Genomic DNA, 115,343 nt, shown 5'->3' on the forward strand with positions numbered 1-115,343 from the left:
TGCATTATCATTTTCCAAAAAAATCTGATCTGGGAGAAGAAATTATTCTTAGAACAAGAAATGAATTTCAGAAAAAACACATAGAATGGGAACAATGTTTACCAAAAGAAAAGCTAAATAATTTTATTGCTCTTTATGAGAAAAACCAATCTCTTAACTTGGTTTGTTTGGTAGGAGCATTGGGTTCTTCTTATGAATCTTTACCAGAAAATATGCAGAATTCACTAACAAAGATGAGTGAGGAAATTCGTAGCTGGATGCAGATGGTCCTTAAAGAAGGTCTTAAAAACAAAGAATTTAATTTTATGGAGACGGCCGAGGAAAAAACTGATGTTGTTATAGCAGCTTTACTTTCATCGCTGATCCTTGATAAAGTTATCCAGAAAAATATTTTAAAATCTGTTAAGGCTTCAATATTGAAGAGTATATAATTTTTTTTAACCATTTAAACTTACTTATTAGTAAGTATAATTTATGTTAATATGAAAGAAAAAAGAGTTGTAATTACTGGTTTAGGCGCTATAACCCCTCTTGGAAATTCGGTAGAAGAATTTTGGGATAATGCAATTAATGCTAAAAGTGGAGCTGTAAGAATTTCAAAATTCGATCCGTCTTTATTTAAAACTCAGTTTGCTTGTGAGGTGAAAGAATTTGATCCACAAAAATACTTGGAACGAAATGAAATTAGAAAAAGTGACTTATTTACTCAATATGCATTATACGCAGCAACAGAGGCGTTTGAAGATTCAAAAATTGATGTAAACTCAATATCTCCTTTCGATATTGGAGTGATCTGGGGTACTGGACAAGGAGGTATGAATACTTTTGAAAAAGAAGTAAGAGGATATATTGAGAATAGTAATACTCCTCGATTTAATCCATTTTTTGTACCTAAACTCATATCGAATATGGCTTCGGGGATGATTTCTATGAAATTTAAACTAATGGGGATTAATTATACTACAGTTTCTGCTTGCGCTACTTCAAACTCAGCCATAATGGATGCTTATAACTATATAAAATTTGGGAAGGCAAAAGTATTTATAACTGGTGGGTCTGAGGCTCCAATTACAGAGGCTTCGATAGGTGGATTTAATGCAATGAGAGCAATGTCTACCAGAAATGATAACCCAAGCGAGGCTTCAAGGCCTTTTGATAGCGAGAGAGATGGTTTCGTAATGGGAGAAGGAGCAGGAGCACTGGTTATCGAAGATCTTGATCATGCTAAAAAAAGAGGAGCTAAAATTTATGCCGAAATCATAGGTGCTTCGATGACTGCAGATGCATATCACATGACAGCAACACATCCAGAGGGGCTTGGAGCGGCAAAAGCTATAGAGCTTGCTTTGCATGAAGCAAAAATTAATCCTGAAGAAGTTGATTATTTAAATACGCATGCTACCTCAACCCCAGTTGGAGATTTAAGTGAAATCAAAGCAATCACAAAAATTTACGGAAATGCACCCGAAAACCTTAAAATTAGTGCGACCAAATCTATGACAGGCCATTTACTTGGTGCCGCTGGTGCAATCGAGAGTATATTATGTGTTAAAGCTATTAATGAGGGGATTGTTCCACCAACCATTAATACGAATACTATTGCTAAGGAAATTCCTGGAAACCTAAATATTATTACAAAAGAAGCTATAACAGGAACTATCAATATTGCTATGAACAACACATTTGGTTTCGGAGGTCATAATGCAATCGCAATATTTAAAAAGATCTGATATTCTTTAACAAGAAATAATAATGAGCAATCTATACAAACAATGCTTTTAACTCTGTAGCATCACTAGGATTCATTTTTCCTGCCAAAACCAAGCTCAATTGCTTACGACGTAAAGCCGCATCATACCGTTGTTTTTCGAGTGCTGTTTCTGGTTTTATTGAAGGGACAGCTACGGGGCTTCCACTTTCGTTTACAGCAACAAAGGTATAGATAGCTTCATTAGCTTTAGTTTTATCTCCACTCTGGCGATCTTCTACCCACACATCTATATACACCTCCATAGACGATCTAAAGGCTCTAGAAACTTTTGCTTCGACAGTTACAACACTACCCAGTGGAATAGCCTTATTAAAAGCAACATGATTTACAGAAGCAGTAACTACAATTCGTCTAGAATGCCTACCTGCTGCAATTCCTGCTGCACGATCCATGCGAGCTAAAAGTTCTCCTCCAAATAAGTTATTTAAAGGGTTGGTTTCTCCTGTTAGTACCAAATCGGTTAAAGTAGTAAGAGATTCTGAAGGATGTCTGGATTCCATGCAATTTTAAATTTTTGCAAAGATATGCGGTAATACCATAATGAGAAAATAACAACAGGTATAATTTATGAGTATTTAAACTTCATATTACAGTATTCTGATGTGGTGACAACAAAGCACTTATAATAAATTAATCGTAGTATGATTTTTAGATTACTTTTTAATCAATAACCAGGCTTTAGAACTCTGTTCTTTTTTAATTCTGGCTAGTGCTTGTACCGCTTCAGAACGGTTTTCATAACTTTCGTATGCTACCTGGTGTAAACCATATCTGTTTACTCCAATAAGATGCGCATTAAACCCTTGCGCTTTAAGTTTTTGTACTTTACTATCTGCATTAGATGCAATTCTAAAAGCACCGGCTACAATATGAAAACTTCCTGATACAGTATTAGATATTTCAGGAGTTGTAGTAGTGTTTTCTTTGCCTTTTATAATATTAAGATTGATAGCAGGGAGTGGGTTAGAAATTTCAAAAGTAGCCTCTTGTATCCTGTTTTCAATTTCCTGATTAGCTTTTTGCCATTCCTTATTATTATAACTTACATTGGTATCACTAACTTGTTTCAAACCAAAAAAACCACCAACCCCCAATAGGATTGCTGCCACAGCTGCATATTGTAAATAAGGGCGTTCACTACGTTTTTCTGGTGTAAACGTAAGCGGAATTACTTTTTCAATAGCTTCTACATCCTCTTTATATACTTCACGCTTGATTTCAATATTCCTTTTAATTACAGGAGATGCAAACGAATGTAACCCAAAAGCTTCTGTAAGATAGTTTACCTCCTGTAAAGGTTCAAATTGTAAGGTGTTTTCTACCGAAGTATAGAACGAACCAATTTTCTCTAATTCTATACGTTGTCCGTTTGCCATCTTTTCATTAAGAGATAAAACATAACGTTGTATTTTGGCAACAGCATCTGTATATGAGATGTTTTCTGCAGAAGCAATATAATTCGCTAACAAGCCATCATTGTTTTTTAATTGGCTATTAAAAGAAATTAATTTTTGAGGAGGATAAAATGTATTAGTTCCATCTTGTATTGTAGCTGGTTGACGCCTGGTCAAAAATGCACCAAAACCTGGTAGAATTATGCATTCATATCTATATAATAGTTCGCTTATGTAGTTAGCTGTGTTATTCATTACCCCTTCTAAAAATGTGCTTTCTTTGTTAGTGAAAATTAATTATCCCAAAGGTATAAAAAAATGAAGGTCATTTAAACTCTAGCCACTGAATTTATCAACAGTTTCGTTTTTTTTTGTTTCTTGCACTGACTTACAAATTATTACATGAACATCGAAAAACTTCTCGCTTTACTTACCCTTAAAAAAGTAACCAATCTCGGGGATAGTTCTATCAAAAAATTAATACGCGAAGTCGGTGATGCAGAGGGAGTACTTACCGAAAAAACAAACAACCTGCTCAAAATTGATGGAATAGGAAAAATGAAAATCAAAGATTTGCATAATCCAGAATATCGACGAATTGCAGAAAACGAACTACAATTTATACAGGAGAATAATATCAATTGTCTGGTATATGATCAACAAGGTTATCCAGAAAGGCTGAAACATTGTATTGATGGTCCTGTAGTATTATTTAGTTCTGGGAATATTGATCTTGAGCACAAAAAGATTCTGAGTATTGTGGGGACACGACAGGTAACTCGCTATGGAGTACGGTTTTGTGAGGAATTGATAGAAACTCTCGCTCCCGTAAACCCTGTTATCGTGTCGGGTTTTGCTTATGGTGTAGATATCACAGCGCAGCGAGCAGCGGTTAAACATAATCTACAAACTATAGGTTGTTTGGCTCATGGATTAAATCAAATTTATCCTAAAGCGCATAAGAGGTATGTTCCACAGATCGAGGAAAACGGCGGGTTTTTCACAGATTTCTGGAGCACAGATACTTTTGATCGCAAAAATTTTCTGGGTCGTAATCGAATTATAGCAGGGCTTAGTGAAGCAACTGTAGTAATCGAGAGTGCCGATAAAGGAGGTTCTTTGGTAACTGCCGATATTGCTAATTCTTATAATCGGGATGTATTTGCAGTTCCTGGTAGAGCACATGATCCTTTAAGCAAAGGATGTAATATGTTGATAAAAACCCAGCGCGCCCATATGCTTACCGGTGCTGCTGATCTAATGTATATGCTTAATTGGAAACTTGATGAGAATGAACAACCCGCTGTACAGAAAAAACTATTTGTAGAGTTAGATGAACAAGAAAAGAAAATCTATAATTTTTTAACCGATAACGGAAAGGAGTTATTAGACGTTATAGCTTTACAATGTCAAATTCCTACATTTAAAACAGCTTCTGTTTTGCTTAATATGGAACTTAAAGGAGTTATAAAACCACTGCCGGGAAAATTGTTTGAAGCAGTTTGATCGTTTTCTTAATTAAAAACTCGCTCTTTTTTTGCCTTATATTTGAAAGGAAATAGAGAATTTTTTGATTTCAAAAAACACAAATGAAATTACTATCGATATCCATAGTGATACTATGTTTTTTTGCTCGTTGTACTACTAAAGTAAATAATACCATGACAGATTATCAAAAGGCTAAGAAAATTCGAGAAAAAATCGATAGAGGAGATCTAATAATTGGTTTATTAGATACCAAAGAAGTTGATGTAATGATTGATTTATATACTAAATCAGGAAATTTGGGAAATCCTGAAGGATGGTATGAATTGGGTATGGTTTATTATGTGGGCATTGGTGTTGAGCAAGATGCAGAGAAAGCAGTAACATATTTTCAATTAGCGGCCGAGTCAGGATACGGCATCGATGCATGGATAAAATATGTAAGAATAGCTTATTTTGCTAACCTCATTTCTATACCTGCTAATGATATTATTGGTTTAGTCGAAAAACTAGAAAAAGAGGACTCTAGCGGAGAATTATATTTGCTAAAAGGTTATATGTTATATCAAGGATATGCCTATCAAGAAGATTTGGAAGCTTCTTTATTAGCGCATCAGAAATCAGCCAATAAAGGAAATTCTGATGCTATGTTCGAATTGTGTATTTATTATACCCAGGGGATAGGAACAGAACAAGATCTACAAAAAGCGTTAAGTTGGTGTGTTAAAGCTGCAGAAAACAATAACACCAGAGCAATCTATAATCTGGGAACATACTATGCTACAGGATATGAAACCATACCTAAGGACACCAATATGGCCGTAAAATATTATACCAAAGCTGCTAATCTAGGTCATGGTAAAGCAGCAGGGCAATTGGCTGCAATGTATATTATGGGAGAGGAAGTTGATAAAAATGAAGAAAAAGCCAAGATATTTTATAAATTAGCTTTTGAAAATGATTTTGATGTCGATATTTTCTTTGATAGTTTAGATCTTGAAGAAATTGATATTTGAGAGTTAAAAATAGTAATTATTGACTTTTCTGAAGGAGTTCTGTAATTTCTAACCATTCCTTTTTTTGATGCCATGAAACAAATTCTGATTGTTTGGGTATTTGAAATCTACCTTCCCATTTTCGCCAGATAAGAACTTTTAGGATTTTTTTACAAATTCGTTTAGAACGTTCATTCTCGAACGGAGCAAGATACAATGACGCCTGATAAAGTTGTTCATTACTAAGTTCACCGTAAAATGATATAGCGTTTGCAATATGTGTATTTGCCGAATCAATGTTTTTCTGACCTATAAATTTTTCAAATGTTTCAAAATTTTGTTGCGCTTTTTGATGTGAGGCTGCTAATGCTATCTTAGCTTCTTCTACGCTAGGTTTTTGGTATTTGATCCCATGAAAATAAGCATATACTTCTATTGGCTCAAGAAGCCCTAATGCAACTCTTCTTCTATCTACGTTGGCAGGGTCTTTAATAGGATAAGGAGCACCTTGTGCCATACTTGCTCCATAGATTTGTTTTTGCCAGGTATCTCGAGCTATCCTATCATTAAGTTCTGCATAATGATTGGGATCCATATCTCCTTTCTTCATTGCTTTTTCAATTAGAGATAGACATTTTTGTTTAAAAAAAACATCGGGATAATGTTGTGGTATTGCCCAACTTATTTTTGCTCCATCTTCTCCAACAAGTTTATTGCCGGGCCAACCATGAATATCGATTATACTATCGAGTTTATTTTTGTTTATTTCCCATCGTTCTTCTACGGGTTTAAAGAGTAATTGGTGTTCTTCTGTAGAAGCATTGCTGTCTAAAGCTTTTGTGTTTTCTTCATATTGAGATAATGCAAGTTGATCCTGCGCCCACATTTCTTCTAATTCTTTTAATAGCTCTGGATTTTTAATAGTCCCTATATACGTTCTTCTGTTATTACTTATGGTATGTAATAGCTTATTCCATCTTAAATCGTTTCTTAGATTAGATAAATCGGGATAGGTTGCTGTTAATACAGAATCTCTAAGTCCCGCTTGTATAGCTTTATCTAATGATAAAAACGCTTCTTCATTTTTGTTTTTGGGAGCATAAACAGCTGCTGCCATAAAATAGATCTCCCAATTTTTCTTGGGCATAAGTTCTGCGGCCTCATATAGTTGATTGGCTGCTTCAATGCTTTGATTATCGTTTAAGGTTCTATATGCATTTATTAAACTACTTACCCATTTTGGATTTTGATCGTTGGTAGTGTATTCTTTATCACTAACTTTTTCGGTTTCTTTTTTAGAAGTAGTACAACCAAAAATTAGGATCAAAAAACATATATATACTGCAGATAGTGAACTATTTTTCATACTATTTATTTAAATGATGATCACAAAGAAAGGTAATGGTCATTTAAAAAAATAGAATAGAATTTGCCTTTTAGATAAGTTTAATGATAAAAAAACTGCTCTTTTACGATTTTTCCGTCACTCACTTCATATACAATGATCTCGTCGATTACTACATTATCATTGTTTACCATGATTACATCTGTGATCATTCGTATACTAAAATGGTCTTTACTCACCAATGGATCCGAAACCTCAAAATGATTCCATTTTTTTATATACAAAAGAAAACGCTTTTCTTTTTGAATCATAGCTTCTAAACCTACTACTGATTTTTCCTTAAACTTATTAGGTTCTTGATTGATTGCATCTGTAGCAAATAATTGTTGCTGAGTCTCCAAAAATTTTTTCTCCCGTAGTAATTCTACTAGCTTGTTAGCTATTGTTATAGTCGTCATGTATTGTTTTTATGGTTTTTAAAATAAGAAGGACGCCAGATAAGACTGCCAAAGATGATCTTAAATCGATCACTCCAGGTTCTGCATTGCTTTACATCTCTCCATATATTTTTGTATTCGATAAAATTGATAGTGATAGGATTATTAGAGTTTATATTTTTGGTTAATCCATAGATCACTTTTTCTTCTTCTCTCTGAAAAGTGCCAAATAGTTTATCCCATAGTATTAGTACTCCACCATAATTTTTGTCGAGGTATTTTTGATTAGAACCATGATGTACTCTATGCACAGATGGGGTATTAAATATTTCATCCAGCCAACCCAGTTTGATAATTCTTTCGGTATGTATCCATGTTTGGTATTGTGCAACAAAAATTAGTGAAACTATGGCTTGAAAAGGATTAAAACCCATTAATATCATCGGTATAAGAAAAACCCACTCGATTGCACTTTCTATAATGCTTAATCGCATGGATACAGTTAAGTTATAATCTTCAGAAGAATGATGAACACTATGGTTGGCCCATAAAATACGATGTTCATGTTCTAGCCTGTGCATCCAATAATAGGTAAAATCAGCAACCAGAAGGCTTATAACCCAAGTCCAGCCATTCATAGTAATCTCAAATGGCGATAGATGATAAAAGGGTAGGAGACAAATGATCCCGATAGCCCCAAATGTCGTTTTTTCTAATAATTGTCCGAGAAAAAATATAATAATATTGGCTCCAGTATCTTTCCATCTTCGTTCTTTGCTGGTGAAAAAATCTAAGCAAATTTCAAAAAAGATAAGGGCAATATTGATGATAAAGAAATACCCTACATAGTCTAGTATTTCTGAAGTCTGGAAAAGTAAAGTAATTTCTTCTATAGTCATTTTTGCTGTTGGTTTTCTGGTAAGAAGTATAAAAACCAAAGGAACCACAACAGGCTTAATAACCCCCAAATGGAACCTCGACCATGGTAATAATCGATAACATCTGAGAAGGTATAGAAACCAATACACCCTAAAACTCCTAAGTACCAGTATTTTTGAAACGTAAAGTTCTTCATGCTTTTTACTTATAAAACAAAAGTAATAGCAATGCTAAAGAGCTTGTTTGTTAATTTTGGACAATATGTTACTTGATAGGAATATAAATCTCGGTAAGTAATTCGTCTTGGGGAGTATCTGCTTCATCATTAAGAAAAAACTCTAGGGTAGGTTTATCTACTAATTCTAATTGTATGTCTGTCATCCAATGCGAATAAATATAATCATAGGTCACTATAGAGTCTTCATAACTGCCTTTATGAAGAAATTTAGCATATTTTTGAGGCGCTATTGTTTTGGTTCTAAACAATCCTTCTACTTCAAATTTTAATGGAGATTCTATAACAATACCTGCATTATATCTGCAATGTACACTATCGGTAATATCATTATCATCTAATATCTCTGCCATACATATGGTATCACTATCAAATACATTATTTTTTGATGCATACATTATAAGTTGTTTCCAGGTCTCTTTAATACCATCAATATCTTCAAATGTTCCTTGATAGGTAAGGTATAGAAAATCGAAACCGGGTAATTCTTCAATTTCAAAAGTAATAGGGGATTGTTGATTTACTTTTTGTGGTTCTATTGTTTTTTGAAATAATTGCCGTTTAAGCTCCTGGGTTTCTCTAAATTGAGAGGGAGAACAATTAAATTGATTTTTAAATGCTTTACTAAAAGCTGCGATATCACTATACCCAAGAAAAAAAGCGATATCAGAAATAGTGGCGTCAGAATATTTAATGTATTGTGCTGCTTTTTCTAGCTTAATTCTTTTAATGTACTTTCCGATGGTTTCATGATGTAGTGCAAGAAATATTCGATTGATGTTTCGATAGGAGTAATACGAGACCTCTTCTATATCATTGATAGTGATATCTTCTTTAAATTTTTTATCCAAAAAATCTAACAAAGATTTATACCTTTCTAGTTGCGTAGGATTACTCATATACAAACATATATATACTTTAATAAGGTTACCTTGTTATTTTTGGACAATTTCTCACACGAAAATGAAAATATAGACTCCACAGAGATACTGTAACAAGCACAGCACAAGCCTGTGAGGTCTAATAAAATCAAATCGTAATCTAATTGTTATTTTGTTGCATGTATTTTTATTTCATCCTTATTAAGAACTCTAGAAAAGACCTGTAGTTCGTCTATTGCCCCTACAAAAGGTAATTCCTGATGCGGTATAGCACCATGAAGTGTCGAACCTATAACAGATGCGTTATTGGTTTGCATAGTACTGGGGCTCCATTTATTCTTATAAGTACCATCCATCTGTACACCATCAACAAATATTTTGATGTTGTCTTTAGAAAGTGTATCTCCTTTGGTACCAGACCATACAGCGACCACACTATGCCAACCATCTGCCTTAACCGTTCCTTCTAATGTAGTAAAAGCATTTCCTTGCGTGTCTGCAAACTTAAACTTATTTGATTTTGTAATCCAAAGGACAAACTTATCATTACACGCCAAAATATGTTGATGTAAATTTAGAGTAGAAACCTTCATCCAGACTGCTACTGTAATGGGGCCATCAAGATCAAAACTTGTGTGATCGCGAAGAGCTACTATATCGGCAAGAGTAGAAAATTTACGAGCTTTGCCAGAGAGTCCCAATGTGTCTAGGTTTCTCAAAGTTTTACCATGATTTTCAAAAGGACCAAAATCTTTCAACAATCCATCACTGGTATACGTCTCAAAATCATAAGATGCCACTAGAGCATTGGCAGAGATTCCTTTCGAACCCGTCTGATTCTGGTCCGAAACTCCGGTGTATCGATGCTGCCCCATAGTGATAGAGGGAAACAGTAAAAAACTACCTATAAAAAATAGCAATAATAGACTAACCTTTTTCACGACAATACTTTTTTTAATCATAATTACAGATTTTTGCTGGGTTGTTGTTATGAGATCTGGTATATACTGTATTCGTTTCATCTTTGCTATTTTACAAATGGTCGTCGCTACAAATCATCATTTTTCATTTGATTTATATCAAATTTTTAATATGTTGTTTTCGTATTCTGCTCAATGTTTCGAGTGTAATCCCGATGTAAGAAGCGATATGTGTTAATGAAACTCTTTGGGTAATAGTGGGGTATGCAGATAAAATGTTTTGGTATTTTTGTTCTGCAGATTGAAATTGCATAGCTACAATTCTAGCTTGTAATTTTAGCATGGTTCTGGTAGCGACTCTGTTCGTTAATCGTTCAAAATCATGATACTTATCCGACAATTTCATTATATAATCTCTAGATATGACCAGTAGTGTAGTTTCTTCTAATACTTCGATAAAATGTGGACTTGGTATATTTTGAAAAAAACTATTTATAGCGCAGATAAAATCATTTTCAAATGCAAACCAATCGGTAATATCTTTTCCGTTATTTAAGTAGAAAGCTCTGGAGCATCCTTTAACAATGAAATAAGCTTTATCAGAATATTGCCCTTCTTTAACTAATATTTCTCCTTTTTCTAATACTAATACTTTAGAATATTTAGAGAACTCCAATTTGCATTCATCATTTAAAAAAGCATACTTCTCACAAATTATGTTTATGATTTCTTCCTTGTTCATTAAAAAGGTTTTGTCGCCATTGCTAGTATACGTTTTTTATTCTGTTTTATCAACCCAATTTAGAAAATCCAGGAAAACATCATTCCAATGTTCTTCAAACTTTCCGTTTTCTATTTCTTTTCCAAATCCGTGATCTAAATCGGGATACACTTTAAAAGTAAGGTTGTCTTTTTGATGCCTTATAAATTCGATTGGTATTAAGTAAGCCGATTCTAAAGCGACAGCTTGGTCTTTTGTCCCGATGGCAGCATATATCGGTTTGTTAATTTGTAATAAATTTTCAACGGGTGGTTCAGAAAAATGACTCCATCGTTTATAACTATTATCATCTCCTTGCCAAAATTTATCGGTTGCATTGGGATTAGACATGATATTTCTTAAGTCGTTAAATAAGGAATCTATTTTTACTTGAGCTTGCTGCTCTGTCAAATTTCCTTTATCCACATCTTTTCTAATAAAAGTTACAAAATCAATAAATTGTGTATTTCCTCCACCAGACCAATATCCGAAATGCGTTATTTTTTTATTTATGGTTCCGAGTTTTGCGGCAACATCACTCCCTTCAGAATGTCCGAGTACGATTATTTTATCAATTTGTTTGTTGTATTTATCATATAAGTCGTTAATCACTACATCTGCTTGATTTGCTCTATAGGTAAGAGTTTGATTTTCAAAGTATGATTTGGGAACAGGAAAAGGTTTGTCTTTTTCGGTTACAAACGGAAATCCTTTACGCGAGATCACCACAAATAAATAATGATCCGGGATTGTGGCAAAATCAAAGGGCACAGTTGTTCTAATAGACATACTTCCTTCTCTTTTTTGTATTTGATACAAGGACTTTGCCCTTGAGCCCTGAAGATATATAAACAAAGTATTGATAGAATCAATGTTTTGTTTACTGTATGTATGGTAGTTTATAGTATCATTTTCTGTTATTACCGAATGATGCTTGTAGCTGTTTAGTATATTATTTTTTTGTGCAAATACTATCAAATTACTTGTTAATAGTAGTATAGTCAATAATAGGTTCTGTCTCATTCTCTATAGTAATTTCTGTTAAAAATGTATCCCAATGATTACTATAGGTATGGTAGCAAGGCAAAATGTTACTTTGTTTTTAGATTTTTATTGCGTAATTCCGAAGCCCCAGGTAATACTAGTGATTTTCCATTTACCATTAGCCTTATGTAGCGTCATCAATTTATATTCCGGAAGCTTGGTTCGAAATTGGTCTAATCGAAGTCGAGCTAACGCAAGCTTATCATAAATTTCAATACTCAATAATTCCTCTTTATAATTAGGATCTGCGTTATCAGAATCCAATCGAAAAATACTTTCTGAATATTCTCCATCTTTGTTGACATATCTGTAAGCACCCTTTTCGTGCATCGAGAGTTTTTTATGTTTGATACTTCCTGTATGATCACCGATATAAAAATTCTTAATTGTCTTAATTATAGCTTGACGGTCGGATAAATCTATTTCTAAAGCGGATTCCTTAGAATTTTTCTCTGTTTTTTGTGCAGACAAAGAAGAGGTAAATAGGATAAGAATAAATAAGGGTAAGAATAATTGAAATGATTGTTTCATGACTAAGATTGATTATATGAATTTTTCTAAAGATTTTATTTATTATGGGTTGGTCAAAATGAAGCACAACGCTAAATATATGTGTTGTGGCAGGGCAAAACGTTACTTTGTTTTTCGATTTTTCTGCGTATTGTTGGCTAACTTTTGCCTTTTGCAAGTATTGCGCCTTACCAAAAATAAGAAGATAATCTGTTTAACTATCGAGTAGCTATGAGTTCATGAATGGTGTTGTGTTATATTTTTGTTTTTAACCAATCCAAATTCGTAATTCCCTATTTGGGATTTGTTTTTCGAATAACCTTGTAATTATCAAGTTTGATGGTCTTACTTTTAAACTCTTCTGATTTTTAAATTCGATAATATAATTTCCCCTTTCAGGAATATCTAAAACCATTATTTTTTTGGCTCTTTGACCTGATTCATAAGATTGAAATCTCCAATTTGTTACTTCTGGATTAATGATTTTTCCATTCTCCATATTTTTTAATGTGAATGTAAAATTACCAATCGAGACATCCCAACCACCAATAACTTTTACACTATATATTCCTAATGGTAATTCTATTGCTTTACCCGAATCGTAAATATTAATTGGGAATCGAATTTCTAAATATCTTAGATCGGTTCTTATTATCTCAATATTTTCAGGAACTTCATTTCTTAATATGAATCCAGAAATTTTATTGTCAGGTGTACGTTGGTTATAGTTACTTTTTATGTATGGTCTGGCCCCATCTCCTGGTTGGAATTCCGTTTGTAAGTATTCAACTTCCTCAGTATCCAATTCGCGAACTGTTCCATTATTTTCTACATAAACAAATTCAAATTCTTCTTTTTTAGTCTCCAATAGAATATAGTTTTGATTTAAATATGTGATTTATTCCAATGTTGTAGCTAGTTTTTTGTGATTAATTTTATTAAAGGTACATCGGCAGGCGCCATCTTGAAGTTTATTAGTTCTTCAGGATTAACCCACTTGTATTTATCATGATCAATTAGCGTTAAAGAAGCTTCTTTGAAAACACAATTGAAGGCTAGCAACTTAATTGTTACATTGGGGTACACATGTGTATTATAACCAACAAATTTTTGGACCAATACGATCATTCCTAGTTCTTCTCTAAGTTCACGTGCAAGTGCATCTTCTGGGTCTTCACCTAATTCTATTTTACCTCCAGGAAATTCCCAATACCCTGCAAGAGCTTTGCCTTGCTTTTTTCTAGCAATAAAAACTTTATGATCTTTATGTATAATTCCGCAAACTACCTCAAGCATATTATATCAGTATCTTTCTATGTCTTTTTAGAAAAGGTTTCATTTCCTCATTAACAGTAATTTTTGCACTTGCTTCAATTCCTAATCTAGCAAGATCCTCTAACTCGATTGATTTAGAAATAATCAGGGCTCCGTCATCAGAAAAAGAAATTAAGTGCTTATCAAACAAGGCGTCATAATTTGGACTTAGTAAAATCCCATTCTCGGGATCTAATCTTTCCTCTTTAGTTGATTCTTTCCAAGAAACTATGTGTGAAGCAATTAAGATTTTTGTGATATTCGAACCTGTTACGGCACATTCATAATTCCATTTTTCTAGCACTTGTTGTCTATAGTATCCCTGTCCAACTCGAGATATAACTAACCCTTTTCTCTCGGTTTTATTTGGCTTCTTAAATTTGGTCTTTAGTTTTTCACTAATTGGTTTTTTATAATTGGTTTTAAATGCACCCCTTCTTCCAACATCTCCTGGTTTCCAGTTGTACAGTTCTTTTAAGCTTTCATTTTGGGTTTCATATTGGAAATCTGTGCTCTGGAAAGTTATGTGCACAGGATAACTAGAGGTTTCATCATGACTGAAGTATTTCAATTCACCGCAATAAATGAAAGGTTGGGTTTTTCCTTTGAGTTTGTCTGAAACTCTTGCCATTAGGTGCACATCTACTTTTTGGTTATATATTGCTTGGATCCTATCGCTTTCAAATGATTGCTTGTTTTGGCTATCCCATTCAAAATAGTCGTCGTCAAAAAAATCGTTGTAATGAAGTTGTTTTTCCTTTTTCTTCTTATCTAAAGTAACAAAAAGAATTGTCGTATTTCGATTATCGCAGTAAAGTAACCCAACCTGTAATGCCGCAGCCTTAGGTTCGTTTATAAGATCTGATAGTTCTACTTTATTATAACCATGACCAATTTGTAGTTTATCAATTATTGCCATAATGGTTTTTAAATTTCATTTTTCACGTATTAAAATACTGGGTATTCAATTAACTACAACAATATAATAAAGAATGCGGTTATGTTTACTTGATAAATGTAATTACTATTATTGAGTATAAAAAACCCGCTCGATTTTGATGTTAGAATTGGGGACAATAACATAAAATCATTAGTATGAGTTTATTAAAATACTACCATATTGTGTTTTTAATCTAAAACCTGGGAAATGGTTATACATAGGACACGTTATTACCTGTAGTTGTTTTTCTATTCTTATTCTTTTTTCTGATCATCATTAGGGATAAAAAAATGATAACTACGTATCCAACTATCAACAAAGTTAATATGTATGATGTATTACGCTGCATTACAACGTAGTCAGCAATTCCGGTTTTCCAAAAAATCCATTCATCTGCGATTGAGGATGCTATATTCCAGTTTCCGGTTTCTAAAATGATTATTCCAGATTTAGATTTTAGGTCAATTCGCGCAGCAGTATTGATCGCATTATTTCCGCTTCCATCGTGACCTATAATAGTTGATTTTGTGTCGTTTTGGCTGTATAAATGAGGACCTAATCCATAGACTCCAATGGTATTAATAAATGTTTCGGCTGTACTCATGGTTAGCATGGTCTCTTTAGAAAGAACATTATTCTCTGCTACATTAGCTTTTAGAAATTTTGATATATCTGCCGTAGTGGTATACAATCCTGCTGCCGCAAGAGCAGTGAACTTATTCATTTTCCTGGTTGTACCATCGACTTTATAAACTTTTGCCAATTGCAGATTAGATGTATCTTGATATTCAAAAGTAGAATGCTTCATATTTAAAGGTTCAAAAACCTCTTTTTTCATATAGTCTTTAAAAGATTGACCGCTAATTTCTTCAATCAGTAATTGCAGTATGGTATAGCCAGCCCCCGAGTACATATACTTCCTCCCAGGTTCGTAACCAACTATCGCTATACCTTCTGAGTATTCGGTATCTGCGGCTTTAGTCAAGGATTCTTCGATGGTTTGTACAGTCTCATTTTCTGCAAAACCTGCATAACCAAGGTCGTCGATTAAGCCAGACGAATGTGATAATAACCTTCTAGTAGTTACTTTTTTATTGTCAAATTCACTTTGGGGTAGATGCCATCTTGTAAGGTAATCATCAACAGGTTTGTCTAAATCCAGTTTTCCTTGCTCTACTAATTTTAAAACCCCAAAAGATGTAACCCATTTGCTAATCGAAGCGACTGGGAAAACCGTGTTTTCATCTACAGGTTGATCAATAGCGTAAAAGAAATTTTTTGAAACGTTTCCATTCTCTATCAATGTCATTGCATAATTACCAACGAACTCATTTTCTATTTTTTCTTTGGTTGCCTCGATAAATGCCTCAGAAGTATGTTTAGAAGTAATGGGTCGTAATAAAAAACCATCTATAAATCCATAACCGATAAAGGCTGTCCAAATTAGAATTGCAAGAATTACAAGTGCTATCTGCTTAAATTTTCTCATTGTTTTTTTAGGTTAAATACATCTATTTGTAGATACCTAAAAATACTCCCATTTAACTTTTGCTAAATAATAAAACGACCGATAACAAGATTTTTAACCGATTCTACCAGATTAGATCATTGGTTAGTATATTAATTATTTGGTAAAGTGAGATACTATTTTAAAAGCGTTCTGTTTTTTTTCAATTATGGCAACGATAAATATAGCATACCTTGTAATCCCTAAGAGCAACTATGAGAGGAAGCATTGATTTTTTATACACGATATTGGCAGTATACTCTTGTTTAATTATGCTTAGGTTCTGGTAATTCTAAGTATTTGCTTACAGTTTTATCTAGCATTTTTGATACTTCATTTTGGTTTCCTTTTGTTGGTTTCAGGTTAACAAATTTTCCAATTATATTTCGATGTCTGTAAATGATTATTGTGTTCTCTACTTTAGGGTTTATCTTATTTAAATGGACTTCTGATTGTATATCGGTAAATGATGGAACAAAAGTCAATGCAATATTTTCTAAGTTCAATTCTTTTCCAAGTTGCTCTAATTCTATTTGTCGATTCGATTTGCTGTAGCCTTTCTTATTACCATAAACAAAGTAGACTTTTAAATATTTTTCTCGGTTAACACTTTCTCGCTCCAAAAATGTTAGCCATTCTTTTATTTCGGACCAGTTTGGTTGGCTACCCACAAAGTAAACAATTCCGTGAAATCGTCCATATTTACATACTGGGCAAGTTCTTGTGCCTTTGTCGGGTCCCCAGGCATGAAATGGTGTAAAAGAAGGATTGTCTTCTCCAATTTCTAGACCAGATTTAATTGTATGATCTATTGTTATAGGATAATTAGGGATATTAAGTCCTAAAACAATATTATGCTCAGCAATTTGTATTTCTTTATCAATCAATACCCTTAAGATACCGCTACCACCACGATTTTTAAGCGCTTTTCTTTTTTTACTTGTCAATAATATATCATCAGCAAATTCTAAATTATGGATATAATACTCATCATCAATTTCAGGTTCTTTAATAGATAAATGAATGTGTGCAGGTATATCACGATTTGGATAAGGTGTTGGTCTAATTGTATACATCGAGTAATTCCCTTGCTCATCAGATTTTACCCAACCACGAATACGACCGTGTTTTTGAGATTTGCCTTCTCCGTTAGCATAATATCCATTGTGGTCTGTTTGCCAATAATAAACGATTACGTTGGGCGCAGGCGTAACTCCGTCTAATTTCAGTATTTTTCCTGTAACCAATAGTTTTTGCCCTTTCCCGTTCCAGGCCGAACTTGTGTCAATAGGCTGAATGTTTTTTGGCATTCCGATATACATTAATTCACAACCATCGCAGCCACCACCAACAATTTTGTTTTTGTTATTTCTTTTAGGTATTTGTTCATTTTTTGTCTGACCATTACAACTTGCCAATGATATCAGGAATAGAAATAAGAGTCCGAAGTTCAGTATTTTTTTCATTAGTATAAAATTTAAAGGAAGTCTCAAAAGTCCAATAAATCTTAAGTGTTGAAAAGGAAACGATACAAGAATTAGCTTACCGGAGTGGTTTTAGAACTTAGTGGTTTAATAGGGTGCTCCAATTTTGACGATAATGTCTGCTGAACCTTATGGATTGACCATTGGATAAGATGCCATCATAATCGCCATTCTTTCTTGATTTTAATTCTGCTACGTAGTCTTTATTAACAATTACCGAACGATGAACCCTTAAAAAGGTTTGAGGGTCTAATAAGTCACCAAGTTTTTTTAAACTCTCATCATGCAAAATTTTCTGACTGGTTGTATGTACCATTGTATAGGGTCTATCGGTCTCGATAAATAGGATTGTAAGCGTATCAATCTTTATCCTACGAATACCATTTTTAACCGTAATGGTCTTATTGGTCTTTTGATTTTGGAAGTGTTTATTTAACTGCTTTTTTCTTTTAAGATAGTCAAAAACAAAAGGACTAAATAAATAGACCATAATTGTTATATGTAATTGATTTGAGACTGCATTTTTAAGCATTGTTAAAAAACGATGAGGTATAGAATAGATAAGATTACTACCTAAGATAAAAATTGAAGTAAAAATAAATATATGCAGTACACTAAATATAAACCCTGTACTTAAAGCATAAAGTACTTTGCCCGTTAGTGATTTGAATTGAACTTTATTGTAAAAGGAATTTGCAATTTTTATAAATGGAATAAATAAAAGCCAATATATATTATAAAGCATAGTATCTGCCCAATAAAAACCCGTAGGTTTAATTTTGGAGAAAACGTAGTCTTGAAAAATTGCCAACCCATAAAGTACAACACAAAACACAACCAATGTTCCAAAATTTGGATGTAGGAGTTTGTTTATTGTTTTATTAAGTTTTTGTTTTCTCACCTTTTTTTTGAGAGTTACTGCCAACGACAGATTGTCTAAAAACCTATCTTAACCCTCAAAAGAATGGGGTTGTGTTTCCTTGATAAATATAACTATTATTGGGTATAACAGACTGCCTAAAGCATTATTAATTTGCACTCTTTTTGAATTGTAAATCTCTAGAAAGAGAGCATCTATTTGGATTATCTAAATAGTAATGCCACCAGCGAGACGCTATGATTTGATATATATTGTTATGTGTATTTATCCATTTAAAAGCTTGATAACTCTACTTTTAAATATATTATCTTCTTCGAGTATTGAAATACTACCAGGATTAAGTCTGTAATTGATATAGCCCATCGATGAAATATCAATTTTTTGAAAAGCTGCGATAAAAAAAGTCGCTGCAAATCCATGTGTTACAACTATTATATCTTTTTCCAATTCTATTATCTCATCAACAAATTGACATATTCGTTCTGCTACATTTCTTCTGGTTTCTGCTCCTTTACATATTCGATGATCCAATCTGTTTCCATTGGGGCTTATAGGTATCATGATTTTATTATGTTCACTTTGTATCATTCCTCCATGTGTTCCAAAAGACATTTCTCTGAGTCTTTGATCGAGAATTAGTGGTGTATTTGTACCGTTTGTCAAAATCTGAGCTGTTTGGGCAGCTCTTTTTAGGTCAGAACTGTAAACAGTTAAATTTTGAATATCAAAACCCAATTCTCTAATCTTACTTGATAATTGAGATGCTTGCTGTTTTCCTTTTACTGTTAAATCTGAGTCGAACCATCCGCCAACTCTTCCGTCTACAGAATGTGTGGCTTCACAGTGAGTAATCAGACAAATTCGCTTCATTTTTAATGCCATTTATACAGTGTTATGTACTTTTATTCAGTTTTATATTCAAACCTAAAGCCATTCATGTTTGAAATATTAGAATGTAGGTTTAATTCAGTTTTTTCTAGATAGTTCTCAAGAATTGAAATTGCTTTTACTCGATTTTCTTCTATTGGATTTAGAACTTGATTACTAAGTACTATTGGTCCGATCTTTAACAATGTATCCATAGTCCCTCTAGATTCTTTCCAATTAGGATAGATTAATGAGTATTCTATAGTTGCTTCTAACTTTTGATCTTTCAGATTGCCAAAAGTGATACTATGAATCTCTACATCTTCATAGGAATTCACAATGTAAAAAGAACCGTGAGTATCTATTAAATCATTTTTATCAAAAGTCTTTCCTATTAATGATTTAAAACCATATGACTTAATTGGCACTTCAATTGTAAACCCACCATAATTAATTTCGTCACTAAACTCATTTTGTTCTACTGCAATTTCAATTACATATTCAGCGTATCTTTCTTCCTTCATTATCAGAAATTCAATGGTTCCAGTTTGAATATCATTTGTAGTCAATTCATATACTTTATCATTGCTATCCAGTATTTCCTGAGTGAATTTTGAATATAATTCTTCTTCCATTTATGACTTTGCTAATTGTATATAACGGTTTAGCTAAACTGCGTTTTAATGCAGTTTAGGTTTTGTTAGCAGTTGACTATTAGTATTTTTCCTTTATTTTACTCCAATGAATTTTATCGTAATGTTTATAAATTCTTTTTAGTTCATCTCTTAATTCCATTAAGGCAAACCCTAATAGATTTTTTCCATTCCAGCTAAATGGGGTATTGATTTTTGAATTTTCAGAGCTCAAACCAACTCCCCAAATTTTATCTAATGGACTTGCCTCTACAAGGATTTTATTGTCGGTTGATAAAAGAAAATCTCGTATTTCTTTATTTTGACTGAATTTATAATAGTTACCTGTCAAAACAATTGAATATTTAACCCTATCCCAAATATCTTGCTTAAAATTTTTAACTTTTTGACCTAAAGATTTTATTTCTCTAGGGTCGGTAGAGTTCATAATTTGTTTTTCAATTTCTTCATCTTCAAAAAGTCTTGCCTTTTCAGCCATCATATATTGTTCAGCAGATGTATAATCGTGTATATCTACTTCAAATTCTGAATATTGCCATTGACTTAGGCACGATTCATCAATTATTTGATTATTAGGTTTCCAAAAGCATAGGTACTCTAATGTTTCAATTTCATTCTCTAAATTCGAAATAGAATATTTGGGCTTCCCTTCCTTTTCCCAAAAAGAAATTAATTCATAACTGTATTTATCAAAATCATTTTCTTCAGAATCATTATCATATAGGTTTCTCCAAAAAACAGGACGAGGAAACATTTCATCATATGTCTTTTTGTCGTTTTTGCTTAAAGTTTTCTTCCAGTCTCCTAAATCAAACTTATAACCTTCTCCATAACCCATTCTCCAGCCTATACTATATTGAGAAATATTAGGATACATAATCCAAATTGGAGGCATTGGGTTTTCGATTGTAAAAATATCTTTCATCTTTAGTTTTGGCTCAAAGTTTACTGCTAACAACAAAATAAAGAATATATATCCTTTATTTTCTATATATGGTTATTTTTTAATATGCTGCTGTATAATCATACCATTTTAAAAATAGATAGTAATGGTTAGCTATTTGGATTATTTAAACAATAATGCGACCAGCGAGACATAAGCAGGAGTGAGGAAGCAGAGGTTTCTCATTTTCTCAATACATAATGATAATAAACTACCTTACCATTACTTAATTCCTTATGGATGTTCGAACCCTTAACTCCTGCAAAATCATTCAGCGGCTTTTTTAACCAGCCCTTTACCATCTTTTGAAAGAATGCTAACTTGTATTCGTGAAAAGCATCCATTGCATTGACCACTTCCTTCGAAATCAATTCCTTTTTGAGCACTTCAAATCCCGTATCATTGAAAATCGTATCAAGCTCTTCGATCTTTTCTGAGGGACGTAGGTCGGCAAACAAAAAATACCCGCCAGGACGAAGCACTCTGTTGACTTGCTTTACAAACTTTTTCATAGACCCGTAACAATGTGATGATTCTACATTCACAATTGCATCTGCACTTTCATTCCCCAATGGTAGGTTTTCTGCATCACCATGAATAAAGGTTAATCCTTCTACCGAATGATGTTTATTACTAAATTTGATTGCGTTTTTAGAGTAATCAATTCCAATCATCGTCTTTGGTTTAAGATATCGTTTAATGTACGACGAACCTCCTCCGCGTCCACTACCAACTTCTACTACGTCTTTACCCACAAGGTCTACAGCTGTTGCTACATAGTGGTATAGCTGAATCATATACCGGTCGTTCTCTTCCTCCTCATTCAGTGGGATTGCAATAGGTTCATTGCAAGATTCATATCCGTAGTTCATATAAGTCCACTCTGCTGTTGGATACTTCTTTGACAAATACTCATATAGCTTTTTCCAGACGGCTCGCTTTAGTCGTGGAGAAATTTTAAGAAAGAAAGCAAAAATATTGGTAAGCATAGGTTAGCAATAAGTGTTAACAATCATTAATCGAAGTTATTTAGCCAATGGATTATAGCCTTTGTTGGTAAACGTTTTATTAATGATAGATTATATTTAATTTTCTTTTGCTGCATGGGTAAATGCTTCAATACCTCCTACAATCGGTAAGGTGATAGTTGTTGCACTTAAATCAATAGTTAATTCGGTTCCGGGTTCTGGGTGTAATGTGAACTCTTTGTCGCTTGAAAAAATCATTAGTCCTATTTGTTGACCTTTTTTAATGATTTGATCATCTGGCATTAAATCGAAAGACACCTTATAGAAATTACCTTTTTTTAAGGGTTCGCTTTTTCGTATCGAGTTGTGATTTTGTGGATCAGCCCAGCCACGAGTTATTATGTTATCTGTTATCTTAGTTCGGCTTCCTTTATTCCAAGGCAGAGAAACCAACCAAACCGATAGATTTGCAGCGGCTTTGCTGCTTGATAGAGTAACAGTCACTTTTGCTGTACCAGATAAGTGAATATCTTTTGATAATGTTGGTGTTACATATATCAATCTATGATTACTAATTTCAGACTGTGCCAGTGCTCTACCAGAAAAGGAATAATTATCAACAATTTTTTCCATTCCTTGATTCTTGGTTTTTTTGTGACTTAAGGTTCCTTTAGCTGGAGCACCAGGAGTTAGATAAAGAGTTACATCTGATGCTTCAGGATTGGGATACTCTTTATATGGAGTAGGGTTTTCTCTTGTGTCATTTTCACGCACAATCCAAGCTCGAGCATCATTTTCTACACCGTTTTCTACACCATGTAGATAACGAGTAAACCATCTGTTCATCATTTTCATTGGAGGAGGACCACCATGTCCATCTTGATGATAATATATTTGAGAAGGTAATCCTTTAGCTTTTGCAGCTTTATAAATTCTATAACTATGTTCTGGCATTACATTCCAATCATTAAACCCATGCGACATCAGTAAAGCTGCTTTCATGGGTTTCATATCATTTAAATAATCTCGTCCAGCCCAGAAGTCATTATAATCACCTGTAATTCTATCCATGCCATTCTTTAGTTCTGTGTCTCTTACTGTTGTATTATTATAAGCTCGTTTTGATTCATCGCCACTATGAATAAAATCATAAAGTACATCGATGTCTTCACCCAAATATCCTCCTGGAGATCTCACTAATCCATTTGATCGATAATAATGATAATACGATGTATTAGGAGCAATTGGGATAATTGCTTCAAGCCCATCTACACCAGTTGTTGCTGCGGCCAAAGGAATGGTTCCATTATAAGATGTCCCGGTCATTCCTATTTTACCGGTTGACCAAAATGCTTGCACTTCTTTTTTACCATCGAGTGAAGTGTAACCTGGTATACGGCCACATAGCCAATCAATTACAGCCTTAGGAGCCAATGATTCATTGTCACCTCCAACCGTTGGCGATCCTTGAGAAAGCCCTGTTCCTGGAGATGAGGAGTGCACTACTATGTATCCTCTTGGTACCCAGGTTTTAATATGAGAATTTGAAATAATTGGTCTCTCTCCTGTTCGAACAACCTCTGGATGTATACGTTCTTTTGCAGCTGTTCCGAGTTCATGCTTGACATCCCAAAATAATCCTGTAACATTTGGTGCAACGCCAGCAAAATAAGGACTGGATACATATATAACAGGCAATTTAAGCCCGTCTGTATCGGTTTGTTGAGGTCTGGTAACTGCCACGTGCATTCTATCTAATTTTCCATCACCATCAGTATCAAATTCTGTTTCAACCCATAGATCATGTCTAATCCATTTTTCTGGATCTTCAAATGCAGCGACAATTTGGGCCTCTCCGTTTTCAAAAACAGGAACAGATTTTTTTGATTCTTGGGAGCTTGCTGAAATTAAAGGAGTAATTAATATTGATAAAAATAAGGTTAATTTAATCAGCTTTTTCATGATGTGTTTTGTCATTATTATGTTTAATGTTTACCAACAACAAAATAAAGAATATATGTCCTTTATATTCTATGTATGGTTGTGTTTACGTGATAAATGTAATTATTAGTATTGAGTATAAAAAACCTCCCTAAGACGTTTTAATTTTTTACAATTTCTCACATACAAAGATAAAAATATAGACCTCACAGGTTTTTAAAACCTGTGAGGTCTCATCAAATTAATCATTACTATTTTTTTCGAGTTCCGAAAAATGAAACTGGCGTGCTGTATCATTGTATATCAAGTATTTATTAACTACGATCTATTGCAATTTTTAAAACAAGCAATAGATTTTTAAAACATGTTATACGATGTCTAAAGAAAATTATGACACCAAGCAGGTTGTGCTAGAAGCATTACCACAAGAAGCGGTAAAATCACCAACAATTCCTGTTGATGTATTTATGCAAGAAGCCGAAAACTTATTTGTATGGGCAGAGGAGGACAAAGAAACCTTAATCGCCAAAGGACTGGATTGGCAGGTGTATGCCGAAGATTTACCTACCCGAACCGGGGCATGCAGATATGCCCAGGCGGTATGGATGAAAGAGCGGTATAGCCAGGAAGAAGCAGCCAAGGCCTGGAGAGAAGAATCTCCCAAGGCTTACGAATTTAGAAACGACCTGTTGGCCGATTTGCGGTTTGCGTTTCGCAAACGATTGGATTTGCTGGCCCGTGTACGTGCTATTGCCGATGGAGAAGGCGATGCAGATATGATCCAGGATTTGATGGATATTAGTGTATTGGGTAAAGCCAATATAGCAGAGCTAGAAAAAGCGAAGTATGACCTTAGCAACTTTGATATGGCAGCACAACAATCGGATAGCCTGGCAGAATTGCTGGCCAAAGCGAATGGGGCTACCTTAGATAATTCTAAAGCCAAAGAAATACGGGATAGAGCCTATACCCATCTTAAGGAAGCTATAGATGAGCTTCGCGAAACGGGTAAATATGCGTTTAGAAAAGATCCCGAGCGTTATAAGGGATATATTAGCCAATATAAACGCCGATAATCTGTTGGTATTACTGGCCCCTGCATAGGGTTGGGCTCTCCGCGCAGCGGGGGAGGCTCACCCTATTGCGGGGGTTTGTTTTACCCCTGCGGGGGAAGCAGCCGGTATGCCGATGGTCGATAAAAGTAGTGTGGGGAAGAGATATCTATATGCGCTGAAAGCTATACCTATACCGATGGTCGATATAAATGGTGCGGGGAAGGGATACTCCTATGCTGGGAGAGTTATTTGTATACCGATGGTCGATACAAATAGTGCGCGAGTGAGGTATATCTATGTGAGGGAAGCATTTAATACACCGATGGTCGATAAAAATAATGCGCGGATGAGGTACACCTATGCACGGTAACGTTGATTTGTTATTTTGTTGAATACGTTTTTGAATATCTATCCATTATAGTACACTTTTGTATACACTTATTTTAGGATAAGATAATAGTAATGCCACTAGCGAGACGTTAGCGGAAGTGAGAAGTATTTTTTCTATACTTTGTTATAGCTAGTCTTTACTATAGTCTTCCAACGTTGGCATTTTTTCTATAGAACATCCTAAATAATCTAATACTTTGATTCCTAATTTTGTTGGTCTCACGCCTCTTATACCGGTTTTTCCTCCTACCGTTGTCCAACCTCGAGCACTTGCCAGTTCTACTATTCCAATTGAAACCATATAATCAATGCAAGCTTCAATATTATCTTTCGATGAATTCCGTTCATATCGTTGGACAATTTCATATTCTAAAACATATTTGAAGTCTGGTTTGTTTTTCGCTGATGGATCGTAGTCAGTTCCTAATGACACATTTTTTCTTCCGTTTTTCAGAACTAGTCCTTCGGTCACGGCTTTGAGAATAGTTATTTGTAGTGGACTAATTTTATGAATAGTATCCAGGATCATATCTTTCTCGTTATCCTGGGAGAACCGCTTTGTTGATGCATTTGCAAGAAAATCAGCTAGGTTTTTTCGCTTCTCACTAAGTAATTCGTCCTTTGCGAGATTTGCAGTTCGCTCAATAAGCACTTTGATTTGATCTGAATTTAGAAATTTTTCATCTGCTTCTTCATTCAGTTTCTGAAGGTTTTCGGCAAACATTTTAAGAGTTTCTTCAATTCTTTCAGCTTGTTTATGATTTTTATACTCTGACCACCCTGTTGCTATTGAAGATGCTATTGGGAAAGATGAGGCGATTGATATTAGGCTTGATTCGATTATTGAAACTACACTTTTCTTTTTATTCATTATTCTTCATTGGGAATTTGCTTGATTAGATATAATAGTTTGTGTAAATCACGAAGCTTGTGTTGCGCCTGCAGCAAGCTTTATGATTTACACTTTGTTACAGGCTGTTTTTTCTATATTACTTTTCAAAAAAATCTTTAAAACAATAATTATCTCTATATTTTTTTGAGGTATCTTCTAATAAAGCTCGCATTTCAAGTTCAACCGATTCTAAAGTATGATTAGTTTCACCATACTCTACTAACCGTTTAATTGATTCTTCTTTAGCCATTTCTTTTAATTTTTGGGGATTTAAATCAGGATCTAAAACTTCATCAAATACATATTCAGAGGAATAACACCAAAATGTTTTTTTCTTAGGGTTTTTACCATCAATCTCTAAGGTAATAGCTTCCATTCCTTTTTTAATATCTAATGCATTTGTGTAGTTAGTGTAAAATGCATAAAAACCTCTGACTATTTCATCTTGGGTTAAATTCCTAAATGCTCCAATAAAAGCAAGGTATGGAGCTCTTTTTTTAGGCTCCAAAGAACTAATTAAAGCTGCACCTTTACACATTGCCATTACAATTATTAGTAAATGCCCCATTTTTATGTTAATGGGACGAATTAATTTATAAAACTCTTTCCATTTTAAACACTCTCCAGAAGCTAAGTGGATACCTTCTTCTGAACCATGTGTTTCAAAATGAAGCGAAAAAATTACTCCTTTAGACATTGATTTACCTATAGCTTTTAGAGTATCTTTAAACTCAGTAATTGTTGTCAAATTGTATAACTCTTCAAAAGTATCTTTTTGGGTATATTTTTTATATTGTAATAAATCGTTTCTTAATTCTTCACCTGTCTTTCGATCTTTTTTTCTTAGTGATTGAATAACAATTATTCCAATTTTAGTTATCTCTGTATCTCTTGTATTCACTTTAGCTTTAATAAAATTATTTCTTACAATTGCCTGTAACAACGGAATCCTTATATTCTGTCTATGTTTATTTTTAAATTTATATCAAACTCATATTATGAGGTACAATATCAGTGATTCATTTATAAGATGATTGTGGTTTTCCACAATCATCATTTGTTTTTACCAAACAACCCCATACTTCAACTCTTAAGAGTTGAAGTATGGGGTTGTGTTTACCCTATAAATGTAACTATTATTATTGAGGATGAAAAACTCCCTAAGACGTTACTTATTTTTTAATCATACTATAGTGTGATACATTTATTTACGCTCTTTTTTCAATTTGAAACACGTTGTTTTAAATACTTAATTTTACGTTTATCAAATGCAGGCATTGTTCCTTCTAAAATATTAACGATCTCTTTATTAATAGATTCATTCTCAATGCCTCCTGTGTTTAAAGAAAATTTGTAATTATTTTCTTTTGCAATATCAACGTGAATTATTTGCTCAGCATCTGCTACTACAGCTAAATTAGGATTATGTGTAACGATTATTAATTGCCTATGCTTCTTGGCTTGCTTAATAAATGGCACTAGAATTTCAAAAACACTTTGATTATCAAGATTATCTTCTGGCTGATCTATTATTAATGGTTTTTCGTCATTATCTAAAAGCAAATAAAATACAATTAATGCAGCACCTCTCTCACCAGGGGAAAGCTGTTGAATATCTTTATCTGCAAATTTTAATGCGTACTTTTCATTCAAAAATTCTAATCCGTAAATATAATCGAACAAATTTTCCAAAGATTTGGCAGAACGGATTTGATTAAAAGGGTTTTGTTTTTGATCTCCTGAATATTCTAAACTGGAAGTGATTTCATCTACCTTAGTCAATATACCATCTTTATCATTGGGATCTAAATCTTTTATAAAGTCTTTAAAACGTCTATTTGCTTCATCTACTCCATAAAAATACCCAGTTTTACCCTTGTCAATATAGTCTAAGAAATTTGCCTTTAATCCTTTTATCTGAAACGATGCTTCTAGCGATATTCTATAACCTTGTATTTTCTCCGAATTTTCGTCTAATAAATTATCTATATTTTTCTTCAAAGACGAATAAATATCTACAATTTCCTTTTTCTTATTGTAAATTTTCGCAGCTATTTCTTTTCTAATACCTTTATACTCTATTAGTCTTTCAGGTAGGATTTCGGCAATATTTTTTATTTCTTGCTCATAGTATTTTAACGTTCCTGCACGTGGATTTTCATCCTCACCCTCAATTATTATCTTCCTTAACTCCCAATCTTTTAATGAAGCATTATATCCCTCAATAAGTTTTTGTTTCTCGTCTAGGGAGTTAGAAAGGAGTTCATAATTCTCCTGTATTTTCTCAATTTTTAACCACAAAAGGCTTTTGACAGTTTCAAACAAATCTGAATGTTCTTGTGTATATTCAACTTTTCCAAGTTCTAATTGAAGTTTTAACTTTTCTTTTTCTAATGAAGATATTTTTTGCTCAATAGGTACTAAATTGATTGTTGGCTTTGGAAAAATATTATCTATATTAAGAGCATACTTCTTCAAAAATTCAATTTCACTTTGTCTAAATGATTCAATTCGATCCTGTTCCTCTTTAAACCTAAATTTAACCTGCTTAAGTTCGATTAAATCACTATTTAAAATCTCAAGTCTATCAAGATATTGAGATTCAACCTCTCGCGCATCCTGTAACTTTTTTTCTTCCTCTTTTAGCTTTTTATAATTTTCATCATTTTTACCACCTTCTTTATCTTCACCACCTTTTTCATCGTCTTTATCTTCTTCAGAAAATGGATTAACTGGTTTGCTTGTTATATGGCTATCTAAATCTTCCTTTAAATTTTTAATTTTACTTTCAATACTCTCTTTATGTTCGGTCGTATCCCTTTTGAGTAGATTGACTATATCGCAATTAATATCATTAAGATCATCCCTAAGTGTTTTAATGGATGACTCACAATTTGTCTTCACCTCTTCAATAAAATCTTCAAATGAATCTTTTCCTAAACGATCCGTCTCATCAATATGCTTAAAAACAACCTGATTTAATTCCTTTATGAAATTTTCATTATCATCAATTTCATTACACAAATCCTCAAAATAACTCTGCGGTAAATATTTAACTTTTTCTTCAGCATTTTGATCTATATGTTCGTGTAAGTACTTCTCTTCCGAATTAGCACTTTGCCAAGTCAATTTTGCTTTAAAATTACTTGCTAATCCATTCTTTCTGAATTTTCTATTCTTAACATCTAAAAAAGAAAAATAGTTTTCATTATGAGAGTTACCCAGTAATCCTGCTATATCCGTTATAGCACTTTTTCCTTTTCCTTTGTTACCGATTATTGCTGTCAATTCATTACTAGGGTATACTACTTGATCACGAAACCAGATTCCTTGACTTTCATCGTAACCCTCACCCTGATTAATCTCTATTTTCGAAATATATTTCGTTTTATTTTTTTGAACCCTATCTAAAACTTCAGGTTTTGTTCCAATAAATACTCTCTCTTCTGGCTCATAAGTAAGATATTTGAGCCCTTCCCAAGATGGCTCAATCTTTATCCAAGTTACCTGTGAGAACTCGCATAACTGTCCTTTGTTATCCTTTTTAGAAAACTCTTTACCTAACTTGTTATCAAGATCATCAAAGGAATGGGCATCACAGCCGCTTAATACTGGACAAGGTTTAGACATCTCACGACTGCCATCCGAATTTTGTTCATACCTATCATCTTTCAAGAACCATTCAATATTTTGCACACCTCCAAAAAAGCCATCACAAATTTTATCAATCTCATCTGAAATATTCATCTTTCTTGCAGATTTATTGTCTGCTCTTATACCTTGATTATTTGAAGCAGCGAAAATCAAATAAGGTTCATCATTACCGAAAACTTTTTTCAAAGCGGGTTTCAAATCTGAATATTTTATTGCAGCTTTTTTAAAATCATCAGACGACTCTAACTTATCGCAGCTTACAACTGACCCATTATTGGTTATGTTAGTATCTAACTTTGAAAGAAAATCATGTAATTTTTTTTTGTTTATTTTATCTTCATTTGAAAAAATTACGTGTAGGTTAACTTCTTCACCACTTTTATTAACAGATACGTCTAAACGAAACTCTATGTTAGGAAAGAACACCTTTTTTGATTTAGGAAATTTGTTGTTAAATAGATTAATAAACTTGAAGTAGTTATCAAAGCAGAAATAATCCGTGATACCAAAAACGGTAACGTCCGACTGCTCAATCTTTTCACAGTATTCATCCCATTTGTCCCTACCTTCTGGTAATTCAAAACCTTTAGGATTTAACTTTGTGTCTGGTGTATGTAAATGAAGATCACATTTGATCCATTCCGAACCTCTTCTATATTCATTATTCATAAAAAAATAATTTCCTCTACTAACGATTCATAATCTTGTTCAGGTTTATTCAAGTCGTATCCAATCAGGTATGATTTTTTAGTCATTTTATTTTTTGTTACAATATCAGTGATTCATTGATAAGATAATTGTGGATTACCACAATCACCATTTGTTTTTACCAAACAACCCCATTCTTCAACTCATATGAGTTGAAGAATGGGGTTGTGTTTACTTGATAAATGTAATTATTATTATTGAGGATAAAAAACCTGGCTAAGGTGTTCCTTATTTTTTAACATGCTATTGTATAATCATGCTATTTTAAAAATAGATAGTGATGGGTATCTATTTGGATTATCTAAGCAGTAATGTCACTAGCGAGACGCTAGTGGGGGTAGAGGTAAACCTATTTCAGGATAATACATTTCTCTTTTCCATGGTTTAATTGAATTTTAGCCCAAGACCAAATAAACTGTCTAGTTGTATTTTTGTTGAAATCATATGTTTATTATTATTAATAGTACTTTCCTTAATATCCTTTAATTCATCCCAAGTTGTTGCTTTCCTTTTTCTATTCGCAAGCAGTATTGAATCTTCTTGTAGATTCAGTATTCTTGCTTCTAACTTACTTTTTAATATACGATCTTCTATATGAGCTCTTGTTTCAAAAAAATCAATTAAATCACTAATCCATTTATTATCTGATTCAGGGTAAGATTTTTTTATAACTTTTAAACCTATAAGTAGATCTTTAGAATTACTTCCATTTTCTATGAGTTTTAATACCATTGATGCTCTCTCTTTGTTTATTGTTTCTTGTGAGCTCTTTCTGTTTAATATTGATTCAGGTCTTTGAATTATGAAAAAGAGAATGATTGTTCCGATAACTGCACTTATCCATTTAAAATTTCCTAATCTTCGATTTGTTTTAATAGTTTTAATTTCTTGTTTGATTTTTTCAAATTCCAATTCTTCTTTAGTTAATTTAGTACCACAATGTGGACTATCAGAATATGCATTGGTACTCATAATTATAATTTTTTGGTTTTATGACCTACTCCAGAACAGGTTTCGAAGCAAATTAATTTAAACAAATACCCTAAACCTGGAACTGATCCAGATGTAGAGTGTTTGGTATGTTTACGTTTGATCTAGTATTAAACTTTACTCTGATTTCATATATAATGTTGTGCATTCGACTTTTGTTTTTATAAGTCACTTTTAGCTTTTTCTCTTATTATTTTACTGTTTATTTTGTCAAAATATGATAGTATAACAAAACTTGTCAAAAACCCATCATTTTCAATAGAAAGCTGAATACTTCCATTTTCCGTTTCATAAGTTGTGTAATATTTACACCTGTTCATTCCGACTTCGTGCATTTTAGAATTGTCATCTTCTGGTTCTGATTGAACGTCAAATTTCTCAACAATCTCTGAAGGTTCTCCATATTTTTCAGTCAGCAATTCTTTTAAATTATAATAATTAGATGAAAGAGACGACCAAGTATTGCTTTCAGGAAATATCACCGTTATTTTACTTACTAAATTTTTCTGTTTTAGGGTTGCAACTCCTACAACGCAGCCTTTGTATGCGGCAAAGTCGCCTTTGAGCATTGCAACACCTTCTTTTGTTCCAATGTGGGTAAATCCACTTTTCTTCATTTTTAAAACATACTCATTGAGAGTTCCATCGATAGGCACACCTTTAAATGTCATGTGTTTCGTTGTGTCCGTATTGTCTTGAGCAAAACTTGTTATTACTGCTATAGCCAGAAAAAGCGTGTTTAAAATTATTTTCATTTTATTAAATTTTGAAGCCTTATAAATTGAATTGTAGATTTTTTAATTCAGCTGAGGCACAACAATAGAATAAAGTATATATCCTTTATATTCCATGTATCTTATATCAAACTTATATCATGAGGTACAATATCCGTGATTAATTCATAAGATAATTGTGGTAATCCACAATCACCATTTGTTTTTACCAAACAACCCCATACTTCAACTCAATTAGAGTTGAAGTATGGGGTTGTGTTTACTTGATAAATGTAACTATTATTATTGAGTATAAAAAACTCCCTAAGGCGTTACTTATTTTTTAAAATCTTGTTCTAGATCTTTTAGTAATTCACTCATTGGCAAGCCAAGCGATTTAGAAATTCTAAAAAGCATACCTATTTTCATTTCTTGAGTCCCTTTTATGTACTTTCTAAGATTTTCAACATCAATACCTGCATCATGAGCAATATTTTTCTGCACTAATCCTCGTTCAATAATAATTTGCTTAATTCTTTTTGCTAAAACAATTACTATTTCAGGACGTTCATGTTTTCCTTTTTTTGCCATGCAGTGAAGGTATATGTAATAGATTGTTTACAAATGATTGTAAACAATCGGTTGTATGTAACCGATTAATTGTTATATTTATCACTAATTATATATATATTTGCGATTCTTCGTATAGAAAATATTGAAGCTGTCGCTTAGAGTCTCATACTAGAAAACTGGTAATTTTTGCAAATGAGATGATAAGTAGATTGGCTCACGACCCGGGCGTGGGCTCTCTTATCGTTTGCAGGGTATACCAGTACCTCTAGTGTGGTAAGTTGAGTTCCACGCCTATTTTTGGTAGTCTTATTCAACAATTCTTAGCATTGGTTTTATTTTTATTCTAAGTTTCGTAATAATTAGCATAGGCTTTTTTGTGGGAATAAAGTTTTAGTACAAAAGGAAGATAGGACAGTATGATTAAATCATTCTAGCAATACTCTTTACAAGTCGAAAACACTTATATCCGCTTCTTTTTGAGAAGATAGCACTTGGTATGCATTCGGTATTCCTGATGTGTGTTTTAGCAAAAGGAATTAAGCAAATTTTATCTAAATCAAAGGAAACCATAACTATAAGTAGATGAAAATAGATCCAGACACTCAGATTTTCCCGCAATTTAAGCTATCGACACATCAGGATTTGATCTTATTTCTTATTAAGAACGAATTATTAGGTACCCGATTTATAAATCAATTAGGCACCATAGGTTTTGATACTTCTTTTTTTAGTGTAGAGCTTGGTACAGCAATTTTATCATTAATGGGTTTTAAAAATCGAACCGATACTTTGTGGGAGTGGTATCATGATACTGTAGATAGGTACGCAACAAAGATTTGCCTAGAAGATTATGCCACTACCAGAGCAGTTTCTTTTGATTTTTATATTGCATTACGAATCAAACTACATACCGAACAAGGGTAAATGATGTAATGCAAAAATCTGTATAAGTTTAATTTAGAAAGCTATACAATTGATTTAATTCTATCGGTTTATTGAACTTTTATTAATGTTCTTCATGGTTTGGATTAGGAAATATAATAGTGCAAGAAACTATCAAGATGACCATACTATTTTAAATAGGTAGTGATAGGTATCTATTTGAGTTACCTGGGTAGTAATGCCACTAGCGTCTCGCTAGTGGGAGCAGGAGCTTAATGCTTTTCTATTGGTTCAATGCATACTTTTTCATTAGAAATATTCCATACAATAAGCAAGGTAAAGCAAGTAATGTAATAATAACAGCATTTTCGATTGATGTTGGGTCGCTTATTTTTTCTTTAATTGGAAATCCTGCTGAGTCTAAGTCACCGACAAAATCAATTATTGCGTGCACAATTATTAATGGATAAATTCTTTTTGTAATCACCAATAAAACACCAAACATTACTCCAATAAAAGTAGCATAGCAAACTTGCGATAATTCTCCATAAATTCCTTTGTCGAAATTCAATATATGGATAAGCCCAAAAAATAAAGCAGAAACAAAAACAGATAAAATAAAATTCTTTTTTGTATTTCCTAAGTAGTTTATCAAGTGTGATTGCAAAAAACCTCTAATACTCAATTCTTCAGCAAACCCAATTGATATCGAATAGATTAAAAATAAAGCGATATTGGGAAATAGGATGTTGGTATCAATATCGTCCATTATCATTGCGTTGAGCAATACTAAATAAATAAGCGGAAATAATAATAAGTGCCATTTTTCTAGATTTGTGCCTTTAATTCCAGCAACCTTGAAGAGTCCATTGTTTTTAATGAAGAAATACGAAACTACTATCAAAATCAAGTTTGCACCAATTTTTAGGAAAGTATGAGTTTGATATGACTCAATTCCGTTTTCTATTAGTCGTTGTAAAAGATATTCTCTTGTTAATAAAATCAGTAAAAGCGCAATTACAAATATTGTAAGTTGATTCCAGAATTGTTTTTTGTTCATTATTGATTGGTTTTAAAGTTCTTTACTTAATAGACGTAAATTCTGATAAAATGGTTGTCTGATTTTTTTGTCGTATTAAGCACAACAACAAAATAGAGGATATCTATCCTTTATTCTATCTATGTTTATGTTTAGCAATATTAAAAAGGGGGTCAATAATTTTGTTGAACGCCTTTTTTATTTCCCTTAATTCATTTCATTTTTTCCTCAATTCATTGTACAGCTATTTCAAAAATTGCACTCTCAGGATACTTTTGAGGTGTCATTAATCTTGAAATATTATACACTATGAAAATCATAACTACATTTTTAATCGCCTTTATTTGTTCAATTAGTTTTGGACAGACTTTTACAGGAAAAATAATCGATAAACAAAACCAACCTATTCTATTTGCCAATGTGGTTGCAAAAAGCGCAACTGATAATTCGCTAATTAATGGGGTGATTTCTGATGAAAATGGAGAGTTTTCTATCGAACCAAAGAAAGAAAATATATATATAGAAATTAGTTTTGTTGGATTTACTACCAAAAGAATAAACCCTACTCAATCTAATATGGGAACAATCGTTTTAGAAGAAGAAGGACAACAACTACAAGAAGTCGTAATTACAGCACGTAAAAAGCTTATTCAACAAAAAGTAGATAGATTAGTTTTTAACGTAGAAAATACCGTTGCCGGCACTGGCGGAAACGCACTCGACGCATTAAAAGCCACACCAAGCGTAAATATTGATACCGACAAAATAAAAATTGTGGGTAAAGGAACTGTAAAAGTAATGGTTAATGATAGAATACTTCAATTATCAGGTAACGAACTAACGGCTTATTTAAACAGCATTGCATCTGATGATATTAAAAATATTGAAGTCATTACAACACCCCCATCGAAATATGATGCAGAAGGCAATAGCGGACTTATTAATATTGTTCTAAAAAAATCAAAAGAAAATAGCTGGAATAATCAAATAAGAACTTCTTACACCCAAGCAACATATCCATTATTTAATTTTGGAAACACATTTAACTACAATAAAAACAAAGTAAGTTTAATTGCTTCGTTAAATGGAACTAAAGGACATACAGCACAATTTAATCAATTTGATATTATTTATCCATCGGCTTCAACCGTATCAAATCTGGATATGAAAAATAAAGAAAATATGATTTCGGGCAGGCTGGGATTAGATTACAATGTAACAGATAACGCTACTGTCGGAATTTTATACACAGGTTTGTCTGAAGATAAAGGTATAACCGATGGTGGAAGAACACTAACAAATGATGGTAATGGAACGTACACTATTAATGAAGGTAACGCCGAGACAACAAATAAAAATCACTCAATTAATGCGCATTACATTCAAAAATTAGATACGCTTGGTAGAAAATTATCTATTGATGTTGATTACTTTAATTTCAACAATTCTTCTAATAGAGGTTTTAGCAGTGAACAATTTATTACAAACCAAAGTTATTTTGAGGCGAAAAATAGCACCAATCAAAACATTAAAAATTACAGCGGAAGAATAGATATGGAACACCCAGGCAAATGGGCTAATTTTTCTTACGGAGTTAAAACCACAATTACAAAAACAGATAGTGATGTAGCATTTTACAATACCACTACAGGAACACCAATTTTTGACCCAACACAAAGTAATGAGTTTATGTATTCTGAAAATATTAATGCAGTATATGCAGATATGTCTAAACCATTAGGTGAAAAATGGCAAGCAAAAATCGGACTTCGTTTTGAAAACACTCGAACAAAAGGAGTTTCAGAAACAAACAATCAAACCGATATCAATTCGTATAACAAACTATTTCCATCAGTATTTTTAGGATATACTCCTAGTAGAAAAAATATGTTTAATTTAAGTTATAGCAGAAGAATTCAACGTCCTAGTTTTGAACGTTTAAATCCGTTTCGATTTTATATTAATCCTATTTCGTATCAAGAAGGAAACCCGTTTTTAAAACCACAAATTTCTGAGAATTTAGAATTAAAGCACATTTACAAAGGAAAACTGATAAGTAAAGCATTTGTAAGTTATGTAGATAATGGATATTTCAACATTATTAAAGCAGAAGATGGAGCACAACAACGAATAGTAGTAACATTTGACAATTTTTATACAGCTTATAATTATGGGTTAACTGAAACTTTTATATACAACCCAACAAAATGGTGGAATACAACAACCCAAGCAACGGTATCAAAAATGGACACACAATACAAAGATGGATTTAATTTAGACGCTGAATTAGTAAGCAGATGGAATTTTCAATTGTATAACCGAAATACATTCCATTTAAACGAAGCAAAAACAATACAAGCAGAAACCACACTTATTTATGCCTCGCCACAAAAATTGATGTATTTTTCAATATCTGAAATGGTGAGTCTAGACCTGGGATTAAAATTTTCGTTACTAGACAAAAAACTAAATTGTACAGTAGCCGTAAACGATATTTTAAAGCGTAAGGCAACGAGTGTAAACACCAAAACTAACGGAATAGACCAAACATACTATAATTATTTTGATACCCGAGGTGTGAAGATTGGTCTAAACTATAGCTTTGGTAACAAAAAGATAAAAATTAAGCAACGTAATTCTGGAAACGAAGAAGAGCAAAACAGAGCAAAAACTAATTAATCGAAAATAAAGTCGTTTAAAGAATTAGATACTTTAAACGGCTTTGTTTTAAATTAAAAATATATTTTGTACATCTAAAATTACAAAGCAGTGAAGGTTTTCAATCAAAAAATAAATCTAAAACAAGTTTTAATAGTCATTGCACTATTAATACTAGGTAATGCTGGTAAAATTTATCTTTTACATAACGTACGAACTAAAAGTGATATTGATTTTTATAGTTATTTCGACCACGTTTCTGTTTTTCTATTCTCTGCGGTTTCGGTAATATCTGTACTAGTTTCTTGGAAAGTTATTAATAGAATAGACACGACAAATACAATTCTAAAATTTGTAAAGGTTTATATTTTGTCTTTTTTATTATTTGTTATCGCAGGTGTTATTATTGATTATGTTCTTTTGGGTATTATAATGAACAATAATGAATATGATTTTATGGTTAGATTTATAAACACGATGTCGGTTGCTTTTATACTTGTTGATATTTTTGCGCTTACTTCTGCATTTTTATATTTCAGGCAATCTCAAAAAACCACATTAGAATTAGAGCAAACCGAAAAAGAAAAAGCAACATTACAATCGCAAATGCTGCAAAAGAATTTAGAACCTCATTTTTTATTCAATAATTTGAGCGTTTTATCAGGATTAGCAAGAAAAAAACCGGAGCAAATAGAAAGTTTTATCGATGATTTTTCTGATGTATATCGCTACTATTTAAAACATGGAAAAAAACAATTGGCCGAGTTAAAAAATGAACTGTCATTCTTAATAAGTTATATGAATTTAATGGAAAAACGCTTCGGAAATGCCTATCAAATTGAAAATAGTATCGAAAACACAAACGGATTTATAATTCCGTGTTCGTTACAACTATGCATAGAAAATGCGATAAAACATAATAAAGGGAGTGAAAAAAACCCGCTGTTAATTTCGCTTTCATTGAAAGGAGATACCATTGTGATAAAAAACAAACTAAATAAAGTAGATTTTACGCTCGGAACAGGAACAGGAAATGATTACCTCAAACGTCAATATCAAATCAATTTTAACAAAGACGTTGTTTTTACAGAAACTGATACTGAATTTATTGCCGAAATCCCGCTAATTTTTGAAATATGAAAGTACTAATCATAGAAGACGAAGCCATAAATATTGAAATCATTTCGGACCATATTCTTCGATACAACGGCAACATCGAAATTGTAGCTTCGTTACAAAGCAAAGAAGAAGTTGAAAAATGGTATCAAACCAATGAAGAAGTAGATTTAGTGTTTTCTGATATTGAATTGTTAGACGGAAATGTGTTTTCTCTATTGAAAACCAATATTATAAAATCCCCAATTATTTTTACAACCGCCTATAACACTTTTTACCAAGATGCTTTCGATGTAAACGGAATAGCTTATTTACTAAAACCTATTAGCTATAACAAGTTTTGTAAAGCAATGGAAAAGTTTGAAAGTCTACAAAACAAAGAGGTTGATTGGAAGAAAATATCAGAAACTATTCACGGATTAAACAACAATTACAAAGAGCGTATCATCATAAAGACCAAAACAGAAATAAAAATTTTAAGCACAAAAAACACGGGAGCAATTTTATCTAATTCAGGAAAATGCATCGGGATTGATGAAAACGGAAAAGAAAATGAATTTCGCTACAAGTTATCTGATTTAATAAAAGAGTTAAACCCAAAAGAGTTTTTTCAAATTAATCGTGGTGAAATTGTAAATATCAATTTCATCGAAAAAATTGAGCCTTACTTTGGAGATAGATTGGCAATTTCAATCAAAAACTACAAACAACATTTAATTACAAGCGCATCTGCAACAAGCGAATTTAGAAAATGGATCGAGTAAAAAAGCTAGCAACTCCAGAGCTTAAATTACATATGCTGTTGTGAACCGTAGGGACACATTTGGGTAAGCACACTTGAATATTTCTTTTTACCATCAGAATAAAGACCACCTACATAACAGTTTTGATAAACATTATAGACAATTGACTTTTAGTTCAAAACGTCCTTTTTTTCAATAGTATACATTTTTAATAAATCAACAAATCCGTTTTTTATTTTATTCACTTCAGACTGCGGTGTATCTTTTTCTAGAAAAATTGTTATACTAGATGCGGTTTCCCCATCGAAATGTTCTTCAGTTTTTATGTTAATCTTTTTAGTCTCTATAGAATTATTGGGAAAAAATATTTGAATGTATTTACTATCAGCTTTTTGCTTGACTGTTATTTCTAAATACTCTTTTGCGGTCAAATAATATGCTGTTGAACAAAGTTTAAAAGCTGTACAGAATTGTATAAATTTAATCGTTTTGTTATGATTAAAGTCAACCTCCTCTAGCAGATAGTTATAATTTTTTTCGCTATCATAAAGTTTATGCATATCTATTTTTTCACCCAAAGATAGAAGCGCTTCTGCTTTAGTTTGACTTGAACATTTTGTGTAGATAGATAATAAAAATAATGCAACAAATAAATTTTTCATAATTAGATAATGTTTTTTTGAGTTATGGTTTACAACCTCCAACTAAATGAGTATGTTTCTGCAGTTACTAGAAGTAATCATGTTCGTGATTTACAATGCCCTTCTAAACGACTCAATTCGCATATTCATTTTAGTGTTTTATTAGCTACTTTTTTAGTTTATTCATTTCATTAGATTCTCTCCTTGTTCTTGTAGCATCAAAAACACAAATCCCTCTTCACAAACCGTTTTTGGGCCAGTGCTTAGCGCTGGCAGAATATGATAGTATTAAAAAAGTAAGAATGAGGATTGTTTTTAATTTCTTTATGTTTAATATTTTATACAGCAAAATTACCTCTTATATGTAATTGATAAAATAGGTAATCGTACTGATTTTATATCCGTAGGATTACAGAAGAGCAAAGGAGAAGAAGGTTGAATGCTACTAGAAATCTGAGGTAAACCCGTTTCTTATACCATATTTAATAAGGCCTACAATGGTTTTTACTTTTGTTTTTCGAAGAATATTTTGACGGTGTGTATCAACTGTTCGCCTTCCTATAAAAAGTTTGTCTGCAATTTCTTGACTACTATATTCTTGGCAAATTAATTCGAGAACTTTTACTTCCCTATCTGTTAGTTCATTTGTTTCGGCTTCAATTTTCCGTTCTTTTTTAACCTTGTTCACCATAACAGACAAGACTTCTTTGCTGTAATAAGTACCATTGTCTGTAATTCTGGTTAGTGCTTCAATAAGCTCTTGTTTTCCTGTATTTTTGAGGATATAGCCATCGGCTTCACTCATCATTATTTCGCTAACAACTTCTTTGTCGTTATGCATCGATAGCACAAGTACTTTTAAGTTAGAGTAAGTAGATTTTATTGTTTTAATAAGTTCTATACCACTCATTCCTGGCATACTAATATCGGTAATAATAATATCTACGGTATCTTTTTCGAGCTGCTCTAATGCATCTTCGGCACAAAGGTATTCTGATACAATTTGTAAGTATTCCTCTTTTCGAAGCAATGATTTAATTCCATCAATAAACATTTGATGGTCGTCTATAATCATTATTTTCACAGGTGTTTCCATATTTAAAGAATTACGTCAATTCGGATATCTGTTCCTTTTCCCTCGGTAGAAATAACATCAACTTCACCATTTATCATGGATATTCTAGAAAAAACATTTTGCCAGCCAATGCCTTTACTTTGGTGAATGGTACTTATATCAAACCCTTTTCCATTATCCGAAATTAAAAGGTGTGCCTTATTGTTTATTCGATTTAATGTTACAGTAATTTTATCTGCTTTGGCATATTTAATCATGTTGTTTAGAACTTCTTGAACAACTCTGTATAATGCAATTTCTTTACTTTCCTCTAATCGGTTATCCATTCCTTTGTGGCTAAAATTAACATGAAGTGCTTTAGACTCATTTATTGTATTGGCAAATGATTCAATGGCAGAAACCAATCCGTATTCCATAAGTGCGGCTGGCATCATATTGTGCGAAATAGTGCGTACTTCATTTACAGCCTCATCTATCAAGTTCATTGAATTTTGAACTAATATCTTATCCTCTTCATTTACTTCGTCTTCTAGCCCTGCAATATTTAATTTTGCTGTAGAAAGTAACTGGCCTAAGCCATCGTGAAGATCTTTTGCAATACGAGAACGCTCTTTCTCTTCTGCCTCAAACACAGCTCTATAGTGTGCAGTTTCTTCGTCACGTTTTGATTTGGCCTCTTTTACTCGAGTATTAAGATAATAAATCAACCCTAGTAATATCAATAGTCCTAAACTTAATCCACCCCAAAGCACTAAGTTTTTGTTAGCAGCTCTTTCTTCTAACAGTTTTAAGTCTTTAATCACATTTTCTTTTTGCAATTCTGCATTTTTACGTTCTTCACTTAGTTTTTCATTCAAGATTCGTTGTGTTTCATATGTAGTATGTTTTTCTGCAATTGCCATTTTCATATCATTTTTGAAGATGGTGTCTTTTAGATTAGTTTGGATTTTATAATATGAAGCCGCCTTTTTGAAATTCTTTACTCTTTCGTTGTTAGTGGCTAATTTTCCTGCCAATTCCATCTGGTGATAGAGAGAACCAATTTCTGTTGCAATTTCATAGGCGCCTTTAAACAATTTGTTAGCCTTTTGATGCTGCTCTAACCGGGTATAAGCTATTCCTTGGTTGGTCATTATTATCATTAGCTGTTGCTTGTTATTAGTAGAAGAGGCTAGTGTGTAAGCAGAATCGAGCATCACCAAAACTTCATGGTATTTTTCCTGAGACTCATGTTGTAAACCTATTTCGTTAAGAGTATTTGTATTAATAGTGTTGTATGGCGTTTCCTTAACTGCTTTTAAGCTGTCAATTATACTTTTGTTTTGTCCAAATGCAGAATTGAACAGTAGTAAAAGTGAAAGGAAGAATAACCAATTTTTCATATAAAGTGTTATACTCAGAGCATTGTAGCTAACGGACTTGTGTATGGAACGTAGCATATAAAAAGACACTAACTTTTCGGATTAACACAAAGCCGAATTTTTATATTTTGTTTTTAATTTTTCTATTCTAAAAGCCATACTTCGACAAGCTCAGCACAGGCTTTAAAATTTGGTGGTCTTTGCAAATAAACGAAACCTTTCGATTTGGCACTTATTAGCTATGTTTTATACATCGTGTTGTGTACAGTAATTTTTTAACAACAATCCCAATAAAAATAAGCTTTAGAAAAGTCTTCTTTAATTAGATTCTCTTTATTTATAAAAATGTGCCCAATTCCGCTATCTCCAAACATTATGTGATCATCAATATCAATTTGTAAAACTTGAATATCATTTCTTTGTTCCACATTATAATCTCTTGGATCTGATTGAGTAAATTCGGCATATCCACCAATTTTATGTCCCGTAGAGTCAAAGTATTCTCCGAATTGTTTTTCTTGTTCTTCATTCAAGCTTTCTGTGAACTCCCAATAATCGGTTTCATCAAAGAGATAGTCAAACTGAGAGTCCTCAGAACCTCCTTTATCAATCCCTTTTTCAAAAGAAAGTTGATGAAGTTTATATATTGGCATTTCTTCGTAATCGTTAATTGATAGAAATGAAAAGTCAGCTAATGCTTGTTTACTTAATTCTTCTTTTGAGTGATAAATGATTTTTGAATCTTCATCATACCAGTCCGTTGGTGAAAGAAAGAGTTGTAGAATTCCATTCTCAGGAAAATGTTCAAGTTTAGGGATTTGTTCAAAATTCAGTTGAGCAATCATTATCATTGACTTTCCGTTTTTATCTTTCGGATATTCTTTCTCTTTTGGGAAAAAAGGAAATCCTAAGAATTTACTATCAGTTAATTCTAAATTATCTTCAAGAAGTTTTTCTTTTCTAGGTTTCGCCTTTATTCGAATAAACTCTCGTTCATATTTTTTTAAATCTGATTCAAATTTCTTTAAAAAGTCTGGAATCATTAATGTTTGTTTTTATTGTATACAACAACGGAATAAAAGATATATATCCTTTATTCCATCTATATTTATTTTTTAGCATACTGTCTATAATCATACTACAGTACGATTATTTACTTTCTTTTTTTAATTGTAAATCCCCACAAACATATTCTAGCAGTTCGCAGGCATCTACTTCTATAGCTAAAGCAATAAGATACAATTCGTCTGCTTTAATTTTTGTAGAGAAATTGTTAGAAAGCTCGCTTAATCGATTTTTGTTAATACCAGTTTTCCTAGAGACACTAGCCTTGTTTATCGATCTGTTATCTAGATATTTTCCAAGTTTTGTCATGTTCAATTGTCATTATTTTCAGTATATAAATATAAAAAAAGAGTACATAAATAATAATTTTAAGTATAATATTTTGATATAATACTGATTTTAGGTAATATTGTGTATATAATCTACATAAATATATGCAAGCAATGATAGATAACAACCAAAAAAAGTGCCAGACCTATATTAAGATCCCACTTACAGAAGAAAAAGACCTAGAAGTATATAAAGATGGGATTCTGGGGATATTAAGTAAAGTAGAAATACATAGTGCAGACCAAAGAACGATAGGGCATCTTAAAACCGTATACAAATTGTTAGATTGTATACAGCTACAGCATATACGATCGGTTTCTTAACACCAGTGTCCCAAAAAATAAATTCTATTGTTATGATGGGATTAAAAAAAATAGTAAATTTGTCAAAGAATGACAAAATGAATGAAAGAAACGTTTGGAGAATATATCAAAATGCTTAGAACAACAAATGGGTATACGCTAACCCAACTGGCAGGTCTGCTAGATATAGATTTTGCAAATCTAAGTAGAATAGAGAATGGGATACGCGATTTTGATAAAAAGAAACTTTCTAGATTAGCAGAGGTTTTTAACCTTAGTATAGAAGCATTACAAGACGAATATGCAAGTGATCAACTGGCAAAGCATATGTATGAGATAGGTTGTTCTAAAGAACTGCTTAAAGTTGCAGAAGAAAAAGCAGAATATCGCAGAGCATTAAAAAAATAAAAGATAATACCCATTGTGCTTTTGGGAAAAACATGGTAAAAAAAAGCGTCAATTCGAGTGTTTTGTCGTAACGATCTCTCGACTACGCTCGAGATGACATGAAGACAAAATGTATCGAGAATAGCTTTTTTAAACCAATAATCCTTGTCATCCTGAGTGTATCGAAGCACTCGAATTGACGCTTTTTTGATTCAAAAATCTTAAATGCACAACAAATTAAATACAATACCTTTTTTACAGATTTAAGGTATTCCTTTTTTCGGGACTACATTGCACATCCTACCTGGCAATCCTGTAAATCTGTTAATTATAAAGAGAAAGTAATGTATGGTAGATCATACGTTTTTACCAGGATTGTGATTAGAGCTTTAGTAGATTTTCTAATGTATAATTTGGGCTTACCTCTTTACAAGTCGAGTACACTTATATCCGCTTCTTTTTTGAGAAGATAGCACTTGGCATGCATTTGATTTATCTAATGTGTGTTTTAGCAAAGGCCGGAGACTACGCTAATTTTATCTAAATCAAAGGAAATCATAACTATAAGCAGATGAAAATAGATCTAGACACTCAGATTTTTCCGCAATTTAAATTATCCACACAGCAGGATTTGATCTTATATCTTATTAAGAACGAATTAGTAGGAACCCGGTTTATCAATCAATTGGCCTCGGTAGGTTTCGACACTTCTTTTTTTAGTGTAGAACTGGGGATGGCCATTTTATCACTAATGGGCTTTAAAACCCGAACCGATGCTTTGTGGGAGTGGTATCATGATACTGTAGATCTATATGCAGCAAAAATTTGTCTAGACGATCACGCCGTTACCAGAGCCGTTACTTTTGATTTTTATATTGCATTACGCATCAAGCTACATAGCGAACAAGGGTAATTATAATAAGTAATGTGATAGAAAAATTTGTTTACCCTCAATTTATAAAACTATACAATTGAGGAAAACAATCTGTTTTTAATGCTGGTCTTTATGCCGTCGAGAATACACTATAACAGTTGATTTGGTTAATCCCCCAGAAGCAAGACCTTGCCTCTAGGGAATTTTTATTAAGAAAACTTATGCAACAATAGTTGTGGTTTCTGTATCTGAGTTAAGAATATCGAGAAATTAAAATTCCTCACCGCCACCACCGCCATTAGAGCAGTCTACAAACTCGACTTCTGTGCCAGACCATTCTGTAGTGCCACAAGAGTTGGTTCTTCTTACTTCAAAAAGATACCAACCAGGAGTTGGAGTATAATGTAAGGTTCCAGAATTTCCCGAATAATTAGTCGATGGACTGTATACAATAGATAGATTAGGATATCTACGGAGCCTTATTTGGTGTGTTGTACCCGATAATCTCGGAGCAATGCTATAGGTATTACCTGTGTGACTAGAACAAAAATAACCGATCTCACCTATACCATTTTCGAATTCGATCATGCTTAAATCTACGACAGCTTCTCCTATCCAAATATTTCTACGTACCGTATGTGACGGTAAAGTAGCTTGAATAAATCCAGACCCGTTAAACGCGCTATTTGTAGGTCTTACCGTAATACTGGTATTTGTCGAGGATATGATTTGAAGATTTGAAGAGGTTGTCCAGTTTATTGGGATAGTCGAAATACTCGCAGTATATGTCACCGTAGAAGTGTTGCATATTAGCGATGATCCTACTAAAGTGAGCGGAGGAAATAAGTGTCTTATTGCTATAAAATCCCCGGCACTAAAGTTGTTTATTGAGCATGCTTTACCACCGTTCATTACAGATTGCGCATCTGTACTTGGTGTACCTGGGATAAGACTTGCAGAAGTTTGATTGGTATGCATAATACCCAGATTATGACCCAGTTCATGTTGTACATTAGAAATTCTCATATTCTGCGTAATGGCCCCACTACATGCATTAAAATCTGGATTTACCCAGATTCTTACTCCAGGCAAACCGTTGGTTGTAGGAAATGTTCCTCTTCCGAAAACATTGGCAGCTAAATTCATACTAGGATCTTGTGAGTCATACATGATCTGGATATGGGCATTGGCAGCCGTAGCAGTTATATTAAGGAACAAACCCGAACTAGTAGCGTTCCAACGGCCAATTGCGTTTATAGAAGCGTTCCTCCAATCTACATTCATACCGGGATTTATAAACACATTGATATTGTTAATCGTTACAGCATTGGGATGCTCTCTTTGTTTAGTGCTGGATTTTTTAGGAGCATGGTATTTTTTGTTTTTATAAAAAACCATATCTCCATCTACCAAATAATAGGTTCCTTTGTCTTCGATTAGATCATCAGAAAACCCCCAACTCTTTAAGGTTTTGAGTACAGCATCGTTTTGTGATAAATTTTCGTTTTCTACCAGAGGATCTTCTTCAGAACATCCTAGGAGGATAGCGAACAACAGACTTAAAATACTTAGTTTTTTCATATTATTGAGTTTTAATTTTTGCCCTACTTTGTTATGGAGTGTTCGGGTCACATTTTTCTCCTTGTGATTAATAGCTCCTGGCGGTAGTGAAGTATTTTTTGTTATTGCGAAGCCTATTTTGTTTCTTAAGATTAGCTTAAAGAAATTGAATTTCTCTTTTGTAATATGCACCGTGTGCTATTACTTATAATGGCATCATTATCTTTTTCCTCTTGTTTTTAATAAGAAGTCTGAGGTTTTGGATTATACAGCTAATGAGACTTAAGAATCGTAAAATAGCTTTGATACCTATTAGAATTCGTTATCGCGAAATTGAGAGTTGTATACTTACGGTGTGAGTAACCATAAGGTTTTTTGTGTGAGTGTTTTCATAATCTTTCCGTTGGTTAATATTAATCATTGCTAAGCTTTACAAGGTTGTTTCTTTTTACCTTGCTTACTTTAGATACTCTAAATTTAGGAATTTTTTTGTGTAAAACCCGATAGCGTGTATTTAAGGCGCAAATTCGATAGCACAGATTTGTAATCTGTGAAACAACCAAAATATTAATAAGTTAGCTGTAAATAAGATCGTTTTAAACCCAGAGAATTATGTTTTTGATTCTACAATAAATCATGCAGGTTTAGTCACGAATTAGAAGTTGTTTCTTTACAAGTATTCTGAAGTTTTAAAAACACGGATTACAAATCCGCGTCATCAGATTTTTATGCACGGATTGAAAATCCTCGCCATCAAATAATTTTATATAAGAAATGGTATACATAATGCATATAAAGATGCTATTTAGAAAACTATATAATTGAAGAAAACAATTTGGTTTTTGTAGTGTTATTTATTTTGTTTCGGTAGCTTTTTGTTTGATCTTTTTTATTAAAAAAACTTGATTACTAATAATATACCATCTGTTACTTATTTTTTATAGAAACATATCAAGGCCAAATCACACTGTTTTCTATTACAATAGCATACTATGTTTTCGTCTATTTTTTCTAGTGCATTACTCGTAATAATGGTGCGCAAAAACTAATATTCATAATGGTAAGATTCTTTCTTTTTTGTTCTTCCCCCAGGCAATTACGTTTACCCCTTTTGAATATTGAATTTTATCTGGCTTACCCTGGATTAGTTTATCAAATCTTGTGTAGTTTACCTTTAGCTTAGTAAGCTCGATTTTTTGTATTGGCCATTCGATATGATGAATCTCAAACTCATTAATTGACTTCTCTGTATCTTGAAACAAAGCATATCTTTCTGTAAGCCATGTGTCGAGAGCACCTTTATCCGTAATTTTTTCTCCAATAGAAAATTGTATGTCTAGTTCGTCTTTAAACTCTGGATTTGTTGATTGATATTGGTGTTTACTTCGTTTTATTTTTGAATACCGATATGGCAATTGAGAAATTGCCTTAGCTATTTTACAGGATAAGCTTGTTCCTCCTTCTATGCTTAGAAAATAGACTCCCGTTTTTGTATTAGACTTAACATATGTTCTAATATTAATTTCATCAAAATTAGAGATCGGAGGAAATGGTGGTAGGTTTTTAGGTCGAATTTTTTCCATAGTAAAAGCTACCAAAGAAACCCAGGGTTTACCTTCAAAAAGATCAATTTCTAGCTCTTTAGGAACAAATTTTTGTAATTCTGATACTTCGACCTCCCAATGAAGAAATATTGCATTGTTCCATTCCTGGTAGAATTTCCAGTTTTTATCAGGGATTTTCCAGGGTCGGTGTTCGGTCGTATTTAATAGTTCCTTGATTGACACAGTTAATAAAACAAGATGTTTATTTGTATAATTTGTTTACTACAATTTTAATTAGAATTGAGAATTTTTGCTTTTCCAGATATATATGATGGAGAGTATTTCTATCAACCATCAACTATCTAATGACCCCGGCACATACTTTTAATCGTAAGATTTTCTTTACCGATTGCATTACCTGTTTTTTATAGGCTGCATCAGTTTTCATTTCGGCAAGGATAGCATTTATCGTTTTTATTTCGTTTTGTGGCATCAGAATTAGATCACAACCTGCTTTAGAAGCGAGTAGGGGGGCGTTGTCTAGTATGGTAACAGCTTTCATAATATTAAGTGCATCAGATATAATAATACCTCTAAAACCCATTTTCTCTTTTAATAAGCCAGTAACAATTTTTTTAGAACAGCTAGATGGTAATCCATCGGTATCATACTCCTCATTATTTTTGATAGTGATGTGGGCAACCATAATAGAGAGTACACCATCTTCGATAATTTTTGTATAGTTATCTACCTCTTGCAAAGGGCCATCTATGTATACACTTTGCTTGTGGGTATCTCCTTTTACAAGACCATGACCGGGAAAATGTTTTGCGGTGGCTATGATCCCACTTTCCTGAGAACATTTTATAAATTGATTGGCAAGACGAACAACATCTTCTTTATTATCTCCGTAACTTCTGGATTTTATAGCCTCATTATTAGGGCTGATATCCAGTACAGGGGCATAGTTATGATGCACACCAATATCTCTAAGTTCCTGGTTGATGATATTAACTACAGAATCGGATTGTGCTTCGGTTTTGATATCAATGGTTTTACCTACTTTACGGGCTCCTTTAATTCTACTAGAGAATAAACTAGGCTCGGCATCCATACTAAACAAAAGCGGAACAGTCTTATTTTTTGTAGTAATAGCATTAAGTGCGTTAATATCTTCGGTATGTTTTTGTTTATGCCCTTTTAGATAGACTACACCTCCAATTGCATTTTGCATGGCTAATTTACGAACGGTAGCTGCTGGCTTACCTATTTCTCCGCCAGAAGTGATGATCATTTGGGCTACCTTTTGTCGGTCGCTTAATGTGTTAAAAATAGAATCTACAGTATATTCTAATTCAGAAGTATAGGTATAAAAATCTTGTAAGCTAAATTTTGGTGCTTTTTGTGCATAGCTGGTGGTGGATACTAAGACAATGCAAAAAATCAATCGAAAAAAACAGTTCATATAATATAATTAAGTAGATATTTTGATTTGTGTTTAACACTGAATAGGAACTTCATCTAATTGTCCCCATTCGCTCCATGATCCATCATATACAGATACATCATGATATCCCGCCAACTCTGCAGCAAGCATAATAATACACGCGGTAATGCCTGATCCACATGTAAAGATCAGTTTTTTGTCTTCAATGTTAAAATGTTGTAGAATTTCTTGTAATTCGGCAGTAGATCTCATTTTACCATCATCAAGTACTTTTGTATAATGCAGATTCATTGAATTTGGAATATGCCCTCCTTTAAGACTTTCTCTGGGCTCGGGTTCTGATGCAGTAAATCTACCTGGTGAACGTGCATCTAGTATTAGAGTGCTTTCAGAATTCATTTCTGTAAGTACCGTTTTAGCATTGGTAACTAACTTAGAGATGTAATTGGCTTCAAAATTTCCACGGTTGTATTTTTGTGGTATGGTATCTTCAGTTTCACAAGGTTGTTCTGCTTTTTGCCAAGCGGGGAGGCCACCATCTAATACAGCAACGTTTTGATGCCCCATAGCAATAAACATCCATCGTACTCTTGGACTAGAGTAGATTCCTAAGGTGTCATAGATCACTATGGTATGATGAGAACTAATACCTAATATTTTACAAGCTTCTGAAAAAGCTTCTGCAGAAGGAAGCATATTAGGAATATCGGTAGTTGTATCAGAAAAAACATTTTTGATATCAAAAAACCGAGCTCCTTTGATCTTTAGGTTCGAATTTGTTGACTCATTTGGTGCGGTTACTTTTTTGATTGTAGCATCCAGAATGACCAAATCAGGATGATCTAAATGCTTAGAAAGCCAGTTTACCGATACAATGGGTTGTGTGATTTGTAGTGTATTCATAGGTTAAGGTATCAAAATCAGGACGCCATAAATTTATCGAGCATTTTATTGGTTTGCCGAATTAGTTTTTTCTTAAAAAAACTAGTCCCACCAAGCAAAGCACCTTTCCATCCGATAGCCTGAGAAGCCCAACGGTGTAGGTTAAAATCATCTGTGTGTTTTATGATTTTGCCATCTTTAAATTCGAATTGAGCATCGATCTTATTATGAACCGATCTTCCTGTTTTACTGAAAGAGTACCAGGCCTCCCAATGCGCTGATCCATTTTGATCATTAGCTTCAACTTGTGAAAATTCTACTCTAAAATTTCTTGCATTTTTACATAGCATACGCCACATACCTTTTGCACGATTGCCTTTTAGTTTTCCAAAACCAGGATCTTCAAATACCACATCATCATGATAACATGATATCATAGTTTCGGCATCGAGATTGCTTAATCCGGTATAAAATGTTTCGATAAGCTTCTTCATAAGATGTATAAATAATCAGAGGCATGAAGATAAGAATAATTAGTCTAGCTTATCAGTTAGTTTCTTAAATACTTTTTTCGGATTTTTATTTTCATATAACACAGCGTGTACTGCGTCAATAATAGGAGTTCGAGCAGCTTTGGTGGCATCGAGTTCATATGCGGTCTTTGCGGCATAATATCCTTCGGCAATCATACTCATTTCCATCTGGGCGCTTTTTACCGTGTACCCTTTACCGATCATATTACCAAACATTCGATTACGAGAAAAAATAGAATACCCGGTAACCAATAAATCCCCCAAATAGGCAGAATCGTTAATGTTACGTTTCATTTTATGTACTTTTTTAATAAAACGTTTCATTTCACGAATAGCATTACTCATAAGAACACTCTGAAAATTATCACCATACCCTAGACCATGCGCAATCCCTGCCGCTACAGAATAGATGTTCTTGAGTACTGCAGCATATTCGGTACCGATAATGTCATCGCTTGTTTTACATTTAATATAATCACTACTTAAATGATTCGCCATTATTTTGGCTTTTTCTTCATCATTAGAAGCAATAGTAAGATATGATAATCGTTCTAGCGCAACCTCTTCTGCATGACATGGCCCGGTAATTACCCCAATATTATTAAAAGGAATGTTATACTCGTCATGAAAATGCTCTCCTACAATAAGACCTGTCTCTGGAACAATACCTTTTATGGCCGAAAAAATAATCTTGTCTTTTAAAGATATTGTTAATTTTTTGAGTTCGCTATGTAGAAAAGCAGATGGAATAGCAAAAATCAGGTAATCTGCATAGGCAACAGCTTCGTTTATATCATTAGTGAGCTTAAGTTGTTCAACTTTAAATTCGACAGAACTTAAATAATTAGGATTGTGTTGTTGTCTTTTAAGATGCTCTAAAGCATAAGTACTTCGCATATACCATCCAACTTCATTTAGGTTTTCGGTAAGCATTTTTACAATGGCAGTTGCCCAACTACCACCTCCCAGTACTGCAAATTTTGGATTTTTTTCCATAAAAAATATTGTGGGTTCAAAAATAGGAAAAATACAATTCAAAATAAAGATCTGATAATCAGTTTATTATAATTTTGGCACGCGTTTTGGTTCTCAATTAATGAAATTGAAAACACACAGCATATGAAAACGCTAAAATTACTTTCGGTTATTTTTTTAGGTTCAATACTATTAACTTCTTGTGTAGCAGAGGTTGTTATCGAAGAAGATGTTTATATAGAGGAACCAACAATTACTTTAAATGAATTATTGAATACTTATGAGATCTGGTATGTAGATATCGAACGCACAAAAGGTAATGGTGAGATTCCGTTTTTACAAAAAGCGTTTACAGTTTCTTTCCGAAACGGAACATTTTATGCCAATAATAATCTGGTTGGTATGGGAAGTAATGGAAACGGTTATGGATTAGATGTTGGTTTCTATGATACTTTTAGAATGGATCTGGATATTAGTCATGATATCGATGGTACATATAAATTAGTAATTACTCAATTATCAGATAATCAGATAGAAGTATATGATAGGGTAACGAATACCAGCTACTTCTTAGTTGGGTACCAACGTAGTAATTTTGATTACGATCAGGTATTTTATGATAATATTCATTATTTCCTGCAGGAGTATGAAACCTGGGAAAAAGTCTTTACCAGTGAGTTTGGGGTACTGAATGAGTTTGATAACGAAAACTATTTGAAATTCTCATATTTTGGATCCGGAGAAAATTTTAAAAGCTCTCGAGATGAAAACGGAATTCATATTAATGATATCTTTTATGATTATACCGGGCATTATGAGGTTAATGATATCGTTAACATTTTTGATAGGAAAACTTTAACACTTGATTACGATTATCTGGGCAATGAATTCTTCGAGTTGTCCGTTATAAATGATAGTAAAATAGAATTGTTTCATCCAAGCTCAGAAACAGTGTACCAGTTTGTAGGTAGAGGACATATACAATTTAAGAGTTCTGAGAAAGGAAAACCGACTCAGAATGAAAAGAAAAGAATAAAAAAAGCTGATTTTATGAAGCTTTCAAAATAAAAGTAAGGTAGCACTTAAACAATATTAACTTTTTGGTTGGTTATTTAGTTGGGAATCGCTCTACAAGAGAAATCTTGTTTGAGCGATTTCTTTTTTTAGTATAAAATTTCTGAATAAGAAAAGGGATTATAAAATTAAACATAACAGTATTTAAATCCATCTTTTTGAACGAAGAAACCTTTTAATTTATTTAAAGATTTCTGTACTTTTATAACTCTTAAAATATAACAGAAAAACGTTTGGTATACTGAAAGGAGTGAGTCAATTTAGTTTGTTAAACTTCCGTTTATGGTAAAATTGATTTTTTTGAAATTGATTTTTAGAAAAATCATTCAAAATTAACGTTAGATTGTGCCAAAATTTAATTTATCTCCAAAACACAGTATCTTTACCTTTTCAAAAAGTAACTTATACATGGCAACAGCAATATTAGATTTCGGAATTCAGGAAGCGCTACAGCAATTGGGCGTTTCTGAGGACAATAAAGGCACTTCGACAGGCTCAAACTGGCTTTCTTCAAAAGAAATGATTTCATCATATTCACCTGTAGATGGAGAATTAATAGGTAAAGTAGAAGTCACAACAGCAGAAGATTATGAAAAAGTAATACAAACTGCAACCGAAGCATTTAAAACCTGGAAAATAATGCCGGCTCCACAACGTGGAGAAATCGTAAGACAGTTTGGAGAAGCATTACGAGAATTAAAAGAGCCTCTTGGGAAATTGGTTTCTTATGAAATGGGAAAATCTTACCAAGAAGGTTTAGGAGAAGTACAAGAGATGATCGATATCTGTGACTTTGCCGTAGGATTATCCAGACAATTGCATGGTTTAACAATGCATTCTGAGCGCCCTGGTCATAGAATGTATGAGCAGTATCATCCACTTGGGATTGTGGGAATAATCTCTGCATTTAATTTTCCGGTAGCAGTATGGGCCTGGAACACTGCATTAGCATGGATTTGTGGAGATGTATGTGTGTGGAAACCTAGTGAGAAAACACCACTTTGCGGAATAGCTTGTCAAAATATTATAGCCAAAGTTTTAAAAGATAATAACCTGCCAGAAGGAATTTCTTGCTTGATTAATGGAGATTATAAGGTAGGAGAGATGATGACAACAGATAAAAGGATTCCTTTAATTTCTGCTACAGGTTCTACTAGAATGGGTAAAATTGTGGGAGCAACCGTGGGGCAACGTTTAGGAAAATCACTTTTAGAACTAGGAGGAAACAATGCAATTATTGTTACACCCGATGCAGATATCAAAATGACAGTGATTGGAGCCGTGTTTGGTGCAGTAGGAACAGCAGGTCAACGTTGTACTTCTACACGCCGATTAATTATACATGAATCTATTTATGATAAAGTAAAAAATGCAGTAGTAGCTGCATATGGACAGTTGAGAATTGGTAATCCTCTGGATGAAAATAACCATGTGGGACCATTAATAGATACAGATGCGGTAAAAGGTTACCAAAATGCATTACAAAAAGTAGTAGAAGAAGGAGGGAATATTGTGGTAGACGGAGCTGTGCTTTCTGGAGAAGGTTACGAAAGCGGATGTTATGTAAAACCTGCTATTGCAGAAGCAGATAATTCGTTTGAAATTGTACAGCACGAAACATTTGCACCAGTATTATATCTATTAAAGTATAGTGGTGATGTAGAAAATGCTATCGAAACTCAAAACGGAGTAGCGCAAGGATTATCCTCTGCAATTATGACCAATAATTTACGTGAAGCAGAACGTTTTCTATCTCATGCAGGATCTGATTGCGGGATTGCTAATGTAAATATAGGAACTTCTGGTGCCGAGATTGGTGGCGCTTTTGGAGGAGAAAAAGAAACAGGTGGTGGTCGCGAATCGGGATCAGATGCATGGAAAGTTTATATGCGACGTCAAACCAATACCATAAATTATACTACAGAATTGCCATTGGCACAAGGAATCAAATTCGATTTATAGCCAGATAATTTTGTAATAAATAATAAAAAAGCATCCCAACGTGGGATGCTTTTTTTATTAAATGTTGTACTAATATGTAACTTTTTCGGTTTATATATGTAATGAATATTGTATAGAGTGTGTTAAAAAAACGCAACCATAGCTTTTTAGAAGCATCTTATATACAAGTAATAACTTATAAAGTTTTAAAATACATGAAAAAAGTTTTTTTACTTTTATTAATATTCTGTGTGGCATGTAATGATGACGATAAGACAGAAGATCCTGTTCTATGTACGTTAGAGGCTAGACCTGGTTTAGAAGTAACGATTAAAGATACTATGGATGCTACATTTTTGGTAGATGGTATTACCGTAGTAGCGACAGATAACGAATATAAAGAAACATTAGAGAATATATCAGGGACTACTATTTTTGTTGGAGCTCATGAACGTACTGGTACTTATGTGATTACAGTGAGTAAAACAGGTTATACAACAATTACTAGTGATCCAATTATAGTAACAGAAGATATATGTCATGTAATTACCGAGAGTTTAGAGGTTTTATTGGAGAAAAAGTAAAAAAATCGTAAAATTCCTGAAGATTTAAGAAAAAAATTCAAAAATTTAAGCTAGTTTTGAAAAAATCACTCACAAATCAGCTTAAAATGAAAACACTTTTATTTTATCTCAAACGTTCCGTTTGGGCGGTTTCTCTTGTGGGAACCATTACTTCAGTAAATGCTCAACAGCTTAAAACACAGGCAGATCAACAGGAAAAACCTGGTGGTCATTCACTTTACAAACAATCTAAAATTTACGATAGTAAATATGGATCTAAGTCTGATGTAAAAAAAGTTGGTGACAAAGCATTAGAAAGAATGAAGTGGGAATTTGAAAGACTCAAAGACCCGAACACTAATGAAATTCCTTTCGGAATTAGAGACAAAGAGGTTAACTTCTCTAGTAAGATTTCAGAAGGAAATGATTCGAAACAATCAATTAGCAATGCTGCAAAATCTTCAAAAGCTGGTCGTTTTTCGTATTGGAAAAACAGAGGTCCTTACAATGTAGGAGGAAGAACAAGAGCATTGGCTATTGATCGTACAAACGAGAATGTAATCCTGGCCGGTGGAGTTTCGGGAGGATTATGGCGCTCTACTAATGGTGGAGAGTCTTGGAGAAAAGTAACGTCTCGTAGACAATCACCAAGTATTACTTGTATTGTACAAGATCCTAGACCTGGTAAACATAATACATGGTATTATGGATCAGGAGAACGTTTTGGTAATTCTGCAGGAGCAGGAGGAGCCTTTTTTCAAGGAACCGGAGTTTATAAATCTACCAATGGTGGAAGAACCTGGAGACTTCTTGAAGCTACCAACGATAATGACGTAAGAACATTCTCTCCTTTTGATTTGATTAATTCTATCGTGATTAATCCAACTAATGGAGATATTTTCGTAGGTACTTTTAATGGTGTACACAAATCTAAAGATGGTGGAAAATCATTTGAAGAAGTATTAGCAGGCGATTTTGATAATACTGCAGAAGTTGCAGTTACAAGTACAGGTCAGATCTATGCAACTATCGATTCTGGAGGAAATCCTAATAATGGATATTTTACATCTACCAATGGAGATGTTGATACCTGGACAGAAATATCACCAGAGGTTTTACCAGCAGATTATGGTAGAACTGTTATGGGGATAGATCCTTCTAATGAAAACATTGTATATTTCTTTACACAGAATTTAAGTGCAGGTGGACCAGCATTTTTACTTAAATACGATGCTGCCGCAGCTACACCAGAAGAAACCTGGACAGATTTAAGTGCTAATCTACCTACCGCAATTGGTGGAAGAGTAGGAAACTTAAATCTTCAGGGTGGATATAATATGATCGTTAAGGTTAGTCCGGCAGATCCTAACTTAATGTTTGTAGGCGGAACTAACATATACAGATCTACAACTGGATTTACAACTCCAGCAGGACAAGAAAGCTGGATTGCAGGATATTCTCCTCTAAACAACGTAAGTGTATATCCAGATCAACACCCTGATCAGCATGAATTACTTTTTTATCCATCTAATCCTAACAAAGTATTATCTGGTAATGATGGAGGTGTATTTGTAACCGAAGATGTTACTACTTCTACATCTGCTGCAGAACCTGTAGATTGGATTTCTTTAAATAATGGATATGTAACAACACAACCATACCACGTATCTTTTGATCCAGAACCAAATAGTGATGATCTACTAGCTGGTTTTCAGGATAACGGTACCTGGTTTACTTCTTCTACGAGCTCTATAGAGCCATGGATAGAAGATTTTGGAGGTGATGGTGCTTATAGTGCAATTGCAGATAACGGAAGTACAAGATACGTATCTTCACAAAGAGGAAATGTATATAGATTTAATTTTGATGAAGCTGGAGAATTTCAATCATTCACCAGAGTAAGACCAGCAGGAGCTAACAACCTTGCTTTTATTACACCGTTTATTCTGGATCCAAATAATGATAACATTATGTATTTACCTGCGGGTAATAGAATTTGGAGAAATAACGATCTGGATGAAATCCCTCTTTTCTCAAATGCATTCGCAACAGTAAACTGGGTTGATCTTCCTAATACCGATACTCCGGCAGGAACTTCAATATCATCTTTAGATGTTTCTAAATATCCAGTTGCAAATAGATTATATTATGGTACCAATACAGGAGGTATCTATAGAATGGATAATGCTAATCTTGATGACCAGGAAGTAGTAGATATTTCTACTGGGAAAGGATTACCAGAAGGATTTGTTAACGATATTAATGTAGACCCTTCAGATTCTGATAGAGTAATTGTTACTTTTTCAAATTATAGAGTAATAAGTGTATTCTTAACGACCGATGGAGGAGATACCTGGACAAATATTAGTGGTAATTTAGAAGAAAATGCTGATGGATCAGGAAATGGACCATCTGTAAGAAGTACTGCATTCTTAGGAAGTAGTCAAGGATTCTTTGGTTCTAGATTACAAAAAGTATATGCGGCAACAAGTACAGGATTATACTATACAAATAGATTAAATGGAGAAAGAACCCGTTGGATTAAAGAACCTTTTGCTATTGGTAATGCTGTAACCGATGAGGTAAAAACTCGTAAAGATGGATTTATTGCTGTAGCTGCACACGGTAGTGGGTTGTATAGTGCAAGATTCCCGGTATTTAATGAATTACCAGAATCTTCATTAAGTGTTGCTTATTTACTAGATGATCTTCTTGTAGCAGAAAATAGTGAAGATGTAGAAATAGATGTAACAGATTTATTTGTTCACTCTAACGGAAATGCAATAGATATAGAATTTACGAATTCTAATCCAGAATTAGTGACAGCTACATTAGAAGGAAATACAATCACTCTTTCTTTTGCACCAGATAGCCTAGGTAAGGCAACAATTGGTCTAATAGCTACTTCTGGAGATGAGCAAGTTGCAGAAGGATTTACAGTGTCTGTAACAGAGCTTGCGATTTATGAGCAAATAGAAGGTGCTACATCATCATTGGCATCTCAATTCTTTGTAGATTTTGGTGGTCTTGCACAATCTGCAGATGACTTCGTTATTCCTGCAGGGAATGAATGGACATTAGAGAGAATTGTAGCTTTTGGAGGAGCTAATAACTCACCAGCGTTAACTAATGCAACTGTTGTAATATATAGTGATAATGCAGGAGTTCCTGGCGATGAGGTTTATAATAGCGGAGAGATAACTCCAATCTCTAACCCAACAGATACAAACCTAAACCTAGTGCTTCCAGCAACGGTAACATTAGAAAGTGGTAACTATTGGTTATCAGTTTATGCTAACTTAGCTTTTGGTGCAGGGCAACAACAATGGTTCTGGTCTTCACAAAATGGAGGAATTGGTCAGGAGCCACATTTTAAAGATAATTTAGACTTATTTGGTACAGGAGCTACAGATTGGACACCGGTTTCGGTTGCATTCGGTAGAGATCCTCTTGATCAGGTATTCCAGATTTATGGAATGGTAGATAATGGTGGTGCAGGTGAGCCTCAAACTTCGGTAGATCCTTTGGCTGTAATAGAAGTGTCAAAAAACACTACAGCTTCACCAAACCCATCTAACGGGATGTTCTCTTTTAATTTTAAAGATACAGCATTAAAATCTAATGGAGATACTTCTAGATCTATCGAGATCTTCGATTCTATGGGTAATAAGTTGTTTTCAAATAGTAATGTTGGTGATAATACAACCTGGGATGCTTCAAATGCAAGATCTGGTTTGTATTTCGCAAGAATTACAGAAAATGGAAATCAAAGTACTCTTAAACTTATTAAGAAATAAGTTGCAATAGTGATAAACTTAAAAGGAGTTGAAATTTTCAACTCCTTTTTTTATTTTTATACAATGGATAAAATACTATATATATTAATAGTAGTTGGCTTATTTTCTTGCAAATCAAATAGTATTGCCCAGGAAAAGGAAACCGAAAAAATAAAACCTAAAGTAGAAAAACCGAAGTTTAGCGATCTTCAGGATAATACGATCGATCCTAATACCGTGCATTTGATTGCTGTAATACAAGATGTAACTAAAAATGCATCTATTTGTGAAAAAAGCTTTAAAACGGCTACTACGGTAAAAGTGAAACGCATTATAAATTCTGGTTCGAGTATTACAAATATGATTTCTCCCGGACAGGAGATTACTTTTGGTTTTATGAATTCACCAGCAAATGATTTTGATACGCTAAAACAACGAATACCTAAGAACAAGGAGGTTTCTTTTAAAATTAGAGAAAACCTATGTCCCGATATGAGTAAGACAGTCTATGAGGTTATTGGGTTTAAAACTAAGGATTAAACTCTGGCTTTATAATAGCATTATTTTAGAAAAACAATATTAAAAAAAGGAGACTGGTCAAAAACCAGTCTCCTTTTTTTATAAATTAAATTTTACGGCTACTAATTTTTCTTTCACAAGTAAAATTATTGCTCGGCAAACCACACGATTATTACAATAATAATGAGTATAAACAATACAAAGAAGAATATTTTCCAGAAAGAGTAGGGCCTTTTTCCAGAAATAGCCCCTGTTTGACCATTGATAAAGAAATTATACTTTTTACCATTAAATCGGTAGGCACTAATATATACCGGAAGTAGAATATGCTTAAAGGTCTCTTCGCTTAAACTCATATCTATATGGTGTACTCTTTGGGTATCTCCTCCTATATCACGTCTGGCCCAGGAAGTAGCAATACGTTCGGCTTCTTTGGTAGATGCTAAATGACCATCTTTTAATGGAATCGTGTATTTTTCGGTAACAAACCCCGCTAAAAAATTAGTATTAAAAGGTGAAAGAGCATCCAGATTCCAATTTGATATTTTTCTTGGTACCGGATTTTTATTTTGGTGTGATGCCTTGATTAAAGTATCATCAACAAAACCATTTACATTTCCGCTTGCCGGAGACCATCTTGTTCTACGTTCTTGTCGGGTTTTGGTAACAGATTTACCATTTACCGTTGTTGTATACGGAACACTAACATAATAATAGTCTCCGCGTTGTCCGGTATAGTTCGCATACAATTGGGCATCAAAGGTCCAGTAGGGTAAATAGAGACCTTTGGTGTTTTGCGGATCTAGTGCTGCTTTTTTTAAGTTATTAGGGGCAAACCACAACCCTTTTACCCATTTTGAAAATATTTGATGTGATTTCTTCTGATCAAATTGAAAAGGAAGAACTGCTCCCGGTAATATCCAATCCTCTTTATATGCATCTTCTATAATCAAAGGCATAGTGCAATACACACAATGTAGAGACTTGTAGTTTTCTTCGATATGTTGGTTTGCACCGCAATTTTTGCAATGCAGCATCATGATTTCTTCAGAATGTGATTGAGAACCCATTTCTTCGAGATAGGGTTTAAGTTCTAACTCTTGAAATCCATTTTGATCAGATATAATCGTTTCGTGATGACCACAATACTCGCAAGTAATCTCAGTCGTTCCAGGTTTATATTTTAATTCTGCACCACAATTAGTACAGGATTTTTTACGTTCTGAAACTGCTTTTTTTTCTTCTTCCATTTAGGAACTAATAATACTGGATGTTATATAGAATAGTTCCTTCTCCCATATGAGAGAAGGTTAAGTCCTATCTCAAAATTAATTTTGAGATGCTTTTTTATTTTTTAATTCCCTGGTAATGGAGGAGGAGTACTTCCGCCTAGAAAAGATTTTAGCTCTTCTACATCTTTTAATGCGACCCAGCTTTCCATTCCTTGTTTCCATACCAAAGAATCTTTATTTATGGTTCTATTGGCAAATAGTGCTTTTAATTGCTCAAAGGATACAGGTCCTGCCTGTTGCCCATTTTGAGCATAAAAATACTGTACTTGCACTGGCATTGGTGGTGGAGCCACTGGAGTAGTTTGTTGAGGTTGTACTTGTTGTTGTCCTGTCATTGGGTTCATCATGCCTCCCATTTGTTGAGCTAGAACAAATCCCATTCCCATTCCCATTCCAGCCCCTGCTGTACCTCCTTCATTGGCTGCTGCAGCTTCAATAGCTTTTGCAGTTTTAAATTTGGTTAATTTATCCAGATCAAGCTTATCAATTCTACTGTATTCAAATATTTCTTTTTTCAATTCCTCTGGCATAGAAACATTCTCGATAAAGAATTTTTCCAGAGAAATACCTACAGCGTTAAATTCGGGTTGCATTACCTCAAGACAGGTATCAGATAATTCTGTAGTATTAGCGGCATATAGTTCGATAGGTAAATTAGCTTCACCAACAGTATCTGTAAATCGTGTAGAGATTAAGCTTTTAAGATGTTCATTAATCTCGAAATTGGTAAAATTAGCATCTGTTCCTACAATATCAATGACAAATTTACCAGCATCATTAATCTTAAACGCATAGGTTCCGAAAGCACGAATTTCTACAAGCCCAAAACGATCATCGTTTAAGGTAATCGGGTTTTTGGTCCCCCATTTTTCATCGGTAAATAAATGTGTATTTACAAAATATACTTCGGCTTTAAAAGGGCTATTAAATCCATATTTCCAACCTTTTAATGTTGCCAAAATAGGAAGGTTTTGCGTGTTTAAAGTATATGTTCCGGGAGTAAACACATCTGCCAGTTGTCCCTCATTAATGAAAACTGCGGTTTGCCCTTCTCTTACAATAAGCTTTGCTTCATTTTTAATTTCATTTTGATATCGTTCAAACCGATGTACAATAGTATCATCTGTATGGTCTAACCATTCTATGATATCTATAAATTCGTGGCTAAGTTTTTTCTTTATTTCGTCAAAAATTCCCATTGATGAGTTGATTTTAAATTTGTGTTCTAAAGCTACAAAATTGAATGGTTGATGAAAAATTAATTTTGAATAAATGAAAAGAAAGTAGAGGATAAAAAAATAAGCTTCAAAGAAAATACTTCCTTTGAAGCTTATTGGCTTCACCCATTTTAACATAATGTAAGTATGCTAATATCTGGTATATAATAAGTATCCGCCAAATCGGTGATTGTTTAAATTTCCTGATGAAGAAATTGAAGTACGTCGATATCTTTTTGATGGAAACGTTTTTCTATATGTAGAACAAGTATGTGGAGGGACATTAATAGTTTTCTTTATTTTATAATTTCCAAATACATTTTTATAGTAAGTTCTCACTTTTATAGAACTGTTAGCATTACAATTCGTTATTTCTAATTCTAATCTTTTGCATTTATCTGCTCCTTGTTTTCCTGAGCTATAAAAAGTAGTTCCTGCTGCACCAGCATTATAGTTATTATATATACGATAATATTTTCCGGATTGATCGTATGTATTATAATTGGCAGATCCTACACAATAACTTCCTTCAAATTTTTGAAATATTTGCGAATCTTTTGCGGCAAGTATTTTATCATGTTTTTCAATGATATTTCTTTCTTGAGCCCTGGTTTTAACTTTTTGGTTTTCTTCTATAAGTAGAAGGTCACCTGGTACTTCTACATTATTATCGGTTAATGCAAGAAAGATTTCTAATGAACTTAATGTTTTTAGGTCTCCCAAGCCATTATAATTATCTGTACTTCCTTTAGCTTCCATGACTACACCATCAAGTTCGCTTCTAAACACTAAATCCACATTGTTAGATAATTTAATTGTAGCTAGTGTTTTTGGTACCAGAGTTATTTCTTCATTAACAGTTTCTAATTCTGATGCTGGTATAGATTCTTCTTCTTTACTACAGGAATAAAGGAAAAACAAAGCAATGATAAGTATGAATATAGAAGTGCCTGTTATCCTTTGCGTTGATATGATTTTATTTTTCATAATTCTGTTTTTTAATTTCCTAGATTAATAATTTGTAAATAGTAAGTACCCCCCAAATCGATGCCCAGCCTGACCAGTTGCTGCTACAGATGTTTTTCTATATCTACGAGATACATAGGTTTTAGACCAAAATCTGGAAGTATTGGGAGAAATATTAATTGTATTAAGGTGTTTATAATTACCAAATACATTTTTGTAATACGTTCGAGCTTTTAAAGTTTTACTGGTACTACAATTTGAAAGCCACAATTTTACAGCTTTGCATTTGTTACCATTGTTTTTCCAAGAACTATAAATTGTTGTTCCGGCACCTCCGGCCAAATAATTTTTATAGGTACGATAAAACTGACCAGAAGCATCAGTATTATAATACCCTGGTGTTCCAGAACAGTGATTAGAATTAGCAGGTGCTTTGGTGTACGATAATACCAGTTCAGAATTTAGTTTGGTAGTATGTTGCTTAATGGCTCCTCTTTTTAAAGCTTCGCTTTTTAATTCTTGATTCTCCTCTATGTCTATCAAATCTTGAGGGACAGGAACGTTTTCTTGGGTTAGTATCAAAAAACGATTCAATATACTCTCATTCTCTAATGTTCCTAATCCGTCAAAATTGTTAACATTTCCTGTGGCCTCAAATACAACTCCATCCTTTTCAGTTTTGAAAACTACTTCTACATCATTGGTGAGCTGTATTGTTGCTAAAGTTTTGGGTATTAATGCGATTTCTTCTGTATCTAACCCAACTTCATTTTCTGGTTCGATTTCTTCTTCTACATTGCATGAAAAGAATGTGATAAATGTAAATAACATAACTGCCGTTATGTTGGCTTTTAATTTCAATAAGTTTTTCATTTGTTTTAATTTTTTAATGTTAATTAGTCTACTGTTTTAATTTGTGATTGAGGCAAATATAGATTCGCTATCTTATTGAAAACAAATTGATTATATCGAAATTCCTGAAATCAAGGTCGAAATTCCACGAATTTCGATATTGTTTTTTCAGGTATTTTTTTTCAGAGCTTCATAGATATGTCTTCAGCTAACAAATAGCAAAATGTAAGTTTTTTCTGATACCAATTAGGGGGTTTTTATGAAGTAAATTTTTTGATCAAAAGATTATATTTACCATAAGATTTTATAAAGTAGATAAGTGCTCTTGATACCAAAAAAAACAGACTTCATTTTTGATCCATATGGTCTAGTAAGACTATTAATTTGGATAATTCTTGGCGTGCAAATGGCATTGGGACAAGGACAAATAGATGCTTCTTCAGATTCGTTACAAAAACTTAGTTATAATCGTTTATATGCTTCCTATCGAAACGTTAGTCGTGATACTATAAAATCTAGATTATATCTATTGGCATATTTGGATAAAGCAATTGCAGAAAAGGATACCATAAAAATGGCTAAAGCTTACAGTCATTTATCATATTATGAGGTAGAAGAATCTAAAAAAATTGCATTATTAGACCTGGCTATACATATAAGTAAGAAACAGAATCATGATAAATATCCTGTTAAAGCGTATTCTTTTAAGGGAGGATATTACTTTATGAAAGGTGATTATCAACTTGCTCTAGATAATTATATACAAGCATTATCACTTGCAGAAAAGGTTAATAACAAAGAATATGTGCAATATACAAATCATAATATTGCATGTATTAAAACAAAAATTGATAAGCATCAGGAAGCTTTGTTACTTTTTAAAGAAAATTTTGTTTATGAACGAGACAGGGATGAGTTGAATATGGTTTCTTATTTACAGTCGTTAATTCCCATGGCAGAATCTTTTCGCTATAATAAACAAATCGATTCGGCATCTTTTTATAATTATATAGGGATATCTAAATCTTTGAAAACGGAAAAACTAAAGCGTAAGTTTTATGGTAAATTGGTTTTGAACGAAGGGATCAATCTGTTTTTTGAAAAACAGTATAATCAAGCATATGATAGTATCATTAAAGGGATTGCTTTGCAAAACAAGTATAATTCAAAAGATAAGGAAAGTTATGTACTGGGATCTTTCTATTTAGGCCAACTTTATCTCAAAAGAAGAGATACAATAAAAGCTGAAAAAGAGTTTTTAAGTATGGACTCTATTGTTCAAAAAGAAAGAATTACCCTTTCTGAAACCAGAAAAGGATATGAATTTTTAATCGGCTTATCCAAATTCAGAGTACAAAGAGAGAAACAATTGGTGTACATTAATAAGTTACTTCGGTTTGATAGTATTGTAAATAGCCAGAGAACATCTGTCTCTACAAAATTGTTTAAAGAATTCGACACTCCATTACTCCTTAAAGAAAAGAAAGTACTAATCAAGAAATTAGAAAAAAATACCAACACACTAAGTTTTTGGGTAGGATTTCTGATTGTATTGTTTTTAATGGCTATTACGTTTATGTATTATCAATATATAAAAAGAAAGAAGTATGAGCGCAAATTCAAGGAGTTACTTGATGAAGGTAAGAGAACTAAAGAATTACCTAAAAAGCCGTTAGGTGGTGATATCGGTATTGCTGATGATATAGTTAGTGATATTCTTGAAAAACTATCTCTTTTTGAAGAGAGGCATAAATTCTTGAAAAAAAATATAAGTATTTCTTCTTTGGCTAAAGAAATTAATACAAACACCAAGTATTTATCGAAGATAATTAATCATCATAAACATAAGAGTTTTACCAATTATGTAAATGAGTTAAGAGTACAGTATAGCGTTGATCAATTGAAAGAAAATAGTTCTCTTAAAAATTATACGATTCAAGGTATAGCAGAGGAAATGGGTTTTAATAGTGCTGAATCTTTTTCATCGGCTTTTAAAAGAAATACAGGGATGAAACCTTCATATTTTATGAGAAAACTAACTGCTTTAAGTATAGAATAATTTCTCGAAATTCATGAAATCCTTGAAATGAGGTTACACTATAGAATTTATTTTAAAATGCTTATTCTAGATTTGAGGAAAATTACACAAACATTTATAAAGTAAGGAACATGAAAAAACAGGAAGCAAAAAAGTTGGAACTTAAAAAATTTAAAATTGCAAAATTTGATCGTTTAGATGCCGTGAGAGGAGGAGGTATTATCTCTATCTCATTTATAAAAAGTTATGATCCAGATGATTGTGCAAACACAACGGGCTGTCATACTTATGGTTGCCCAGGAACAACTGTTATTCGAAATTAACAGAATATCAAAATAAAAAAAGACCGTCAAGAAAGTATTCTGGGCGGTTTTTTTATGTTGTGTTTTAATACTTTTGAAATAAGGAAATCCCTAATTGCGAATGCGTAATTAGGGAAAATTCCTACCCTTACTTAACTCAACTTAAGTAACAAAAGTTGTAAATGTAAATCTGCACTGCAAAATTGTACAATTATACTATAAAAACACTCTCTAATTCGATCAAGAGCTAGAGAGTGCGGGGATATTTAGTAACCCAGATGGGGGATTTAGAAGATTGGAAAACATTTAAAACGGTATAGTGATATTAAATTCAAAAAATATACTACACAAACTACTTCTGGGTTACTTATAAAACTCTATGTTATCAATGTTTGACAAGGTGTTTTTGTAAAACGTTATACTCAGGATAGTATAAACCTATATCCGAAATGAGTGATTAAAAGGGTCACGAATTGATATTGCCTTTATGCTCCATCAGATTAAAATTAGAGTGGGCATAAAAAAACATATTTTTTTAATGTCTATAATTAGAGCAATAACAATCTCCATTATGAAGAGCTCCTGTGTCATGTCCAAGACTTTTACAGTACTGACAACACTGTCCGCAATTGCTAGTAATGAATAACCCTCCGCCAGCAATTCCTTTTTGCTGTTTTTTGTCAATTTTTTTGACGTTTTCTAAGTTTAAAATGTTGTTTAGCATGATGTGAAATATTATGATTTTTTAAATAACTATACTGTTTTATATCAAGAGTTTAGGTGTTATACTCTAACCTCTATCATATCAATATTTGAGTAAATTTAGAGTATTAATTAAGAGCAGTGAGGCGTAATTGATAGAAGGAGTGTTTCAATAGATGAGTATAGCTTTTTAATTGATCATCGAACAAATTGGTTGTTGTTAAAATAAGAAGAACCCCCTAATCCCAAATTTGAGATTAGAGAGTACTCCTTTCCTTAACTAAACATTACTAACAAACATTATAGATGCTAAAGGGTTTTGATATTTTATTAAAATCCTAATCCTCCTACTGAGCCATTTTTGTACTTAGAGAATCTTATATATCCAACAAATCGTTTATCTGGTGCACCTGATATTTGCACATCTTTTCTTGAATTTATAAAATGTGTTTTCGAATAATATTTATGTTTGCGTTTTGGAATATTAACCAATGAATAAAGTTTCTTAGGACCTGTATTGGGATAGTAATAATAAGAGACGTATAAGGAATTAGTATATGAGCAATTACTTATAGCATATTGAATTCTTTTACATTTACCATTAGAATTCGATTTACCGTTACTGGTAGATGTAATTATTGTATCAAAGTTTATGTATGCTTGTTTAAAAAAGTCATTGCCTTCGAAATTATTATTTTGTTTTGGAGAACCACACAGGGTTAGAAAATTTTTTCTGGTATCATTTAAAAATGATTTAGCAACGGGCAGGTTTACACTATGCTTTTCTATTGTACCTCGTTGTAGTGCTTTTTCTTTGATTTTTTGATCTTCTTCTAATTTGATAAGATCTGTAGGTACGGCAACATTTTCGTCGGTTAAAGTTAAAAAACGATCTAATAAGCTTAAATCATCTAGCCCATCTAATTCGCCAAAATTATCAGAGTCTCCAGAAGCTTCAAAGACAATACCATCGGCTTCTGTTTTAAAAGTAACTATAGTGTTACTAGGCAAACTTATAGTTGCCAAAGTTTTAGTTGTTAAAACAGGTGCTTCTATCGATTCTTCAGTTTCGAGGATAGTATCTTCTTCAGAATTACAAGAGTAGCATAAGAAAAGAGTAAAAATTACAATGATCCTCGCTAAATTAAATTTGATTTTGTTTTTCATGGTTATAAGTTTTAAGATTAAGATCAAACTTAAAGACTTCGGAAAATAATGACCAGGTAGAATTAATAGGTATCTAGTTTCAATTTATAGATATAGCTTTTCAATTGATGTACTATTAATCAGTATGTTTTTATTTTTGAAAATAGAATTGATGAAGATAAGTTTAGTGACACAATTACTGTATATGACTCATGGCAATAAGAAACTTCTCTTTTTTATTTTTTGAAATATTAATGATATCATTATTATTCATCATAATATAACCTCCGTCTGATTTCACGAATTTTTTGACTTCTTTTAAATTGATCAAAAAACTATTATGTGTTCTCATAAATTGTTGTTCGATCAATAAATTTTCATATTCTTTAAGATGTTTGCTTACTAGTAGAGATATATTATTTTTGAGAATAAATGAAGTATAAGCTCCATTAGCCTTGCAGTATATGATATCCTGGATATTAATAAACTCTACACTATCTGCCGTAGAAAGACATATTTTATTAAATTTTGGCTGCTGTTGTAGATTATCTATTAGGGTTTCTAACTGTTTTTTATATACCTCTTGATCTTTCTTTTTCTTTGCTTTTTCTACAGCAGTTTTGAGTTCTTCAATACCTAAAGGCTTAAGTAAATAATCTAAAGATGAAAATTTTATAGCCTGTATGGCGTATTGCTCGTAAGCTGTGGTAAAAATTACTTCAAAATTTATGGTATCGATTTGGGTTAATATATCAAAACCTATTCCTGATTGTAGTTCTATATCCAAAAAAACAACATCAGGTTTATTACTCTTAATTTTATCAATGGCTTCTGTTACAGAATTTGCAGTGGTTAAAACGGTGGTCTCTAAGCAAAACTCTTCTATTAATTTTGTTAAAGCCTCTCTACTGTGTTTTTCGTCATCTACAATTATTGCTGTTAAGCTCATAATTAGAAAATTTTATTCGGTTTGAATTTTGATAATTACCCTAGTTCCTATGGGTTTGCCATGGTTATTAATTTTGTCTATAATTTCTATATTTTTTTGCTCAGATTCATGAAATTGTTGTAATCTTTTTTCAGTTAGTTCTAGACCTCTGGATTTTGTAGGTTTTTTATAAGACGAATTTATGTTTTTAGCAGCACTTCTTCCTATACCATTATCATCTACTTCACAAATAATATGATTTTTTTCTTTTCTGAAACAAATATTTAGTTTTTTATCCTCACCTTTTTTATTTAATAACCCATACAGGATTGCATTTTCGACAAATGGTTGAATGATCAACATAGGCACCTCTTCGGCATTTGCGTTTAGCGAATCATCTATATGAATAGCATATTCAAAACTGGCATCAAAACGTAAAGCTTCTAATTCTAGATATTGGTGTAATAAGTTGATTTCATCAGATAATACGATATTTGTTTCTATAGAATTTTCAAGCAGGTTTCGCATTAAATGACTAAACTTAGAAAGATATTTTAAAGCAGCTTCTTTTTTTTCGAATACAATTAAATGTTGAATCGACCCTAAAGAATTAAAAATGAAGTGTGGATTTATCTGAGCTCGTAGTGCTTTACAGTTGTTAATGAATGATTCTTTTTCGAAGAGGAGTTTCTCTTTATGTTCCTGATGTATTTTATACGCCAAACCTAGTGCAAAAATTATGATTTCTAGAGTTGCTCCTGCCATCATATAATCACATGCCTTGGTAAAAAAGAAACCCAGGGTGCCTATCATGAATAAGAATGATCCAGCAACTATAAAATAAGCCAAACGGTTTTTGGCAGTTAGCAGTAAATAAATCATCCCACCAACACCAAAAAGAGTCATTATTAAACGCTGAATATTCATGATATAAATAGCTCCTTCGAAATATTTGAAATACAAAAAGATACTATCTAAAATGATAATGGTAATAAGTGCGTAGATGATATATTTTATGATATGATTAAGGGTAGGATAGTCTTTTTTTGTAGCTAGATAGAAGCAAACAAAATAAACATAACATAAATTAATTAATACCTGTATAATCTGAAAAAACCAATGTACCACTATACTATAGCTATCAAAAATGATATTGTTTGCTATAAGTAAAGGACCATTTAGGTATATAAATAACCATAAAATGTATAATGAGTAAAATAAGAATTCAAAATTTCTCGAAGTTATAAAGAATGCAAGAGTGAGAATAAACATAACCAAACACACTCCGGTAAAAATATATTTACGTATTGGATTTTTAATATTATTATGGAGGTAGTGGTTTTGTGTAGTATGGTTTAAGGTTTGTGAAGCATAGTGAAATTTCCAATTAGTAACACGATCTGAATATCTTAAACGCCTTATTTTTAAATATATAAATCGGTTTTTGATAAGTGAGCTGTATTTAAGAGGTATCCTATTAATATAGGATATAGAATTCATTTTTTCTGAACCGTCAAATAAACCAAATTTCTTTTCTATCAGTGTATTATTCTCGACACAAAATATAGATGCATGTGCATAATTACTAGATCTTAGGAACCAGAGACTATTTTTTTTTAATTCTTTATTGAGGTCGATTTTTATCCAGTAAATATCTTTAGGCCTGGTTTTCTTAGTAAAATATTTAGATGATCGAAAAAGAGTATCAGATTTTATAATACCATGAATCGATAGTGTATCATAAGTAGTTTTATATACTTTAAAAGGAATTTGGGTTATACTTTTATCTAAATTATTTTGGGCATTGAGATTATAGCAATATACATTCGATACAATAAGAACAGAAATTATATATAGTAATTTTTTTAGCATATGCCCTATTGCTATTTATCGTTGAGAGTTTGTTATTAATATAACGTTTATAGAAGGTAAGACCCCAGTCCTTCATATAAATTGTGTTAGAAATATTTTCTATTTCTAGATTAGAGCTTATCACATAATAGTAAAGTAACATGTTTTTTTATGTTGATTTATGATTCTATAAGCCATTCGCTAATTTGTTTTTCGATCTGAGCATATGTTTTTTGATCGGGAATATGTTTTGTGTTTTTTAAGAAAATAGAGTCCCGAAAATTGTCAAATATTTCTTTACATCTTTTTAGAGCTTTCTCACCAGGAAAAAAGATATCATTATCAGCAAATATTGCATAAACAGGGGCGTTTAGATGATTTATATCTTTCTTTTGTAAAAGAGGGGGTCTTCGATAATCCATTTTTGTACCTAATAAAACGTTCTTTTGAAAAGCAATAGAATACGGATCTATTGTAGTGTAAAATGCGTTCATGAATTTTAGAAGGTATTTTTCTTTTTTAGTAAATAGAAAACTTAATAGGGGGAAGGTTAAATGCTTCATTGATACGCCAAAAGAACCATTTACAAGACCACTAGGGACAACAAATATACCTTTGTGTACCTTCTCTGGTTGGTAGGACATTATTTTTTGTAATAAAAATGCTCCGTAGGAGATACCGATTATAGCGGCCTTCTCAATATTTAAAATATCCATGGTTTCAGCAATCCATTCCCCATAAGAATTGTCATTAATAGGTAATCTGTTTTCTGTGCTTTTGGTGGTTTGACCTATAGTATCTATGGCATAAATTCGGTAATTATCTCTTAGGTTTTTTATAGGCTCGATAGCTAATGGTGCACCTGCATTTATGCCATGTAAAATAATAACAGGAGGATTTCCTGGCATTCCTGTAGTAATTATATGCGTTTTACCTGCTTTTGTATTTACATAAATATCTTCATATTCGATTTCACATGATTGTAGTTTTTCATCATATAATTTCATTATGACATCTTTCGTTTCTTTATTTTTATAAATACTTGTGTTTGCCATTGTGTTGTTTTTAACAAAAATATACTATTTTGCCAAAAATTAGTCCATTTGGACTAATTGAATTTATGTTGATGAATATTAAGGATATAATTAAGGAAAAAGCCCTTGAGCTTTTTAATACAAAAGGAGTTATGAATGTAACCTTAAGAGAGGTTGCAAAAGAATTGAATAAAAGTTATGGTAATATTACATATCATTATAGAACCAAAAATTACCTGATAACTGCTTTGTATAATGATATGATGATCGAAACAAAAGCAATAACGACTTCTTTTAGTAATGTTAATTTGTTTTATGAAATCTTGGATGCCCCCAAAAAGACGTTTAAGATTTCTATGAAATACCTTTTCTTTTATGTTGATTATATTGAAATAAGACGCAATTTCAGCACTGTTTTCATAAACTTTGAAAAAAACAATGATATTAGAAAAGTGTTCTATAAAAGTATTTTAGAGCAATTGCAAGATCAAGGAATAATTCGGGCAGAATTGAGTACAAAAGATTTGGATTATTTAATGGAGTTAAGCGGGGCTATTAGAACATTCTTTTTTCTTAATCTTTCTTTAGAAAATTTTCTGGATAAAGAACTGGAAAACCAATATGTAGAGTATGTAAATAGATTACTTATTCCATACCTCACATCAAATGGTCTAGAACAATATAATACCTATAAAGCGTATTAAATATTTTTCTAAAAAGAGATAAATTAGTTTTGAAACACTATAATTAGAATAACCTTTACCCAATTTAATTAGGTAAAGGTTATTTGTAGTTTATTATATAGTCAAAAACTTTTTTTGCTACGTATGTTTGACTATTTCATAGTGAAGCTAATCTGTTAGATTATAGAATGATTGCACTTCTAGGTAGTTTTCAAAATTAATGCCGCTGGCATCATTACCTTCTACCAGTACAAATCGAAGTCTAAGATTAGATTGAGTAAAAGTAGCACGTAATGTAGCTTTTCCAACTTCAATCTTATCAATCTCAAGAATGATTTGCTGTCCTAGACTAAGCGGCAATACTTCCCAATAATTATTTCCTGTTACTGTTACATAGGCGTAAACAATACCAGTGTCAAATATTTCCTTTGTTAATTGGGGAATGTCAAAAACATTATCCCCGTTAGATATTGTTTGGTTTTCGAATAAAACAGAAACTACATTAGCGTTTCCATCTTGTCCATTTGCCCCATCAGCTCCCGCAGGTCCTTGTGGTCCTATTTGACCATCGACTCCATCATCTGCGCAAGCACTTAAAACTAAGATTAGTACCAAAATACCATACTTAGAAAATTTCATTATTGTTTCCATACTTTTCATGTTATTAATTATTAATTGTGTGAATATTCGATTGTTTATTTTGCGAAGTGTTTTTAGTGATCGATTCCACAATTACAACCTTATGCTACAAAGATGAAGAGCGTTTGAAAAGCTATCAAGAGGTTAAAACCTTAATTTAAATGGGGTAAAACCATATATTTTTAAGGGTTGTTTCCTGAATTTGTATGACCTCAAACTTGTATTTAAAAAATACTGCTAGTTCTATAGCCTATTTCATTTTGAAGAATAGAACAAAAAGAAGAGTTGTAATTGTACTCAAAATCTACCTAGCTAGACTCGGCATTTAGGATTGATTTTTCTACTAGATTGATCTTTTCCTTTATAATGATAAATAGTAAGGAAAAAGCTATTAACAAATACGCCAAAAATTTTATTGTTGTTTTCATGATATGTGATTTTTTATCATTTACAACCTTAGATCAATAGCTTTAAATTTTTGTTACCCCTTATTTACGATAAATTTTTAGTTTCTACCATTTTCATGTGGATATAATTGGTATACGGGATCACTTTGCCAGAACTCTTTGGTATTAATATCCATTATGGTAAGTGGCCCTTTAAATGCAGCTCCTGTATCCATATTCCATACGCAAATAGCTTGTATTGGGGTGGTCTGATTGATTCGTGTAACTGGAGTGTGGCCAATATATATCTCATCAAAAAGTAACATTCGTTTAGGATATTTTGGATCTGTCTTTTTTAGATTGGGATCTGTAGCCAACGCAGTTTCCCATAAAGTTCTATCCCAATAAAATAATTCACTAAAATATTCTCGATGCGGTCCATGAAGATTGGTGAACCCAGCATGAAGAAACAAACGATTGTGAGTATCTATATGATAATTATTAAGAGTTTCATAAAAACTAAGATGGGTATTAATTTCTTCTTGTGATAGTTTAGCATATGAATCCATAGTCGCTTGACCACCGTGTTGTACCCACTCGGGATTGTGAGTATGTTGTGTGAGCCAGGTATAACAAAGTTCATCATGATTTCCTTTAATAAAAATACAATTGTGAGAAGCTTTGAGCTTAATCAGGAACGAAACCAATGGGGCACTATGGCTCCAACCATCTACATAATCTCCCAGAAATATAAGAGTATCGTCTCTAGTTACCTTTGCTCTTTCAAGTATTTGCTCTAATGCGGTTAGTGCACCGTGAATATCTCCAATTACTAAAATTCTTCCCATGGTTGGTTAATTGTTGATCATTTTGATGTATTACATTAACTATATCTAACTTTTCTCAAAATCCGAATACTTTCTTTACAGAGAGAATATATAGTATCGTCATAGAGTTTTAAATATGGTTTTGCCTCTTCTAGTTTTTCTTTTGCTTCTCTAAGATCATTAAAATAACATATCAAATACGTAGCAGGAAGATTTACAATATCTTTTTCTTCGTTTTTTGATAACGGAATTTTGTTTTTTAATTTCTCGATTAATGCATTATTACTATTATATAAATGATGTAATGTTTTACGATCAAATTGTGGTGGTTCAAAAAGAAGCTTACTTTCGATATCATAACTGGCATTATCCTTAAAGGTAATTACGACTTCTTCCAGAGGATAATAACTAAAAGTATCCTGTAAGCCTAATTGCACATATTCTATAATTTTAAATTGGTCATCGGTTAAGGATATACTCACTTCGTCTAATTCTGAGTAAAATAGCTTTACATGCTCATTGATTAATTCGATATCTACTCGGGAGTAATATACTTCTCCATTTTGCCGTTTTTCTTTGGCTGCCCAGCAGACCACAAAATATTCTTTAAAAACCTTATACGTCGGATTGTAATCTGTTCTAGAGTTCATAAAATCAAAAACTCCGTCTAGAGTAAGTTCTATATTGTTCTGGGCATGACTTTCTATAGCAGTTACAATTTCTGAATTGACGTCTTTGATTTCAATATCAAAAACTTTAGGCATACTCATACTACCATCTCTAAAAAAGACACTACCTCCATAATATTTCCAGATATTCTTACGCAGAGAACAGAGTTGCCCACCTTGGGGTCGAATAGTTACCAATCCTACTACTTTATCCGATGGCAAATGCGGAAAAGGAATATTTTCATAAGACACAATAGGAGGGTTGTCTAAATATGCATTTACCAGGTTTTGGATTTTACTATCGTCAAAAAAATCAACTCCTATAATTTGATTATCTTCATCTTCAACCCCGATTACGATATATGAATTGTTTTTGGGATTAGAATTTGCCAGTGCACAAATATGCTTTAAGAATTTAGCTTTTCCCTCTTTCTCTCCAATATTAAGTTTACGTTTCTTGTCATAAAAACTATTTTCGTCATTATGTGCCAGTAGGTTCTTAATAAGGAGGCGTTTGTTGATCATTCCGTTTACAAATAGCAATTGAAACTTTTCCCAATATAAACTTAGCCATTTTTATTGGGTCAACAATGCGATGAGAATAAAGAAATTATAAACTTTTATTAACTATTGTACTGCCCGCCTGCGCAGTAGGGAATACAATAAGATCTGCAATATTAACATGATATGGTCTTGTAACCACAAAAGTTATAATATCTGCAATATCTTCTGGAGTAAGTGGGTCAAAACCTTTATACACAGTATCCGCTTTTTGATCATCACCTTTAAATCTAACGTTACTAAACTCAGTTTCTACTAATCCTGGATGAATAGCACCTACTCTAATGCCGTATGAATTAAGATCCATACGCATTCCCTTGTTAATAGCATCTACAGCATGTTTACTTGCACAATATATGTTTCCGTTTGGATAGACTTCTTTTCCTGCAATTGAGCCAATATTGATAATATGGCCAGATTGTTGCGCAATCATTTTTGGTATAACCGCTTTAGAAACATACAGTAATCCTTTAACATTAATATCTATCATAGCATCCCAATCATCAAGGTTTCCGGTCTGAATAGGGTCAAGGCCATGTGCATTTCCAGCATTATTAATAAGAATATCAATTGTACTAAACTCTGCAGGAAGATTTTCAATCATAGAAAGAACCTTATCTTTATCTCTAACATCAAAACAAAGTGTGTGTACTTGCACTTTTTTACTTAGTTCACTCTGTAGTGTATCTAATCGGTCTTGTCTTCTCCCACAAAGAATAAGATTTATATTATGTTTTGCTAACTCTATTGCGGTAGATTTTCCAATCCCACTAGTGGCCCCAGTGATTAATGCTGTTTTCATAAGTAAGTTTAATATTTTAAAAAAATGCAACACCTTTACATTAGATACGTCTTTTGATAAGATCATCGTAAAAACGATGAAAATCTTTATGTCCAATTTTTTGTAAAAGTGGTTTAAATATACTGTAAAATTTATGCCTAAAACAGGTTTTATAGTGCACATTTAACCAAGAATTAACAAGAGCATGAAAATTAATTCGACAATTTGCAATGTTGGATTATGAATGTTAAATTCACGCCTTAAAAAATAAAATAGATGGAAGAGAATAATGCTATTGATATTGCTTCAATCAATCAGAAAATAGAAAAAGAATCTGCATTTGTAGATTTACTAACTCTAGAAATAAACAAAGTAATTGTAGGTCAAAAACATATGGTCGAACGATTACTCATTGGGTTATTGGGTCAAGGTCATATTTTGCTAGAAGGGGTTCCTGGTTTGGCGAAAACATTAGCTATTAATACATTATCTAAAGCTGTTCAAGGTAGTTTTAGTCGTATTCAGTTTACACCAGATTTATTACCAGCTGATGTAGTGGGAACTCTTATTTTTAATATGAAAGAGAATGATTTCTCGATTAAGAAAGGACCAATTTTTGCCAATTTTGTCTTAGCAGATGAAATTAACCGTGCGCCGGCAAAAGTGCAAAGTGCTTTACTAGAAGCTATGCAGGAGAAACAAGTTACCATTGGTGATGAGACTTTTGTATTAGACAAACCATTTTTGGTAATGGCAACACAGAATCCGGTTGAGCAGGAAGGAACATATCCTTTGCCAGAAGCTCAAGTTGACCGTTTTATGCTAAAAACAGTAATTGATTATCCAAAATTAGACGAAGAACAACTAATTGTTCGTGCTAACCTCAAAGGATCCTTTGAGAAGGTAAACCCTGTTGTTTCTGTAGAGCAGATTATTAATGCTCAGAAAGCAGTTAGAGAAGTATATATGGATGAAAAGATCGAAAAATACATCCTGGATATCATTTTTGCCACACGTTATCCAGAAAAATATGGTTTAGAAGAACTTAAGCCTTTAATCAACTTTGGAGCATCACCTCGTGGAAGTATCAATTTGGCTACTGCAGCAAAATGTTATGCCTTTATTAAACGAAGAGGATATGTGATTCCTGAAGATGTTCGTGCAGTAATTCTTGATGTACTTCGCCATCGTATTGGGATTACCTACGAGGCCGAAGCAGAGAACGTAACTTCAGAGGATATCATTAACAAGATTGTAAACGAAATTGAAGTACCATAGAGATTTTGGATTTTAGAATTACGATTTTGGATTTTTAATATGAGAATCCGAAATCGTTAATCGCCGATTCATCAATCGTAAATCATAATAATGGATACTAAAGAGTTACTAAAAAAAGTTCGAAAAATTGAAATTAAGACGCGTCGCTTGAGTGACCACATCTTTGGAGGAGAGTATCACTCTACTTTTAAAGGGCGTGGTATGACTTTTAGTGAAGTACGACAATATCAATTTGGTGATGATGTTCGTAATATAGACTGGAATGTAACGGCTCGATATAATGAACCTTATATAAAAGTGTTTGAAGAAGAGCGAGAACTTACTATGATGTTGATGGTAGATGTTTCGGGATCACAACTTTTTGGTACTCAAGAACAATTTAAAAAAGGAATCATTACCGAAATCGCAGCAACTTTAGCATTTTCTGCAACTCAGAATAATGATAAGATCGGATTGATTTTATTTACCGATGAAATAGAATTATTTATTCCGCCTAAAAAAGGAAGATCTCATGTGCTAAGAATTATAAGAGAATTATTAGAATTTGAGCCTAAAAGTAAAAAAACGAATATTACAGAAGCATTGAAGTTTTTATCCAATGTGATGAAAAAGAAAGCAATCGTCTTTATACTGTCTGATTTTATTGCAGATGATTACCAACATACATTAAAAATTGCAGGAGGAAAACATGATGTTACTGGGATAAGAGTGTATGATCGAAGAGAAGAAGAAATCCCTAATCTGGGAATGGTGCAAATGGAAGATGAAGAAACAGGAGAACTTTTGCTAGTGAATACAGGTTCTAAAAAAACACGAACCAATTATAGTAAATATTATCATGAAAGAGTAGATTACTTTAAAGATAGTTTTACTCGCAGTGGAGCGGGTTCTTTGAGTAGTAGAATTGATGAGAGTTATGTGAAGAAATTGTTAGGCTATTTTAAAAGAAGAGGATAAGGAAGATTTAAGAATGACGAATTACGAATTACGATTTGAAAAAAGAACTATACAACCGGGAGCCCTTAGGCTTTTTTCCTGGATGATATTCTTTGTTTTTAGTGGGCTTGGAGCTTTTGCCCAAGTTTCGGCTACAATCGACTCTACTACAATAGAAATAGGAAATGAGATTCGATATAAAATGCAAGTCGAAGCAGATTCGACTCAAATAGTTGTTTTTCCTGAAGGACAAACATTTACTCCTTTAGAAGTAATCGAATCTCAAAAAATAGATACCTCTAGAAACGGAAAACGTTTTAATCTTACCAAAGAGTATGCATTAACTCAATTTGATTCTGGTCATTATACCATACCAAGGCAAAAAGTAGTAATCGGTGATAAGGTTTTTTTTACCGATTCTCTTAAAGTTGAGGTCAAAGATGTTTTGGTCGATACCACTAAACAAAAAATGTATGAGATCAAACCTCTGGTTGATGTAGATGCTAAATTTGCTTTTAACTGGAAAAAATGGCTCTTATGGATTGGTGTTTCTCTACTCATATTAGGAGTGATCGCTTTTTTTATATTTAGAAGAAAAAAACGAAAAGCAAATAAAGAAGATGAGTTACCTCCTTATGAAAGAGCAATATTAGCACTTCAGAAAATTGATGAGTCTCATTTATTAGAAAAAGATTCACATAAAGAATACTATTCGCAGTTAAGTGATACCGCTCGTAAATATATCGATGAAGAAGTGTATGATCATGCTATGGAGAGCACAACCGATGAGTTGATTACGAGACTTGATGAAGAGATTAGATCAGGAAATCTTAATTTGGATAAAACCACTGTTGAAGAACTTAAGAATGTGTTGAAAACTGCAGATATGGCCAAATTTGCCAAATCTAAACCCGATATCATAACAGCAAGAGCAGATCGTAATGTTATCGAACAGGTGATTCATAAGACAAAAAGTGCGATACCAGAACCAACCGAAGAAGAATTATTGGCAGATGAAGAGTATAGAAGAACAGTAGCCGAGAAAAAACGCAGAAAGAAAATTATTTTTGGTAGCATTGGAGCCATTGCAGTAGTTACTATTACATTACTCATCTTTATTTTGGTAAAGGGGTATGATGTTGTAAAAGACACACTACTTGGGCACCCAACAAAAGAGTTGGCAGAAACCGAATGGATTACAAGTGCCTATGGATCTCCTCCTGTTACTGTTGCTACTCCCAGAGTATTGATTCGTAACGCGTATCAAATGACAGAAGAACAAAAGCAGATTCTTAAAGGAAATGAAACTTTTGTATATGGAAGCTTGGCAGGAAATTTCTATGTAGTGGTAACTACAGTACAATATAAACAGCCTACCGAAATAAAGTTAAATAAAGTAGTAGAAGGTGTAGTGGGAAAATTTGAATCTATGGGAGCGAAGAATATTTCTGTAAAGGATGAAGAATATGAAACTTTAGGCGGAGCAAAAGGAGTTAAAGTATTTGGAAATCTGGAAATAGTGAATCCTGTAACCAAAAAGAAACAAAAAAACAGTTACTTGATGTTGAATTTTGCAGAAAATGGAGGGTTTCAACAAATCACTTTGGTATATGATGTTGAGGATCGTTATGCAAAAGATGTTGCCGAGCGTATTATTAATTCTGTAGAACTTAGAAATACCAAATAACGATGTTTGAAAATTTTACATTTGAAAATCCACAGTTTTTTTGGTTGTTTTTACTACTTCCATTAGCAATAGGATGGTATATATGGAAACGAAATAAGCAGCAAGCTGCTTTAAAAATATCTAGTGTTAAAGGATTTAAAGTTTCGGGAAGTTGGCTCACCAAATTAAAGCCATTGTTGTTTATCATACGTCTAATGGCGTTATCTTTAATTATTACTGGATTAGCGAGGCCTAGAACAGTAGATGTATCTACCAAAACCAAGACTACCAAAGGTATCGATATTGTGATGTCTATAGATGTATCTGCCAGTATGTTGGCAAAAGACCTTAGGCCAAATAGGTTAGAAGCATTAAAAGAAGTAGCTGCAGAATTTATTAAGGATAGACCTAATGATCGTATTGGCTTAGTCGTATATGCGGGAGAAAGCTTTACCAAAACCCCAATTACAAGTGATAAATCAATTGTGTTAGGTAGTTTAAAAGATGTAAAATATGATAATGTCTTAGAGAATGGTACGGCTATAGGAATGGGACTGGCAACATCTGTAAATCGACTTAAAGACAGTAAAGCTAAGAGTAAAGTGATTATTTTACTTACAGACGGTTCTAATAATGCTGGTTTTATCGATCCTAAGATTGCTTCAGAACTAGCAGTAGAATATGGTATTAAAACCTATACAATTGGTATTGGTACAAACGGAATGGCTTTGGCTCCTGTAGCTATATTACCAAACGGATCTTTTCAATATGGTAGAGTGCAGGTAGAAATCGATGAAGATTTATTAAAAGAAATTGCTAAAGTTACCGGAGGTAAATATTTTAGAGCAACAAATAACAAAAAATTACAACAGATTTATCAAGAAATTGATAAATTAGAAAGAACAGATATCGAAGAATTTAAATTCTATAATTATGAAGAAAAATTTAGATCATTGGTGCTGCTGGCAGGATTATTAATTTTTATAGAATTTTTGTTTAGATATACAATATTTAGAAGTTTTATTTAAAAAAATATAAACCTCATAGACTTTGAAAATCGATGAGGTTTAATGAATAAGGTAGAAAATGTACGTATTAGAAGAGAAAATATATTTCTGGTTATTATTGGGTATTCCAGTACTAATTCTGCTGTTTTTAGGAGTGTTAGTATGGCAAAAGGCAGCTCAAAAGAAGTTTGCAGATGCAGCACTTCTTAAAAAATTGAGCCCTAATCGATCTATCTTTAAATCAGTATTAAAGATTATTATAATTAGTTTAGCTCTGGCTTGCCTGGTGATTGCCCTAGTTAATCCTAAGGTAGGTACAAAACTCGAAACCGTAAAACGAGAAGGAGTAGATGTTGTTTTTGCAATAGACGTATCTAAAAGTATGTTAGCAGAAGATATTGCACCCAATAGATTAGAAAAATCAAAGCAGTTAGTTACCCAGATTATCAATAATCTGGCAAGTGATCGCATTGGGATCATTGCATATGCAGGTAGTGCTTTTCCTCAATTGCCAATTACTACAGATTACGCTTCGGGAAAGATGTTTCTACAATCTATGAATACAGAAATGCTATCTTCTCAAGGAACTGCAATCTATGAAGCTATAGAATTAGCAAAAACATATTATAATGATGAAGAACAAACCAATAGAGTTTTATTTATTGTAAGTGATGGAGAAGATCATGAAGGTAATGTAAAAGCCATTGCAGAAGAAGCGGCCAAAGAAGGAATTAAGATTTTTACAATAGGTGTAGGATTAGAAAAAGGAGCACCTATACCTATAAAGCGAAATGGAATTGTACAAACGTACAAGAAAAATAGTCAGGGAAGTACTGTAATTACCAAATTAAACCCGACAACTTTACAGGAAATTGCTAATGAAGCAAATGGCACATACATTGATGGTAGAAATACAAGTAAAGTTGTAGAAGAAGTGACTACTGTACTGCAAAATATGGATAAAAAAGAATTTGAAGCCAAGCAATTTGCAGATTTTAAAGATCAATTTCAGTGGTTTCTGTTTGCCGGACTGTTATTATTATTTTTAGATATTTTCTTGTTAGAAAGAAAAACATCTTGGGTAAAAAAATTAAACCTGTTTAACGAACAATAGTGAGGTATGAAAAAGATTTTATGTGTTATATTATGTTTTCAGATAGGGATCATATGTTCTCAGGAAGAGAATCGTGATCAAATTATTAACGAAGCAAATCAGTTTATAGCTACAGGTAATAAAGTTCTGGTTAAAGATGGTAATTTTCCTAAGGCAGAAGGAGAATACAGAAAAGCAATTGCCAAAAATCCTGTAAACCCTACAGCAAAGTATAATTTGGCTAATGCATACTATAATTCTGAGAAATATGATGAAGCTACTCATCGTTATACAGAAGCAGCTAAGGTAGCTTCGGCTAAGTCAGAAAAACATAAGGCGTTTCATAATCAGGGAAATACTTATATGGAGCAAAAAAAATATAAAGAAGCTGTTGAAGCTTATAAAAATGCGCTTAGAAATAATCCCAAAGATGATGAAACGCGTTATAATCTGGCATTGGCCAAGAAAATGCTAGAGCAACAGCAACAGCAAAATGATCAGAATAAGGATAAAGACCAAAACAAAGATCAGAAGGAAGATAATAAAGATAAGAAAGAGGGCGACGATAAAGAAGATAAAAAGGGAGATGATGGAGATAAGGAAAAAGAAAAGGGAGAAGATCAAAAGGATAAAGAAGGAGATAAAGGAGAGGATAAAAAAGATGAGGGAGATAAAGAAAAGGATGACAAGGGTGAGCCTAAAGATGAGAAGGATAAAGGAAAAGATCAAAAAGAACAGGAAGGCGAACCTAAAGATCAACAACAACAACAGGTTCAGGGTAAATTATCCCCAGAACAGGTTAAAAGCTTACTCGAAGCTATGAATAATCAAGAAAAGAAAGTTCAGGATAAGATTAACGCCAAAAAAGCTCAGGGATCAAAAGTTAAAACAGATAAAGACTGGTAATTTGATAAAAGACATGTTAGGTTTTAAGAATCTAATGGTCTAAATAGCATAAAAAATGAAACTAAAACTAATTTTTCTAACACTATTTCTGGCCACGATGCAGCTTGCATTGGCACAGGTGAGGTTTGAGGCTAAAGTAAGCAAGAAAAAGTTAGGTGTAAATGAAAGATTACGAGTGGATTTTGAAATGAATAAAGATGGAGACAATTTTACACCTCCTTCCTTTTCGGGGTTTACTGTTGTAGGTGGACCTAATCAATCTATTAGTAATTCTTGGGTTAATGGAAAACGATCATACGCCAAAACATTTAGTTATTTTCTTGAACCTACTCGTAGAGGACAATTTACTATAAAGCAAGCAACTATAGAGATTGATGGGCAGACGTATAAAACATTACCCATTAGAGTTGAGGTTACAGGTGCAGTAGATAAACCAAAAGATGGTAATGATACTGATTTTGTGGCAAGTGAAAACCTTCATCTTATAGCAGAGGTTTCTAAATCAAACCCCTATTTAAATGAAGCAATTACAGTAGTGTATAAACTGTATGTTAGTCCGAGAATTAGTGTAAGTAACTGGAGAGAGCTAGACAGTCCAAAATATAGCGATTTTTGGAGTCAGGCGATCGATATGAAACAACTCAAAATTGAAAATGGAGAATATAAAGGAGAACCATATCGTTATGTAGTACTTCGTAAAACAGTACTATATCCACAAAAGACAGGTAAATTAAATATAGAACCTCTTACGTTAACCGTTTCTGTAGATGTTCCCACAAAAAGAAGAGATATTTTTGGCGGTAGACTGTATACGACAGTTAATAAGACTGTTGCTGCAGGTAATAGAGTGATAGAAGCAAAACCTTTACCAATACAAGGAAAACCAGATGATTTTTCGGGCGCAGTAGGAGATTTTGATTTTAAAGTAACCGCTAATAAAACAGAGTTGGATGCTACAGAATCCTTAGATGCCAAGGTTTTGGTTACAGGTAATGGTAATTTAAAGCTATTTGATTTACCAAAGCTTAATGTTCCTAATGGTTTAGAACAATATGAACCGCAGCATAATGAAAGAGTGCGAACAAACCTAACAGGTATGGGGGGTAGCATATCTGATACCTACACCTTAGTACCACAATATAAAGGTAAATATCCTATACCATCTATTTCGTTTTCTTATTTTGATTTAAAAACAGAAACCTATAAAAGAATTACGTCAGACGAGATTGTAATTAATGTAAAAAATGGCCCTGATGGGGGAGATACTGTAGTGACATCAGAATCGGGAGGAACAAATAAGAAGCTAGTGACTCAAGCTGGAAATCAATTTAGATTCTTAAAACTAAATGCAGAACTTCAGGCTATTCAAAAAGAACACTTTTTTAAGTCTACCGCATATTGGTTATCATTAACTGCACCATTATTAGCAATTCCTCTATTCCTTTTCTTTGGTAAAAAAAGGCAAGAACGGCTAAGTGATATAAGCGGGAACAGAGTTCGTAAAGCAGATAAACTGGCTCGTAAATACCTTTCTGAAGCTAAAAAAAATCTAGGAAACCAAAAGGAATTCTATATTGCTATGGAACGAGCATTGCATAATTATTTAAAAGCAAAACTACATATCCAGACAAGCGATATGAGTAAAGAACGTATCCAAAGATTATTAAAGGAGCGTGATGTTGAAGATGCAATATCTATAGAATTTATTGCATTGCTAGAGAGTTGTGAATTTGCAAGGTATACTCCATCTTCTACCTCGGCAATGCAACAAGATTATGATAAAGCCTCTAGAGTAATTGCCTCAATAGATAAACAACTATAATGTATGAAAAGAATAGTTGAAACACTTATTTTTTTAAGTATAGCATTGGGTTTTTCTCAAAATCAAGAAGCATTTCAGAGAGGAAACTCATTATATAATCAAGAAAAGTATCAGGAAGCTATAGATGCATACAAATCGATTTTGGATGCAGGTCAGGAATCAGCTTCACTATACTATAATCTAGGTAATGCAAACTATAAATTAAGTAACATAGGTCCTAGTATTTTTTATTATGAAAAAGCGTTAGCATTATTGCCTAATGATGAAGATATCAAAAACAACCTGGCTTTTGCCCAGAAAGCAACAATAGATGCAATAGATGTAATCCCAGAAGGTTTTATTTCGAGAACATTTAAGAAATTTACGAATATGATGGATTTTGATAGTTGGGCATGGTTTTCGGTGATCTGTATTATTGTATTTGTTATCCTGTTTATTTTATATTATATAGCACATAGCTCTACAAAAAAGAGAATATTCTTTGTGGGGTCATGGGCGATATTAATTTTGGGATTATTTGGAGTATTCTTTGCTTTCTCACAATACAATTATATTAAGAACAACCAGTTTGCAATCATTTTTGCTCAGGAAACAACCATAAAAAGTGAACCAAACCTTAGAAGCGAAGAAGTTTTCGAACTTCATGAAGGAACCAAAGTACAGGTGACAGAAACCGTAAATGATTGGAAAAAAATTAAACTTGCTGACGGCAAAATTGGTTGGATTCCTAAAACAGATTTAAGAGAGTTATAATTGATCAATAAAATTTGCAATACATTAACAACATTTGAAAGCAATACTGTTATTTTTGCTTTCTAAAATTACCCTATAGTGATTATCAAACTTCAAATAGCAAAATTTCTAATTCTTTTTGGCTTTATTATAAGTATAGCCAATTATGGGATAGAGCTATTTGACATGTATAATAAAGAAAACACTTCAATGATTTTGGGTTTAGATGACTCTGAAGAAAAATCTGAATCCAAAGAAAATGATAACTCAGAAAAAGAGGATAAAAAAGAAAAAGATAAGATTTACCAAGAAAATCCGGTAAACCAAGCTGGATTGGCTGAGTTATACATTAGTTTGTACTCTTATTTTTACGCGCATAATACTTCGGTTTATCTAGAACAGAAAACCCCTCCTCCAGAAGTTTCATAAAGTATATTATCGACGCCAATTTTGAATACTGATGCTTTACATGAGTAAAGGGTCTGTACATTCTTTTGGTAATTTTTTTATTACACTAACACTTATGTTAAATACAAATTGAATTATTATTGCTATGAGTTTTTTTAAAACATTAAAAAATGATTTACCGGCAAGTGTTGTCGTATTTTTTGTGGCACTACCGTTATGTTTAGGTATTGCCTTAGCCAGTGGTGCTCCCTTGTTCTCTGGATTGATTGCAGGAATCATTGGAGGTATTGTGGTAGGAGTCCTAAGTGGTTCTCAAATTGGAGTGAGTGGACCAGCTGCTGGACTGGCCGCTATTGTATTAACCTCGATTGGATCGTTAGGAGGTTTCGAAAACTTTCTGGTTGCCGTTGTTCTGGGTGGAGCTATTCAAATAGTACTGGGATTATTAAAAGCAGGAATAATAGGATATTATTTTCCTTCTTCTGTAATTAAAGGAATGCTCACCGGTATAGGAATTATCATTATCCTGAAACAAATCCCATATTTCTTTGGATATATTCCGGGAAAAGGAGAAGGTGCTTTTGAGCAGATTTTTAATTCTTTTATAGATTTAAGTATAGGAAGTACCCTTATTGCCTTAATAGGTTTGGGAATACTAATTCTCTGGAGTAATGTACTTACTAAAAAAGCAAAAATATTCCAATTAATACAAGGGCCTTTAGTAGCCGTTGTTGTAGGAATTGTATTTTATAAAATACTTGGCCCATCAGGAACTTTAGGGATTAACCCTAAAAGCTTGGTAAACGTACCAATCCCATCAGATATATCTAGTTTCTTCGGGCAATTTAGTTTTCCTAATTTCGAAGTGATCACGCAGGGAGATGTGTGGTTAATTGCTTTTACTATTGCTCTGGTAGCAAGCTTAGAAACGTTACTTTGTGTAGAAGCTACAGATAAAATTGATCCAGAAAAAAGAGTTACTCCAACAAATCGAGAGTTATTGGCACAAGGAACAGGAAATATCATTTCGGGACTTATAGGTGGGTTACCTATTACTCAGGTAATTGTTCGTAGTTCTGCAAATATCCAATCTGGAGGTAAGTCAAAACTTTCTGCAATTGTTCATGGGTTCTTTCTATTAATTTCGGTAATTGCTATTCCAAAATTACTTAATTTCATTCCTCTTTCTGTATTGGCAGCTATATTATTAATTGTAGGATATAAGCTGGCTAAACCTGCCACTTTTGCCACTATGTGGAAATCTGGTTGGAAACAATTCGTACCTTTTATAGTTACTGTTTTAGGTATAGTTTTTATCGATTTGTTGTGGGGAATCGGACTAGGATTGATGGTAGGAGTTGTGGTAATTTTATTTAAGAGCTATCAAAACTCACATTTCTTACATATAGAAGATGAAAGCGATGGAAAACGTAAGGTAAAAATGACTCTTGCAGAAGAGGTAACATTTTTCAATAAAGGAGCCATCTTAAAAGAACTTGATAGTTTGCCAGAAGATACTTATCTTACCTTGGATGTTAGAAAAACACGTTTTCTGGATTACGATATTGTAGAAATTCTTGAGGATTTTTCTGAAAAAGCAAGAAACAGAAATATTGATATTAATCTGATTTCAGAAAGAGGTATTGTCGAAAATCCAGAGAGTTACATTAAGTTTTTTAAGCTTAGATCTAAAACTGCATAAATTTTTAAACAAAGAAATGAGCCACCAATAGATACGTTAAATTAGCTGAAATATTAGATGGTAAATTTCATCACACAATTATAAATAATAAAAATATAATAAATGAAAGCACATACTAAAGAAACACAGGCCGCAGTTACTCCGCAAACTGCACTACAGATGCTTAAAGAAGGAAATCAGAGATTTCAGGATAAACGTATGGCAGATAGAAACCTTTTAGATCAGGTAAGTGATACTAAAGGAGGACAATATCCTTTTGCTACGATCCTTAGTTGTATAGATTCAAGAGTTTCTTCAGAATTAATTTTTGATCAGGGGATTGGAGATATTTTCAGTGCTCGTGTAGCTGGTAATTTTGTTAATGAAGATATTCTGGGTAGTATGGAGTTTGCCTGTAAGCTTGCAGGAACAAAACTAGTTGTGGTATTAGGACATACCGCATGTGGAGCCGTAAAAGGAGCATGTGATGATGCTAAACTAGGAAATCTTACTGCTTTATTAAGTAAAATTAAGCCTGCAGTTGCCGCGGTTGCAGAACCAGCCGCTCCTGCTGAAAGAACTTCTAAAAATATTGATTTTGTTAATGAAGTAGCTATGAAAAATGTAGAGATGACCATTGATAATATAAGAAACCAAAGTGAAGTGCTTCGTGAGATGGAAGCGAATGATGAAATTAAGATTATTGGTGGAATGTATGATATTAGTGACGGAGGTGTCAAGTTTTTTGAAGGATAGGACTCCTAAAATTTTATTAAAAAAATACCGATGCCTCTAAGTGTCGGTATTTTTTTAGTATTTTTTAGAAAGTTTTAACAAAAACCAGAATATATCGATGAAAGGATTTTTCAGTAATTTAAAAGGAGATACCTTTGGTGGATTAACCGCAGGTATCGTTGCATTGCCGTTGGCTTTGGCGTTTGGAGTGTCATCGGGATTAGGGCCAACAGCTGGACTGTATGGTGCTATTTTTATTAGTTTTTTTGCAGCTTTTTTTGGTGGTACAAATACGCAAATTTCAGGTCCGACTGCTCCTATGACTGCTGTAAGTATGGTGGTTATTGCAGGAATTATTGCTGCCAATGATGGTAGTGTTGAAAAAGCCCTTCCGGCAATCTTAACAGTTTTCTTGTTGAGTGGATTGATGCAAATAGGATTAGGAGCTATTGGTTTAGGAAAATATATTAGATATATTCCTTATCCTGTAGTTTCTGGATTTATGACAGCAATTGGTGTCATCATTTTGCTCACGCAAATATTACCTTCATTTGGTTATTACCCAAAAGAAGATGCAGAGTTTGTAGCTCAATTCAAACCAGAAGCAGAAGAAGTAATCCTCGAAAATATTCTTAAAGAAGAAGCTGCAGAAGATATTTTGGTACTCGAAGATTTTAAAGAAACCATCTCAAGAGCAGAAAAAATTACACAGGATGATATCCTACAAGAATCTCAAACGCTGGCAGCAAAAGAAGCTTCAGGAGCTTTAGGAGCTATTAAAGTCCTTCCAAGAGTTATGAGAAACATCAATTGGTTAGAGTTATTGCTGGCTATTGGTACTATTATCATTATCTACGGCTTTAAACGTATTACCAGGGCAGTACCAAGTACTCTGGTTTCATTGATAGTGATGTCTGGTATTGCTTATGGTTTTGGGTTAGACTATAGACCAATAGAAGAAATTCCAAGCGGATTACCTATTCCTAAATGGGAGATATTTACTGGATTTAGTCTTGCTAGTATTACTCCATATATTTTTACAGCACTTACATTGGCGTTATTAGGAGCGATAGATTCGTTATTGACCAGTGTAGTGGCAGATAATATGACCAAAACCAAACATAAACCTAATAAAGAATTAGTAGGACAGGGAATAGGAAACAGTATCGCAGCATTGTTTGGAGGTATTCCTGGTGCTGGTGCTACTATCAGAACAGTGGTAAATATTAATTCTGGTGGTAAAACTAAATTGTCAGGAATGATTGCAGGGTTAGTGTTGTTTATTGTTATGATGGGACTTGCTCCGGTAGCTTCAAAAATACCTGCTGCAGTACTTGCAGGAATATTGATTACTGTAGGGATTGGTGTAATGGATTATAAAGGGTTAAAAGCAATACCAAGTTTACCAAGAGATATCAAGGTAGGGCCTGTTAAGTTAAGTTCTGAAGTATTGGTTATGTTAATCGTGTTGGTATTGTCTACCTTCTGGAACCTGGTTTACGCTGTTGGAATCGGATTAGTGATCGCATCACTTATGTTTATGAAAAAAATCGGGGATCTTACCGCAGAGCGTTCTGATGTGAAATCACTTAAAGAAGAAGCATGGAAAGATGAAAAAGGTTTCCCTACTAAACTAAAAGAAGAAGTATTTATCAAACATCTTAAAGGCCCATTATTCTTTGGTTCTACGAGTGATTTTCAGCAATTGGCCGCTCAGATCCCAGACACCTCTTCTGTGGTGATTATGCGTTTAGATCGTATGCAATATATGGATCAATCTGGTCTATATGCAATGGAAGAAATGATTATGGATTTACAGCAAAAGGACATCAAAGTTCTTTTTGTAGGATTACTAAATCAACCAAGATATATGATGGAACGAATTGATATCATTCCAGATTTGGTTCCTTCAACCTGCATATTTGAAGATTTTGATTCCTGTATCGCCTATTTAGGAAATATCGTAGAAGATACAGTGTCGAGTATTTCATTTGATGAAGATTAAAAACTATTAAGACATAAAACAAGAAGATCAAGCTTTTCTGGATCTTCTTGTTTTATTAAATCTCTTGTTCTTTCTTGTCAACATTTTTCAGGATATCAGGCAATATCATTGGTGCCAACTTCCGAACAGGAGTGTATAATACAGAAGAATTAAGCGTTTCTTCTTTGATGATTGTAATATTTCTATTTAAGGCATCTATAAAAATAATAATAACACTGGCGATAAATGCCATTTTCAGCACTCCAAAAGCACCGCCCAAGAGTTTATTTAAAATGCCAAGCGCTGCATAATCTGCTATTTTGGTAAGAATCTTACCAGCCAAAGAAACAAGAATAACCACTACAATAAAAGTTATTGCAAAAGCTATTAATTTCATAGCTCCTTCTTGCCAATTTACATATTGTTGAAGATATCCCCCAACAATATGCGAGAAGTGAACAGCAATATAGATACCTACTATAAGAGCAACAAGAGAAGCTAACGAGGAAAACAATCCTTTACTAAATCCTTTTATTAACCCCCATAACAAAAGAATTCCTAAAATAATATCGATGTAATTCATTAATAAATGATTATTGAATCTCAAATATAATTCTTTCTGTGTATAAGTACACATTCAATTTTGCTTTGTGAGATATACTCTTACTAGAATTTGTTTTGATAAATGATATTCCTAAAAAGATGATATTTTAAATTTTTTATATATTTAGCATATTATATATATAATATATACTATGAGAAAAATAATAGATATTGATGAGCAAATAATCCCTAAACTTAAGATTATAGCAGCAATAGAGGGATCTAGCGTGAAAAAAATTATGGAAAAGGCCATCATCCAATATATAGAACAAAAACAAAAAGAACAGATGGATTCACTGTCTTTGGATCAAAAGGAGGACTTAGGGTTATTGCTTTTGATGCAACAGGCAAATGCACAGGTCACAGTAAGTGAAGAAGAATTATTTAATTCCTAGCAGACATGGTACTAAAAACCTCTTCACAATTTGCAAAAGATTTTAAAAGCGTTAAAGATGTTTCGTTACGGCATAAGGTGAAAGATGTTCTGGAATCATTAAAAACTGCCAAAAATGTAAATGATGTACCGCATTTCAAAACAATAAGTGGTAATGATAAGGCATACAAGATGGGCATAGGGTTTTACTATTTGGTAGGAATTATAACATCAGAACAGGAAATAACATTGATGCGATTATTACATCGGGATGAGGTTCTGCAAATCATTAAAAACACCTAAAAATAGATTCTTAAAACTACATTAGGAGTAATTCCTAAGGACTCTTGCTGCAATCTATCCAATTCTATTTCTCCGGTAGTCGCATTATCATCTACCCTATAGCTTATAGAGATAGGCACTTGTCTATTATATATATTTTGTATTGAAGCTCCTATTTGCCCTTTCCAATTACTAGTTTTGTTGAAATCAAATCGATAAATGGCAGAGATATCTAACCTATGATATTCTGGTAAACGCTTTGCATTCGCAGCTCCATATTCAATCTCGTCGTTTACAAGATCAGCATCGGTAAAAGGAGCTCCAGATCGCCATAACCAACCCAAAGAAAATTCCCAATCATTAATTTCATATGTATTAGAAATTCTAAAATTATGAGTGATGTCGTTATTCCCAGAGAAAGAGGTTTCCTGTATTTCAGGAAAAGTATATTTGATATCGTTAAAAGTATATCCTATCCAGGTTCGAAAATTTTCGAACTTCTTTTTTAATAATACATCGATTCCATAAATTATACTTTCTCCTGTAGATAAATCACTATTAATTGTATTAAATCCGTTGGTGACCGATGTTAGACCATCAATATTTTTATAATAACCGTCAACCTCAAAATTCCAACCTTTTTTAGAGAATAATAGCCCTGTAGAAAACTGAGTACTTTTTAATACAGGAACTTCTTGATTGGCATGTATCCATAAATTATTTTCCAGGCGAAGCTGGGTGTCTTCAAACTCGATTAATTGACTTATTGGTTGATATCTAAGTTCTCCCGTTGCTTTTATTCTTAAAAGATTAGTAATAGGATACTCAATATTTACTCTGGGCTCAATATACAATTGATCGATTATTGAATAATGGGATGTTCTTATTCCAAGATTGATAAAACTCTTGTTTTTTGGTAAAAACTTATAGCTTGCATATATAGTATTTGCATTGTTTTTTACGCTGCCTGACTCATTTATCGGTGTTTCAAATTCAGCTTCTCTTGTGATTGCATAAAACACTTCACTATTAGAAAATTGGTATCCCAGCATGAGTGAATTTTTGGGGTTAAGGTCATATGTGATATTAAAATCTAATCCAACATCTTTTACGGTATTCTTTCTAACCGATTGTCTTTCTATTTGTAATTCTTGCCTTTCGGTAAACAAGTAATCAGAATCATACTTAGAATAATATGCTTTTAAACTATGATGAAAATGCTCTAGTTTATCGCCTTCCCAGGAAAGACTAGCTCCTTTATTTTGAATTTCAAGATCATCGGTAATCAAATCTTCTTCATCGTTAATTTCGAAAGCAAGATCATTGTTGGTATAAATGGTACTCGCTAAAATTTTGTCATTTTCTGAAGCATCAATAATGAGTTTTGCACTGGCATCATAAAAGAAAAAGTTATTTTCGGCAATTGCTTCTTCGCGTTCTTCTTCATCGTCATCATCTTCACCTGTTGCAGGAGTTTGATTAGGATTCTCAACTATTTTTGTATTCTGAAATACTTTTTCAGAAAGTGCATTATAGGTTGGAGTTTCAAAAATATCGGTATAAGATCGTCTGGCAGAAAGTATCAAACCTACAGGTTTTGTCACAGGAACTTTCATAAAAATATCGGCATGAGTACCATTGACTCCTGCACCACCACTAAACTTTTTTGGTATCTTTTTATCACTAGAAATATCAATAACACCCGATACTCTATCGCCATATTTTGGATCTGCACCTCCTTTAAATATTTTGGCACTATTAACTACATTGGGGTTAAAAGCAGAAAACATTCCGAAGAAATGACCGGTGTTATACATTTTTATATCATCCCAAAGGACCAGGTTCTGATCTGGGGATCCACCTCGAATTTGTATTCCTGTTGCGGTTTCGTCGGGACTGTTTATTCCGGGAATAAGTTGGATACTTTGAAAAATATCAGGTTCGCTTTGACCGGGAAGAATACCAATTTCTTCATTCGAAATTCTAAATGAGCCGTCAATGTTTTTGTCAATTCCGGTAGTAATGTATTCTACAATAAGCACTTCTGCCAAAGAGGTGCTTTCGATGAAAAGTGGAATTCTGGGACAACTTGAAGCTTTAAAAGAAGAAGCCTTCATCACTTTGTCTTTATAACCAACATACTGTATGGTGATCGATTCGTTCTGATCGATAGTTCCTAATTGAAAAAAACCATCATCATTAGCAATTGTACCTGTTTTAGTACTTTCAATACTTATAGAGGCATAGGAGAGAGGTTCGTTGGTAGTTTCGTCGAAGAGATATCCACAAACTTCAACTTTATTGCTGGGAGAACTAACAACCACCTGTCTATCTGATATTTTTTTAAAATTAAGATGTGTTAGTGTTTTTAAAGTAATCAAAACCTCGTCCAACGGAGTATTGTTAATAGTCAATGTAATGATCTTGTTTTTTACGGTTTCATTACTGAATGAAAAAATGAGATCATACGATTCTGATAACTCGTTAAGTACCTGTTGTAAAGGTACCTCATTGTAGCTTTTGGTGATTTGTGCTTGTATAGAACATGTGCAAAAAAGTAAGAGTAGCAGAGTTTTTTTCATTGTATGGTTGGGTTTTAGAGAATTCTAAAACGTTAAGATTCTTAAATAATTAATGTGCGAATTGATTGATTTCTGAAACTAGGGTACCGATAGTAAAACAGTAGTCCCGTTAACTACATATTCTATCCCCATAGGAACTAATACTGATTCTAGGGCAATACTTAGATCATTATAATTAAACCCACCTGTAAACAACTGATTCTGATTAATTTTATCACGTCTAAAAGTTATATCATATTGCCTCTCTAATTCATCCAATACATGTATTAATGGAACACTATTAAAAATGCTCTCTCCTTTTTTCCACAAAGGCTCCTGATCTGTTATGGTTTCGTCTATAAGTTTTTTGTCTTTTAACGAAACACCATTCCCTTTTTGTAATATCTTTTGTTGGTTATCTTGTGTCGATACCCGAACTTTTCCTTCATAGCAAGCTACACTAAATTCGGTAGCTCTACTCTTTACATTAAATTGAGTTCCTAAAACTTCGATTTTTCCTAATTTGGTGGCTACCGTAAAATTAGAACCAGAAATTACTTTAAAATATGCTTCTCCTTCTAAAGTGATTTTTCGATTTTGTGACCAGAAAAAGCGTCTATGAGTAAGCGTTGATGCAGCGTTAAGATCGACAGAGCTTCCATCGGGTAAAACAACAGCCAATTGTTGTCCGGGATCTGCTGTATAACTCACCGTATTAAAGAAAAGTCCAATAATTAATACTATAGAGGCTGCTGCTGTAAAAGTATATACGATTGGCTTTAGGTTAATTACCTTTGCTTTTTTGGGCCGATAAATTTTGCCTAAAGTTGTGGCTAATGATGGTTGTAGATCAAAAGAGGGGGCTTTAAAATACGTTAGTCCCTCTACGATTTTTTTATAATCATCGTATTCAGGAAGCTTTTTTAACTCTTCTAATTCTTCGGGGCTAAGATCGTTATTTAACCACTTTGCCAGATATGTATTTTCCTTTTCGTCGAGCATAATTTCTACCTTGTATCAGGAGAATAACAGCTAAGGTGTAAAATACCCTACCGTCTTTTATATATTTTTAACCAATTTTCTTAATTGCTTTAATGCATTATGCATTCTTTTTTCTACTGCTTTTACCGAAATGTCTAGCATTTCGGCAATTTCATTATATGTCTTTTTATCAATTCTATTGAGTAGAAAAACCTCTCTTTGGCCATCAGAAAGTTCGGAAATGGCATTCTGAAGCTTATCCATGAACTCCTTTTCTTCCATCACATAATCCGGAGACTCTATATTTTTGGTGCTACGAGGTATTTTTGCATATTCTAGTCTTACCTTCTTATGAGCAACTTGATTTAAAAATAAGTTATTAGCAACGGTACACAAAAAACCTTTAGTTCTCTCAAAGATTACCTTTTTACAGTTATCCCAAAGTTTTATAAATGCCTCTTGCATTACATCTTCTGCTTGTTCCTTATCCCCACATTTGTAGTAAATAAAATTTCTTATATCCTCAGCATGTGTCTCGAATAGCTTGGTGAATACGGGTTGTTCACAAACAGATTTTGAGGATTGGGTCATAAAAAAAAGAATTTTTTTCGATTTGAGGTAGGGTGAAACAGTTCCTACCTGTTATTAATCCAAAAATAGCTGATTATGAATTCGAAAACAAATCTTAAAATCGCATTAACTATAATTTCAATAATTGCCATAATCGCAATAGGATTTAAAATAAAACCAATTCTCAATAATTATGACAATTTTAATCCTGAAAAAGTTTATAAAGTAAACTACAGGTTTTTTTTTAAATCAGGAGATAAAAACACTTCATTAAAAACATATATCCCCAGTAGCAACTCCAGACAAAGAGTTTCTAATGAAAATATCAAAAATGACAGTACTCTGTCTTTTGTTAAGAAAGAAGAAATTGGCGAAAATATAAGAGCAATTTGGAACACCAGTGAGAGAAATACATATCATTCTGTAGATTATGAATTTGTTTTCGAAGGAAAAGATAGAAGTTTTAGAATCCCAAAAGTCTTTAATGTTGCATCGGGCAAGTATAGAAAATATCTTAAACCTACAGAAAATATACAATCTGATAATGAAATTATCAATGAATTAGCGACTCAACTCGGACAAAACACTAAAAATGACAGAGAAGTAATCAAAAATGTTTTTGAGTATGTATATGCTATTCCTTCGGCACCAATCATTACACTCACAGATGCTGTAACTACAATCGAACAGAATAGCGCTTCTTGTAATGGAAAAAGCAGATTATTTGTAGCGCTAAGTAGAAATTTGGGATATCCAGCAAGAATAAAAGGTGGAATTATTGTAGAAAATACAGATAAAAGAACATCCCATGCCTGGGTAGAAGTATTGATTAATGAAACATGGGTTCCTTTTGATGCATTAAATAATCATTTTGGGTTTTTACCTGCCAATTACTTAGAACTTTATCGAGGAGATAAATCTTTGATTACTCATACTGCGGGCATTCAGTTTGATTATACCTATAAGATGGAACAGGTACATCATATTTCTTTCTTAAAAATGAATTCTGAAGAAATTGGTAACCTACCAGGTTTTTCTCTTTGGCACCTGATCGATAAAAATGTAATACCAACGGGAGCTTTACATCTTTTATTATTACTGCCTATTGGGGGATTTTTGGTTGCTTTTTTAAGAAATATTGTTGGATTAAAAACTTTTGGAGTATTCCTACCAGTGTTGATAGCCTTTTCTTTATTGCATACAGGTTTTATCTCTGGAATTGCAATTTTTGTGGGACTTATTATGTTTATTGGATTAATATCATATCCTTTTGATAAACTAGGGTTATTATACACTCCAAAAGTGGTGATCTCACTTACTACAATGGTATCTGTGATCCTTTTGGCAACACATTTTGGGGTTAAGAATAACATAGAGTGGCTTACTAAATTAACATTCTTCCCTATTATTATCCTTACCATTTCGGCAGAACGCTTCTCACGCTCTACTCTTGAAGACGGATATATAAAAGCTATTGATAAATTGTTTCAAACATTAATAGCTACATCAATTTCTTATCTCATACTATCATGGTCATGGTTGCCATCTGTACTGGTTTTATTTCCTGAGGTAGCTCTTTTAATAATAGCATTGTCCACATCGTTAGGGAGATATATCGGGATACGATGGGTAGAATTATTTAGGTTCAAGCCTCTTTTGAAAGCAGAAAAATAAAAAACTGCCTTTTTTAGGTAGGGTATATAAACACTCACCTGTTTCTATAGCAAACAAATAAGATAATACTAAAAGACACAAATATGTTCTCAATAATTTTCAATAAAAAATCAACTGCAGCATCTGGCGTAATTGGTTTGAATGAAAGAAACATAAAGCTTATTTATCCCAATAACCCTAAAAGGCATTATCCCTTAGCCGATGATAAAGTACTTACCAAAGAAATATTGCATCAATACCATATCCCTTGCGCAGAAACCTATGCAGTAATCGAATATAATAGTGATATTAAAGAAGCATGGGAATCCTGCAAACATTATCCTTCTGTAGCAATAAAACCAGCAAATGGTTGTGGTGGTGGCGGAATTAAAATTCTTAAAAAGGACAAGAAAGATAATTGGATATGCAACGGTGAAATGATTACCGATCGAGAAGTATTTCAACATATGGCATCTATAATTATGGGATTTTTTTCGTTAGGTTCTCACGACAGGGTACTTATCGAAGAATGCATAGAGCCACATCCTTTTTTTCATGAGATATATCCACAGGGAGTACCTGACTTTAGAATCATAACACTTAATAAAATACCATTAATGGGAATGTTAAGAATGCCCACAGATAGGTCTGATGGTAAAGCCAATCTTCATCAAAATGGAGTAGGTATAGGTATCGACATGAAAGAAGGAAGATTATTAGAAGTATATGATGGCAAAGAATATAGCAATCATCACCCAGATAGTACATTTTTGGTTAATGGTACCCCCATACCATACTGGAAAGAAATTTTGGAAATATCTATAGCAACGGCTAAGGCATTTCCATTAAACTATCTGGGGATTGATATTGTGATCGATAAAAATAAAGGCCCGCAAATTATGGAAATCAATGTTCGACCTGGCCTTGGGATTCAGCTAGTAAATAAAACCGGATTAAAAGAAGTAATAAAAGAAGCTATTTAAATAACGCATTAAACAAAAGAAGAAAAATTGTAATGGAAAACAGAAATATAATACTTGCTGTACTCATCCTTTTTATATACGCTGTAGGCTTTTCGCAGAGTAAAAACACTTTCGATATCGAAACACAGGGAGGGTATGAATACAACTATTTTAAAAGCCCTAAAGAAGTAAGAGTGAATGATAGTGTACTTTCAAAAGAGGATTTGATATCAAGTAGCATCTATCAGGATATCTCAATCAATTATAAGTACCGCTATAAATGGAAAAAAAACAGAATAAGGTTGTCTTTAAATCCTTTTTCAAGACTATTCTATGAGAATTTTGATGATAGTTATTGGAGCTTGGATACAAAAGCAAAATATGATCACAGATTTACTAAAAAAACTATTTTTTTGACCGAAGTTAGATTTAGAAGAATGAATAGAGAAGGTTTGGGCGGAGATCAAGATGTATTGATTAATCCATTAGGATATACAAACTATGGTGCTACTGCAGGAATAAAACTCATGCCTTTTAATGTTAATGAGATGACATTAGAAGGGTTTTATAACTTCAAAAATTTTGATGCTTTTGGAGTAAGAGATCTACAATTTGATGAGTTTGGAGTTCAATTCTCCAGTGTGCAATCCTTTACTGTAAATCGATTAGAACACAAGCTAGGGTTGAATACATATTTCAAAAAAAGAAAGTATGATACTTTTAATGCTAGCGAAATAGATACAGACGGTGAAAGAGATTGGGACTACATAAAAGGAGGTTTGTTTTATGAATTACCGTTTAGCGAGAAATTTAAAATAAAGCCCAATTTTGTGTACTACACAAGGATCGATAACTCTACCGGGCGTTCTGGATTTAATCAGTTTGGTCCGGGAATCAATATGAGATATAAAAATAAAACAACCAAAGTACGAACCTCTATGTCTTTTATTACCAGAAAATACAAAGAAATTGAAGCCAGAAATACCGAAATGGCAATAGGAGAAAATTTGAAATATCAATATGCAAATTTTAATCTAAATGCTTCGCATAAAATAGGAAATGGGTTTTCATTAATCGCAACATTATATTCTAGGGTGAGAAGTACAAATTATACAGATATAGATGCCCGTTCTTTCAGAAATTATAGAAATCAATATGCAGGAATAGGTGTTCTATGGGAATTATAAGATATTCCCTTATTATTTATTGTTAGTTTTTTAGGTTAAGCGTTACTTTTGTAGCGCTTAACTTTTTAATAAAATCCAGCAGGTAAAATTATGATTGAGAGTATTCGAACTATTAATCTAATTCATCTTGCTTAAAAGTGATTTTTTTAAATATCTAAAGTACATTTGACAACAATAATTGAGTAAGGAGAATGGCAAGAGACGAAAAATTAAAAGAACGCTGGGAGATCCTGGTAAAAAAACTGTCGAATCAATTTGCAGATGGAGAAGATTTAGACCTCGACGGGATTATATATCTAATAGGAGTACAAGAATTGGGTCAATTACACCGTAAGTTTAAAAAAGACGAAAAATTAGATTTAATGCATATTGCCATATGTCGGCTCTTAGAGCCTTATGGATATTATGAATTTGACTATTATGATGATGACGGTTGGCCACATTATAAGATTAAAGAACAATTACCTAGTCTTAAAGCAGGTGAACAATCTGTTTTGATGAAAGAAGCTATTGTAAGTTATTTTTTGGTAAGTAGGTATATCGTATAATTACAGTATCGAGAATAAAACAAGATATCAACATCGCGATTTTGGGAAAATAAATTTCTCTCAAAGTAATATGCCAACAATTTACAATGGTAAAACAACAGGTATTGCTTTAAAATATGTGATAGAAGGAAAAGAACATTATGAAACGAATATAAATCGATTAAATGTATATAAGAATCAATTTATTATCCTGAGAGAAAGTATTGACTACCAAGTGTATTCTAAAAATATAAGTACCAAAGGTTTCTGTCTAGATATCAATCCAGAATTATTAGATATAGAGATATCAGATTTTTTGAAAAATGATTTATTATTTAATCAACCATTTTCAGGAATTTTATCTACCTCATTAGGCAAATCTTTATACGATTTTACTAACACCAGTACGAAGACTAAATTTGCTCAAAAACCTATAGAGATTATTACTAAGCTTAAAGACGATTTACTCTACTTTCAAAATGATCTGACCATAATCGGAAATGGTTTACAAAACATAACCAAAAGGATTTACACACAAAAACTTCTTGTTTCAAAACTTTTTGAAGCAAGAGAATATATTCATTTATATTATGCACATAAAATTTCGCTAAGTATCCTTGCCAGTATATCAGGCATCTCTAAATATCATTTTGCCAGAGTTTTTAAAATTTGTTTTAAAATGACTCCGTTACAAATGCAGGAACAGTTGCGAATGGAAAAAGCCAGAGAACTATTACATAGTGGTAAGATTTCTTTAACTTCGATAGCATATCAATTAGGATATACAGATTTAGCTTCGTTTTCTAAAAGATTTAAAAAATATTACAAAATACCGCCTTCACAATATGAAGTGATTTAAACTATTCTCAATTCTATATAAAATAGCAAGATTGCACAAACTATAGTGAGATTTCTATAGTATCATTGTATTAAAACAGATTTTAAAAATCAAATTAATATGGTAAGTAGAGATATTAGAATTATAGTACAGATATTTATGTTCGTTCTATTTAGTTGCCAAAACAAAACCGAAAGCCAATCTATTGAATGGGAAACTATAACCAAAGAATTTATAAAGAACTATAAAAAACTAGATATTCAAGGATTAGAACTTTCTTTTGTAGAAAACCTTAAGAACATTAGGGACAAGAAATCTGTTCAAAACCAGGAAGAAGTATTTATCTCTTTAGAAAATGCATTACAAAAAATAGACAAAAATCAATTATCTGATCGTGATAAATTGGATTATGAAGTGCTGCTTTATGAATGTGAACTTAATCGGGAGAGAATTATTATCGAAAAAAAATGGTTAAATGCAATTAGAGATAGTATCCCAACCACTAAAATATTTGATGTGCCAAACGGAAAAGATTGGTATGCGTATTTTTTAAAAAAGTGGGTAGATAAAGAAGCAACACCAGACCAGATATATGCTTTGGGAGTAAAAGAAATAGAAAAAGTAACTTCAAAAATCAAAGAAATACAGATCAAATCCGGGATGGATAGTTTGGATTTTAACAGACATATTAAGGATTCTGTGTTTTTTTATTTCAATGTTGAAATGGTTCAAAAGCGTTTTTTACAAATCAGAGAAACTGTAGCTAACAAATTACCAGAAATATTTCCGTTTACAGATAGAATTCCAGAAGTAAAAATTAAACAAGGAACGAATAAAAATTTGTCTCAAGTTCCTGGGTTTTATACAAATGGTACCTTTTATTATAATTATTTCAATACACCTTTTAATAAGCGACAAGTAGGTTGGTTATACGTTCATGAAGGAATGCCAGGACATCATTATCAGGCAATGGTTGAAACGTTATTGCATCGTTCTGATATTCAAAAAATGTTTAGATATAGAGGAGTTGCAGAAGGATGGGCTGCATATGTAGAAGAAATAGGAAAGGAAATAGGAGCATATCAAAACATATATGATGAATTAGGAAAATGGGAATGGGATATTATTCGTTCTGTACGAGTAGCATTAGATGTGGGGCTTAATTATTATGGCTGGAGTGACCAAAAAGCTTTACAATTTTGGCAACAATATATCAAAGGACAAGATGATATTGCTTTTCGTGAAATAGCTAGAATGAAAAGATGGCCAGTACAAGTTATCACGTATAAATATGGATCCAATAAAATACTTCAATGGAAATCACAACTCGAAAAAAATCAAAACTTTAACCTTAAAGAATTTCACAAAAACATTTTAAAAAACGGAATGTTACCTTATTCAATTTTAGAATCACAACTAGGACTGTAATTAATTCATATTTATGAAAGCATTATCGTATGATGATTATGAAGTTCATTATATTTAGAGTGCTCATTTAATAATGATAAAATACAGATAGATTTATAGTATGGTAGTTAGAACCCTAGAAGAAGTTACATTTAAATCGATAATAGATTGCTTTCTAATTTCATTTAAAAACTACTTTGTAGAAATGCCTACAGATTTAGAGTATTATAAGGAAAGATGGAATAATGCCAAGGTTCGATTTGATCTATCCTATGGTATGTTTGATGATGAGAAACTTGTTGGATTTATTATAAATGGAATTGACAAACGAAACGGAGGCCTAATCGCATTTAACACTGGAACAGGAGTGATTCCTGAGTATCGAGGAAAAAAGATAGTACAATCTATCTATGAGTATGCTCTTAAAGATTTAAAACAAAATGGTGTTACTCGATGTTCTTTAGAGGTAATAAAAGAAAATACAATTGCGATTAAATCCTATGAAAATGTTGGTTTTGAGAAATGTAAAAATTATAAGTGCTTTAAAGGTAAAATACAAATTGAGAATGAGAAGGTTGTTGAGTTAAATGAAATTGATTTTAATCAATTTGATGCGATAAATTTACCCAATCAGGAATACTACTCTTGGGACAATCACAAAAACTCAATCAAAGATGGAAATTATAGATATTTTCAAGTTTTAAAAGATCAAATTCCCGAATCTTATTTTGTTATAAATCCAGTAAATGGATATGTAGCTCAATTTGATCTTTTGAATAAAAATGAATTAGGATGGCATCGTCTGTTTTTAGGGATTAAAAGTATCTGTGAGACTATAAAAATTAATAATATCGATACGAGACTTATCGAGAAAATAAACTATTTGAATTCGATACATGTCGAAAACATAATTGATCAGTACGAAATGGAATTAAGAATATAAATGTACTATTCTATTAACCTAAATTGCGTAAATTTGCCGTTCTATTAAGAAAATAGTGATGATTGATAAGATTAAAGAGTATATAGAAGAAGTTGATAGTTTTAAAGCTAAAACTAAAGAAGATGTTGAGGCATTTCGAATTAAGTTTTCGGGTAAAAAAGGATTGATTAACGAATTCTTTGCAGAGTTCAGAAATGTAGCTAATGACCAGAAAAAAGAATTTGGACAAGCTATTAATGCTCTTAAAGTAGCAGCAGAAGGAAAGGTAAAATCTTTAAAAGATGAATTAGAATCCAAAGACGAAGAAAAAGGACTTTATGGTGATCTTACAAGACCGGCAGAACCTATTGCTTTGGGATCCAGGCATCCTATTTCTTTGGTGAAAAATCAAATTATCGATATTTTCTCTCGTATAGGATTTAATGTAAGTGAAGGTCCAGAGATAGAAGATGACTGGCATAACTTTACAGCACTTAATTTACCAGAATATCACCCGGCACGAGATATGCAGGATACGTTTTTTATTCAAACAGACCCAGATATTTTGTTACGTACTCACACCTCGTCGGTTCAAGTACGATATATGGAGAATAATAAACCGCCAATTCGTACAATTTCTCCAGGAAGAGTATATCGTAATGAAGCTATTTCTGCACGATCACATTGCTTTTTTCACCAGGTAGAAGGATTGTATATTGATAAAGATGTGTCGTTTGCCGATTTAAAACAAACGCTTCAATACTTTACTACAGAGATGTTTGGTAAATCAAGAATTAGATTACGCCCATCGTATTTTCCGTTTACCGAACCTAGTGCAGAGGTAGATGTATACTGGGGATTAGAAACAGAGACCGATTATAAAATGACCAAAGGAACAGGTTGGTTAGAAATTATGGGCTGTGGAATGGTGGATCCTAATGTGCTTAAAAATTGTAATATAGACCCTCAGGAATATAGTGGTTTTGCATTTGGGATGGGAATCGATCGTATTGCTCTTTTATTATATGGCGTGTCTGATATTCGAATGCTTAGCGAAAATGATGTACGTTTCCTAGAACAATTTAAATCTTCACTATAGAGCACAACATGAAGAAAGATATTGAAATACCTATTGTAGAAGGTGTTTATATTGCAGTGGTCAAAGAATGGGATGAAGAATTTCTTGCTCAACATTGGAACTCCTATATTATTAATGATCGTGAGACCGCAATAGAAATGGTTCTAGTGGTAACCAAAGGATACGATGGGGATCGGAAAACTTCATTACTACGTCATGGTATAGGAACAATGGAAGCAAAATCTTCTGCCAAAATCGAAATGCTTCAGGAAGAATTACTGGGAATGAATAATGAATTTGTTGTCACTTTCTTTGCAGAAAGTAAAATGTATGATAAAAAGTATGTGTTTAGAAAACATACTATAAATGAAAACGCTTTTCAGAATTTGCCAGTAATGGATCAATTGGGAGTATTGGTAAAATAATGCCATTTATAACCACCTTCAATATATCAGGGATGTAAATTAGAATGATTTCCTACTGCAGGATAATCTTCTTTTTTGCACAGTAATAGTACCTTAATACCTCTAAAGGTTTCCTAGTATCTTAAAATTTATTAGTTACAGTAATTACATTGAACATTGATACTACTGTCTAGTTCTTCCCTAGATAGATATGTATTGTACTAGATCTATGCTGCCCAATTGTTAGCGATCGTTCTTTTTTAATATGGTTTCTTATAAATAACGATTTAATTTAAACTTCAGTTGTAAGTTATGATTAGTTAAGAAGACTAATACGTATCGATAAAATGCTATTATAATCGATAAAATACACATTTTAACGTTAATTATTTGTTAATAAGAAGTATTTTTCTGATTTTTGTAGCTGTAATTGGAAATACAACATATGAAGAGACTTTTACCGGCTTATGCTACGTTTTTGGTCTTGACACTTTTTGGAATATATTCTTGCGGAAAAGGTGATTCTAATGCTTCTAATATTATGATAGTTGGCATATGGCAATTGAAGCAAGAATTTAGTAATGAAGAAGAGAATGCGCCATTAGAAGAATTCCCGCTTTCCTCTTGTGAAAAAATGACAACTCTGGAAGTGTTAAAGAATGGTAGATTTATTGAGAAAAATTTTTATGATAATTTTGGAACAGGAGGAGAATGTATAAAGGATACTGAAGATACCCATGGAAGTTGGGAAAAAGAATCAGATGGTAATTTTTATTTTATGTATGATAAGAGCGAAATCTTATTATTTAATAAATCTTATGTGACTGTCAAAAATGGAGATCTGGTAGTTACCATTGAATATGATGACCCTGATTTAGGGTATGAAACTACTCTTAAATTTATTTATTCAAAAAAACATCAGGAAACTAGTTACTTACCAAAGTAAAAGAACCCGTATTTAATATACGGGCTCTTTGTAGGCTAAAATTTCGGATGAGATTCTCGGGCCGCATTGGTTTTTTGTAAAGTTTCTAATGCCCATAAATAATGTTGTTGTGTTTCCTGGGTGACACCATGCTTACTTTTGTGAAGCATAAGGCGTTCATAAAGTTTTTTCTCTGTCATACATATTGATTTTGGTTAAAAACTATATTGATATTAGTATCTTTTATACATCCATAGAAATGCACAGGCTTACGAACCTGAAAGCTCTGATGATGTTGTATCAGTGTTGTCAGGCTTAAGTGCTTCTAGCATAGCAATAAAATAGCTTTGTTCTTTTTTACAAAACTGATGCTCCTCTTGATAGGCTAACATATATTGATATAACTCTTCTTGGGTCATACATAATCATCTGATGTAACAAATGTAATAAAAAATTACCGATCGGTAATTGAATTTGTGTTTTATTAAGCTGAATTTTCCATTGTGGAAGAATATGACAAAAAAGAGCTACTTAATATATTAGCTAAACGTGTAAAAGAATTGAGGTCAAAAAAAGATGTGACCCAAGAAGACGCGCTTAATGATACCGGAATTCACTTCGGAAGAATTGAACAAGGTAAACGAGATATTTCTTTTTCTACTCTTTTTAAAATCTGTCAGTATTTTGAAATATCTCCGAAAGATTTCTTCACCAAAGACTTTGACTAAGTCTTTATGACCTAAATTTTCTTAAGCTTTATTATCAGATTTTATAGACGGAACCCGTATTTCTTTTTTTGAGTACTAATGCATACCCTTACATTATTACTCTATATGATTTAAATACAATCGTTCGACCCTTCTTATAAGAATTGTGTTCATAAGAAGAAAGCCTATGATCAATTTAGTCTACCTTATTTTATCTTCAACTAATTATTAAATGCAAAATCTTTATTAAACGATAACGTTTAATAAAGATTTTACTGTATATTTGTTTTTTAAACGAAACCGTCTAATAATGCCAAAAGTAATAGCACAAAGAAATGATTGGATAAAACTGGGATACAAACTCTTTTCTGAGGAAGGAATTTCTGGTATTGTCATTGAAAAGATGGCCAAAAAGTTAGAATGTAACAAGTCAAGCTTTTATTGGCATTTTAAATCCAAGAAGAAATTCATCAGTGAGCTTATAAGCTTTTGGATCACTTCAGAAACAGATCAAATTATACAGCAGGCCGAAAAAGCAAAATCTTCGGAAGAAAAAATTGAACAATTTTTGAAAATCACTTTTAAAAATGACCCTTATTTAGAATTCATTTTTTTCTTAAAACGCTATGCCATAAAGAATAAGGAAGTGCAAGCTATCATAGATGAAATTGATACTAGAAGATTAGAATTTACAACTCAGTTGTTTGAGGAAATCGGATATTCTAAGAAAGATGCTGCTATAAAAGCGAGTATTTTTTATAAATACTTAATTGGGTATCACGAAATGATAAAAAACAAAAAACAATCCAAAAATTACCTCATAGAAGTAAAAAAGGAATTAAAACACTTTATAACAATATGAAAACAAGACATGGGAAAATATTAGTATTCTTTGGGGTAATTCACTCACTATTAGGAATTTCGCCATGGGCGTTTTGGAAACAGTTTGCAGTATTTGCAGACAAGTTCTTTTTCAAAATAAGCGAAGGTCTTTTTGAATTTCCTTTACTCGATGGACAAATGAATTATGAAAATTTCGCGGCATTTTGGTTTTTCTATTTCGGGCTTTTACTTATTCCTATTGGGGTTCTGGTAAACCATGTAGAGAAAACGAATGGGCAAATTCCCAAAAACTTCATGTGGATATATCTTATAATCGTGAGTATTGGGGTGTACATGATTCCTTTTTCTGGCATGACTTTGTTAATGCTACCACATGCAATTTATATGCTTTACACTAGTAACAAAATTAATAATACATCAAATAAACTAAATAATGAAGAAAAATAAATACTGGATAATTGCAGGGATAATTAACATTTTTACTGCAATCCTGCATCTAATCGGAGGTCAAATAGATTTAATTAATCCTTTGATGGAAAGCAGCATTGATCTACAAATAAAAACTGAACTACTAGGGGTTTGGCACGTGATTACTTGTGTCTTATTTGCTTCTTCAATACTCTATTTTAAATATGGCTTTAATACAGCAAAGAAAGCGAACATAGAATTAGTTTCTTTCATAAGCTATTTATACATCGCTTTTTCATTCGTTTTTATCTTTTCAAGTGTATATAAATCAGTATTAGCCTCTCAATGGGTTTTACTTCTCCCTATTGGTATATTAGGAATTATTGGAACTAAAAAATCAAAGACTAATGCTTAAAATCGGCGGATATATAAATATATTAATTGGCATAGGTCATTTAGTAGGACTCATTTGGCCAGAACAAATGTTTGAAAAAACTGGTGCATTAGAAGGAATGAAAACACTGGCGCAAATTCATTTTTCTCTTCCATACCTGTTAACGGTTTTTGTTGCACTAATCTTTTTAATTTTTGGGCTTTATGGGCTTTCGGCAGGCGAAAAAATTAAAAAGCTTCCTTTCTTAAAATTTGGAATCTATGCAATTGCTTCGATATATCTTTTTCGTGGGATTGCAGAACAATTGTATAATATAAGTCAACAGACTACTACAATATCCGAAACTATTCAATCTATCATAGCAGTAATTATTGGTCTACTATTTCTAATTGGTGGTTTAAAAAAATGGAAATTTAAAAATAGAATAAAATGAAGAACTGCATATTATACACAGAATTCGTATTTATTGCTTAGCACCTTTAGGTTTTAATGATTTTGCGTAGGTAAAACTATCATTAAGATAGGAAGAAAGTAATTCAAAATCTTCCATCAATTTTTTGGGAACTAATACATATCCTTTCATCACTGCACCATAGGATTTGAACACGGTAGTTTGATGTTCTTGCATAAATAGTATTCCTTGTTCTTTAGACAATCGAAGACCTATATCACCCGCTTTATTTAATTGTGAAAACATATGGCCATTAACAGATGTATATGGCATTGTTTTTCCTTTTCTTTCGAAATTTGGATTGGTAGCTATAAGCTTGTCATAAAATGCTAACCGTTCTGTCCACATATCGCTTCATTTTAAGAATTGCAAGATGTTATCTATGTATAAAAATACTAAAGAAAAACCTATTTAGGTGATAAGTTCAAAATTGTATTTTTCAAACTCATTCCCATTAATAATGATTGACAATTGATGTAATCCTGTATGAAATTTCCTGGTGGTAATTATTTTAAAAGGCTGCTTTCTGTTAATAATCGTTATGGATTTCTCGGGATATATTTTTTCACTTATTTTAAAAACTTTTTTAGACAAGCTTCCATTAGCTTTCTGGTAATAAAGCCCGTATTCTAATCGTAGCTTAGATGCAGAATTGCTGGTGTTATTAAGTTGAAACGTAAACTCTAACACATCTCCAATCTTAACTTTTGGTGTAAGAATCTGTAATTCATCAATTTTGATATGTTGAATATTACCAAAGCCAAACAATTTCATGATTTCTGTATTTCCTTGCTTCAAAAGGGTTCTACACCCGTGTTTTACTAACCAATCAGTTTCTGTTGAATTTTTGTACCATTCTTTTGCGAGGCCAATAACAATATCGGGGTTGTCCTTTGCAATATCGTTTAGATTATTGGCGACACTTCTTCGTACAGTTTCTGAGGTGTCATTTTTTAAATGTTCGAGAATAGGAAGGATAGATGTTGGATCGGTTTTTAAGAATGGAAGTGCCATAGCCCAGGGCAAACGAGGTCTGCAACCTTCAGATGATAATCTTCTTACCATAGGGTGTTTATGCTTTGACCATTTCTTCATTTGTAAGACTCCTGTTTTAGGGTGTCTTATGAGAAAAGGGCGAATAGCAAATTCACAACTTGTAAATTGGGTAATTTTTTCGATTGCAAGCATAGAAGTATCATAATGATCCATTCCATAACACTCTACAAAATCCGGCAGAAACATATACTCTAAACTATTCTCTTTAATTCCTTCTTTTTGAAGCTGTTTGATAACCTGTAATAGAACATCTATGTTTTTGGTATAATCATGCGATAAATGATATTGCAATGTGATAGTAATATGACGCATTCGTTGCTTCAGTTCTCTGTGTTGCCATTCGGAATCAAAAATTTGATTAAAAAAAGATGAAGTATCAAAATCCAGAACAACTTTTTGAAGAGCCGTTGTAAATTTTTCAAAAAACTCATGAGTGTAAATATGCTTCAATAATTCTGCCATTGTAAATAGTAAATTAATTTGAAACAAAATTAAAATAGGGTAGTGACAACTGTATGTCAGCTTTCGATATATCTTTTAATAGATTTCTTATTTTTTAGCAGTAACTTTTATTTTGTTCTTCTCAAGAATATCTTGTAAACCCATGCTCAAAACAATACTCCAACATTCTTTGCCATTAAATTTCCCTTTTCCTTTATATACTCCGGAATTTGAAAAAACAATAATAATCTCACCATTAGTATAGCTACGAACATAAACGTCGTGTATACCATCTTCTAAACCTCCATGTCTGATTTGTGTTAATTCACCATTTTTATACTCAACACGCCATCCATAAGCATAAGAAACACCATTTATGATATTCCCTTTTAGATTTTTATATGGTTTGAATAGTTGTTGTATACTTTTTGGACTCAGAAAATCACTATATTTAATGGTATTTATCCATTTATACAAATCTTGCGATGTACTAAAAATCCCGGTCCCTCCTTTGTAGCCGTAATTCGCAATACTAACACCTTTGTGATAAACTTTTCTGGATAATGATTTTACTGTTTTTAGATTATTAAATGAGGCTATACTCGAGGTATTATTACCTTCATATCCCCAAAAACCAGTATGATTTAGATTTGATGGAGCTAGTAGATTTTGTGATATGTAGTTTTCATAAGTCTCTCCCGAAACAAGTTCAATTATAATAGCTAAAAGATTGTATCCTTCTGCAGAGTAGCTATATTTTTCACCAACGTTATAATCTAAATGAGAAGATAAAATCACATTGATTGCTTCTTGCCTGTTTTTAATACCATCTGTGACATAATTATTCGCGAGACCAGAAGTATGAGTGAGAAGATGATGAATAGTGATTCCTTTTTTATCCAAAGGAACTTCATCGATAAATTTGGCTATTGGATCATTAACTAATAGTTTACCTTGTTCCTGAAGTTTAAGAATGGCTGTTGCTGTAAATTGTTTGGTTACCGAAGCAATATAAAAGACAGAGTTAGTTGTTAGATTCGAATCGCCTATAGATTTGTTTAAGATGATTTCATTATTCTTGGCAACTAATACCGTTCCTTTAAACCCTTTGTTTTCCTGCTCCTTTACATAAGATTCAATTTTGTCTATTAGTAAAGGATGTTCATAAATAGATGAATCTGCTTTAGATTGAGAATAACTCGAAAAAAAAAATAACCCAAATAAACAAGTGATGATTGATAAACCTTTTATTATCATAATGTATTTGATTATAAGTTGTTTTGCTTAACATTATAAGATATCTATAACATTAATTAAGAAATGATCATACAAATAAAAGGTAGGACTATTTAAAAAAATAGAACAGAATTTGCCTTAAGCTAGACTTTGACGTATTCTTTTGGTAGATAACCAGAAATAGATTTAAAAACCCGAGTAAAATGGCTTTGGTCAGAAAAACCACATATATATGCTATTTCGGTAAGAGAGTATTGTTTTGATTTTAACAAATCAAGTGATCGATCTATTTTTAATTTACGTGAATATTCACCCAATGTACATTGGAAATAGGTTCTAAAATTCTTAGAGATGGTTGTAGGATGCACATTAACTTTGTTGGCAATTTCTTTTAGAGAAATATTCTCATCCCATCGGTCATTTAAAAGATCTCTAACAGATAACATCCATTTTGGAAATAATATTTCATCCTTAGAATTGAGAGAGTTTTCTATGAAAGCGACAAATAACATCTCTATAGCGTTATAAGATTGTAAGTCATTAATTTCTACTTCATTCATTAATTTTATAAAAGTGAAACGGGCATAATAATTTTTTGCCACAGCCAACTCAATTGATTCTTCAGTAAAACCATATTTTTTTAAAAAAGTATCATCTATTTCCAAATTGATATGTTTAGAAGGAAAAGTAGTGTAGATATTTCTATGTAATTCATACGAATTATAGTAGTTTATAGATCCACTGGTTCTTTCTATCTCTTTACCTTTGCGGTATTCTGTATTTGTTCCATAAAGAACAAGACTGATAACTGGTTTTTCATGAGAATGCCAAACACCGGTTTCAATAGGATTTTGATAATTACTGGTGCCGATTAAAAAATCATTAAAATCATATGTTTTATAAATCGGCGCCAAAGAATGACCTCTTTTCAGAATCATAGCGGTTTAATTTTCTTTATTTAGATTGACTAATGTATAGAATTACTTTGTAGCTAAAAAAACAAAATATCTGTTTTTTTTGTTTGATATGTACTTCAGTAATGAAAAATCGTTTCCATATAGTACAAATACGTTAGTAACCTTTTATAGCTACAAAGTAATATTCTGTTACTACTATGATTTTGTTTAAATACTTTCTTCTGGGTTATTACCATTAACTGTAAGTTGCCTTTGTTTAAGTAGCTCTACAGCCCACTTATAATGTTGTAACATTTCCTGGGTTACACCATATTTTTTTTTGTAACGCATTAACCTCTCGTATAATTTTTTCTCTGTCATGACTATTGATTTTTAATTTATATTTTCATATTTCTTATTCTTTTGAATTGTTATCTGGTTTTAAGGTTTTTAATATTTTAATAAAATTGCTTTGGTCTTTTTCACTAAACAGATGTTCTTTTTGATATGCTAACATATAGTGATATAATTCTTCTTTAGGATTGCTGTCTGGTTTTAAAGTTTTTAATAATGCAATAAAATTGCTTTGGTCTTTTTCACTAAATAGATGTTCTTTTTGGTACGCCAACATATAGTGATACAACTCTTCTTTGGTCATAACTTGAGATATCTTTTTATTTTATAATATGCAATATAATGCATATTTATAACAGATAATCAAGTGTTTAATAAAATAGGGGTGCCTGCTGTATTTTTGCTAACAGGAAATTAGTCATTTTTGAGGATGGCTAAAGATGATAAATTCAAAGAAGCATTAGGCAATCGACTGCGAAGTTTACGGCTAGACGCTGGGTTGACATTGGTAGAATTAGCCGAAAAATCCGGAGTAAGTTACCGAACTATTATTGATATCGAAAAAGCAGATACCAGACCTTCTGTTGAAGTAATCAGGTTGCTCTGTAATACACTAGAGTATCCTCTCTCTGACTTTTTTAAATTCAAATACTAACAATTGGATATACGAATAGTTATATCTCTGTTTGTAGTACTAAAAATTGTTAATAACCTAACCTATAGACATATTCTTTATTCTAGGTATAGGTATTGATCCCGCTTAAGAAACTGTTTAAAAAGTGTGTTTTCTGAAAACTACCAATTTTCGATGTATATAATTTCTAAACATGTTCTTAAGAATTTTCCCTGATCTTAAATTACGACGAAAACTCTTACACTTCTTACGGGAACCCGTATGAGATGTATTAATTTTTTTTATATGAACTATACATTTTAACTATTATTTATTTAAAATAATGACTAAAGCTAGTTGTAACCCCTTCAAAAATAGGGGGTAAATCCCCCTTTGTTTCAATGTTACATATTTTTTAGGATTGGTTACATCTATGATACTATCCAGATATAATGCTTTATAACTTTATGGTATTCGATCAATTGATTATAAAACGTTCGGCCAAACAAAGAAATAACTCTTATTAAAACCGTATTAATCATGAAAAAAGTAACATTAAATATTATGGCTGTATTGCTTATTACCCTATGGGCTTGCGAGCAAGAAAACAGTATAGAAGAACAAACTGTAATTGATCAAGATATTCAGATCAATGCAAAGGGTTGGGGAGAGATTTGTATAACTCATTTTCAATTTAATGCTAAAGAAGTTATAAATTCTTTCACCGGTGAGAAAAGTTGCGAATTTGATCCCGATAGCACATGTGTAGAATGGAAATGTGAAACAAACCCTGGACTCGCAATTACTCCTCCACTAGACATTTTGAATCCTTGTAAAATAATACCTTGTGGTTGGGATTATAATGATCCTTGGATTCTAGTCTATAAGATTGATCCCAGAGTATTTGATTCTATTAAAGATGCATTTAAATTGGATATCAAATCCAATATGGAAGCCATGCCGTTTGCCATGAACGAAAGTATCCTTGGATTGCAGTTTTATGGTGAAAATGATTTGATGTCAATAAAATATAGTGATCCAGAGCCAGAAACCAATATATTTTATCTTAAAAACAATTTGACTTTGGACACATCTTATGCTAAAAAGCTAGGACTTAAGGGTAATTTGATAAAAG

115 protein-coding genes (2 of these 115 cut by a window edge) are annotated in these 115,343 nt (G+C 32.6%); 51 read left to right on the top strand and 64 right to left on the bottom strand.

The features are described 5' to 3' along the window. Together NNL09_RS08070 and fabF are read left to right on the top strand one after the other, a co-directional pair. On the top strand, positions 1-431 hold the 3' portion of the coding sequence (locus NNL09_RS08070) for a TetR/AcrR family transcriptional regulator (RefSeq protein ID WP_196911001.1). Its footprint begins 118 nt before the window's first position; only the last 431 of its 549 coding nucleotides appear in the window; the start codon falls outside the window, past its left edge; the stop codon is at positions 429-431. A gap of 51 nt (positions 432-482) precedes the next feature. After that, positions 483-1,730 carry a beta-ketoacyl-ACP synthase II gene (gene fabF / locus NNL09_RS08075; RefSeq protein WP_025665390.1) on the top strand — a complete coding sequence of 416 codons (1,248 nt, stop codon included), beginning with the start codon at positions 483-485 and terminating at the stop codon, positions 1,728-1,730. 31 nt (positions 1,731-1,761) lie between these two features. Here the strand turns inward: fabF and NNL09_RS08080 are convergent, their stop codons facing one another. Continuing rightward, on the bottom strand, positions 1,762-2,271 hold the full coding sequence (locus NNL09_RS08080; RefSeq protein ID WP_025665389.1) for an acyl-CoA thioesterase: 510 nt from the start codon (positions 2,269-2,271) through the stop codon (positions 1,762-1,764). A 153-nt stretch (positions 2,272-2,424) separates the two neighbouring features. Beyond that, on the bottom strand, positions 2,425-3,420 hold the full coding sequence (locus tag NNL09_RS08085) for an SPOR domain-containing protein (RefSeq protein WP_196911000.1): 996 nt from the start codon (positions 3,418-3,420) through the stop codon (positions 2,425-2,427). 147 nt (positions 3,421-3,567) lie between these two features. Here NNL09_RS08085 and dprA point away from each other — a divergent pair, with 147 nt between their 5' ends. Both dprA and NNL09_RS08095 read left to right on the top strand, forming a co-directional pair. Continuing rightward, positions 3,568-4,671, top strand: coding sequence for a DNA-processing protein DprA (dprA, locus tag NNL09_RS08090; RefSeq protein ID WP_196910999.1), 1,104 nt, complete (start codon positions 3,568-3,570; stop codon positions 4,669-4,671). Positions 4,672-4,754: 83 nt separating this feature from the next. Beyond that, positions 4,755-5,666, top strand: coding sequence for a tetratricopeptide repeat protein (locus NNL09_RS08095; RefSeq protein ID WP_035096060.1), 912 nt, complete (start codon positions 4,755-4,757; stop codon positions 5,664-5,666). A 16-nt stretch (positions 5,667-5,682) separates the two neighbouring features. Here NNL09_RS08095 and NNL09_RS08100 read toward each other — a convergent pair whose 3' ends face one another. The 19 genes from NNL09_RS08100 to NNL09_RS08190 all read right to left on the bottom strand — a co-directional run bounded on the left by NNL09_RS08100 (position 5,683) and on the right by NNL09_RS08190 (position 24,174). Then, on the bottom strand, positions 5,683-7,011 hold the full coding sequence (locus NNL09_RS08100) for a DUF6624 domain-containing protein (RefSeq protein ID WP_196910998.1): 1,329 nt from the start codon (positions 7,009-7,011) through the stop codon (positions 5,683-5,685). Between the two features lie 80 nt (positions 7,012-7,091). Beyond that, complete coding sequence (locus tag NNL09_RS08105) at positions 7,092-7,448, bottom strand: nuclear transport factor 2 family protein (protein WP_196910997.1); 357 nt, start codon at positions 7,446-7,448, stop codon at positions 7,092-7,094. Then, positions 7,445-8,395, bottom strand: a complete 951-nt coding sequence (locus tag NNL09_RS08110; protein WP_196910996.1) for a sterol desaturase family protein — start codon at positions 8,393-8,395, stop codon at positions 7,445-7,447. Before NNL09_RS08110 ends, NNL09_RS08105 begins: the two co-directional genes overlap by 4 nt. 175 nt (positions 8,396-8,570) lie before the next feature. Continuing rightward, positions 8,571-9,440, bottom strand: coding sequence for a GyrI-like domain-containing protein (locus NNL09_RS08115; protein ID WP_196910995.1), 870 nt, complete (start codon positions 9,438-9,440; stop codon positions 8,571-8,573). Positions 9,441-9,589: 149 nt separating this feature from the next. Next, positions 9,590-10,444: a LamG domain-containing protein gene (locus NNL09_RS08120; protein WP_196910994.1), complete on the bottom strand. Its 855-nt coding sequence runs from the start codon at positions 10,442-10,444 to the stop codon at positions 9,590-9,592. A 52-nt stretch (positions 10,445-10,496) separates the two neighbouring features. Continuing rightward, the gene (locus NNL09_RS08125; RefSeq protein ID WP_025665380.1) at positions 10,497-11,084 is read right to left on the bottom strand and encodes a Crp/Fnr family transcriptional regulator; all 588 of its coding nucleotides are present in this window, start codon (positions 11,082-11,084) and stop codon (positions 10,497-10,499) included. 36 nt (positions 11,085-11,120) lie between these two features. Then, entirely contained in the window at positions 11,121-12,125 is a 1,005-nt protein-coding gene (locus NNL09_RS08130) for a dienelactone hydrolase family protein (protein WP_196910993.1), read from the bottom strand. A gap of 87 nt (positions 12,126-12,212) precedes the next feature. Then, positions 12,213-12,677, bottom strand: coding sequence for a nuclear transport factor 2 family protein (locus tag NNL09_RS08135; protein WP_025665378.1), 465 nt, complete (start codon positions 12,675-12,677; stop codon positions 12,213-12,215). Positions 12,678-12,924: 247 nt separating this feature from the next. Then, positions 12,925-13,524, bottom strand: a complete 600-nt coding sequence (locus NNL09_RS08140; RefSeq protein ID WP_196910992.1) for a hypothetical protein — start codon at positions 13,522-13,524, stop codon at positions 12,925-12,927. Positions 13,525-13,571: 47 nt separating this feature from the next. Beyond that, positions 13,572-13,952, bottom strand: a complete 381-nt coding sequence (locus NNL09_RS08145; RefSeq protein WP_025665375.1) for a (deoxy)nucleoside triphosphate pyrophosphohydrolase — start codon at positions 13,950-13,952, stop codon at positions 13,572-13,574. Between the two features lies 1 nt (position 13,953). Continuing rightward, a complete protein-coding gene (locus NNL09_RS08150; RefSeq protein ID WP_025665374.1) occupies positions 13,954-14,889 on the bottom strand; it encodes an HNH endonuclease in 936 nt (311 codons plus the stop codon). 232 nt (positions 14,890-15,121) lie between these two features. Continuing rightward, a complete protein-coding gene (locus tag NNL09_RS08155; protein ID WP_196910991.1) occupies positions 15,122-16,399 on the bottom strand; it encodes a serine hydrolase in 1,278 nt (425 codons plus the stop codon). Positions 16,400-16,683: 284 nt separating this feature from the next. After that, positions 16,684-17,883, bottom strand: coding sequence for an intradiol ring-cleavage dioxygenase (locus NNL09_RS08160; RefSeq protein ID WP_196910990.1), 1,200 nt, complete (start codon positions 17,881-17,883; stop codon positions 16,684-16,686). A gap of 97 nt (positions 17,884-17,980) precedes the next feature. Further along, positions 17,981-18,802 carry a LytTR family DNA-binding domain-containing protein gene (locus tag NNL09_RS08165; RefSeq protein ID WP_152538299.1) on the bottom strand — a complete coding sequence of 274 codons (822 nt, stop codon included), beginning with the start codon at positions 18,800-18,802 and terminating at the stop codon, positions 17,981-17,983. Between the two features lie 243 nt (positions 18,803-19,045). Further along, complete coding sequence (locus NNL09_RS08170; RefSeq protein WP_196910989.1) at positions 19,046-19,651, bottom strand: histidine phosphatase family protein; 606 nt, start codon at positions 19,649-19,651, stop codon at positions 19,046-19,048. 32 nt (positions 19,652-19,683) lie between these two features. Further along, the gene (locus NNL09_RS08175) at positions 19,684-20,283 is read right to left on the bottom strand and encodes a hypothetical protein (RefSeq protein WP_196910988.1); all 600 of its coding nucleotides are present in this window, start codon (positions 20,281-20,283) and stop codon (positions 19,684-19,686) included. A gap of 79 nt (positions 20,284-20,362) precedes the next feature. Further along, the gene (locus NNL09_RS08180; protein ID WP_196910987.1) at positions 20,363-21,226 is read right to left on the bottom strand and encodes an NADAR family protein; all 864 of its coding nucleotides are present in this window, start codon (positions 21,224-21,226) and stop codon (positions 20,363-20,365) included. A gap of 200 nt (positions 21,227-21,426) precedes the next feature. Further along, positions 21,427-22,152, bottom strand: coding sequence for a class I SAM-dependent methyltransferase (locus NNL09_RS08185; RefSeq protein WP_254514225.1), 726 nt, complete (start codon positions 22,150-22,152; stop codon positions 21,427-21,429). A gap of 177 nt (positions 22,153-22,329) precedes the next feature. Continuing rightward, a complete protein-coding gene (locus NNL09_RS08190) occupies positions 22,330-24,174 on the bottom strand; it encodes a Xaa-Pro dipeptidyl-peptidase (protein ID WP_196910985.1) in 1,845 nt (614 codons plus the stop codon). 353 nt (positions 24,175-24,527) lie between these two features. Here NNL09_RS08190 and NNL09_RS08195 point away from each other — a divergent pair, with 353 nt between their 5' ends. Next, the gene (locus tag NNL09_RS08195) at positions 24,528-25,229 is read left to right on the top strand and encodes a hypothetical protein (RefSeq protein WP_196910984.1); all 702 of its coding nucleotides are present in this window, start codon (positions 24,528-24,530) and stop codon (positions 25,227-25,229) included. 499 nt (positions 25,230-25,728) lie between these two features. On the opposite strand, the gene NNL09_RS08200 is transcribed toward NNL09_RS08195, so the two are convergent. The 6 genes from NNL09_RS08200 to NNL09_RS08225 all read right to left on the bottom strand — a co-directional run bounded on the left by NNL09_RS08200 (position 25,729) and on the right by NNL09_RS08225 (position 33,146). Further along, the gene (locus NNL09_RS08200) at positions 25,729-26,469 is read right to left on the bottom strand and encodes a hypothetical protein (RefSeq protein ID WP_196910983.1); all 741 of its coding nucleotides are present in this window, start codon (positions 26,467-26,469) and stop codon (positions 25,729-25,731) included. A gap of 118 nt (positions 26,470-26,587) precedes the next feature. Further along, entirely contained in the window at positions 26,588-27,433 is an 846-nt protein-coding gene (locus NNL09_RS08205; protein ID WP_196910982.1) for a hypothetical protein, read from the bottom strand. A 278-nt stretch (positions 27,434-27,711) separates the two neighbouring features. After that, complete coding sequence (locus NNL09_RS08210) at positions 27,712-30,813, bottom strand: TrlF family AAA-like ATPase (protein WP_196910981.1); 3,102 nt, start codon at positions 30,811-30,813, stop codon at positions 27,712-27,714. Positions 30,814-31,236: 423 nt separating this feature from the next. Beyond that, positions 31,237-31,824, bottom strand: a complete 588-nt coding sequence (locus NNL09_RS08215) for a hypothetical protein (protein ID WP_196910980.1) — start codon at positions 31,822-31,824, stop codon at positions 31,237-31,239. Between the two features lie 179 nt (positions 31,825-32,003). Then, positions 32,004-32,597 carry a hypothetical protein gene (locus NNL09_RS08220; protein WP_196910979.1) on the bottom strand — a complete coding sequence of 198 codons (594 nt, stop codon included), beginning with the start codon at positions 32,595-32,597 and terminating at the stop codon, positions 32,004-32,006. Between the two features lie 294 nt (positions 32,598-32,891). After that, on the bottom strand, positions 32,892-33,146 hold the full coding sequence (locus tag NNL09_RS08225; RefSeq protein ID WP_074405800.1) for a helix-turn-helix domain-containing protein: 255 nt from the start codon (positions 33,144-33,146) through the stop codon (positions 32,892-32,894). Between the two features lie 564 nt (positions 33,147-33,710). Between NNL09_RS08225 and NNL09_RS08230 the strand changes: the two genes are divergently transcribed. Further along, positions 33,711-34,052 (top strand): hypothetical protein, encoded by a 342-nt coding sequence (locus NNL09_RS08230; protein ID WP_196910978.1) that lies wholly within the window; start codon positions 33,711-33,713, stop codon positions 34,050-34,052. Positions 34,053-34,293: 241 nt separating this feature from the next. On the opposite strand, the gene NNL09_RS08235 is transcribed toward NNL09_RS08230, so the two are convergent. Further along, on the bottom strand, positions 34,294-35,070 hold the full coding sequence (locus NNL09_RS08235) for a CPBP family intramembrane glutamic endopeptidase (protein ID WP_196910977.1): 777 nt from the start codon (positions 35,068-35,070) through the stop codon (positions 34,294-34,296). A gap of 288 nt (positions 35,071-35,358) precedes the next feature. Here NNL09_RS08235 and NNL09_RS08240 point away from each other — a divergent pair, with 288 nt between their 5' ends. The 3 genes from NNL09_RS08240 to NNL09_RS08250 all read left to right on the top strand — a co-directional run bounded on the left by NNL09_RS08240 (position 35,359) and on the right by NNL09_RS08250 (position 39,587). Then, on the top strand, positions 35,359-37,728 hold the full coding sequence (locus NNL09_RS08240) for an outer membrane beta-barrel family protein (RefSeq protein WP_196910976.1): 2,370 nt from the start codon (positions 35,359-35,361) through the stop codon (positions 37,726-37,728). A 90-nt stretch (positions 37,729-37,818) separates the two neighbouring features. Next, on the top strand, positions 37,819-38,847 hold the full coding sequence (locus NNL09_RS08245) for a sensor histidine kinase (protein ID WP_196910975.1): 1,029 nt from the start codon (positions 37,819-37,821) through the stop codon (positions 38,845-38,847). Then, positions 38,844-39,587, top strand: a complete 744-nt coding sequence (locus NNL09_RS08250) for a LytTR family DNA-binding domain-containing protein (protein ID WP_196910974.1) — start codon at positions 38,844-38,846, stop codon at positions 39,585-39,587. The genes NNL09_RS08245 and NNL09_RS08250 overlap by 4 nt, the downstream gene beginning before the upstream one ends. Positions 39,588-39,736: 149 nt before the next feature. Here the strand turns inward: NNL09_RS08250 and NNL09_RS08255 are convergent, their stop codons facing one another. From NNL09_RS08255 to NNL09_RS08275, 5 genes are all read right to left on the bottom strand, one after another. Next, positions 39,737-40,228, bottom strand: coding sequence for a hypothetical protein (locus NNL09_RS08255; protein ID WP_196910973.1), 492 nt, complete (start codon positions 40,226-40,228; stop codon positions 39,737-39,739). Between the two features lie 424 nt (positions 40,229-40,652). Further along, positions 40,653-41,303, bottom strand: coding sequence for a response regulator transcription factor (locus NNL09_RS08260; protein ID WP_196910972.1), 651 nt, complete (start codon positions 41,301-41,303; stop codon positions 40,653-40,655). A 2-nt stretch (positions 41,304-41,305) separates the two neighbouring features. Continuing rightward, complete coding sequence (locus NNL09_RS08265; RefSeq protein WP_196910971.1) at positions 41,306-42,664, bottom strand: sensor histidine kinase; 1,359 nt, start codon at positions 42,662-42,664, stop codon at positions 41,306-41,308. A gap of 254 nt (positions 42,665-42,918) precedes the next feature. Further along, positions 42,919-43,686, bottom strand: coding sequence for a YwqG family protein (locus tag NNL09_RS08270; RefSeq protein ID WP_025665342.1), 768 nt, complete (start codon positions 43,684-43,686; stop codon positions 42,919-42,921). A gap of 106 nt (positions 43,687-43,792) precedes the next feature. Then, complete coding sequence (locus NNL09_RS08275) at positions 43,793-44,017, bottom strand: helix-turn-helix transcriptional regulator (protein WP_196910970.1); 225 nt, start codon at positions 44,015-44,017, stop codon at positions 43,793-43,795. A 134-nt stretch (positions 44,018-44,151) separates the two neighbouring features. Between NNL09_RS08275 and NNL09_RS08280 the strand changes: the two genes are divergently transcribed. From NNL09_RS08280 to NNL09_RS08290, 3 genes are all read left to right on the top strand, one after another. Further along, positions 44,152-44,361 carry a hypothetical protein gene (locus NNL09_RS08280; protein WP_160170086.1) on the top strand — a complete coding sequence of 70 codons (210 nt, stop codon included), beginning with the start codon at positions 44,152-44,154 and terminating at the stop codon, positions 44,359-44,361. Positions 44,362-44,442: 81 nt separating this feature from the next. Further along, the gene (locus NNL09_RS08285) at positions 44,443-44,748 is read left to right on the top strand and encodes a helix-turn-helix domain-containing protein (RefSeq protein WP_025665339.1); all 306 of its coding nucleotides are present in this window, start codon (positions 44,443-44,445) and stop codon (positions 44,746-44,748) included. A gap of 550 nt (positions 44,749-45,298) precedes the next feature. Continuing rightward, the gene (locus NNL09_RS08290) at positions 45,299-45,640 is read left to right on the top strand and encodes a hypothetical protein (protein ID WP_025665338.1); all 342 of its coding nucleotides are present in this window, start codon (positions 45,299-45,301) and stop codon (positions 45,638-45,640) included. Positions 45,641-45,871: 231 nt separating this feature from the next. Here NNL09_RS08290 and NNL09_RS08295 read toward each other — a convergent pair whose 3' ends face one another. From NNL09_RS08295 to NNL09_RS08320, 6 genes are all read right to left on the bottom strand, one after another. Continuing rightward, a complete protein-coding gene (locus tag NNL09_RS08295; protein WP_196910969.1) occupies positions 45,872-47,182 on the bottom strand; it encodes a hypothetical protein in 1,311 nt (436 codons plus the stop codon). A gap of 1,031 nt (positions 47,183-48,213) precedes the next feature. Next, positions 48,214-48,948, bottom strand: coding sequence for a YqjF family protein (locus NNL09_RS08300; protein WP_025665336.1), 735 nt, complete (start codon positions 48,946-48,948; stop codon positions 48,214-48,216). A 115-nt stretch (positions 48,949-49,063) separates the two neighbouring features. Further along, positions 49,064-50,170 (bottom strand): glycoside hydrolase family 3 N-terminal domain-containing protein, encoded by a 1,107-nt coding sequence (locus NNL09_RS08305; RefSeq protein WP_196910968.1) that lies wholly within the window; start codon positions 50,168-50,170, stop codon positions 49,064-49,066. Positions 50,171-50,203: 33 nt separating this feature from the next. Beyond that, the gene (locus NNL09_RS08310; RefSeq protein WP_035096008.1) at positions 50,204-51,055 is read right to left on the bottom strand and encodes a sulfurtransferase; all 852 of its coding nucleotides are present in this window, start codon (positions 51,053-51,055) and stop codon (positions 50,204-50,206) included. A 17-nt stretch (positions 51,056-51,072) separates the two neighbouring features. Next, positions 51,073-51,528 (bottom strand): nuclear transport factor 2 family protein, encoded by a 456-nt coding sequence (locus NNL09_RS08315; RefSeq protein ID WP_025665333.1) that lies wholly within the window; start codon positions 51,526-51,528, stop codon positions 51,073-51,075. Between the two features lie 39 nt (positions 51,529-51,567). Next, positions 51,568-52,563 (bottom strand): NAD(P)H-dependent glycerol-3-phosphate dehydrogenase, encoded by a 996-nt coding sequence (locus NNL09_RS08320; protein WP_025665332.1) that lies wholly within the window; start codon positions 52,561-52,563, stop codon positions 51,568-51,570. 123 nt (positions 52,564-52,686) lie between these two features. Between NNL09_RS08320 and NNL09_RS08325 the strand changes: the two genes are divergently transcribed. The 5 genes from NNL09_RS08325 (at position 52,687) to NNL09_RS08345 (ending at position 60,436) form a co-directional block, all read left to right on the top strand. Beyond that, on the top strand, positions 52,687-53,610 hold the full coding sequence (locus NNL09_RS08325) for a hypothetical protein (RefSeq protein WP_025665331.1): 924 nt from the start codon (positions 52,687-52,689) through the stop codon (positions 53,608-53,610). Positions 53,611-54,024: 414 nt separating this feature from the next. Further along, complete coding sequence (locus NNL09_RS08330) at positions 54,025-55,578, top strand: aldehyde dehydrogenase family protein (protein ID WP_196910967.1); 1,554 nt, start codon at positions 54,025-54,027, stop codon at positions 55,576-55,578. Between the two features lie 194 nt (positions 55,579-55,772). Continuing rightward, positions 55,773-56,141 carry a hypothetical protein gene (locus NNL09_RS08335; protein ID WP_035096005.1) on the top strand — a complete coding sequence of 123 codons (369 nt, stop codon included), beginning with the start codon at positions 55,773-55,775 and terminating at the stop codon, positions 56,139-56,141. 86 nt (positions 56,142-56,227) lie between these two features. Further along, positions 56,228-59,917 (top strand): T9SS type A sorting domain-containing protein, encoded by a 3,690-nt coding sequence (locus tag NNL09_RS08340; RefSeq protein ID WP_196910966.1) that lies wholly within the window; start codon positions 56,228-56,230, stop codon positions 59,915-59,917. A gap of 63 nt (positions 59,918-59,980) precedes the next feature. Beyond that, on the top strand, positions 59,981-60,436 hold the full coding sequence (locus NNL09_RS08345) for a hypothetical protein (protein WP_196910965.1): 456 nt from the start codon (positions 59,981-59,983) through the stop codon (positions 60,434-60,436). 125 nt (positions 60,437-60,561) lie between these two features. On the opposite strand, the gene NNL09_RS08350 is transcribed toward NNL09_RS08345, so the two are convergent. From NNL09_RS08350 to NNL09_RS08365, 4 genes are all read right to left on the bottom strand, one after another. Continuing rightward, complete coding sequence (locus NNL09_RS08350) at positions 60,562-61,665, bottom strand: hypothetical protein (RefSeq protein ID WP_025665326.1); 1,104 nt, start codon at positions 61,663-61,665, stop codon at positions 60,562-60,564. Between the two features lie 104 nt (positions 61,666-61,769). Next, positions 61,770-62,906 carry an SPFH domain-containing protein gene (locus NNL09_RS08355; protein WP_025665325.1) on the bottom strand — a complete coding sequence of 379 codons (1,137 nt, stop codon included), beginning with the start codon at positions 62,904-62,906 and terminating at the stop codon, positions 61,770-61,772. 168 nt (positions 62,907-63,074) lie between these two features. After that, positions 63,075-63,911, bottom strand: coding sequence for a hypothetical protein (locus NNL09_RS08360; RefSeq protein ID WP_196910964.1), 837 nt, complete (start codon positions 63,909-63,911; stop codon positions 63,075-63,077). Positions 63,912-63,935: 24 nt separating this feature from the next. After that, positions 63,936-64,763 (bottom strand): hypothetical protein, encoded by an 828-nt coding sequence (locus NNL09_RS08365; RefSeq protein ID WP_196910963.1) that lies wholly within the window; start codon positions 64,761-64,763, stop codon positions 63,936-63,938. Between the two features lie 304 nt (positions 64,764-65,067). Between NNL09_RS08365 and NNL09_RS08370 the strand changes: the two genes are divergently transcribed. Both NNL09_RS08370 and NNL09_RS08375 read left to right on the top strand, forming a co-directional pair. Continuing rightward, the gene (locus NNL09_RS08370; RefSeq protein WP_196910962.1) at positions 65,068-66,801 is read left to right on the top strand and encodes an AraC family transcriptional regulator; all 1,734 of its coding nucleotides are present in this window, start codon (positions 65,068-65,070) and stop codon (positions 66,799-66,801) included. A 110-nt stretch (positions 66,802-66,911) separates the two neighbouring features. Next, positions 66,912-67,103 carry a hypothetical protein gene (locus NNL09_RS08375; RefSeq protein WP_025665321.1) on the top strand — a complete coding sequence of 64 codons (192 nt, stop codon included), beginning with the start codon at positions 66,912-66,914 and terminating at the stop codon, positions 67,101-67,103. Positions 67,104-67,617: 514 nt separating this feature from the next. On the opposite strand, the gene NNL09_RS08380 is transcribed toward NNL09_RS08375, so the two are convergent. The 5 genes from NNL09_RS08380 to NNL09_RS08400 all read right to left on the bottom strand — a co-directional run bounded on the left by NNL09_RS08380 (position 67,618) and on the right by NNL09_RS08400 (position 72,764). Continuing rightward, complete coding sequence (locus tag NNL09_RS08380) at positions 67,618-67,806, bottom strand: hypothetical protein (RefSeq protein WP_152538297.1); 189 nt, start codon at positions 67,804-67,806, stop codon at positions 67,618-67,620. A 308-nt stretch (positions 67,807-68,114) separates the two neighbouring features. Further along, complete coding sequence (locus tag NNL09_RS08385) at positions 68,115-68,951, bottom strand: hypothetical protein (protein WP_196910961.1); 837 nt, start codon at positions 68,949-68,951, stop codon at positions 68,115-68,117. Positions 68,952-69,126: 175 nt separating this feature from the next. Further along, entirely contained in the window at positions 69,127-69,879 is a 753-nt protein-coding gene (locus NNL09_RS08390; RefSeq protein WP_025665318.1) for a LytTR family DNA-binding domain-containing protein, read from the bottom strand. A gap of 12 nt (positions 69,880-69,891) precedes the next feature. Beyond that, the gene (locus NNL09_RS08395; RefSeq protein ID WP_196910960.1) at positions 69,892-71,730 is read right to left on the bottom strand and encodes a sensor histidine kinase; all 1,839 of its coding nucleotides are present in this window, start codon (positions 71,728-71,730) and stop codon (positions 69,892-69,894) included. Positions 71,731-71,888: 158 nt separating this feature from the next. Then, complete coding sequence (locus NNL09_RS08400; RefSeq protein ID WP_196910959.1) at positions 71,889-72,764, bottom strand: alpha/beta fold hydrolase; 876 nt, start codon at positions 72,762-72,764, stop codon at positions 71,889-71,891. A 29-nt stretch (positions 72,765-72,793) separates the two neighbouring features. Between NNL09_RS08400 and NNL09_RS08405 the strand changes: the two genes are divergently transcribed. Beyond that, positions 72,794-73,447 (top strand): TetR/AcrR family transcriptional regulator, encoded by a 654-nt coding sequence (locus NNL09_RS08405; protein WP_196910958.1) that lies wholly within the window; start codon positions 72,794-72,796, stop codon positions 73,445-73,447. Between the two features lie 147 nt (positions 73,448-73,594). Here NNL09_RS08405 and NNL09_RS08410 read toward each other — a convergent pair whose 3' ends face one another. The 4 genes from NNL09_RS08410 to NNL09_RS08425 all read right to left on the bottom strand — a co-directional run bounded on the left by NNL09_RS08410 (position 73,595) and on the right by NNL09_RS08425 (position 77,309). Next, entirely contained in the window at positions 73,595-74,077 is a 483-nt protein-coding gene (locus NNL09_RS08410; protein ID WP_196910957.1) for a hypothetical protein, read from the bottom strand. A gap of 493 nt (positions 74,078-74,570) precedes the next feature. After that, positions 74,571-75,299, bottom strand: coding sequence for a metallophosphoesterase (locus NNL09_RS08415; RefSeq protein ID WP_196910956.1), 729 nt, complete (start codon positions 75,297-75,299; stop codon positions 74,571-74,573). A 35-nt stretch (positions 75,300-75,334) separates the two neighbouring features. Continuing rightward, complete coding sequence (locus NNL09_RS08420; RefSeq protein WP_196910955.1) at positions 75,335-76,471, bottom strand: ATP-binding protein; 1,137 nt, start codon at positions 76,469-76,471, stop codon at positions 75,335-75,337. Between the two features lie 85 nt (positions 76,472-76,556). Further along, positions 76,557-77,309, bottom strand: a complete 753-nt coding sequence (locus NNL09_RS08425) for an SDR family NAD(P)-dependent oxidoreductase (protein WP_025665311.1) — start codon at positions 77,307-77,309, stop codon at positions 76,557-76,559. A gap of 255 nt (positions 77,310-77,564) precedes the next feature. Between NNL09_RS08425 and NNL09_RS08430 the strand changes: the two genes are divergently transcribed. The 12 genes from NNL09_RS08430 (at position 77,565) to NNL09_RS08485 (ending at position 91,557) form a co-directional block, all read left to right on the top strand. Next, positions 77,565-78,566, top strand: a complete 1,002-nt coding sequence (locus NNL09_RS08430; protein ID WP_025665310.1) for a MoxR family ATPase — start codon at positions 77,565-77,567, stop codon at positions 78,564-78,566. A gap of 90 nt (positions 78,567-78,656) precedes the next feature. Continuing rightward, positions 78,657-79,523 carry a DUF58 domain-containing protein gene (locus NNL09_RS08435; protein ID WP_025665309.1) on the top strand — a complete coding sequence of 289 codons (867 nt, stop codon included), beginning with the start codon at positions 78,657-78,659 and terminating at the stop codon, positions 79,521-79,523. A 13-nt stretch (positions 79,524-79,536) separates the two neighbouring features. Beyond that, positions 79,537-81,189 (top strand): DUF4381 domain-containing protein, encoded by a 1,653-nt coding sequence (locus NNL09_RS08440; RefSeq protein WP_196910954.1) that lies wholly within the window; start codon positions 79,537-79,539, stop codon positions 81,187-81,189. 2 nt (positions 81,190-81,191) lie between these two features. Continuing rightward, the gene (locus tag NNL09_RS08445) at positions 81,192-82,196 is read left to right on the top strand and encodes a VWA domain-containing protein (RefSeq protein WP_196910953.1); all 1,005 of its coding nucleotides are present in this window, start codon (positions 81,192-81,194) and stop codon (positions 82,194-82,196) included. Positions 82,197-82,254: 58 nt separating this feature from the next. Next, a complete protein-coding gene (locus NNL09_RS08450) occupies positions 82,255-83,289 on the top strand; it encodes a VWA domain-containing protein (RefSeq protein ID WP_025665306.1) in 1,035 nt (344 codons plus the stop codon). A 6-nt stretch (positions 83,290-83,295) separates the two neighbouring features. Continuing rightward, positions 83,296-84,174, top strand: coding sequence for a tetratricopeptide repeat protein (locus NNL09_RS08455; RefSeq protein ID WP_196910952.1), 879 nt, complete (start codon positions 83,296-83,298; stop codon positions 84,172-84,174). Positions 84,175-84,229: 55 nt separating this feature from the next. After that, entirely contained in the window at positions 84,230-85,996 is a 1,767-nt protein-coding gene (locus NNL09_RS08460) for a BatD family protein (protein ID WP_025665304.1), read from the top strand. Positions 85,997-85,999: 3 nt separating this feature from the next. Next, positions 86,000-86,749, top strand: coding sequence for a tetratricopeptide repeat protein (locus NNL09_RS08465; protein WP_025665303.1), 750 nt, complete (start codon positions 86,000-86,002; stop codon positions 86,747-86,749). A gap of 78 nt (positions 86,750-86,827) precedes the next feature. Beyond that, the gene (locus NNL09_RS08470; protein ID WP_025665302.1) at positions 86,828-87,157 is read left to right on the top strand and encodes a hypothetical protein; all 330 of its coding nucleotides are present in this window, start codon (positions 86,828-86,830) and stop codon (positions 87,155-87,157) included. Between the two features lie 124 nt (positions 87,158-87,281). Continuing rightward, positions 87,282-88,838 (top strand): SulP family inorganic anion transporter, encoded by a 1,557-nt coding sequence (locus NNL09_RS08475; RefSeq protein ID WP_196910951.1) that lies wholly within the window; start codon positions 87,282-87,284, stop codon positions 88,836-88,838. Positions 88,839-88,940: 102 nt separating this feature from the next. After that, a complete protein-coding gene (locus NNL09_RS08480; protein WP_025665300.1) occupies positions 88,941-89,573 on the top strand; it encodes a carbonic anhydrase family protein in 633 nt (210 codons plus the stop codon). 97 nt (positions 89,574-89,670) lie between these two features. After that, positions 89,671-91,557 (top strand): SulP family inorganic anion transporter, encoded by a 1,887-nt coding sequence (locus NNL09_RS08485; RefSeq protein ID WP_025665299.1) that lies wholly within the window; start codon positions 89,671-89,673, stop codon positions 91,555-91,557. A gap of 55 nt (positions 91,558-91,612) precedes the next feature. Here NNL09_RS08485 and NNL09_RS08490 read toward each other — a convergent pair whose 3' ends face one another. Further along, positions 91,613-92,119, bottom strand: a complete 507-nt coding sequence (locus NNL09_RS08490) for a CvpA family protein (protein ID WP_196910950.1) — start codon at positions 92,117-92,119, stop codon at positions 91,613-91,615. Between the two features lie 172 nt (positions 92,120-92,291). Here NNL09_RS08490 and NNL09_RS08495 point away from each other — a divergent pair, with 172 nt between their 5' ends. Next, entirely contained in the window at positions 92,292-92,534 is a 243-nt protein-coding gene (locus NNL09_RS08495) for a hypothetical protein (RefSeq protein ID WP_025665297.1), read from the top strand. A 5-nt stretch (positions 92,535-92,539) separates the two neighbouring features. Beyond that, the gene (locus tag NNL09_RS08500; RefSeq protein ID WP_109851048.1) at positions 92,540-92,815 is read left to right on the top strand and encodes a hypothetical protein; all 276 of its coding nucleotides are present in this window, start codon (positions 92,540-92,542) and stop codon (positions 92,813-92,815) included. Here the strand turns inward: NNL09_RS08500 and NNL09_RS08505 are convergent. The 3 genes from NNL09_RS08505 to NNL09_RS08515 form a co-directional block, all read right to left on the bottom strand. Further along, positions 92,812-95,376 carry a TonB-dependent receptor gene (locus NNL09_RS08505; RefSeq protein WP_196910949.1) on the bottom strand — a complete coding sequence of 855 codons (2,565 nt, stop codon included), beginning with the start codon at positions 95,374-95,376 and terminating at the stop codon, positions 92,812-92,814. The genes NNL09_RS08500 and NNL09_RS08505 overlap by 4 nt on opposite strands. 78 nt (positions 95,377-95,454) lie before the next feature. Then, a complete protein-coding gene (locus NNL09_RS08510) occupies positions 95,455-96,357 on the bottom strand; it encodes a FecR family protein (RefSeq protein ID WP_196910948.1) in 903 nt (300 codons plus the stop codon). 57 nt (positions 96,358-96,414) lie between these two features. Continuing rightward, positions 96,415-96,927 (bottom strand): RNA polymerase sigma factor, encoded by a 513-nt coding sequence (locus tag NNL09_RS08515; RefSeq protein ID WP_025665293.1) that lies wholly within the window; start codon positions 96,925-96,927, stop codon positions 96,415-96,417. A gap of 75 nt (positions 96,928-97,002) precedes the next feature. Between NNL09_RS08515 and NNL09_RS08520 the strand changes: the two genes are divergently transcribed. The 10 genes from NNL09_RS08520 to NNL09_RS08565 all read left to right on the top strand — a co-directional run bounded on the left by NNL09_RS08520 (position 97,003) and on the right by NNL09_RS08565 (position 106,830). Then, on the top strand, positions 97,003-98,580 hold the full coding sequence (locus NNL09_RS08520; RefSeq protein WP_196910947.1) for a 7TM domain-containing protein: 1,578 nt from the start codon (positions 97,003-97,005) through the stop codon (positions 98,578-98,580). Positions 98,581-98,663: 83 nt separating this feature from the next. Further along, positions 98,664-99,542, top strand: coding sequence for a sugar-transfer associated ATP-grasp domain-containing protein (locus NNL09_RS08525; RefSeq protein ID WP_196910946.1), 879 nt, complete (start codon positions 98,664-98,666; stop codon positions 99,540-99,542). Positions 99,543-99,574: 32 nt separating this feature from the next. Continuing rightward, on the top strand, positions 99,575-100,708 hold the full coding sequence (locus NNL09_RS08530; protein ID WP_196910945.1) for a hypothetical protein: 1,134 nt from the start codon (positions 99,575-99,577) through the stop codon (positions 100,706-100,708). Between the two features lie 191 nt (positions 100,709-100,899). Then, entirely contained in the window at positions 100,900-101,256 is a 357-nt protein-coding gene (locus NNL09_RS08535; RefSeq protein WP_025665289.1) for a hypothetical protein, read from the top strand. Positions 101,257-101,326: 70 nt separating this feature from the next. Then, positions 101,327-102,094: an AraC family transcriptional regulator gene (locus NNL09_RS08540; RefSeq protein WP_196910944.1), complete on the top strand. Its 768-nt coding sequence runs from the start codon at positions 101,327-101,329 to the stop codon at positions 102,092-102,094. A 99-nt stretch (positions 102,095-102,193) separates the two neighbouring features. Continuing rightward, a complete protein-coding gene (locus tag NNL09_RS08545) occupies positions 102,194-103,501 on the top strand; it encodes a DUF885 domain-containing protein (RefSeq protein WP_196910943.1) in 1,308 nt (435 codons plus the stop codon). A gap of 100 nt (positions 103,502-103,601) precedes the next feature. Further along, positions 103,602-104,423, top strand: coding sequence for a GNAT family N-acetyltransferase (locus tag NNL09_RS08550; protein WP_196910942.1), 822 nt, complete (start codon positions 103,602-103,604; stop codon positions 104,421-104,423). Positions 104,424-104,481: 58 nt separating this feature from the next. Beyond that, positions 104,482-105,501 carry a phenylalanine--tRNA ligase subunit alpha gene (locus NNL09_RS08555; protein WP_025665285.1) on the top strand — a complete coding sequence of 340 codons (1,020 nt, stop codon included), beginning with the start codon at positions 104,482-104,484 and terminating at the stop codon, positions 105,499-105,501. A gap of 8 nt (positions 105,502-105,509) precedes the next feature. Beyond that, entirely contained in the window at positions 105,510-105,905 is a 396-nt protein-coding gene (locus NNL09_RS08560; RefSeq protein ID WP_196910941.1) for a hypothetical protein, read from the top strand. 424 nt (positions 105,906-106,329) lie between these two features. Then, positions 106,330-106,830: a hypothetical protein gene (locus NNL09_RS08565; protein ID WP_025665283.1), complete on the top strand. Its 501-nt coding sequence runs from the start codon at positions 106,330-106,332 to the stop codon at positions 106,828-106,830. A 35-nt stretch (positions 106,831-106,865) separates the two neighbouring features. Here NNL09_RS08565 and NNL09_RS08570 read toward each other — a convergent pair whose 3' ends face one another. Beyond that, the gene (locus tag NNL09_RS08570; RefSeq protein ID WP_160170084.1) at positions 106,866-107,009 is read right to left on the bottom strand and encodes a hypothetical protein; all 144 of its coding nucleotides are present in this window, start codon (positions 107,007-107,009) and stop codon (positions 106,866-106,868) included. A gap of 69 nt (positions 107,010-107,078) precedes the next feature. Further along, positions 107,079-107,228 (bottom strand): hypothetical protein, encoded by a 150-nt coding sequence (locus NNL09_RS08575; protein ID WP_160170083.1) that lies wholly within the window; start codon positions 107,226-107,228, stop codon positions 107,079-107,081. A gap of 84 nt (positions 107,229-107,312) precedes the next feature. Between NNL09_RS08575 and NNL09_RS08580 the strand changes: the two genes are divergently transcribed. From NNL09_RS08580 to NNL09_RS08600, 5 genes are all read left to right on the top strand, one after another. Next, a complete protein-coding gene (locus NNL09_RS08580; RefSeq protein ID WP_024769698.1) occupies positions 107,313-107,537 on the top strand; it encodes a helix-turn-helix domain-containing protein in 225 nt (74 codons plus the stop codon). Between the two features lie 289 nt (positions 107,538-107,826). Then, a complete protein-coding gene (locus NNL09_RS08585; RefSeq protein ID WP_196910940.1) occupies positions 107,827-108,378 on the top strand; it encodes a TetR/AcrR family transcriptional regulator in 552 nt (183 codons plus the stop codon). After that, the gene (locus NNL09_RS08590; RefSeq protein ID WP_196910939.1) at positions 108,375-108,806 is read left to right on the top strand and encodes a DUF6463 family protein; all 432 of its coding nucleotides are present in this window, start codon (positions 108,375-108,377) and stop codon (positions 108,804-108,806) included. Before NNL09_RS08585 ends, NNL09_RS08590 begins: the two co-directional genes overlap by 4 nt. Further along, a complete protein-coding gene (locus NNL09_RS08595) occupies positions 108,793-109,182 on the top strand; it encodes a hypothetical protein (RefSeq protein ID WP_025665280.1) in 390 nt (129 codons plus the stop codon). The genes NNL09_RS08590 and NNL09_RS08595 overlap by 14 nt, the downstream gene beginning before the upstream one ends. Then, entirely contained in the window at positions 109,175-109,594 is a 420-nt protein-coding gene (locus tag NNL09_RS08600; RefSeq protein WP_196910938.1) for a hypothetical protein, read from the top strand. The genes NNL09_RS08595 and NNL09_RS08600 overlap by 8 nt, the downstream gene beginning before the upstream one ends. Positions 109,595-109,624: 30 nt before the next feature. Here NNL09_RS08600 and NNL09_RS08605 read toward each other — a convergent pair whose 3' ends face one another. From NNL09_RS08605 to NNL09_RS08630, 6 genes are all read right to left on the bottom strand, one after another. Continuing rightward, positions 109,625-109,960 (bottom strand): hypothetical protein, encoded by a 336-nt coding sequence (locus tag NNL09_RS08605; RefSeq protein ID WP_196910937.1) that lies wholly within the window; start codon positions 109,958-109,960, stop codon positions 109,625-109,627. Positions 109,961-110,023: 63 nt separating this feature from the next. Further along, entirely contained in the window at positions 110,024-111,130 is a 1,107-nt protein-coding gene (locus NNL09_RS08610; RefSeq protein WP_196910936.1) for a DNA alkylation repair protein, read from the bottom strand. A gap of 87 nt (positions 111,131-111,217) precedes the next feature. Further along, the gene (locus NNL09_RS08615) at positions 111,218-112,366 is read right to left on the bottom strand and encodes a serine hydrolase (protein WP_254514226.1); all 1,149 of its coding nucleotides are present in this window, start codon (positions 112,364-112,366) and stop codon (positions 111,218-111,220) included. A gap of 122 nt (positions 112,367-112,488) precedes the next feature. Then, entirely contained in the window at positions 112,489-113,283 is a 795-nt protein-coding gene (locus NNL09_RS08620; protein WP_196910934.1) for a helix-turn-helix transcriptional regulator, read from the bottom strand. 186 nt (positions 113,284-113,469) lie between these two features. Next, positions 113,470-113,622, bottom strand: coding sequence for a hypothetical protein (locus NNL09_RS08625; RefSeq protein WP_160170082.1), 153 nt, complete (start codon positions 113,620-113,622; stop codon positions 113,470-113,472). A gap of 34 nt (positions 113,623-113,656) precedes the next feature. After that, positions 113,657-113,899, bottom strand: a complete 243-nt coding sequence (locus tag NNL09_RS08630) for a hypothetical protein (protein WP_196910933.1) — start codon at positions 113,897-113,899, stop codon at positions 113,657-113,659. Positions 113,900-114,025: 126 nt separating this feature from the next. On the opposite strand from NNL09_RS08630, the gene NNL09_RS08635 reads away from it, so the two are divergent. Continuing rightward, a complete protein-coding gene (locus tag NNL09_RS08635; RefSeq protein ID WP_025665273.1) occupies positions 114,026-114,250 on the top strand; it encodes a helix-turn-helix transcriptional regulator in 225 nt (74 codons plus the stop codon). A 498-nt stretch (positions 114,251-114,748) separates the two neighbouring features. Then, positions 114,749-115,343, top strand: the 5' portion of a protein-coding gene (locus tag NNL09_RS08640) for a hypothetical protein (RefSeq protein ID WP_196910932.1). 68 nt of this gene lie beyond the right edge of the window; 595 of the gene's 663 nt are visible here — the first part of the coding sequence; the start codon lies at positions 114,749-114,751; the stop codon falls past the right edge of the window.

The sequence above is a fragment of the Aquimarina sp. EL_43 genome, assembly GCF_943422735.1.
Classification (GTDB): Bacteria; Bacteroidota; Bacteroidia; order Flavobacteriales; family Flavobacteriaceae; genus Aquimarina; species Aquimarina megaterium.

Bases quoted from the DNA above. Each gene is read 5' to 3' on its own strand.
- NNL09_RS08145 (WP_025665375.1), bottom strand. From the start codon at position 13,952: ATGCTTGAGGTAGTTTGCGGAATTATACATAAAGATCATAAAGTTTTT.
- NNL09_RS08520 (WP_196910947.1), top strand. From the start codon at position 97,003: ATGAATTCGAAAACAAATCTTAAAATCGCATTAACTATAATTTCAATA.
- NNL09_RS08450 (WP_025665306.1), top strand. From the start codon at position 82,255: ATGTACGTATTAGAAGAGAAAATATATTTCTGGTTATTATTGGGTATT.
- NNL09_RS08465 (WP_025665303.1), top strand. From the start codon at position 86,000: ATGAAAAGAATAGTTGAAACACTTATTTTTTTAAGTATAGCATTGGGT.
- NNL09_RS08480 (WP_025665300.1), top strand. From the start codon at position 88,941: ATGAAAGCACATACTAAAGAAACACAGGCCGCAGTTACTCCGCAAACT.
- NNL09_RS08220 (WP_196910979.1), bottom strand. From the start codon at position 32,597: ATGAAAATAATTTTAAACACGCTTTTTCTGGCTATAGCAGTAATAACA.
- NNL09_RS08425 (WP_025665311.1), bottom strand. From the start codon at position 77,309: ATGAAAACAGCATTAATCACTGGGGCCACTAGTGGGATTGGAAAATCT.
- NNL09_RS08495 (WP_025665297.1), top strand. From the start codon at position 92,292: ATGAGAAAAATAATAGATATTGATGAGCAAATAATCCCTAAACTTAAG.
- NNL09_RS08340 (WP_196910966.1), top strand. From the start codon at position 56,228: ATGAAAACACTTTTATTTTATCTCAAACGTTCCGTTTGGGCGGTTTCT.
- NNL09_RS08415 (WP_196910956.1), bottom strand. From the start codon at position 75,299: ATGGGAAGAATTTTAGTAATTGGAGATATTCACGGTGCACTAACCGCA.
- NNL09_RS08355 (WP_025665325.1), bottom strand. From the start codon at position 62,906: ATGGGAATTTTTGACGAAATAAAGAAAAAACTTAGCCACGAATTTATA.
- NNL09_RS08635 (WP_025665273.1), top strand. From the start codon at position 114,026: ATGGCTAAAGATGATAAATTCAAAGAAGCATTAGGCAATCGACTGCGA.
- NNL09_RS08550 (WP_196910942.1), top strand. From the start codon at position 103,602: ATGGTAGTTAGAACCCTAGAAGAAGTTACATTTAAATCGATAATAGAT.
- NNL09_RS08125 (WP_025665380.1), bottom strand. From the start codon at position 11,084: ATGAACAAGGAAGAAATCATAAACATAATTTGTGAGAAGTATGCTTTT.
- NNL09_RS08170 (WP_196910989.1), bottom strand. From the start codon at position 19,651: ATGAAGCGAATTTGTCTGATTACTCACTGTGAAGCCACACATTCTGTA.
- NNL09_RS08475 (WP_196910951.1), top strand. From the start codon at position 87,282: ATGAGTTTTTTTAAAACATTAAAAAATGATTTACCGGCAAGTGTTGTC.
- NNL09_RS08485 (WP_025665299.1), top strand. From the start codon at position 89,671: ATGAAAGGATTTTTCAGTAATTTAAAAGGAGATACCTTTGGTGGATTA.
- NNL09_RS08350 (WP_025665326.1), bottom strand. From the start codon at position 61,665: ATGGAAGAAGAAAAAAAAGCAGTTTCAGAACGTAAAAAATCCTGTACT.
- NNL09_RS08120 (WP_196910994.1), bottom strand. From the start codon at position 10,444: ATGAAACGAATACAGTATATACCAGATCTCATAACAACAACCCAGCAA.
- NNL09_RS08535 (WP_025665289.1), top strand. From the start codon at position 100,900: ATGGCAAGAGACGAAAAATTAAAAGAACGCTGGGAGATCCTGGTAAAA.
- NNL09_RS08190 (WP_196910985.1), bottom strand. From the start codon at position 24,174: ATGAAAAAGCTGATTAAATTAACCTTATTTTTATCAATATTAATTACT.
- NNL09_RS08160 (WP_196910990.1), bottom strand. From the start codon at position 17,883: ATGAAAAAAATACTGAACTTCGGACTCTTATTTCTATTCCTGATATCA.
- NNL09_RS08555 (WP_025665285.1), top strand. From the start codon at position 104,482: ATGATTGATAAGATTAAAGAGTATATAGAAGAAGTTGATAGTTTTAAA.
- NNL09_RS08255 (WP_196910973.1), bottom strand. From the start codon at position 40,228: ATGAAAAATTTATTTGTTGCATTATTTTTATTATCTATCTACACAAAA.
- NNL09_RS08215 (WP_196910980.1), bottom strand. From the start codon at position 31,824: ATGAGTACCAATGCATATTCTGATAGTCCACATTGTGGTACTAAATTA.
- NNL09_RS08275 (WP_196910970.1), bottom strand. From the start codon at position 44,017: ATGACAAAACTTGGAAAATATCTAGATAACAGATCGATAAACAAGGCT.
- NNL09_RS08505 (WP_196910949.1), bottom strand. From the start codon at position 95,376: ATGAAAAAAACTCTGCTACTCTTACTTTTTTGCACATGTTCTATACAA.
- NNL09_RS08595 (WP_025665280.1), top strand. From the start codon at position 108,793: ATGAAGAAAAATAAATACTGGATAATTGCAGGGATAATTAACATTTTT.
- NNL09_RS08380 (WP_152538297.1), bottom strand. From the start codon at position 67,806: ATGCTAAACAACATTTTAAACTTAGAAAACGTCAAAAAAATTGACAAA.
- NNL09_RS08565 (WP_025665283.1), top strand. From the start codon at position 106,330: ATGAAGAGACTTTTACCGGCTTATGCTACGTTTTTGGTCTTGACACTT.
- NNL09_RS08585 (WP_196910940.1), top strand. From the start codon at position 107,827: ATGCCAAAAGTAATAGCACAAAGAAATGATTGGATAAAACTGGGATAC.
- NNL09_RS08440 (WP_196910954.1), top strand. From the start codon at position 79,537: ATGACGAATTACGAATTACGATTTGAAAAAAGAACTATACAACCGGGA.
- NNL09_RS08500 (WP_109851048.1), top strand. From the start codon at position 92,540: ATGGTACTAAAAACCTCTTCACAATTTGCAAAAGATTTTAAAAGCGTT.
- NNL09_RS08295 (WP_196910969.1), bottom strand. From the start codon at position 47,182: ATGAAAAAACTAAGTATTTTAAGTCTGTTGTTCGCTATCCTCCTAGGA.
- NNL09_RS08280 (WP_160170086.1), top strand. From the start codon at position 44,152: ATGATAGATAACAACCAAAAAAAGTGCCAGACCTATATTAAGATCCCA.
- NNL09_RS08335 (WP_035096005.1), top strand. From the start codon at position 55,773: ATGAAAAAAGTTTTTTTACTTTTATTAATATTCTGTGTGGCATGTAAT.
- NNL09_RS08230 (WP_196910978.1), top strand. From the start codon at position 33,711: ATGAAAATAGATCCAGACACTCAGATTTTCCCGCAATTTAAGCTATCG.
- NNL09_RS08360 (WP_196910964.1), bottom strand. From the start codon at position 63,911: ATGAAAAATAAAATCATATCAACGCAAAGGATAACAGGCACTTCTATA.
- NNL09_RS08630 (WP_196910933.1), bottom strand. From the start codon at position 113,899: ATGACCAAAGAAGAGTTGTATCACTATATGTTGGCGTACCAAAAAGAA.
- dprA (WP_196910999.1), top strand. From the start codon at position 3,568: ATGAACATCGAAAAACTTCTCGCTTTACTTACCCTTAAAAAAGTAACC.
- NNL09_RS08155 (WP_196910991.1), bottom strand. From the start codon at position 16,399: ATGAGAAAATTTAAGCAGATAGCACTTGTAATTCTTGCAATTCTAATT.
- NNL09_RS08285 (WP_025665339.1), top strand. From the start codon at position 44,443: ATGAAAGAAACGTTTGGAGAATATATCAAAATGCTTAGAACAACAAAT.
- NNL09_RS08225 (WP_074405800.1), bottom strand. From the start codon at position 33,146: ATGGCAAAAAAAGGAAAACATGAACGTCCTGAAATAGTAATTGTTTTA.
- NNL09_RS08575 (WP_160170083.1), bottom strand. From the start codon at position 107,228: ATGACCCAAGAAGAGTTATATCAATATATGTTAGCCTATCAAGAGGAG.
- NNL09_RS08095 (WP_035096060.1), top strand. From the start codon at position 4,755: ATGAAATTACTATCGATATCCATAGTGATACTATGTTTTTTTGCTCGT.
- NNL09_RS08615 (WP_254514226.1), bottom strand. From the start codon at position 112,366: ATGATAATAAAAGGTTTATCAATCATCACTTGTTTATTTGGGTTATTT.
- NNL09_RS08625 (WP_160170082.1), bottom strand. From the start codon at position 113,622: ATGACAGAGAAAAAATTATACGAGAGGTTAATGCGTTACAAAAAAAAA.
- NNL09_RS08250 (WP_196910974.1), top strand. From the start codon at position 38,844: ATGAAAGTACTAATCATAGAAGACGAAGCCATAAATATTGAAATCATT.
- NNL09_RS08260 (WP_196910972.1), bottom strand. From the start codon at position 41,303: ATGGAAACACCTGTGAAAATAATGATTATAGACGACCATCAAATGTTT.
- NNL09_RS08150 (WP_025665374.1), bottom strand. From the start codon at position 14,889: ATGGCAATAATTGATAAACTACAAATTGGTCATGGTTATAATAAAGTA.
- NNL09_RS08100 (WP_196910998.1), bottom strand. From the start codon at position 7,011: ATGAAAAATAGTTCACTATCTGCAGTATATATATGTTTTTTGATCCTA.
- NNL09_RS08610 (WP_196910936.1), bottom strand. From the start codon at position 111,130: ATGGCAGAATTATTGAAGCATATTTACACTCATGAGTTTTTTGAAAAA.
- NNL09_RS08195 (WP_196910984.1), top strand. From the start codon at position 24,528: ATGTCTAAAGAAAATTATGACACCAAGCAGGTTGTGCTAGAAGCATTA.
- NNL09_RS08115 (WP_196910995.1), bottom strand. From the start codon at position 9,440: ATGAGTAATCCTACGCAACTAGAAAGGTATAAATCTTTGTTAGATTTT.
- NNL09_RS08235 (WP_196910977.1), bottom strand. From the start codon at position 35,070: ATGAACAAAAAACAATTCTGGAATCAACTTACAATATTTGTAATTGCG.
- NNL09_RS08460 (WP_025665304.1), top strand. From the start codon at position 84,230: ATGAAACTAAAACTAATTTTTCTAACACTATTTCTGGCCACGATGCAG.
- NNL09_RS08085 (WP_196911000.1), bottom strand. From the start codon at position 3,420: ATGAATAACACAGCTAACTACATAAGCGAACTATTATATAGATATGAA.
- NNL09_RS08510 (WP_196910948.1), bottom strand. From the start codon at position 96,357: ATGCTCGACGAAAAGGAAAATACATATCTGGCAAAGTGGTTAAATAAC.
- NNL09_RS08605 (WP_196910937.1), bottom strand. From the start codon at position 109,960: ATGTGGACAGAACGGTTAGCATTTTATGACAAGCTTATAGCTACCAAT.
- NNL09_RS08240 (WP_196910976.1), top strand. From the start codon at position 35,359: ATGAAAATCATAACTACATTTTTAATCGCCTTTATTTGTTCAATTAGT.
- NNL09_RS08620 (WP_196910934.1), bottom strand. From the start codon at position 113,283: ATGATTCTGAAAAGAGGTCATTCTTTGGCGCCGATTTATAAAACATAT.
- NNL09_RS08290 (WP_025665338.1), top strand. From the start codon at position 45,299: ATGAAAATAGATCTAGACACTCAGATTTTTCCGCAATTTAAATTATCC.
- NNL09_RS08455 (WP_196910952.1), top strand. From the start codon at position 83,296: ATGAAAAAGATTTTATGTGTTATATTATGTTTTCAGATAGGGATCATA.
- NNL09_RS08390 (WP_025665318.1), bottom strand. From the start codon at position 69,879: ATGAGCTTAACAGCAATAATTGTAGATGACGAAAAACACAGTAGAGAG.
- NNL09_RS08080 (WP_025665389.1), bottom strand. From the start codon at position 2,271: ATGGAATCCAGACATCCTTCAGAATCTCTTACTACTTTAACCGATTTG.
- NNL09_RS08400 (WP_196910959.1), bottom strand. From the start codon at position 72,764: ATGGCAAACACAAGTATTTATAAAAATAAAGAAACGAAAGATGTCATA.
- NNL09_RS08200 (WP_196910983.1), bottom strand. From the start codon at position 26,469: ATGAATAAAAAGAAAAGTGTAGTTTCAATAATCGAATCAAGCCTAATA.
- NNL09_RS08320 (WP_025665332.1), bottom strand. From the start codon at position 52,563: ATGGAAAAAAATCCAAAATTTGCAGTACTGGGAGGTGGTAGTTGGGCA.
- NNL09_RS08365 (WP_196910963.1), bottom strand. From the start codon at position 64,763: ATGAAAAACTTATTGAAATTAAAAGCCAACATAACGGCAGTTATGTTA.
- NNL09_RS08325 (WP_025665331.1), top strand. From the start codon at position 52,687: ATGAAAACGCTAAAATTACTTTCGGTTATTTTTTTAGGTTCAATACTA.
- NNL09_RS08130 (WP_196910993.1), bottom strand. From the start codon at position 12,125: ATGAGACAGAACCTATTATTGACTATACTACTATTAACAAGTAATTTG.
- NNL09_RS08600 (WP_196910938.1), top strand. From the start codon at position 109,175: ATGCTTAAAATCGGCGGATATATAAATATATTAATTGGCATAGGTCAT.
- NNL09_RS08305 (WP_196910968.1), bottom strand. From the start codon at position 50,170: ATGAACTGTTTTTTTCGATTGATTTTTTGCATTGTCTTAGTATCCACC.
- NNL09_RS08590 (WP_196910939.1), top strand. From the start codon at position 108,375: ATGAAAACAAGACATGGGAAAATATTAGTATTCTTTGGGGTAATTCAC.
- NNL09_RS08445 (WP_196910953.1), top strand. From the start codon at position 81,192: ATGTTTGAAAATTTTACATTTGAAAATCCACAGTTTTTTTGGTTGTTT.
- NNL09_RS08560 (WP_196910941.1), top strand. From the start codon at position 105,510: ATGAAGAAAGATATTGAAATACCTATTGTAGAAGGTGTTTATATTGCA.
- NNL09_RS08540 (WP_196910944.1), top strand. From the start codon at position 101,327: ATGCCAACAATTTACAATGGTAAAACAACAGGTATTGCTTTAAAATAT.
- NNL09_RS08395 (WP_196910960.1), bottom strand. From the start codon at position 71,730: ATGCTAAAAAAATTACTATATATAATTTCTGTTCTTATTGTATCGAAT.
- NNL09_RS08420 (WP_196910955.1), bottom strand. From the start codon at position 76,471: ATGATCAACAAACGCCTCCTTATTAAGAACCTACTGGCACATAATGAC.
- NNL09_RS08105 (WP_196910997.1), bottom strand. From the start codon at position 7,448: ATGACGACTATAACAATAGCTAACAAGCTAGTAGAATTACTACGGGAG.
- NNL09_RS08435 (WP_025665309.1), top strand. From the start codon at position 78,657: ATGGATACTAAAGAGTTACTAAAAAAAGTTCGAAAAATTGAAATTAAG.
- NNL09_RS08375 (WP_025665321.1), top strand. From the start codon at position 66,912: ATGAAAAAACAGGAAGCAAAAAAGTTGGAACTTAAAAAATTTAAAATT.
- NNL09_RS08410 (WP_196910957.1), bottom strand. From the start codon at position 74,077: ATGGAAACAATAATGAAATTTTCTAAGTATGGTATTTTGGTACTAATC.
- NNL09_RS08530 (WP_196910945.1), top strand. From the start codon at position 99,575: ATGGAAAACAGAAATATAATACTTGCTGTACTCATCCTTTTTATATAC.
- NNL09_RS08310 (WP_035096008.1), bottom strand. From the start codon at position 51,055: ATGAATACACTACAAATCACACAACCCATTGTATCGGTAAACTGGCTT.
- NNL09_RS08315 (WP_025665333.1), bottom strand. From the start codon at position 51,528: ATGAAGAAGCTTATCGAAACATTTTATACCGGATTAAGCAATCTCGAT.
- NNL09_RS08570 (WP_160170084.1), bottom strand. From the start codon at position 107,009: ATGACAGAGAAAAAACTTTATGAACGCCTTATGCTTCACAAAAGTAAG.
- NNL09_RS08515 (WP_025665293.1), bottom strand. From the start codon at position 96,927: ATGACCCAATCCTCAAAATCTGTTTGTGAACAACCCGTATTCACCAAG.
- NNL09_RS08175 (WP_196910988.1), bottom strand. From the start codon at position 20,283: ATGGAAGAAGAATTATATTCAAAATTCACTCAGGAAATACTGGATAGC.
- NNL09_RS08210 (WP_196910981.1), bottom strand. From the start codon at position 30,813: ATGAATAATGAATATAGAAGAGGTTCGGAATGGATCAAATGTGATCTT.
- NNL09_RS08270 (WP_025665342.1), bottom strand. From the start codon at position 43,686: ATGATTCCAGACTTTTTAAAGAAATTTGAATCAGATTTAAAAAAATAT.
- fabF (WP_025665390.1), top strand. From the start codon at position 483: ATGAAAGAAAAAAGAGTTGTAATTACTGGTTTAGGCGCTATAACCCCT.
- NNL09_RS08430 (WP_025665310.1), top strand. From the start codon at position 77,565: ATGGAAGAGAATAATGCTATTGATATTGCTTCAATCAATCAGAAAATA.
- NNL09_RS08180 (WP_196910987.1), bottom strand. From the start codon at position 21,226: ATGAAAGATATTTTTACAATCGAAAACCCAATGCCTCCAATTTGGATT.
- NNL09_RS08525 (WP_196910946.1), top strand. From the start codon at position 98,664: ATGTTCTCAATAATTTTCAATAAAAAATCAACTGCAGCATCTGGCGTA.
- NNL09_RS08385 (WP_196910961.1), bottom strand. From the start codon at position 68,951: ATGAAAAACAAAATCAAATTTAATTTAGCGAGGATCATTGTAATTTTT.
- NNL09_RS08345 (WP_196910965.1), top strand. From the start codon at position 59,981: ATGGATAAAATACTATATATATTAATAGTAGTTGGCTTATTTTCTTGC.
- NNL09_RS08545 (WP_196910943.1), top strand. From the start codon at position 102,194: ATGGTAAGTAGAGATATTAGAATTATAGTACAGATATTTATGTTCGTT.
- NNL09_RS08265 (WP_196910971.1), bottom strand. From the start codon at position 42,664: ATGAAAAATTGGTTATTCTTCCTTTCACTTTTACTACTGTTCAATTCT.
- NNL09_RS08135 (WP_025665378.1), bottom strand. From the start codon at position 12,677: ATGAAACAATCATTTCAATTATTCTTACCCTTATTTATTCTTATCCTA.
- NNL09_RS08490 (WP_196910950.1), bottom strand. From the start codon at position 92,119: ATGAATTACATCGATATTATTTTAGGAATTCTTTTGTTATGGGGGTTA.
- NNL09_RS08330 (WP_196910967.1), top strand. From the start codon at position 54,025: ATGGCAACAGCAATATTAGATTTCGGAATTCAGGAAGCGCTACAGCAA.